Below are 113036 nucleotides of genomic sequence, written 5' to 3' on the forward strand. Positions count from 1 at the left end.
CGAGCGCGCGATGTTCACCGCTCCGATCGAGGCGATCTCAACGATGACCTCGCCCACGCCGGTCATCCGAGGGCCGGTCAACCGCCGCCGGGGGACCTGGACGAGTCTCAGCGTGTGGCTCATCGCCGGCACATTCGCGTGCCACAACTTCGCGTTCAACGTGCTGAGCGGCTGGCTGCCGACGATCCTCGTGGAACGCACCGACCTCTCGATGACATCGGCGGGCCTCGCGCTGTCGATGTTCATGGGATGCGGCATCGTCGGCGCCATGCTGTTCCCGATGCTCGTCGGAAGTCGACCGCCGGCTCCCGTGCTGGCGCTGGTCGGCACGCTGTGGATGTCGGCACCGTTCGGCCTGCTCCTGGCGCCCTCGCTGTGGCCTATCTGGCTCGTGCTCGGTGGGCTCGCCCAGTCCGGGCTCTTCACCGTGCTCTTCGGGTTGATCTACCAGCGGGCCGTCGACAGCGATCACACCCGTCGCATGTTGGCGATGGTGCAGATGATCGCCTACACGAGCGGAGCCACCTCCGCGAGCATCGCGGGATGGCAGTACGACTCGACGGGCGACTGGACGCTCCCGCTCATCACGACGGCCGCAGCAACGGTGGTCATGAGCATCGGTGCCGTGTCTGCCGGCATCCTCGTGTGGCGAGAGCGACGCTCCGGGCGCTGAGCGAGCCGAACTGGCCGCATGCCGCGCACTGGGTCGCGGTGGGGTCGCGGTCGAGTCGGCGCTCAGCCGCGCTCCTGATGCCCGCTCCACAGCACGAGCTGATTGCGGCGGCGCACCCGGGTGCCCGGCGTGATGGTGATGACCTCGCCCTGCGCTCCAGCCGCGAACACGCGTCGCCCAGGCCTGGCGAGCAGCTCATCGGCGAGCGCCGACTCCAGTTCCTTGACTCGCGCTCGCAGCGCCGCCGTCTCATCCTCGAGCTGCAGAATGCGCCTGATGCCCTCGAGGTTGAGCCCTTCGGCGCCCAGCGCAGCGATCTCGCGAAGCCTCGCGATGTCACGCATCGAGTAGCGGCGTGACTTGCCCACCGTGCGGGTAGGCGACACCAGCCCGAGCCGGTCGTACTGGCGCAGCGTCTGGGGGTGCATGCCGGAGAGTTCGGCGGCGACCGCGATCGCGAACAGCGGGGTGTGCTCGTTCATCGTCATCGCGCTCTCCTCTCTGCGGAGCTGGTTCTCGTCCGCTACGCTCGCGCGCGGTCGAGCAGGTCGAGTCTCGGGTTCTCGTCGGGCAGCGATGCCGCGAACGCCTCGAGCTTCTCACGGGCCTCGCCGGGAAGGTGGCTCGGCACGGCCACCTGGACAGTGGCGAGCAGATCACCCGTGGCCTTCGGCGTCTTCACACCACGATCCTTCACGCGGAGCACGCGACCGCTCTGCGTTCCAGGCGCGATCTTCAGTCGCACCGGGTCACCCCCGAGCGTCGGAACCTCGATGGTCGCGCCGAGCGCGGCCTCAGCGAAGGTGACGGGAACGTCGACTCGCAGGTTGAGCCCATCGCGCTTGAACACGGGGTGCTTGCGCACCGTGACCGTGAGGATCAGGTCGCCGGCCTCTCCGCCGTCGGGGCTCGGCTCACCCTTTCCGCGCAGCTTGATCTTCTGCCCGTCGGCGACTCCTGCAGGGATCTTGACCTTGATCGGGCGGCCGTCGCTGCGCTGCAGCTCGACGGTGTCGCCGTGCACGGCTGTGGTGAACTCGAGGGTGACGTTCGCGGTCTGGTCACGACCGCGAGTCGGGCCGCCGAAGCCGCGGAATCCGCCGCTGGTCTGCCCGAACCGGCCGCTGCCGAACATGCCGCCGAGCAGGTCCTCGAAGTCAGCCGTTCGGGCGCCACCGCCGAACACGCCGCCGAAGACGTCTTCGAAGCCGCCCTGGCCCCCTCCACCTGGGGCCGTGAAGCGCGCGCCCGACCCCATTGCGCGCAGCTGATCGTACTCCCGGCGCTGCTCCGGATCGGAGAGCACCGAGTACGCCTCGCTGATCTCCTTGAAGCGCGCCTCGGCCTTCGCGTCGTCGGGATTCGAGTCCGGGTGGAACTGGCGCGCCAGCTTTCGATAGGTCTTCTTCAGGTCGGCGTCGCTGACGTCTTTCGAGACGCCGAGCACGGCGTAGAAGTCCTTGTCGAACCAGTCCTGGCTCGCCATGCGCGTCCCCTCCTCAGGTGGTCGTTCCGGCCGGTGGCCTCATTCAGTGTGTGTACGGATATGCGGATGCCGGTGCTTCGCGCCGAGCGCAGCGGATGCCGGGGCGACCGTGCGGCCGACCCCCGGCATCCGCCGTCTGCGTTACTCTGCGGGCACCGCCACCGCGACCTTCGCGGCACGGAGCAGCCGGTCGCCCAGGGCGAAGCCGACCTGCACCACATCGGCCACGGTCTGCTCGGTCGCTCCGGGCGTCGGCAGCTGCGCGATCGCATCGTGGAAGTTCGGGTCGAACACCTCGCCCTGCTCCCCCACGCGCCGCAGGCCCATCCGCTCGAAGGTGCCCCGCAGCTTCTCGGCGATCAGCGCCACCGCGGAGCCCTCAACGAGGTCGCCATGCTTCTCGGCGAGATCGAGGTCGTCGATCACCGGGAGCAGCGAGCGCACCACGTCGGCCACGACCGCTTCGCGGTTCGCGGCGCGGTCGCGTTCGACGCGCATCCTGAAGTTGACCAGTTCGGCCTCGGCGCGGGCAGCCCGCTCGCGGTACTCCGTGACGAGATCGCGCTCAGCCTCGTCGAGCAGCGCGCGATCCTCAGACGACAGGTCGTCGCTGGGCTGCTCGACGTCGGGTCCCTCGGCTGCGATCAGCTCCTCGGCATCCGTCGTGTCACCGTCTTCGGAGTGCGGCTCGCGCTGCAGCTGCTCGTGCTGCAATCGCTCCTCCGGCACACCCTCCTCCGGGTTCTTCTCGTCGGCCATGCTGACTACTTCTTCTCTTCCTCGTCAACGACCTCGGCGTCGACGATGTCCTCGTCGTCCGAGCTCGACGCGTTCTCGGCACCCGCCGGCTGCCCCTCAGGGGTCTCCGACTGGCTCGAGGCGTAGATGGCCTCGCCGAGCTTCGTCTGGCTCGCGTTGAGCTTGTCGAATGCCGACTTGACCGCCGCCTCGTCGTCACCGGCGAGCGCGTTCTTCAGCGCGTCGAGGTCGCCCTGCACGTCGCTCTTCACGTCGGCGGGCAGCTTCTCCTCGTTGTCCTTGATGAGCTTCTCGATCGAGTAGGCGAGCTGCTCGGCATTGTTGCGCACCTCGGCCGCCTCACGACGCGCCTTGTCCTCAGCCGCGTGCTCCTCGGCCTCGCGCACCATGCGCTCGATGTCCTCCTTCGGCAGCGACGAGCCGCCGGTGATGGTCATCGACTGCTCCTTGCCGGTGCCCTTGTCCTTCGCCGAGACGTGAACGATGCCGTTCGCGTCGATGTCGAAGGTGACCTCGATCTGAGGGATGCCGCGGGGCGCCGGGGCGATGCCGGTCAGCTCGAACGTGCCCAGGTTCTTGTTGTCGCGAGTGAACTCGCGCTCGCCCTGGAACACCTGGATCGCCACCGACGGCTGGTTGTCGTCGGCGGTGGTGAAGGTCTCGCTGCGCTTGGTCGGAATGGCGGTGTTGCGCTCGATGAGCTTCGTCATGATGCCGCCCTTGGTCTCGATTCCGAGGCTGAGCGGGGTCACGTCGATGAGCAGCACGTCCTTGCGCTCACCCTTCAGCACACCTGCCTGCAGGGCGGCACCGACGGCGACGACCTCATCGGGGTTGACGCCCTTGTTCGGCTCCTGGCCGCCGGTCATCCGCTTGACGAGCTCGCTGACCGCCGGCATCCGGGTCGATCCGCCGACGAGCACGACGTGCGCGATGTCGGAGACCTTGATGCCCGCCTCGCGGATCACGTCTTCGAACGGCTTCTTGGTGCGGTCGAGCAGGTCTGACGTCATCTGCTCGAACTGCGCGCGCGTCAGGGTCTCGTCGAGGTTGGCGGGGCCGTTCTCGGTGAGCGAGAGGTAGGGCAGCTGGATGCTGGTCGACATCGAGGAGCTGAGCTCCTTCTTCGCCTGCTCCGCGGCCTCCTTGAGGCGCTGCTTGGCGATCTTGTCGTTCGACACGTCGACGCCGGTGGTGTCCTTGAACCGCTTGATGAGGTGGTCGACCACGCGCTGGTCCCAGTCGTCACCGCCGAGTCTGTTGTCACCGGCGGTCGCGCGTACCTGGATCGTCGAGAAGTCCTCGTCCTTGCCCACTTCGAGCAGCGACACGTCGAACGTTCCACCGCCGAGGTCGAAGACGAGGATGAGCTCGTCCTCCTTGCCCTTGTCGAGGCCGTACGCGAGGGCCGCCGCGGTGGGCTCGTTGATGATGCGGAGCACGTTGAGGCCCGCGATCTCGCCCGCCTCCTTGGTGGCCTGGCGCTCGGCGTCGTTGAAGTACGCCGGCACGGTGATGACGGCGTCGGTGACGCTCTCGCCGAGGTACTGCTCGGCGTCGCGCTTGAGCTTGCCGAGGATGCGCGCCGAGATCTCCTGCGGCGTGTACTTCTTCCCGTCGATCGTCTGGGTCCAGTCAGTGCCCATGTGGCGCTTGACCGATGCGATCGTGCGGTCGACGTTGGTGACGGCCTGGCGTTTGGCGGTCTCGCCGACGAGCACCTCGCCGTCCTTGGTGAACGCGACCACCGACGGGGTGGTGCGCATGCCCTCGGCGTTCGCGATGACGGTGGGCTCACCGCCCTCGAGAACCGAGACCACCGAGTTGGTGGTTCCGAGGTCGATTCCTACTGCTCGAGCCATGTGCTGCGCTCCTTCATATTCTTGGTCAGGGTCAGGTCTGCTGCGACGGATGCTGGATGCCGGCCGTTGCTGCACAGCATCCGATTCGAAGGTCATCGAACTTGAGTCGCGATGTATCAAGTTTGCGCGCCCCGGTGCTGAGTGTCAATTTGCGCGGCCTGGAAGTTGAGTGTGAATGACTCAAGTCCCCGCTATGTGGAGGGGTTGGTCGCCGTTGCGACCGCTCTCACGGCCCCGTGCCATTCATCAACCGCTCTCACCGCCACGTGCCATTCAGTGCCGTGGCGCGTAGCCGCCTTGCGCGCGCCGGTTCTCCTCCGGTTCACCAGGCGGCACTAGCTTGGCGATATGAGCCAGCCTCCCCAGCATCCGCGTCGCGCCGGCCATGATGCGGCGTCTTCCTCGTCACTGGTCGGAGGCGGGCGAACTGCCAACCCGCCCTCCGCGCAGAGCGGCGACCAGGGCCGGGATGCCGCGCCTCGCAGCCGGGTGTTCGCCTGGGCGCTCTGGGACTGGGGTTCGGCTGCCTTCAACGCGGTGGTCACGACCTTCGTGTTCAGCACATACCTCGCCAGTTCGCTGTTCGTCGACCCGGCCATCGTCGACGCCGCGGGTGAGAACGCGAAAGACCCGGCACTCGTCCGCGCGCTCGCCGATAACGCCAGTCTTGTCGGTGGCGCACTCGCCATCGCTGGCGTGCTGATCGCAGCCCTCGCACCCGTGATGGGCCAGCGCTCCGATGGCTCCGGTCGCCGCAAGTTCTGGCTCGGCGTGAACACCGCGCTGGTCGTGCTCGCGATGGCCGCGATGTTCTTCGTGCAGGGCGCCCCGTCGTACCTCGTGCTGGGGGCCGTCCTCCTCGCAGTCGGCAACGTCTTCTTCGAGTTCGCGAGCGTGAACTACAACGCGATGCTCGTGCAGGTCTCGACTCGCGACAATGTCGGAAAGATCTCCGGTTTCGGCTGGGGCATGGGCTACATCGGCGGCATCGTGCTGCTCGCGGTGCTCCTGCTGCTCTTCATCCAGGATCTCGGCGTCGGCGGGGGTCGAGGCGTGCTGGGCGTGACGACGGACGACGGGTTCAACGTGCGGCTCGCGGTGCTCGCCTCGGCGGTCTGGTTCGCACTGTTCGCACTGCCGGTGATGTTCAAGGTGCCCGAGATCCCCGCCCGCGAGCGCGAGAACCGGGTGGGGTTCCTCGCCTCCTACCGCGTGCTGTTCCGCACGATCGGTCAGCTGGCGAAGCGCAGCCCTCAAGTGCTGCTGTTCCTGCTCGCGAGCGCTGTGTTCCGTGACGGACTCGCCGGCGTCTTCACCTTCGGCGCCATCATCGCCGCCCAGGTGTTCGGGTTCAGCACGACCGAAGTGCTCTACTTCGCCGTGGCAGCCAACGTGGTCGCCGGTGCGGGCACCTTCATCGGCGGCTGGCTCGACGACAAGCTCGGCGCGAAGACGATCATCATGGGCTCACTCGTCGGGCTCGTCATCGCCGGCACCTCAGTGCTGTTCCTCGGAGACGGGAAGGGCGTCTTCTGGGTCGCCGGCCTCGCGCTCTGCCTCTTCGTCGGACCGGTGCAATCGGCGAGCCGCAGCTTCCTCAGCCGAATCACTCCACGAGGCCGCGAGGGCGAGCTCTTCGGGCTCTATGCCACAGCCGGCAGGGCTGTGAGCTTCCTCGCCCCCACGCTGTTCGCGGTGTTCGTCGCCGTCACCGGCGACACCCGCTTCGGCATCCTGGGCATCGTGCTTGTACTGCTCGCGGGCCTGCTGCTCATGCTGCCGGTCAAGGCAAAGCAGTCGGAGCTCGTCTAACTGCAACGGGCGCGCCCACAAGTCATGGGCGCGCCCGCGCTAGCTCAGATGAATGTGATCCCGATCAGGACGCGCCCGTGAGCGCGCCTGCTTCGGCAGCTTCGCTGCCAGCCGCCGAAGGGCCATCCCCGCTGCCGAGAGCCGTGTCGAAATCGATTCGTATGCTGGTTCCGCCCTTCAGTGCCTTCGAAACGGGGCAGCGCTTGTGAGCCGCCTCGACCAGCGCGGCAGCGTCTGCTCGGTCGAGCCCCGGAAGATTCGCAGTGAGATGGGCAGAGAGTTCGAAACCGTTCTCACCCATTGCGATCGTCACGCGCGCGTTCACCGATGGCTCCACGAGCTTGAGTCGGGCCTTGCGCGCTTCGCTGTCGAGCGCCGACATGAAGCAACCCGCGTAGCCGCTCGCGATCAATTGCTCGGGATTGGAGCCGCCACCCTTGCCCCCCAGCGCTTCAGGGATGCGCAATTCAACGTCGAGCGCGCCATCCGACGTGCGAACGCGCCCATTGCGCCCATTGCCGTCGGCCGTGGCGGAGGCGGTGTAGCTCAGCGCTGGCTGCGTCGGCACCGGTTGCTCCTGCGCCCGCTCCGCCTTGTATTGAGCGGCGTCGAAAGCCACCGAGCCTGCCTCGACCAACGCTGTGAACTCATCAACAATCCGCGGTGTCGCCTTTGCAAAGGTTCGGCTGCGGCCGGAGCTGCTCGCATCGTGGATCGCAAGCGAAGCCTCGAGTTGCTTCACAGCGAGCAGTGTCGAGTTGGCAAAGGCCACACCCTCAAGCTGCAGTTCTGGATCGTCGGCGCTGAGGAGGCCGAAGAGTCCGCCGGCCGAGAGGACTACATCCACGTCGTGGTCGGCAACGAGGCGCTCTGCCTCAGCCAGATAGCGCTCACGAATCGCTTCATACGATGCTCGATCGTCGAACGCTCGAGCCGCCTCCGCCGGCGTCATCTCGATGGATCGGATGCCCACCACTCGGGACTCGAGCCCGTACCTTCGGATCTGCTCACGCTTCCAAGCGAGATGGGCGCGATCGATGGTGAGGATGCCGATTCTGCTCCCAAGCAAGGTCGCCTGCAGCATCGCCGCCTCGCCGTACCCGACGACCGGAATGTCGACCGCTGTCTTCGCCTCGTACAGTGCTGCGTCCTGGAAGTGCCCGATCAGCACTGCATCGAACCCTTCCCGCTCGGCCTCTATGACGCCCGCAACCGACTGCACCCCGCAACGCAGCTCGCCTAGCCGACCGGCATCGACGTCAGCGGGTCGCATGCCGCGGATCTCGAATTGGATCCCTGGCGACGCGATCCGCTTCAGATACGTGTCGAGCCTCGCGAGATACGCGCCATGGTGAGCGGGGTCGGTGAAGCTCTGGTAGAGCACTCGACGCTTGGAGTTTTCGGTCATCGTTGTCTCTCCTAGTCGCACGGTCGATGGAGGCTACGAGCAACGGCCGCGACCGCTTCGCGGTCCCACTGCGCAATGGTCGTGCCCTGCTCGCGAAGCACGCCCTTTCGCACCTTGCCGTTCTCAGTCAGGGGCAGCGCGTCCACGATCGTGAAGAAGCGCGGAATCGCAAAGTACGCCAGCATCGGCTTGAGGAACTCGCATACTTCGTCGAAGTCGACAGCGCCGCCCGTCTGCACGACAAGCGCAGCCATCACCTCGTCTTCTCCGAGCTCCGAGTCGACTGGGTACACCGCGGCGTCGGCGATCGACGGATGCATGCGCAAGGCCGACTCGACCTCAACCGAAGAGATGTTCTCGCCGCGTCGTCTGATGACATCTTTCAAACGGTCGACGAAGCGGTACCAGCCGTCGTGGTCAGCAGCGAGTCGGTCGCCGGTGTGGAACCACAAGTCCTGCCATGCCTCGACGGTCTTGTCCGGCATCCCGAAATAGCCGCTCGCGAATGCGAAGGGTTGAGAACTGCGCAGCAGGAGTTCACCCGGTTCGCCAGGCGGCAGCTCAGCGCCAACAGGATCGACGATGCGAGCTTCGAACCCTGGCTGGAGCCGCCCGATGGAGCCGGGTCGCTGCTCGGTGCGGCTCGCGGCGAACACCGAGTTCGTCTCGGTCGATCCGTAGCCGTCGATCAGCGTGACGCCGAACCGCTCAGCGAAGGGACGGAGCAGGTCCGGCGGGGTCGCGGGTGCCAGAGCAGCCGTCACCCTGTGGGCACTGTTGAACTCTGCGGGATCCCGACTCATGAGGATCGACACCATCGCTCCTAGTAGGTACGTGAAGGTCGCGCCGGTGCTCTGCAGTTGGTCCCAGAAGCGGGATGCCGAGAAGCGCTCGCCGAGCACGTAGAGCGCGCCCGAGAAGAGCGCTTGGAAGAACGCGTTGAGCGCGTTGGTGTGGAACAGGGGCAACACCGTGTAAAGCACGTCTCGCTCGGTGATCTCGAGCTGGGTCGAGACATTTCGACCCCACCAGTAGAACTGGGCGTGTGGGCACATCACGCCCTTCGAGACCCCCGTCGTGCCTGATGTGTAGAGGATCGCAGCGGTAGCAGACGGAGCGACGCAGGCTGCGTCGACACTGCCCGTGAACCTTGGAAGTCGAGCAGTGCCGGGGGGCACATCGTTCGCATCATCTGCGAAGACGAAGACCGACTCGAGCGATGCCATGTCGGGGAGTGCTCGAACGAACTGATGAAGGTCGGCCTCACAGATGAGGAGAAGAGCTCCGGAGTTCATCAGGATGTGGTGCAGTTGCTCGCCCCTCGAGGCGGTGTTGATGGGCACCGCCACGGCACCGATCCAGGCACAGCCGAGGATGAGGTCGAGGAGTTCTACCCGGTTGCGGCCGATGAGCGCCACCCGATCACCGACGCCGACGCCCTCGGCGATCAGGAACGCGCCGGCCGCAGATGCTGCATCCCGCACTTCGCTCACCGACCGCCGGAGTTCGCCGATCTGCAACACAGGCCGATCGGGGTCTTCCTCAGCACGACGTTCCAGCATCCGGGGTATGGTGCATTCCTCGAGCGGCCAATCGCGTGCACTCATGTTCGTTCTTCCTCCTGAACCTCAGACCCGCTCGAGGCAGGCACATATGCCACTCGGCCGTCAACGTCGGGGTCCGAGGTGACCTGCACGGTCTCGCCCGGCGCGAACGCCCCGTTTCGTAACGCCGCGACTACCCTCACCTCCGGGGCGACCAAGAGGGTCGCCAACACCGCATGGTGGGGGTTCACGACGCGCGTCGTGTGCTCGACGACACCGCGATCCACGCTGGCTGTCACGAAGCCATCGGAACCGCATCGCGAGCAGAGGAGGGGTTCGGGGAACGCGCCTCTGCCGCATTCGCCGCATCGGAAGATCGTGAGCGTCACGCCGCAGCCTCCAGCACCGTCACGTTGCCACACGATCCATAGCGGTAGAGCACCATGCCATAGCCGGTGACCGCCCCGATGCGCGCCTTCGCGGCCTGGCGATCCCCGGCCTCACGTCGAAGCTGCCTGACGACCTCCACGAGCCCGTGCATGCCACCGGCGGAGCCTGCCTGGCCAGCCGATAGCTGTCCACCCGAAGTGTTCAGCGCGTAATCACGCGTCGCCACCCGTTCTCGTATGAACCGCGATGTGTCACTCGCGTGCACAACCCCGAGGTCGTTGAGTTGTGCGACAACCATCGCTGGGTAATCGTCGTAGACCGAGAGCACGTCGATATCCGAAGGCGCGACTCCGGTGCTCTGCCACGCCGCGTCGGCACTTTCCGCCACTCCGGTGACCAAGCCGTTCCCGCCTTGATCGTCTCGATTGAAACTGCTCGTCACACCAAGCACGCGCGCCCGAGGCATGCCCGTCGCACGATCATCGGCGACTACGACCACGGCGTTCGCGCCTGTGACCGACGGCACGCAGTCATATCGTCGCAGAGGATCGGCGACCATGGGAGCAGCGAAGTACTCCTCCAGCGACAGCGGCTGGCGATACACTGCCCCAGGATTGAGACCAGCCCAGGATCGCTGCGCGACTGCGATACGCCCATAGTCCGCAGGCTCGAGGCCGCGTTCCTCCATCTGCCGAGTCGTCAGCATGGCGAACAGTGCGTTGGGGCCCGTGAGCGGCAGCGGGGAAAGATGCTCCTCAGTTGCTCGGTTGTAACGCGTGACAAGCTTCTCGAAGGCGGCGGCGTCCATTCGATCTCCCGCGACCAAGACGATCGCAGATGCCGCGCCCGCCTCGATCGCGTGCACGGCGTGTTGCAGGAGATTGCCGGCAGAAGCACCGCCGTTGGTGTCCTGCATCAGCCATCGCACCTTGAGGCCCATGCGCCATGCGAGGTCGATTGCGTGATCTGGTTCGAGCGTGAAGCTGCACACGCCGAAGCCATCGATTTGACGGTGGTCGAGCCCGGATTGCGTGATCGCGTCGCGGACGGCTCGCGCAAGAACTCGGTGCGTCGTCTCCGACGGCGATGGGTGCCGCGTGTAGGAGGTCTCGCTGGCAGCGATGATCGATGCGGCGGCCAATGGGTGCTCCTTTCATGGCCGGGCCCGCGCCGCTCGTGGCGGAACGGGCCCGGTAGACGATTCAATCGATCAGAGCTGGGTGTAGAGCTCGTCCGCCTCGAATCGGTTCTTGATGATCCCGAGCTCCGCCATGAGATCGATGATCTTCTGGATCCCTTCCTCGTTCCACTTCGTCTGGAACAGCGGGAGGTGCATTGCTGCGGCGGTCTCCGCGTCCATGTTCGAGTGGTTGGGCATCGTGCGCTCGGCAACGCCCGACGGGTCGGCCTCGATGTCCCTGACGGCCTGCTCAAGCGCTTCACGGAAGGCCTTGATCGCACCCTCGTTCTCTTCAAGGAACTTCTTCGAAGTCGCGAACAGACCCTGCGGGCCGTTCTGCACTGCGAGGGGGCGCAGTTCCAGTTCCTTGCTCGCTGCGCTGAGCGTCGGCTCGGTCAGGAAGACCGCGTCGACGTCACCCGCGCCCAGCGCCCCGGCCATGTTGGCCTGCGGGATCTCGACGAACTCCACCTGCTTCGGGTCGAGCCCTGCATCGAGCATTTCGCCGGAGAGGAAGATGTCTCCAACCGAGTTCAGCGACGGTGTGGCCACCTTCTTGCCGATCAACTCGTCGATCGACGCGAGCGGTGAATCGTCCGTGACGTAGATGGCCGCCATGTACTCGTCGGTGCCCTCGATGCCAAAGGCTCCGATGGTGACGGGCAACCCAGCGGAGTGCGCGTTGACGAGGGTCGGATAGGACACCAAAGCGATCTCGGTGCTCGACGACACGAGCGAGTTGACCGCGGTCGCTCCGTTGGCGGCGGGCACGAGTTCGACCTCGAGTCCGCGCTCCTCGAAGTAGCCTTCATCGATCGCAACGAACACCGGCAGTGAGTCAGCCACCGGCGGGATCGAGACCCGCAGTTTTGTGGTTTCAGTTGCGGATCCGGTATCTGGTGTCGCACCTGTGTCGTCGCTGGCGCAGCCGGCCAGCGCGGCCAGCCCGAGCGCCGCCGCGAGAACCGTGGCGCCGAGTCGAGTTGTAGTTCGCTTCATTGCGGACCTCCTTGGTTGAGCAGTGAAATGTGATGGGAACCGGTGGTTGGAGCAGGGTGGGCTGCGGCCCGGAGTTTCGTCAGCGCAGCACCGGAACTGCGAAGTTGCTGGTCGTTGGAATGGCCTCACCGGGCCCGTACAGTCCCGCAGGCTTCGCGCGCCGGATCAACTGCGCGATCTCGCTTCGTGTAGAGACGAACACGGGGTTCTCGCGGGAACGAATCTGGTCTCGCGGCACCGGCAGCGGCACAGCGGTGTCGGCGGTGAGCACAGTGGGCGACTTGCTCAGCGAGAGCACCCGGTCGCTCAAGTAGACGCTCTCATCGACGTCGTGGGTCACGAAGAGGATCGTCATGTCATACAGTTCGCGTACGCGCAGCACGAGGTCTTCGAGATCGGAACGCGTCTGGGCGTCTACCGATGCGAACGGCTCATCCATGAGCATGAGCTGCGGGCGCATGGCGATCGCGCGCGCAATCGCCACCCGCTGCTGCATTCCGCCCGAGAGTTGCCACGGATAGCGCCCTGCGAAGTTCTCGAGGCCTACTGCCTCCAACGACTCGCGCACGCGGTTGCGTCGCTCTTCCGCGCCGACTCTGCCGAGCAGCGGAAACTCGACATTGGCGCCGACCTTGCGCCAGGGGAACAGTGAGCCGCGGTAGTCCTGGAACACCATCGCCAGCCCCTTAGGCACGCCGTTGATGGCTTCCCCGGCGAGTGATACCGTGCCGCTCGTCGGCTTCAACAGGCCCGAGAGCGCCCTGAGCAGCGTGGTCTTGCCACAACCGGATGGGCCCACGATCGACACGAACTCTCCGCGATTCACCGTGAGTGAGAGGCCGTCGAGCACGACGTGCTCGCCTTCTTCTGTCTGGTAGACGTGTCGCAGGCCATCAACGACCAGCAATGCTTCTGTCATAGTCATGCTCCCGTCAGGCGACGACTGCTTTGTAGAGGTGGTGCCAGCGGAGGAACAGGCGTTCCAGAGCTGACAGGAGGAGGGTGGTGATGTATCCGAGGATCGACAGGGCAACGATGAACGCCCACATCTCGAGAAATTGGAACGACCGCTGCGACTGCATGAGGCCGAACCCGATGCCGTCTGACGATGCGACCAATTCCGAGGCGACGAGCAGGATGATGCCGAGCCCAGTAGCGGTGCGGATGCCGGCGAAGATACCGGCGCTCGCCGAAGGCAAGATCACGCGGAACAGCGTCGAGGCACTCGTGCGCCGCGAAACGGTGGCGGTATCGAGATATGACTCCGGCACCTGACGCACAGCGCTGTAGGTATTGAACAGCACCGGCCAGATCGCACCGAAGGTGATCAACGCGATACGCATTTCGTTTCCCGTGCCAAGAAGCACAAGCGCCATCGGCAGCAGCACCGGCCCGGGCAGCGCTCGCATGAAGTGCAGCAGCGGCTCCACGAACTGGGCGACTACACGCACCCTGCCGAGCAGCACTCCGAGCGAGACGCCCACGGCGACCGCGATGAGGACTCCGATCACAAGACGCTCAAGACTAGGAACGACGTCCACATGGAATGCGTCGGTAAGCACCCCGTTCTCAAGACCGGCCGAGAACCAGAGCTGGTATCCCGCGGCGAGAATCTCGGTTGGCGGGGGGAAGAACAGTGATTCTCCTGTCACCGCGGCGAGCTGCCAAGCCAGGATCAGGACTACAGCGACGGCCCACCCGAGAGCGGCCCGCACGCCCGGCGAGGTGAGTTTCATTCGGCGCATCGTCACTTCTCCCCTCTGCGCGCCCAGGCGGCGTATCGCCGGTCGAGCCCTGCCACGATCGCGTTGACGAGCACACCGAGTACGCCCGCAATGACCACCCCGGCGGTCACGGCCTGCATCCCTTGGGGCTGCATGCTCTGTTGAAGCAGCCAACTGCCCAGCCCCTGGGTGCTGCCACCGATGTACTCGGCGCCGACGCAAAGAATCAGAGAGATCGAGACGGTGATGCGTACACCCGTGATGAGCGCGGGAACCGCCGAAGGCCACACGACACGACGGATCACGGTGCTTCGACTCCAGCCGAAGGACCTACCCGTCGACTTCGCCACACTGTCGGTCTCGTGCACGCCATGGATCACGTTCGTCAGCAGCGGCCAAACGCATCCGAGCGCGACGATGGCGGCTTTCATCTCGGTTCCCTGCCCAGCGATGAGAACCGCGAGCGGGACGAAAGCGATAGGAGGCAGCGGCCGCAAGAGCTCGACGACGGTAGAGGCGAGCGCGAAGGCAGCGTTCGAGATGCCGAGGAGCAGTCCAAGCGGCACCGCGATGACGAAGGCGATGCCGAGACCAAGGAACGACACTGCGACGGTGCTGCCGACGTGACCGAGGAACACAGGGTCAGCCAGCAGTCCCACCGAGCGAATCAGAGTCTCGCTCGCCCCGGGCAGGTTGTTGCGTGGCAGAAGGCCGAACACAACGACGATCTCCCACAGAACCAAGAAACCGAGAGTGCCCAGCGCACCGAAGAGCGCCGTGCGACCCTTGGTTCGTTTTCCTGCACCGGCTTTCGTGAGCGCGCCAGTCCGCGGCTGCTGCGAGGAAGTTTCTGGGGCTTTCTGCTCGACTGTCATGACCACCTCGTCAACTCCTCGCCCCCAGGAACCAGCTCGCGGGCGCCATGTGCTCGCTCGACGTCGTGAGCGAGATCGAGCCCAAGGAATTTAACAGCGTTACGGCTGAGCACCGCCTCGCGCTCCCGCTCAGTGAGGAATTCCGCGGTGCGGATGAGGCGTCCCGACGGCTGCTCCCCGAGCGGGTACGGGTAGTCGCTGCCCAGCATGATGCGCTCAGCGCCCATGGTGTCGACCAGCAGGCGCAGCGCGGGTTCGCTGAAGACCACGGAGTCCACGCTGAACCGGTCGAGGTAGTGCGAAGGGGGGTGCTCGGAGGTCGCCACCAAGTCGGGCCGGCCGCGCCAGGCGTTGTCCATCCGTCCCACCCAGTATGGGAATGAACCTCCGCCGTGCGCGAAGCAGATGCGCAGCGACTCAGGAAGCCGGTCGAACCCGCCGCCCAGCACCAGCGACAGGATCGACAAGTGCGTCTCTGCCGGCATGCCTACGAGCCACTGCGCCATCCATCGGTTCGTCCGCACGGTGTTCGGCATGTCCCACGGGTGCACGAACACCGGCACGTCGCGATCGGCGCAGTGCTGCAGGAACGTGACGATGGCATCATCGTCGAGATCGCGATCGCCGACATGGTTGCCGATCTCCACGCCTCGGTGCCCATTGTCAATGCACCGGTCCAGTTCACGGCAGGCGGCATCGGTGTCTTGCAGTGGCACCTGTGCGAAAGGGACCAAGCGGTCCCCCGCGGGCTCACATATCTCGAGCGCCAGATCGTTGAATATCTTCGCCACCCGCGTTGCCTCACCCGCGTCGCGAGCGTACGAGAAGAACAAGGGCGTAGGTGAGACGACCTGGATGTCAATGCCATCGGCATCCATCTGCTCCAGTCGCTCGTCGGCATGCCACGCGTTCGCCGAGAGCGGCCGGAACTCGGAGGAACCGACCATGATCATGGCTTCGCGCTCGTTCTCGACGCGGAGCCATGGCCACGGCCCGGTTCCCCCGGTGGCCTCCTCGAGATCGGGCCATCCCTTCGGCACGTAGTGCGTATGGACGTCGATCGTCGGAGTGGTCGTCTGCATGAGGGTTCTCGAACTCCCGCTCAGCCGCGACCGGGGTGCACGGTGCCGCAATCGCTGCAGGTGCGACCGGCATCGTCGCGTGCGTAGAACTCTTCGAAGACCGGCGGCAGGTCCTGCACGATGTCGCGCACCTGCAGCTCGACCTCGTGCACGAGGTTGCTGCAGTTCTGGCAGTACCACTGGAACTTCTCGAGGGTGCCCTCTTCGCGGATCTTCTCGATCACGATTCCAATCGAGCCGGCTTCGGGGCGCTGCGGCGAGTGAGGGATGTACCCCGGGAGCAGCCACATCTCACCCTCGCGGATGTCGATACGACGCACGCCTTCCTCAGTCATGATGTTGACGTGCATGTTGCCGCGCACCTGGTAGAAGTACTCCTCGTACGGGTCGACGTGGAAGTCGGTGCGCTGGTTGGGTCCGCCGACCACCTGGACGATGAAGTCCTTGGCGACTGGCCACATGGCCTTGTTGTTCACCGGCGGCTTGAGGGAGCCCTCGTTCTCGGAGAGCCACTGCTCGAAGTTGTACTTCTCGGGCACGCTGGTTGCGAGCCTCTCGGGAACGGTCGTCATTGATCTTCTCCATTCGATCGGGGCCTGTAGGCCACTGCTTGGATTTCGATGAGCAGATGGGGATGCGGTAGTTGATGCACCGCGACCGTGGTCCGCGTGGGACCGGTCTCGTCGAAGAGCTCGGCGTAGACCTCGTTGTAGCCGCCGAAGTCGTTCATGTTCACGAGGTAGGCCGTGACCTGCACCAGGTCATCGAGCGATGCGCCCACCGTGCCGAGGATCTCGCCGATGTTCTCGATGACCGCCCGAGTCTGCGCGCGGATGTCGAGATCGGTGGTGCCGAGCTCGTCGACCGAGACGCCGACAAAGGTGTTGTCGGGCCGCCGGCTGCTAGTGCCTGAGACGTAGATGAAGTCGCCCGCCACCTTCACGTGAGGAAAGCGCCCACGTGGTTTGGCGAGGTGCTCGATCACACTTGCGCCAGTCATTCGGCGGCTCCTTCCGCTTCGTTCCCCTGAATGCAGAGTTCGACCTGGCCGAGTTCGGCGATGAGCGCCGTGATACGGGATGCCGTGGAAGCCGCCACCGCGGCAGTCGCCGCTCCCGCGAGCACCACTGATCCGGCGGGCAGCGAGTACCTGGCAGTAGTCAGCATGCCCGCGAGCCGTTCCAGCGCTCGCACCGGGTGACCCAGGATGTCAGAAGTGCTGCCGGTCTCGACAATGCGCCCATCGGCGAACAACGAGACGGCGAGGCCGTCAATGTCGCGCCGGAAGCGCTTCCAATCCCCGAGCACGTAGCACGCGGCGGACGTGTTGTCGGCCACGACATCGCTCAGGCTGAATCTGAAATCGCGATACCTGGAATCGATGACTTCGAGGGCAGGAGCGATCGCGTCTACGCTGGCGACGAGTTCGCGCGCGGTGGTGCCGGGCGCGACATCACGCGAGAGGCGGAAGGCCACCTCTGGCTCGACCCGGGGATGCACGAATCCTGTCAATTGAAGGCTCTCTCCCGAACGCAGGTGCATCTCGTCGGTGAGAAAGCCGACGATGATCTCGTCCACTCCCATCTGCGCCATCTTGGCTTCGCTCGTGAAGCCCAGCTTCGCCCCGGTCAACTGCTCGCCGCGCTGCTGCCGTAGCCGAAGCAGACGCGCCTGCACCTGGTACGCCGCGTCGAGCGACAGTGCCTCGCCGAACTGCTCGATGGGCTCGCCCGTACGCTGTGCTGCGTCGATCTGCGCAGCGATCTCGTCGATGGAAGAGGCGACCGTCTCCACGTGGGTCGTCATGCCTGCCTCCCATCGCTCGGTGTGGCGTCACTCAGCGTCACGCAGACGTTGGTCGGCTCCGTGTAGAAGGCGAGTGAGTGCATGCCCCCCTCGCGTCCGATTCCCGACAGGCCGGCTCCGCCGAACGGCGAGCGCAGGTCGCGCATGAACCAGTTGTTGACCCACGAGATGCCGACCCGCATGCTGCCCGCGACCCGGTGACCGCGCTCGAGATCGTTGGTCCACACGGATGCCGCGAGGCCGTACTTCGTGTCATTGGCGAGTCCGATTGCCTCCTCTTCGGTATCGAAGGGGATGAGGCCAGCAACCGGGCCGAAGACCTCTTCACGCATGACTCGCGCGTTGTGCGCCAGGCCGGTCCAGAGCGTGGGTTCGATCCACGCACCGCCTGACAAGTCTGAGCCGAGGTCGGGGATGCCGCCGCCGGTGACGACCCGCGCGCCCTCGTCGCGCGCGAGTTCGAGGTACGAGAGCACCTTCTGGCGGTGCGCGGTCGAGATCAGCGGCCCCGTCGTCGTCGCCTCGTCCTCAGGCCGGCCGAGACGAAGCGCCTCGGCGCTGTCGACGAGGCGAGCGACGACTTCGTCGAAGATCGGCCGCTGGATGTAGACCCGCTCTGTGCACAGGCACACCTGACCCGTGTTGGTGAAGATGGAGCGGGTGAGCCCATCGACCGCGCGATCGATGTCAACATCGTCGAACACCAGGGCTGCGTTCTTGCCCCCGAGTTCGAACGAGACCGGGCGCACATAGGGCGCAGCAGCGCGCATGATCGTCGATCCGGTCGATGACTCTCCGGTAAATGTGATGCCATCGAGGTCGGGGTGGGTCGTGATGAACTCGCCCGCCGAATCAGGGCCGAAGCCGTGCACAAGGTTGAACACGCCTTCTGGCACACCAGCTTCGGCCATGATCTCGGCGAGCACCGTCGCAGACGACGGCGTCTCCTCAGACGGCTTCACGACCACTGCGTTGCCGCACGCGAGCGCGGGTGCGACCTTCCAGGTGAGCAGCAGCAGGGGCAAGTTCCAGGGCACGATCACGCCGACAATTCCGACCGGCTTCCGCAGCGCGTAGTTCAGGGCCCGGCGTCCATCGGGCATCTCTGTCAGGTACGAGTCGATACCGGCCGATGCCATCATGTCGGCGAACGCGCGGAAGTTGGCTGCGGCACGGGCGATGTCCAGGCCCCGCGCGAGGTGCAGCGGCTTGCCGGTGTCGCTGACCTCAGCGGCGAGCAAGTCGTCGAAGCGCGCGTCGATGCGGTCGGCGATCCGCCGCAGCAGCGCCGCCCGCTCTCCTGCACCAGTGCGGCCCCATGGGCCCTCGAGCGCGGTGCGCGCGGAGCGCATCGCACTGTCGACGGTGTTGCGATCGGCCTCGGCGACCATCGCGACCAGGGCGCCGTCGACCGGGCTGCGCTTCTCGAACGCGCGATCGGCCTCGACGAACCGGCCGCCGACGAAGTTGCGCAGCGTGATCGCACTCAGTGTCGTAGTGGCTGTCATGGGGTGCTCTCTGGCTCATGCCGTGCCACCTCGATACGCGAGTTCGCTCATCGTTGAGTGGCGGTCGATCCAACACCGCAGTTGTGCGGATGGCTCCTAGTGTTCGCGACTCGAAGCCATGCTGTCGAATGCCTTTACCCACACGCGCCATGTCTGTTTGGGCATAGCATGCCGGTTATGGACACCCGAGCCCTGCTGAACGGCCAGCTCAAGCTGCGCCACTTCGTCCTGGCCCTCACCATCGCCGAACACGGCAGCATCGTGAGGGCAGCTGAGCATCTCTTCGTCACCCAGCCAGTGATCAGCCGGGCCCTGCGCGAGCTCGAGCAGCTGCTCGGAGTTCCCCTCTTCGAGCGCGGCGCACGAGGCGTGAGCCCAACGGTCTTCGCCGAGGTATTCCTCGAGCACGCTCGCGCCATCGTCGGTCACGTGCAGCAGGCCAAGGAGCACATCGACGAACTCGCCGACGCGACCCGGGGCGAGGTGACCGTCGGAACGTATGTGGCGGGCGGAAACCTACTGCTGCCCAGGGCGATTGCGTGGCTCAAGCGCGAGCGTCCCCACCTGGTCGTGCGGGTACGCGAAGCGACGCCCGATCGCCTTCGCAGCAGCCTGGTGTCTGGCGATGTCGACCTCGTCGTGGGCCGGCTCACGCCACAACGTGGCGACACTCCACTGAGGCAGATCGCCCTGTACCACGAGCCCTTCCGCATCGTCGCGCGCGCAGGCCACCCGCTTTTCCAGCAGGGACGGCCGGAACTCGCTACGCTGCGCGAGCACCCGTGGGTACTGCCGGTGGGCCAGACCGCGTTGCGCGGTGAGTTTCTCGAAGCGTTCGCTCGGGAGCGGATCGCACCGCCCGTGGAGCAGGTCGAGTGCTCGTCGCCGATGACGATTCGCACAATGGTCGCGGAGACTGATTTCCTCGCGATCGTCCCGCACACCGTGGCGAGTTCGGACCCATTGTTGCGCATGGTCGACCTCCCACTCGAAGCGGTAGGCCAGACCGTCGGGGTGACGATGCTCGACGACCGCACGGCGACACCGAGCACCGCCTTCATGCTGAGTGCGCTCGAGCAGGCGGCCGCCGGCATCCGCGATTCGCTGCGTGACTCGACACCGTTCGCTAACGCTGGCGCAACCCCATAACGGCGCCGTTGCCCAGGCAACACAGCCATGCCCTGACGGTGCGCGCGCAAGAATTTAGGCATTAGCGAGAACCGGCGCCAACGGGCAGCATGCTTGGGGCACCTGCGTATCTCGCGCGTGCCCCCGCCAGTCATGACGATGGAGTCCAGTTCTATGCGCGTTTTCGAGAAGGTCGCCGACACCCTGGTCGAGCTTGGAGTGACCACTGTGTTCGGGGTGATCGGCAGCGGCAATTACGAGGTGACCCGCGCGTTGATCGAGCGCGGCGCGCGGTACGTCGCTGCCCGACACGAGGGGGGTGCCGCTTCCATGGCCGATGCCTTCGCCAGGCTCGGCGACTCGGTGCCGGCGATCTCGCTGCATCAGGGATGCGGCCTCACCAATGCCATCACGGGCATGACCGAGGCCGCGAAGTCGGGATCGCCGATGATCGTGCTGACCGCCGAGGTCGCCGCCTCGGCCATCCACTCGAACTTCAAGATCGAGCAGGACCGACTGGTCGAATCGATCGGGGCTGTGAGTCTGCGCATCACTCGAGAGAGCGCGGCGCGCGACATAGAGCTCGCGTACCGCACTGCCGTGACCCGGCGTGTTCCTGTGGTGGTGAACCTTCCTCTCGACGTGCAGGCCGCGGAATCCACGGAACAGCACTCGCCTTCGTTGCCCGCGCTCCCGGACGCCCCTGCACCCGCGGCCGCAGACGTGACTCGCATCGCTGACTTGATCCAGGCAGCGGAACGCCCGGTGATCGTGGCCGGTCGGGGTGCGCGGGGGGCCGGCCCTGAGCTGCGCGAACTGGCCGAAGCGGCGGGCGCGCTCGTCGCTACGTCGGCGGTGGCCCGCGGGCTGTTCAACGGCGATCCTTTCTCGCTGGACATCTCAGGCGGTTTCAGCACACCGCTGGCCGCGCGCTCTATCCAGGAAGCCGACTTGATTCTCTCGTTCGGTTCGGCGCTGAACATGTGGACCATGCGGCACGGCACGCTCATCGGAGAGCACGCCAAGGTCGTGCAGATCGACATCGACCCGATGGCCCCGGGCAAGCACCGCCCGGTCGATCTCGGGGTGGTGGGTGACGCCGCGGCAACTGCGGCCGCGTTGACTGCCGAGCTGCGTGGGCGTGGGCTTCAGCGCGAGGGATATCGCACCGGCCAGCTACGTGAATCGATTGCCCGCGAAGGCCGGTGGAACCAAGTGCCGTTCGAGGATCTCAGCGATGGTGAGCGCATCGACCCTCGCGCGTTGACAATCGCCTTGAACGACATGCTCGACGACGACCGCGTCATCGCCGTCGACTCCGGCAACTTCCTCGGCTACCCCAGTGCCTTCCTCGACATCCCAGATGAGAACGGGCTGGCGTTCAGCCAGGCATTCCAATGCGTCGGCCTCGGGCTCGCGAGCGCGATCGGTGCTGCGTTCGCCCAACCCGAGCGGCTGCCGGTGTGCGGCACCGGCGACGGTGGTGCGCTCATGGCGGCAACCGAGCTCGAGACGGTGGCGCGCCTCGGCATCCCGATGGTCGTGGTCGTCTACAACGACGCCGCGTACGGCGCGGAACTCCACCACTTCGGCGAGAGCGAGCAGGACCTCGGGTTCATCACGTTCCCGGACACCGACTTCGCCGCCATCGCGCGCGGCTACGGCTACACTGCCGTCACCGTGCGCGAGAAGGCCGACCTCGAGCCCGTACGCTCGTGGCTGGAGGGCCCGCGCGATACGCCGCTGCTGATCGATGCGAAGATCGCGCGAGTCGAGTCGTGGTGGCTGGCCGAGGCGTTCAAGGGCCACTGACAGACCGAGCTCAGGGCTCCTGGCGACAGACGCAGGAGCCGACTGCGGCATCCGATTGCTACGAAGGAGAAGCATCATGACCGACACCACCGTCACCTCGGCCGAAGCCGGGTCGAAGACCGGAATCGCCGCGCTGCTCGCCGACCTTGCAGACGGTCGCATCGAGGTGCTCGACCTCACTGCACCGCTCAGCGCGACGACACCCGCGCTGCGTCTGCCTGCACCCTTTCCGAACCTGATCGACCTCAGCCTCGAAAAGGTCGCCGCATTCGACGACGACGGGCCCTTCTGGGCGCACAACAACATCCACGTCGGTGAGCACTACGGCACGCACGTCGACGCACCCGCCCACTGGGTATCCGGTCGCGACGGCCGTGATGTGTCCCAGCTCCCCGTCGAGCGTCTGGTCGGCGAGGCCGCAGTGATCGACATGACGGCAGAAGTCGAGGCGGATCCTGACTTCCTGCTCGAGATCGAGCACATCGAGGCATGGCAATCCGAGCACGGTCCACTGCCCGTGGGCGGCTGGCTGCTCTACCGCACCGGGTGGGATCAGTACGGGCACGACGAGAAGCTGTTCCTGAACACGGATGCCGACGGAGCCTCTCACACCCCGGGAGTATCCGCGGCCTGCGCGAAGTGGCTGGCCGAGGAGACGCCGCTCGCAGGATTCGGCGTCGAGACCGTGGGGATAGACGCGGGCCGCGGATTCGAGCTCGACCCGCCCTTCCCGGTGCACTACCACCTGCTCGGCAATGACAAGTACGGCGTGACGTCTCTGAAGAACCTCGATCGGCTGCCCGCTCGAGGTGCGCTCATCGTCGTGACTCCGTTGCCGATCGTCGGCGGCACGGCTAGTCCCGCACGCGTGCTCGCGCTGGTCGAGCAGAGCTGACCGCCGCAGAGCGTGGTCGACAGCTCGTCGTGCGCCGTGACGGACCGGTGCGAGTTCGTTAACCTGTGGCTATGACAGCGCAGTCACGACCGATCGGGTTCTGGTTGAAACTCGTCGACCGGTTGATCGACGACCGATTCATCACCGTGCTCGAAGAGCACGGCGTCACGCGGCGACAGTGGCAATTGCTGAACGTGCTCTCGGCCGGCGAGGCCGATGTGGCTCGCCTCGACGCTGCCGTGGCGCCGTTCATCGAGGGAGCCGACGGCGAGTCGTCGGTCGAGCACTTGACCGAACTCATCGAGAGCGGCTGGGTGGGAGCCACTCAGGGCGGCTATGAGATCACGGAGCGCGGCTCGGTCGCCTTCGGCAGGCTCAGCGAGGTGGTGAGCCAGCTTCGGGATGACCTCGGGTCGGATGTCGACGAAGCCGACTACGACACGACGCTGCGCACGCTCGAGGCGATGGCGCGCAACCTCGGGTGGCGCGAAGACTGACGCCACCGAGGAGCCCCGCCGTCACGGGGCCCCGGCATCCGCGAGCCCGCCGTGGTGGTGATCAGACGAAGCGGGCCGTGACCGGGCCGAGTGCGCCGAAGTGCGCCGTCACTGTGTCGCCGGCGGATACCGCAACCGCGGCGCAGACCGATCCGGGCATCACGACTTCGCCTGCCTCGAGTGAGACCCCAAGTTGCCCGAGCGTGTTCGCAAGCCACACGAGCGACCCGATCGGCGATCCGAGCACGGCTCCGCCGGCGCCGGTGTCGACGACCGCGCCGTTCTTGGTGAGCACGCATCCCGTCGTGAAGAGGTCGATGTCGCGCAGCTCCACCGGCCTGGTGCCGAGTACGACGCCGCCCGAACTCGCGTTGTCGGCGATCGTGTCGACGAGGGTGATCTTCCAGTCGGCGATGCGCGAGTCGATGATCTCGATCGACGCGATCGCGTAGTCGACGGCCTGGATCGCCTCAGCGACCGTCACGCCCGGGCCGGCGAGCGGCTTCTTGAGCATGAACGAGATCTCAGGCTCCACCTTCGGGCTAATGAATCGGCTCGCCTCGATCGGCATCGAGTCGAGGTGGAACATGTCATCGAGCAGCACGCCGTAGTCGGGCTGGTCGACGCCGAGCTGCCGTTGCATCGCAAGCGAGGTGAGCCCGACCTTGCGCCCTCGGATCGTGCGTCCGGATGCCGTCCATGCCGCTACCTGGTGCTGCTGGATCGCGTACGCGTCGGCGACCTGCAGCCCTTCGACCGTGGAGGTGATCGGCGCTATGGGCTGCTTGCTGTCGTACGCGGCGAGCAGTGCGTCTCCGAGACGGGCGTGGTCGGTGCTGGCGGTCATGCGGTTGCGTTCTCTCTTCCTTGGGGCGCTGATCGCCGTCTGCGGCGACGGCGGTGTAATCGTCGGACTCAGGCGGTGCGGCGGTCGGCTTCGCGCGGGGTCTTCGGAGCGCGGTATCCGAGCCGGATCGAAAGCTGCTCGGCACCGTCTCGTACCGCCTCGACCCAGTGCTCCTGGGGCTGCTGCTCCCAGCGCGGCACGGGCACCGAGGTGCTGATGGCCGCGACGACGGCTCCACTCGCATCGCGCACGGGCGCGGCAACGCACGTCACGTTCTCGGCCGACTCCTCGCGCTCGAAGGCGACGCCGTCGTGGCGCACCTGTTCGAGTTGCGCTTCGAGTTCCGCGATGGTCCCGATCGAATTCGCGGTGAGCTTCGGCAGCCGAGTTCCGTCGGGAAAGAGCACTCGCACCTGGTCTGCGGTCAGCGCGGCGAGCAGGGCCTTGCCCAGCGCCGTCGCGTTGGCAGGCAGCGTCTTGCCGATGCTCGACGGCATGCGCACAATGTCCCTCGCCTCGATCTTGGCGAGATAGAAGACCTCGGCGCCCTGGCGGAGCGCGACGCTCACAGTCTCGCCCAGACGGTCCGACAGCATCCGGGCGACTTCGTTCGCTGCCGCCAACATGTCGAAACGTGCCGAATACGCGTTGCCGAGCTGCAGTAGGCGCACACCGAGCCGGAACACTCCCCGAGACTCGTCCTTCTCCAGGTATTCGCGCGCAACCAGCGTGTTGATGAGCTCGTGCACGCTCGTGCGCGGCAGCCCCGTGAGCTTCACGACCTCGGCAGCCGAGAGCTCGGTGTCGTCAGCGAGGAAGAGTTCGAGGATATCGAACGTGCGCATGACTGCGGGGGTGAGCCTTGCCATGCGCACATGCTAGCATCCTGTCGATAGTTCGAACGGCTGTCGAAATATCGAACAAGGAGGCGCCATGGGCGGCAAAGCGGCTGCGAACGCAGCCATCATCGGGTCGGGGAACATCGGTACCGACCTCATGATCAAGATCCTCCGCGGCAGCGGAACCCTCGCGATCAAGGCGCTGGTCGGAATCGACCGGCAGAGCGACGGACTCGCCAGAGCGCAGCGCCTCGGCGTCGAGGCGATCGCGACCGGCGTTGATGGCTTGATCGCGCATCCCGTCTTCGAAGAGATCGACATCGTGTTCGATGCCACCTCGGCCGGCGCGCACAAGGTCAACGCCGAGAAGCTGCTCGCCGCGAAGCCGTCGATTCGACTGCTCGATCTCACCCCCGCCGCGATCGGCCCGTATTGCGTGCCGGTGGTCAACCTCGAGGAGCACCTCGACGCGCCGAACCTCAACATGGTCACCTGCGGCGGCCAGGCGACGATTCCGATCGTGGCTGCCGTATCGAGTGTGACGAAGGTCGCCTACGCCGAGATCGTCGCGTCGATCGCCAGCAGATCGGCCGGGCCGGGCACGCGCGCCAATATCGACGAGTTCACGGAGACCACCTCCGCCGCCATCGAGTCGATCGGGGGCGCCCAGAAGGGCAAGGCCATCATCGTGCTGAACCCGGCCGAGCCTCCGTTGATGATGCGCGACACCGTGTTCACGCTCTCGGAGCCCGCCGACCAGCACGCCATCGAAGCGGCGATCGAGCAGATGGTCGCCGAAGTCAACCAGTATGTGCCGGGCTACCGCCTCAAGCAGCAGGTGCAGTTTGAACTCATCGATGTGCCGGTCAACATTCCGGGCGTCGGTCAGTTCTCGGGTCTCAAGACCAGTGTCTTCCTCGAGGTCGAGGGTGCGGCGCACTACCTGCCGGCGTATGCCGGAAACCTCGACATCATGACGTCGGCAGCGCTGCGCACCGCCGAGACGATCGCTCAACGCGCGGAGTCGCGCCGCAGCACGCAGGAGGTGGCCTGAGCCATGTTCAACCGCAACACGTTCAACCCCGCGAGCGACAAGCTCTTCATCTCCGACGTCACTCTGCGCGACGGCAGTCACGCGGTGCGGCATCAGTACAGCGTGCAGAACGTGCGCGACATCGTCGCCGCGCTCGACAAGGCGGGCGTCGACAGCGTAGAGGTCGCGCACGGTGACGGGCTCAACGGCTCGAGCGTGAACTACGGCTTCGCCGCGCACTCCGATGTCGAGTGGATCGAGGCCGCGGCTGAGGTCGCTGACCGAATCGCGATCGCGACACTGCTGCTGCCAGGAGTCGGTACCATCCACGATCTCAAGCGGGCGGCATCCGCAGGCGTGAGCTACGTGCGCATCGCGACGCACTGCACGGAGGCTGACGTCTCGGTGCAGCACATCGAGACCGCGCGCGAGATCGGCCTCAACACCACCGGCTTCCTGATGATGAGCGCCATGACCCCTGCGGCCGAGCTCGCCAAGCAGGCGAAGCTGATGGAGAGCTACGGCGCGCAATGCGTCTACGTCGTCGACTCGTCAGGCGCCCAGACCATGGACGACGTCACCGACCGCGTGAACGCGATGCGCGATGTGCTCGAGCCGACCACCGAGATCGGCATCCACGCGCACCACAATCTCTCGCTCGGTGTCGCGAACAGTGTCGCCGCCGTGAAGGCGGGCGCGAACCGCGTCGATGCAAGCCTCACGGGCATGGGGGCCGGCGCCGGCAACGCGTCACTCGAGGTGTTCATCGCGGTCGCCGACAAGCTGGGTTGGGTGCACGGCACCGACCTCTTCGCCCTCATGGATGCCGCCGACGACATCGTGCGGCCGCTGCAGGTGCGACCGGTGCAGGTCGACCGCGAGACGCTGGGCCTCGGCTACGCGGGGGTCTACTCGTCGTTCCTGCTGCACGCCGAGCGCGCGTCGGCGCGTTACGGCATCCCGACGATCGAAATCCTGATGGAGCTCGGAAAGCGCAAGATGGTCGGCGGTCAGGAAGACATGATCGTCGACGTGGCGCTCGACCTCATCAAGCAACGCGAGGCAGCGTAGCCGTAGCCTCACCAACTGTCGTGGGGACTGGCCCACGGCTCATTGCGAAAGCGCTCTCGCCTCGGCGGGGCGCTTTCGTGTATCTCGGCGCGGCCGCTGGCCCTGCTCAGTTGCCGCGGCTGCCGGCGTCGGTGACCGAGACGTCGGTGCGGTGGAAGTTCTTGTACGAGCGCGACGCGGTGGGCCCGCGCTGGCCGTGGTACCGGCTCGAGTACACGCTCGAGCCGTAGGGGTGCTCGGCCGCTGAGCTCAACCTGAAGAAGCAGAGCTGGCCGATCTTCATGCCCGGCCAGAGCTTGATGGGCAGGGTCGCCACATTGCTGAGCTCGAGCGTCACGTGCCCTGAGAAGCCGGGGTCAATGAAGCCGGCTGTCGAGTGCGTCAGCAGCCCCAGGCGGCCGAGCGAGCTCTTGCCCTCAAGCCGGGCGGCGACGTCGTCGGGCAGCGTGACCTGCTCGAACGTGGAGGCGAGCACGAACTCGCCCGGATGCAGCACGAATGACTCCGCCGCGTCGACCTCGACCAGCCGCGTGAGCTCGGGCTGGTCTTCTGCCGGGTCGATATAGGGGTACTTGTGGTTGTCGAAGAGCCGGAAGAACCGGTCGAGGCGCACGTCGACGCTCGACGGTTGCACCATTCCGAGGTCGAGCGGTTCGAGCGCGATGCGCGACGCGGCGATCTCGGCCTTGATGTCTCTGTCACTGAGCAGCACGCAGCCAGAATATGCGACCGGCGGCGGGCACCGCTGAGGGGTGACGGATGCCGCGGCGAGCGCCCGGCATCCGTCACCGTGCGATGGCGGTCAGACGGTCGTGTAGCCGCCATCGATGACGACGTACGCGCCCGTCATGAAAGAGGCTCTGTCGGAGAGCAGGAACGTCGCGACATTGGCGACCTCCTCCGGTCGACCCAGGCGACCAAGGGGATGCTTGGCCTTGAGCCCGTCGAGAATCTGAGCCGGGGCGGACTGCAGGAGCGGCGTGTCGATGTAACCCGGGCCGATCGCATTGATGCGAAGGCCCTGCGGCCCGTATTCGGCGGCCGCGTTCTTGGTGAGCCCCACCACGCCATGCTTCGCCGCGGTGTAGGCGGAGTTGCCGAGCGCGGCGACCATGCCGTGGATCGACGCCATATTCACGATCGCGCTGTTCTCGGCCCCGGCTTTGAGCATTTCGGGGATCTGGTACCGCATGCCGTAGAGCACACCGTTGAGGTTGATGTCGATCACGCGATTCCAGTCCTCGAGGTCGATATCGCCGGTTGGTGCGTTGGCGCCGCCGATGCCCGCGTTGTTCACCGCGAAGTGCAGCGCCCCGAAGGTGTCGACCGCGAACCTCACCGACTTCTCGCTGTCTTCTGCTCTCGCAGTGTCCGCTTGGAGGGGTTCGGCCTTGCCGCCAGCAGCTTTCACCTCGTCTGCCACCCGGGTGGCCGCGTCAAGCTTGATGTCGGTGACGACCACGCTTGCGCCGTGCTTCGCGAGATCCTTGGCGATCGCTTCGCCGAGACCGGAACCGCCGCCGGTGACGAGAGCGACCTTGCCTTCGAAATGGTTCATTGTGCGCTTCTCCTGTTCACAGTGGTGAACGCCGTTCGGCGTCGCTCCCACTCTGGGCCGGATGCGCCATGTTGGCGACCGAACAGGGGCGATCAGTAAGATGAACCCGCGCCGCTCTTCTCAGAGCGACTCGGGGATGTAGTTCAATGGCAGAACTTCTGCTTCCCAAGCAGACAGCGCGGGTTCGATTCCCGTCATCCCCTCGGAAGAACGAAGGTCGCCCTTGTGGCGGCCTTCGTTGTTTCGAGAGACAGGCAGGGCAATCGAACTGAGCCCGGAGGCGGAGCCGCAGGGCGAAGGCTCCCGTCATCCCCTCAACGCCCTGACGTGCCGCCGAAGGCGGTGCGGCAGGGCGTTCGTGCATGCTGCGAATCGAACCCCTGGGTGGGCCCACGCCGCCGGTTCCGGCGCGTCGCGCAGCGACGTGGCGGCCGTGCGGTGGGGACGATTCCCGTCATCCCCTCGGAAGAACGAAGGTCGCCCTTGTGGCGGCCTTCGTTGTTTCGAGAGACAGGCAGGGCAATCGAACTGAGCCCGGAGGCGGAGCCGCAGGGCGAAGGCTCCCGTCATCCCCTCAACGCCCTGACGTGCCGCCGGTGCGACCAGCGCATTCCGTTCAGCAAACTTCCAACGGATGCCTTTACTCTATGAAGTCCAAGGGGAGTACTCCGGCACGGTCGCTCGTCATTACGGATGCACGTCGCATCCCGGGCCATCGGTTCCTGCTCGAAGGAATGGAGAAGACCTCGGCGTCGAGTTGTTCACGCCAGGTTTGGAGCTTTCTTTGAACGTCACCCCACTCGTTTGGATCATCACGGTCGGCGTCACGATCGCCTTCTTCATCTACGAGTTCTTCACCCACGTCCGCAAGCCCCACGAGCCGACGGTCGGCGAGTCGGCTCGATGGTCAGCGTTCTACATCGTTCTCGCGCTCCTCTTCGGCGTCGGCATCGGCGTGGTGTCCGGCTGGACGTACGGCGGTGAGTACTTCGCGGGCTACCTGACCGAGAAGGCGCTGTCGGTCGACAATCTCTTCGTCTTCCTCATCGTGATGACGAGCTTCGCCGTGCCGAAGATCTATCAGCAGAAAGTGCTGATGATCGGCATCGTCATCGCGCTGATCCTGCGGGGCGTCTTCATCGCGGTCGGTGCCGCGCTGATCGAGAACTTCTCCTGGGTCTTCTATGTATTCGGTGCTCTGCTGCTGTTCCTCGCCTATCGACAGGCGTTCGCGCACGGCGGTTCCGACCTCGTCGACGGCAGGTTCATGCGCTTCGTCCGCCGTCATCTTCCAGTGACGAACGAGTACCACGGTGACCAGCTCACGGTGCGACAGGACGGCAGACGCTGGGTGACGCCGATGCTGCTCACCATTGTCGCCATCGGCTTCGTCGACCTCATCTTCGCGATCGACTCGATCCCGGCGATCTACGGGCTCACCGAGGAGGCCTACATCGTCTTCACGGCCAACGTGTTCGCGCTGATGGGGTTGCGGCAGCTCTTCTTCCTGATCGGCGGCCTGCTCGAGCGACTCGTATACCTCGCTCCAGGGTTGGCAGTCATCCTGGGCTTCATCGGCGTGAAGCTGCTGATCCACGCCCTGCACAAGAACGAGTTGCCATTCATCAACGGCGGGGAGCCGATCACCGTGATCCCGGAGATCCCGATCTGGCTATCGCTGCTGTTCATCGTGGCGACGATCGCCGTGGCGACGGCCGCCAGCCTCATCGAGACTCGCAGCGGCCGGGGCACACCGATCGCCGATCAGCGGCCGGGCGAACGTGGCTAAGAGTGTTGTTCCACTACAGCGGAGCCTGTTCAGCACCGACTGGACTCTCGCGGTGTCGCCGGCCAGATGACGCTGAGTGTTACGCTCTTCAGCGCAATGCGAGAGCTCCGAGTCCCCAAGCGCAGAACCCCAGTGGAGTTGGTTCTCGCCGACGGCACCCATCGAAACGTGCTGGTCTTCCTGGCCGAATCGGCTGCTCGGCATTCGGGCCCCGAACGCCTGTCTGATCTCCTCGATGGCGAGTCCGAATTCATCCCCGCCGTCGACGCCTCGACGGATGCAGTGTTCTTCCTGAGCTGCCAGTCAGTCGCTGTGGCGCGCGTCGATTCCTCGGTGGAGGGAGACGATGTGGGCCAGCACACCGTCTCAACCGAGCATGAAGTTGAACTCACGCTCGTCGGAGGCGTGAAGCTACGAGGGCTCGTCGCATACGTCATGCCGCCGGACCGTTCGCGGCTCACCGACTACCTCAACTCGGAATCGCGCTTCATCAAGCTGATCGAGCAAGACGCGGTCGCGCTCATTAACAAGCAGCAGGTCGCCCTAGTCGAAGCGCTCGAATCGACCCGCTGACCTGAGCCCGTCCCGGCATGCGCCGAAGGGCCGGACGAGTGGCGCGCCTGCCGGCTCATTCGATTCCGCGCTTGAGGAACGACCCACTTCGGCTTCCGCATCAGCGCCAGCCGAGCGAGTGACGGCCGACCATGGCCGAACCATCGCGGGCGGCCTATCCTGTGAGCACATTCACGGAACTGGACGCCCGGGTCTTCCGCGCATGGTCTCATCGGCGAGGCTATTGGAGGAGTCGTGGAAACAAACGCCACACCGCTGCAACAAGCAAAGCGCCCGCGCACCGCACTTGCCGGTCCCTACGGGCACCCGTTCCATCCGATCCTCGTCACGATTCCGATCGGTGCGTGGATCTCGAGCCTGATCTTCGCGCTGTTCGCCCTGTTCGGCGATGACGACGAGGTCTGGGTGCAGGGCAGTCAGCTGCTGATCGCCATCGGCGTGATCATGGCGGTGGTCGCCGCGATCTTCGGTCTCATGGATCTCTCGGTCATTCCGAGCGGGACGCCGGCCAAGAGGACCGCGTTCACGCATATGGCGCTCAACCTCACGGTTGTAGCGCTGTTCGCGGTCGCCTACATCATCCAGGCGGTCAGCGGAGTCGACGACCTGAACATCGCCTCGTTCGTGCTGGTGATTCTCGGGCTTGCCATCCTGACGGTCTCGGGGTGGCTGGGCGGCAAGCTCGCGTACCACTATGGCGTCCGCGTGGCAGCGGAAGAGACGCAGGTGGAGGGCTACCGCTGAGGTCGGCGGCGCCGGGCGTGCGTAGGGCTGCGCCCCGCCGGATCCGTCTGCGAGCAGCAGCCGGATCGGGACGGTCCGGCGGCGAAGGCCTGGCGGCAGGCTTCCCGGATGCCGCCGGTGAACGGGTCACCGTGGCCGGGAAGCACGAGCGACGCATCGGTTCCCTCCATACGCTCCAAGGTGCGAAGCGCCATCGGAGAGTCGGCCGTCGCCGCGCCGGCGACGATGCGGGGGCCACGCTCACCGGTATAGGGCCATTCGCGCGAGCGAGGGCAGACCACCCGGATGCGTCAAGGGGAAGAGCGCACGGCTCTTCTCGTGCCGGTACGTATAGGGATGCCTGACGAGCCGCGCATCGTTCTTGTGCACGTAGACGGGAACTCCCGCCGCTCGAAGTCGCTCTGCATTGCCGACATGGTCGAAATGACCGTGCGTCAGCACCAACGCCTCGAGCCGCTCGGCGCGCAACCCGAGATACTCGAGGCCCGCGCTCAGGAGTGGCCACATGCCCGGCAGGCCGGCGTCGATGACCATGCCGCGGTGGCCGTCCTGCACGATGAACGCGTTCACGTCGGCGTGCTGAATCATATGGATGCCGGGCGCGATGTTCTTTCGCACCACCGGTCGTGTGAATCTTGTCATCGTCGACCTCCCGCCCCGGCACCGTCACGCGGGACGTCATCCGCACGGTACGGCAGCCCTTGAGGCGCGACAAGGCCGCCGGGAGCAGAATGCGCTCGGAGGTGCCGGCATGCCAACCGTCAGCGCAGTATCCCGAGCCCATGGGCTGTTCAACTTGGTTGCCGGGGTCTGGCCGCTCCTGCACATGCGCAGCTTCGTGGCCATCACTGGGCCCAAGACCGACTACTGGCTCGTGCGCACTGTGGCCCTCCTGCTCGTCGCGATCGGGTCGACCCAACTGGCGCCGACTCCAAGCGTCGCGAAAGGCGCGGCCGCATCCACGAAGCGAGGCAGGCCCCGACATCCTGACGCTTCGACCTCCGCACCGCACCCGGCGCGGCGACTCGGCCTCCTCACCGCTGCCGGCCTCTGCGCGATCGACGTGATCTACGCCGCGCGCCGCCGTATCAGCGTCGTCTACCTGCTCGACGCGGTGGTCGAGCTCGGGTGGATCGCACTGTGGCTGTCGACCAGTCGGCGACGCAAAGCGCGGTCTCGGCGACGCAAGGCGCCGTCTCGGCGAACGAGGTAGCCGGCTGCAGAGGCGGGCCGCGGCGCTCTCGAGAGCGGTAGCGACCGAGGCGGCACCGGTCGTTCACTCCGCGGCGGTACCCTCGCCCTCGTGACCCCTCCCCCGCTGCTCAGACGACTGCGGCTCGGCGACGCCGTCTTCATCGGACTGGGCTCGATGATCGGCGCTGGCGTGTTCGCAGCGTTCGCGCCGGCAGCGGCCGCAGCGGGCAATTGGCTGTTGCTCGGGTTGGCGATCGCGGCGTTCGTGGCGTACTGCAACGCCACGTCTTCTGCGCAGCTCGCGGCCCAGTTCCCGACATCCGGTGGCACCTATGCGTATGGCCGCGCGATGCTCGGTGACTGGTGGGGCTTCGTCGCCGGGTGGGGCTTCGTGGTGGGCAAGATCGCGAGCTGCGCCGCGATGGCCCTCACCTTCGCCGCCTACGCCGTGCCGCCCGAGTGGCAGAAGCCGGTCGCCGCGTTGGCGGTCGCGGCGCTCGTCACCGTCAACCTGTTCGGCGTCACCCGCACGGCGCTCGCGACACGCGTCATCGTCACCGTCGTACTCGTCGCCCTCGCCATCGCGGTCGCCGCGACCACGACCGTCAACAGCGCGTCGGCCACGTGGGCTCCTGGTCAGTGGGCGCTTCCGGATGCCGGGCTGTACGGCATCCTTCAGTCTGCTGCCCTGCTCTTCTTCGCCTTCGCCGGATACGCGCGCATCGCCACCATGGGCGAGGAGGTGATCGACCCGGCGAAGACCATTCCGCGAGCCATCTCGATCAGCCTCGGCGCGGTCATCGTGATCTATGCCGCTGTCGGCATATCAGTGCTGGCGACGCTGGGACCGGCAGCGACAGCGGGTTCGACCAGGCCGCTCGCGGACGCGGTCGCGGCCGCAGACTGGCCCTGGGCATCGGTCGTGGTGCGGGTCGGCGCGGCTGCAGCGTCGCTTGGAGCGCTGCTCGCACTGATTGCGGGCATCGGGCGCACTTCGCTCGCGATGGCCAGAGAGCATGACCTACCCGCGTGGCTCGCCGCCGTGCACCCCCGCTGGCACGTCCCCCATCGCGCCGAGCTCGTCGTCGGCGCGATCGTCGTGGTGCTCGTGCTAGCGACAGACCTTCGAGGCGCGATCGCGTTCTCGTCGTTCGGTGTGCTCGTGTACTACTCGATCGCCAACATCTCCGCCTGGCGTCAGGTCGGCGCAGCTCGACGGTACCCGCGCTGGCTGCAACTGGCGGGCGCGGCTGGGTGCGGCATCCTCGTGCTCACGCTGCCGCCGCTCGGGGTGCTCACCGGGGTAGCCGTGTTCATCGTCGGCCTCGCCTATCGAGCGATACGGCTGCGCGCCGCGGCCAGATAGCTCAGCCCTTCTTGGCGGCTGCCTTCGCCGCCTTCTTCGCCTCGCGGACGCGCCCGAGCGACTCGGCGTCGACGATGTCGGCGACCGACATGAGCGATCCCTCCGACCCATACGGCGCGGATGCTTCGCGCCACCCCTCCGCGGTGAGCCCGTACTGCTTGCCGAGGAGCGCGAGGAAGATCTTCGCCTTCTGCTCGCCGAACCCCGGCAAGGTGCGCAGCCGCCGGTACGCCTCCGCCCCATCGGGCTCGCCGCGAGTCCAGATGGCAGCGGCATCACCGTCCCAATCGTCGCGAACAGCGGCGCACACCGCCTGCACGCGGCCCGCCATCGAACCGGGGAAGCGATGCACTGCTGGGCTCTGCTTGAAGAGCTCCACGAATGCGTCCGGCTCAGCCGCGGCGATCGTCGCGGCATCCAGCGAGCCCATGCGGTCGCGGATCTTCGCGGGCCCCGCGAACGCCGTCTCCATGGTGACCTGCTGGTCGAGCAGCATCCCGATCAGCAGGGCAAGCGGATCTTCGCTCAGCAGCCGATCGGCATCCGCATCGCCGGTGATGTGCAGTTCTCGCGTGGTCATGCGCTCATCCTTCAGGCGCAAGCCTCCGTCGTGCAAGTGCTGTCGATGGTCGAACAGGCGATCGAGCCACGGGTCTCGGGCCCCGCGTGCACCGCGGGCACGATCCAGGCATCCCCGCTCACGAGCACGTAGCGTTGGCACCATGCCTGTGTTCTCCGATGACGTGGTCGCCGCTGTGCTTCACCACATGAACGACGACCACACCGACGACAATCTGCTCATCGCGCGAGCCTTCGGAGACGCGGATGCCGCTGAAGCCGTGATGACGACCCTCGACGAGCACGGCGGCACGTGGCGATACACCTCAGCCGGCCAAGACCGCGAGCTGAACGTGCCCTGGCCGGGCGGTGCGATCGCCGAGCGGCGCGACATCCGTCGCGAGGTCGTCGCCCTCTATGAGAGCGCGTGCGAGCGTTTGGGAGTCCCGCGCAGAGAACAGCACTGAACGCTGCATGAGTGAACGGTGCGCGCGACGCCCATCGTGTGAGCCCGCTGACGCTCACTTCGGCACGGCCACCCCTCCCCCGCTGTTCGCACGGATCTCGTCGATGATCGCTGAGAAGTCGAGCTCACCGCCGGGTCCCTCGGCGAACCTCCGGTAGAGCGCGCTGGCAAGCGCTGCCACCGGCGCGTCGACATCGGCGAACTCCACGGCGTGATCAGCGAGGGCGAGATCCTTCGCCATGAGCCTGCTGGTGAAGCCCGGCGCGAATCCCCTGTTCGCAGGGCTCTCGGGCACCGGACCCGGAACGGGGCAGTTGGTCGTCACGGCCCAGCACTGGCCGGAAGCGTTCGAGACGACGTCGAAGAGCGTCTGGGCATCAAGACCGAGCCGCTCCCCGAGCACGAACGCCTCGCTGACGGCGATCATCGACACGCCAAGGATCATGTTGTTGCACACCTTGGCCGCTTGGCCGAGACCGGAGGCGCCGCAGTGCACCACTCTGCGCCCCATCGCCTCGAGCAGCGGCAGGGCATCGGCGACATCGGCATCCGTGCCGCCGACCATGAATGCAAGCGTGCCGCGCTCGGCACCGACCACGCCGCCCGACATTGGAGCGTCGATGTTGCGATGCCCAGCGGCCGCAGCCAGCCGGTGAGCGAGTTGCGCGTCCTCCACCGAGATCGTCGATGACTCGACGAACAGGGTTCCGGGCTCCGCGAGCTCCAGCAGCCCCGGCTCCTCAACCGTGCCGCGGTAGGCCGCGAGCACCTGCTCCCCAGTGAGCAGGACCGTCACGACCACTTCAGCACCGCTCACTGCCTCTCGGACGGATGCCGCCACCTGGATGCCGCGCCGCGCCGCCGCCTCCCGTGCGACTAGCATGGGGTCATACCCCGTGAGCTGGTGACCGGCATCGCTAAGCCGCTGTGCCATGGGAAGACCCATGTGGCCAAGACCGAGGAATGCGATGCGCTTCGACATGGCGCCCTCCTGCTCCAGCAGACGTCTACCGTCGAGTGCCGCTTTTCCCAGCCACCTCGCCGACGACTCGTTTGAGGCGATCCTGTCACCGGCCGACCCGGCGCGCACGGGCCCGCCGATGGCCGACTCGAAGGTCAAGAAACCCTCGCTCGAGCGAGTGGGTGGAGCCGCGAGCTGCTCATCGCCGCGGCCGACCCGCCATCGACCGCCGTGCAGCCCGTCTATATGATTAGGCTCACCTAACTTTGGGAGACGAGAATGCCGGAGACACGCAGCCTTGCGCAGGCGATCCGCGAGCGAAGCTGGAAGAGCCACGGCGCGAGCGAGGGCGCCGGCTTCATGGCTCGTCTGCTCAAGGGCCATGCGACCCGCGATGACTACACGGCGCTCGTCGTCCAGCACTTCTACATGTACGACGCGCTCGAAGCCGCTGCAGCGCAGCTGTCCGGCCACCCCGAGTTCGAGGCTGTGAACGACGCCCGGCTGCGGCGCATGCCGGCGATCGAAGCCGACCTCGCACACCTCATGGGCGAGGGTTGGCGCACGCGGATCTCGCCGGTCGCGAGCGTCACGCGCTACGCCGCACGCATCCGTGAAGTGGCGGCTCAGGGCTGGGCCGGAGGCGTCATCGCCCACCACTACACGCGCTACCTGGGCGACCTGTCCGGCGGGCAGCACATCAAGCGGGTGATGCAGCGCCACTTCGATCTCGGCGACGACGGTGTGCGCTTCTACATCTTCGATATCGACGACATCGACGCGTTCAAGAACGGGTACAGGGCCGAACTCGATCGGATGCCGTGGGACGACGCCGAGTTCGAGCGGGTGGTCGACGAGACGCTCGCCGCGTACCAGTTCAACACCGATGTCTTCGTCGATCTCGAGGCTTCGCGGCCGACGCCCGCGCTCGCCTGAACGGACAGCGCGCCTATCCAGCGCCGACCCGGCTGGCCATGCGCGTCAGCGCTGGCCTAGTCGCGCGATGAGCGACATCGCATCGACAGGCGCCCGCACCTTCGTGTCGTTGTCGAAGTAGACGAACACATCGCGCCCCGCCGCGAGGTGCGTCTCGCACCACGTCGCCCAATGCTCGATCGCGTCAGCGTCGTATCCCGAGACGTACAGCTCGTCTTTGCCGTGCAGGCGCGCGTACGCGAAATCGGCGGTGACCGCGTCGATGACCGGAAACTTCCCGGCGCTGTCCGCCGTGACGGAGGCGACCTTGTGCCGCTGCAGCAGTTCAGTCCATTCCTCGATCGCGGTCTCGAAGCTCGGATGCCGCACCTCCACCGCGTGCCGCACAGGCGTTGCCCCGGCATCCGCCCCCACCTCGAACCACGCGCGGCCGTCCATCCAGGCGTCGTGCCCGGTCGCCAAGCCTGCCGCGTCGCTCAGCGTGTGCGGCAGCCTGCTCAAGAACTCATCCAGCAGGCCCGCCTCGAACGGGAGCGTGGGCGGCAGTTGCCAGAGGAAGGGGCCGAGCTTCGTGCCGAGACCGAGCACTCCTGAGGCGAAGAAGTTCGCGAGCGGCCCGTCGAGTTCCTGGAGACGCCGGATGTGAGTGATGAAGCGCGGCCCCTTGACGGCGAACACGAAGTCGCCCGGCACGGTGTCGCGCCACTTCGCCCAACTCGCTGGACGTTGCAGCGAATAGAACGAACCGTTGATCTCGATCGACGTGACGTGGCGCGATGCGTAGGCGAGCTCCTCTGCCTGCTTCAGGCCCTTGGGATAGAAGACCCCTCTCCAAGGCTTGTAGACCCAACCCGAGATGCCGACGCGCGCCTCTGATCGGCGCGCTGACTGTCGGCCCGGCGAGGTCATCTGGGCTCCTCTCCCCCGTTCAGCCTGCCTCGATCGCTGGAATGGCGGCAGCGGTCGCCATGAACCGTCGCACGTGCTCGTCGACGCGGATGTCGCTGGGCCGGAGCGGGCGAGTCAGGAAGAGCCCGTCGATCGAGGTGATGCGGCTCAGCGCGACATACGTCTGCCCCGGCGCGAAGCTTCGAGTGCCAAGGTCGACGATCGCACGTTCATAGGTCTTCCCCTGCGACTTGTGGATGGTGACCGCCCAGGCGAGACGCAGGGGGAACTGCTGGAACTCCCCCACGATGTCGCGATGCAATTGCTTCGTCGCCGGGTCGTAGTTGTACTTGTACTTCTCCCAGACGGCGGGAAGCACCTCGTGCTCCTCACCCTCCACCTCGACGCGCACCGTGTCGGTGATGCGCGTCACCTCGCCGATCGAGCCGTTCACCCAGCGCTGATCAGGGTCATTCCGCAGGAACATGACCTGCGCACCCGGTTTCAGCTCGAGCGCCTCGTCGGCGGGGTACGCCCGGCCGCCGAAATCCCCGTTCACCTCTGCTCTTGCGGTGAGGGTCCTCCCGGGAAGACGCGCGAGCGCCGCGCCGTTGATGCGGTTGACAGTCGCGTTGGTCGTCGCGAGCGTGATCACCCCGTGGTCGGGCGCTGGTCGGGCGCCCGCCGTGTTGAGGCGCTCGGCGATCTCGGCGGTGACCATGCCATGGCGCACGGCGTTCAGCATGTGCTTGAACTCGTCGTCGCGCTGCCTGTGGATCGTCGTCAGTTCGAAGATGCGGAGCTCGGCCTCCTGCCACACCTTCGCGTCGAAGAACCACATCGAGCGGTACTCGTGCTCGAAGTACGCACGTTCGTCGCGATCGCCGGGCACAGGCGCGAGTTGGTACGGGTCGCCGAAGAGCACCAATTGCGCCCCGCCGAACGGCACGTCGCGGCGCTGGCGCGCCTGCCGCAGTGACCGGTCGATCGCATCCAGCAGGTCGGCGTTGACCATCGACACCTCATCGATGACAACCGTGTCGACGGTGTTGAGCAGTTTGCGGAGCTGATCCGGCTGGTCGAGATCACGGTCGCCGATGAGGCCGATCGGCAGACGGAACAACGAGTGGATGGTCTGCCCGCCCACGTTCAACGCGGCCACGCCGGTCGGGGCACAGATCACGAGCTGCTTCTCGGAGTGCCACGAGAGGTGGTTGAGCAACGTCGACTTGCCGGTTCCCGCCCGGCCGGTGACGAAGACGTGCTCGCGCGTCTTCTCGATCGTCTCGAAGACGGCGCGCTGTTCGTCGGAGAGTTCCGGCTTCGTCACTCCCCCAGGCTAATCTCGTCGCGAAGCCTGCCGATCACGCGAAATAGGATGAGTGGATGCGTCGAACCGCCGTCGTGTGGTCGTTCGCGTTCGCGGCACTGATCCTCGTCTTCGTCGGCACTGTCGCTGCGCTGAACGCCACGCTCTTCTCTGCCGGAGGCTTCGCGCGCGTCTATCTCGATTCGATCGCGCGCCACGACGTCGACGGCGCGCTCGCCCTGCCTGGCGTGGAACCGCCGCCGGACGCACGGCTCGACCTGTTGTCCCCCGCAGCGCTCGGCGAGCTCACCGAGATCGAGCAGTCTGCCGAGGTGACGCTTTCCGACGGGGTGCGTCGCGTGGAGTTCGAGTACCGCCTCGACGGCGAACGGCACAGCACCTGGTTCACGCTCGAGCCTGCCGGCAAGGTGTTCGGAGTGTTCGACGGCTGGCGCTTCCAGCGAAGCCCCGTTGCCATCCTGGAAGTCACCTCGCTGCACGCAGACCGGTTCTCGGTCGGTGAGCTCGCCCTGACGGCATCCGAACCCACTGCCCTCGGCGTGCTCGTGCCGAGTCGGTACGTCGTCGGCCACGAGTCTCAGTGGCTGCGTGCGCGACCGGTGCCAGCGGCGGTGACGCGACCGGGTGACACTCACGCGGTCTCGCTCGACGTCCAGGCGAGCGAGCGCTTCGTGGACGAGGTTCGCGACCAGCTCGCCGAGTATCTCGACACATGCGCAGAACAGAATGTATTGATGCCGAGCGGGTGCCCGTTCGGGCATCCGATCTCGAACCGCGTTGAGAGCGAGCCGGTCTGGTCGATGGTGACCTACCCGGAAGTCGCGATCGTGCCGGGCCCGGAGACGGGAGTCTGGCTGATGCCCCGTGCCGATGCCGCGGCGCATCTGACCGTCGATGTCCGCTCGCTCTTCGACGGTTCCGTGACGACGCTCAGCGAAGACGTGCCGTTCTCGGTCGGCTACACCATCACGTTCCAACCGGATGGCTCGCTGCTCGTCACCGCGATCTCGGGCTGAGGATTCACGACCTCACGCAGGCCGGCAACCATATTCCGGCAACGGAATAGCGCGGGGTCGACGGGCGGTCAGCCGCGCAGTTGCTGGTCGCGCTCGGCGCGCTCTGCCAGCATCCGGTTCCACTCGGCGAGCTCTGCGTCGCCATCGCGGTCGGCCTGGCGGTCGATGCGGCGGGTCTCGCGGGTGTCTTGACGGCTCCACATGATCGCCACGGCGACCGCGAGCGCAAGCGTTGGTATCTCGCCGATGCTCCAGGTGATGCCGCCGCCGGTCTGCTGATCGACCATCGGCGTATCGCCCCACGTGCGGCCCATCGCGCCATACCAATCGGCGAGCAGCAGCCCACTGCTGCTGATGATGGCGAGCCCGAAGAACGCGTGCGCAGCCATCGTCGCGAGCAGCAGCACCAGTCGCAATGGGTATGCCGGCCTGCTCGGGATCGGGTCGGTGCCGATCAGCACCAGCGCGAAGAGGTACCCGCTGGCGAGGAAGTGCACGATCATCCAGTAGTGACCGATGTGGTCGGTGATCGCCCAGCTGAAGATGGGCGTGAAGTAGAACAGCCAGAGCGATCCGACGAAGATCACCGCAGCGACGATCGGATTGCTCAGCAGCGCCAGGTACCGCGAATGCACGGCGAGAATGATCCACTCGCGCACGCCACGCGTGCCGTCGTTCCGCTTCTCGATGGAGCGCAGCGCGAGGGTGATGGGCGCGGCGATCACCAGCAGGATCGGGATCACCATCGCCAGCAGCATGTGACCGAGCATGTGCACGCTGAACAGGTAGCGCTCGTAGACCATGAATGAGCCGTTCGTCACCCAGAAGAGCATCAGGATGCCGATGACCCAGACGACCGTGCGATGCACCGGCCAGCGATCTCCGCGACGGCTGAGCCGCCACACGCCGGCGAGGTAGAAGAAGAGCAGCATCGCGCAGGCCGTCGACCAGAACGGGTCGAGCTGCCACGCCGTGATCCACGTGGAGAGCTCCGGCTCAGGCGGCAGCGGACGGCCGGTCAGGATCTCGGCGGGTGTCGGGTTCGCCGTGTTCGCAACGATCACCTCGGGCTTCGGCGTCGCGGTGCGCGCGAGTGCAGCCGCAACCCCCGAGGCGATGCCCATGAAGGCGAGTTCGAGGGCCGCCAGCCCCCAGAACGACTTGCCCGAGGGGTTCCGCTCGATGCGGTTGATGATCACGCGACGCTGCCATGCGCCGGCGGCTCCGAGCACGACGAGCGCGGCGATCTTCACGAGCACGAGCACCCCGTACGGAGTGAAGAGCCCCTCGAACGAACCGATGCGCACCTCTGCGCTGACGTAGCCCGAGACGACCATGACGACGTAGCAGAGCAGCGCGAGCGATGAGTAGCGGCGAACCACGACGCTGAGCCTGTCGCCGAGCGAACCCCGCAGCAGCACGATCGTGAGGAGGCCGCCCAGCCACACTGCAGCGGCGACGATGTGCATCCATAGCGCGCTGACCGCGACATCGTGGTCAGCGGTGCCGCCCGAGTGCCCCTGCGCTGCGAGCGGCACGAGTCCGCCGACCGCGAGCAGGGCGACGAACAGCAGCGCTGTGTGATTGCGCACCGAGAAGCAGAAGATGCTGACAGCCGCGGCGATCAGCGTGGCCCAGAGCCAGGTGCGCCCGAGTTCGGTGTCGGTGAGGAAGCGACCCAGCAGCTGCCCGAATTGAGGGTCAGCGGTGACCGGCTTCAGATACAGCGTCAGAAAGGTGAGGAACGCGGTGAACGCGGCGGCCAGCGTCCAGATGACCGACGCGACCGAGGCGATGTCGAGCGCACGCTCGAATGGTCGCTCGCCGGGTTTCAGGGCGAACACCGCGATGGCCAGCGACCCGATGGCGCCAGCCGCACCCAGGTCGACGAGCAGCTTCGACGCGGGGAGACCCCATCGCACGACTGCGCCGGGGTCGCTGATGAGCTGGGGAGCGGCCGCGCCGCCGTAGGCGAGCGCGGCGAGCAGGGCCGCGAATGCCGCGATCAGCAGCAGAGCGGGCAGACTCACCCGGGCGATTCGTGGCACCCTGCAAGCCTACGCGTGGCGCCTGCACGGTCTCTCCGCGCTCGTGCTCTCCTCGCTCTGCGTGCCGTCGCCGGCTGTCGACCGACGCGGGGGGAGTGCCCGCCCGTGACCGCCGGGCAGGGGAGTGCGCGCCCGTGACCGGCGGGCGGCATCCGCGCTCTCGGCCGCGAAGTCGGCATCCGCGCCAGGCAATCGTGTCCGCGCCACTTCCTGGTGGCGCGGACACGAAGAAGTGGCGCGGGCTCGAGGAACTGGCGCGCTTGCTCGGAGACCGCCGCCAGAACACCCCGCAACAACGAAGGATGCCGCCCACCTGAGTGGACGGCATCCTTCGAAAATCGATCCTTGCGGAGCGACTCAGTCGGCGCCGCGCGAGCGCGGCACCGGGTCGAACTACTTGGCGGCAGCCTTCAGCTTGCTACCGGCGCTGATCTTCACACCGAAACCGGCGGGGATCTGGATCTCCGCACCGGTCTGGGGGTTGCGGCCCGTACGAGCGGCACGCTCGGTGCGCTCAACCGAGATCCAACCGGGGACGCTGACCTTCGTGCCCTCAGAAACCGACTTCGACAGGGTGTTGAAGAGGGCGTCGAGCACGCCGTTGACGGCGGACTGGCTCAGGTTGGTGTCGGCGGCGATCGCGGCGACGAGCTCGGTGCGGTTCAGTGACTTGTCAGCCATTCGGTAGTCCTCCTCGGACGATGTGCGATGAGTGGTTGTCCTGCATCGCCTGGGCCTTGCAGAACCGCCTTGAACTTACCAGCTTGACTTGGTGATACCGGGCAATTCGCCACGGTGTGCCATGTCGCGGAAGCGCACACGCGAGATGCCGTACTTCGAGAGCACACCGCGGGGGCGGCCGTCGATGGCGTCGCGGTTGCGCAGACGCACGGGCGAAGCGTCGCGGGGGAGCTTCTGCAGACCCAGGCGCGCGGCCTCGCGGGTCTCATCGGTGCCGTTCGGGTCGACGAGCGCCTTCTTCAGCTCGCGACGCTTCTCGGCGTAACGGTCGACGATCTCCTGCCGCTGCTTGTTGCGGGCGATCTTGCTCTTCTTTGCCATGACTTAGCGCTCCTCGCGGAATTCGACGTGCTTGCGAACCACCGGGTCGTACTTCTTCAGCACGAGGCGGTCGGGGTTGTTGCGGCGATTCTTGCGGGTCACGTAGGTGTACCCGGTGCCGGCGGTGGAGCGGAGCTTGATGATCGGGCGAATGTCTTGCTGCTTGGCCATCAGATCTTCTCCCCACGAGCGAGCAGGTCCTTCACGACCGACTCGATGCCACGGGCGTCGATCACCTTGATGCCCTTAGCGCTGACGTTCAGAGTCACGTTCCGCCGGAGCGACGGCACGAAGTAGGTCTTCTTCTGCACGTTCGGGTCGAAGCGGCGCTTCGTGCGGCGGTGCGAGTGCGAGATGTTGTGACCGAAGCCGGGTACGGCTCCTGTCACCTGGCAGACTGCTGCCATCGGTTCCTCCATTGCTACCGTGAGGCGGGAAAACCGCCTCACCCAAGGTCACTTGTCGGCGCGCATCTCCCGCTCGGCACCACGACACGCGGAGGCAACGGGGAATCGGGTGGGATCAGCACACATGCCGGCACAGACGCGCCAGCCAACGTTCAAGGGTACGTTGTGCACCCGGCATCCGCAAACCGCGGAACCGAACGAGCCTAGCCGGATGCCGAGGCCTTCACCTCGCGAAACGCACAACTCGACGCGCGCTCAACCGCGCCTTGGTTGTAGGCGACAAACGATCGCAGCCTTGTTTAGCGTGATGCGACATATCGTGGCTGCTGTACCGCACCCATCGGCACAGGGACAAAGGACGTTTCAATGGTCGACATCGCTTCAGGCAGCCCACGAGTCGAGACACCGACCACGGCGCAGGCGGCACCCGCTGCCGCGCCCACCGCATCCACTCGCCCCGGGATCGAAGAACCGGCGGTCTCGACCGGTCCCCTCGAGGTGCCGGCACCCGAGGTCGACGTCGAGGCACTCGGCCGCCGCCTGCTCGGCACCTGGGCCGACCTGCGCCTGCGGGCGCGTGAGCTCGTCGCCGACCCGGACATGCAGCGCATCGAGGGCCTCACGATGGAGGAGCACCGCGCGCGCGTGTTCGAGCAACTCAAGCGCTTGGCCAGGGACGGGCAGGTCAATCGCGCATCGCCAAAGGAACTCGGGGGCGAAGACGACCACGGCGGCAATATCGCTGGTTTCGAGGAGATGGTGCTCGCCGACCCGTCGCTGCAGATCAAGGCAGGCGTGCAGTGGGGCCTTTTCGGCGCTGCCGTGCTGCACCTCGGCACCGAACGGCACCACCGCGAGTATCTGCCAGGCATCATGACGCTGGAAGTGCCCGGAGCCTTCGCCATGACCGAGAGCGGGCACGGTTCGGATGTCGCGTCGATCGGCACCACCGCCACCTTCGACGAGACGCACGGAGACTTCGTGCTCCACACGCCGTTCCGCGGGGCGTGGAAGGAGTACCTCGGCAACGCTGCGCTGCACGCGACCGCGGCCGTCGTCTTCGCGAAGCTCATCGCCAAGGGCGTCGATCACGGCGTGCATGCGTTCTACGTTCCGATTCGCGATGAGCACGGCGAGTTCCTGCCCGGCATCGGGGGAGAGGACAACGGCCTGAAGGGCGGCCTGAACGGGGTCGACAACGGGCTGCTGCACTTCGACGAGGTGCGCGTTCCGCGCTCGGCCCTGCTGAACAGGTACGGCGACGTCGACGAAGAGGGCAACTACACCTCGCCCATCGCGAGTCCTGGACGCCGGTTCTTCACCATGCTCGGCACCCTCGTGCAGGGCCGGGTCTCGCTCGACGGCGCCGCGACGTGGGCGGCGGCGGTCGGGCTCGACATCGCGGTGACCTACGGCAACCAGCGGCGTCAGTTCACGGCATCCAGCGACACTGAAGAGGAGGTGCTGCTCGACTACCAGCGTCACCAGCGCCGTCTGATCCCGCGGCTGGCCACCACCTACGCGCAGATCTTCGCGCATGACGAACTGCTGCGAAAGTTCGATGCGGTGTTCAGCGGCGCCGAAGACACGGATGCCGACCGGCAAGACCTCGAGACCCTCGCCGCGGCGCTGAAGCCGCTGTCGACCTGGCACGCGCTCGACACGCTTCAGGAGGCGCGCGAGGCGTGCGGGGGAGCGGGGTTCATGGCAGAGAACCGCCTTGTCGGTCTGCGGCAGGACCTCGACATCTACGTGACGTTCGAGGGCGACAACAACGTGCTGCTGCAGCTCGTGGCGAAGCGTCTGCTGACCGACTTCAGCCACCGCTTCGCCAAGGCCGACACCGGCGCACTCGCCCGCTATGTCGTCGAGCAGGCGAGGGAACGCGCGTACCACGGCACGGGGCTCCGCACGCTGGGGCAGACCATCGCCGACTTCGGCTCGACCGCACGCTCTGTCGGCCAGCTGCGCGAGACCAACATCCAGCGCCAACTGCTGACGGACCGCGTCGAGACGATGATCGGTGAGATCGCAACGGCGCTGCGCCCGGCGCGGAAGCTCGACAAGGCGGCTGCGGCGGCGCTGTTCAACTCGCAGCAGAACGCGATGATCGAGGCCGCGCGGGCTCACGGCGAGCTGCTGCAGTGGGAAGCGTTCACGCGCGCGGTCGACGCCGAGACGGATGCCGGCAACCGGCAGGTGCTCACCTGGCTGCACGACCTCTTCGGGCTCGGCCTCATCGAGAAGCACCTTGCCTGGTACCTCATGCATGGCAGGCTCTCGGCTCAGCGGGCGCAGGCGGTCACCGCCTACATCGACCGGCTGATCGGGCGGCTCCGCCCGTATGCGCAAGACCTCGTGGATGCGTTCGGCTACCAGCCCGGGCATGTCCGGGCGAAGATCGCAACTGGTGTGGAACTCGAGCGGCAGGAGGAAGCGCGGGCGTACCGTGAGGCGCTTCGGGCATCGGGCGATGCGCCCACGCCGGAGAAATCAGCGCGCGATCGCTGACCGAGGCGCCGGGAGGCGCCGGGACGCGCCACGACGGCGTACTGGCGCGGAGCAGTGCGGCTCAACAGGTGCAACGCACGTGCAGCGCTGGTGAGCCGGTTCGCGCTCACTGACTGAGGAGGAGTCGATGAAGCTCGGGTACTCGCTCGGATACTGGCAATCGGGGCCGCCACCCGGCGCGCTCGAGGCGTTGCTCGAGGCCGAGAGGCTCGGCTTCGACTCGGCGTGGACGGCCGAAGCGTACGGCTCCGACGCGTTCACTCCGCTGGCCTGGTGGGGATCGCGAACCTCCCGCATCCGCCTCGGCACGGGGATCGCCCAGCTGTCGGCGCGCACTCCGGCGGCCACGGCGATGGCGGCGCTCAGCCTCGACCACCTCTCGGGCGGTCGCTTCACGCTCGGCCTCGGAGCGTCAGGGCCTCAGGTGGTCGAGGGGTGGTACGGCAGTCCATACCCGAAACCGCTCGCCCGCACGCGCGAATACGTGCAGATCGTGCGTGACATCCTCGCGCGCGAGGCCCCGGTCACTGCTCCCGGCCCGCACTACCCGCTGCCATACGACGGTCCGGATGCCGCGGGCGGCGGCAAGCCGCTCCGTTCCACGGTGCACCCGCTTCGCGCCGACCTGCCCATCTACCTGGCCGCCGAGGGACCGAAGAACGTCGCCCTTGCGGCGGAGATCGCCGACGGATGGCTGCCGTTCCTGTTCTCACCCAGGGCGGATGCCGACTACCGGCGCGCCCTCGACGAGGGCTTCTCGAAGCGGGCGGCGAGTCGTTCGCCGCGCCAAGCGTTCGAGGTCGCCCTGCAGGTGCCGGTGGTGCCGCACGACTCGGTTGAAGAGGCCGCCGATCAGGTGCGGCCGATGCTCGCGCTCTACATCGGCGGTATGGGGTCGCGGCAGGCGAACTTCCACCGCGAGGTGATCGAACGGCTCGGCTACGACAGGGAATGCGGCCTGATCACGGAGCACTACCTCGCGGGCCGCAAGCGGGAGGCGATCGCTGCTGTGCCGACGCGGCTCGTGGAGGAGCTCGCGCTGATCGGGCCGCCGGAGAAGATCCGTGACGAATTGCAGCGGTGGGAGGAGACGGTGGTCACGACGCTGATCGTGCAGGGGGATGCCGCGACGCTGCGCGTGATCGCCGGCATCCTCTCGTAGCGTTCTTCTCCAACCGCCGATCGCAGCGCTGGCCACAGGTGAGGCAGGGGAGCGGAGCAGTGCAGCCCGGTCAGCCGGCCGCCCGGGCCGCGCACTCGGCGCACAGCCCGAAGACGTCGACGACGTGACTCGGCTCGGTGAAGCCGTGCTCCGCAGCCACCTGCCGCGCCCACGCCTCCACCGGCTTCGCCTCGATCTCGACGGTCAGCCCGCAGCGACGGCAGATGAGGTGGTGGTGGTGGGTCCCGGGAGTGCAGGCTCGGTAGAGCTGCTCGCCGTCTTGCTGCAGCAGGTCGGCGGTGCCGTCTTCGGCGAGCTTCGCGAGCGTGCGGTACACGGTCGCGAGCCCGATCGGAGACCCCTCTTCTCGCATGCGAGCATGCAGCGCCTGGGCGCTGACGAACGCCTCCGACTCGCCGAGAGCCTCGCGCACCGCCTCTCGCTGCCAGGTGTTGCGCTTCATGCCCTCAACCGTAGCCTCGCTGCACCGAGCCCGAGACGAGCCCGTTCCTCAAGCGCTTGCCGCCGGCGACGCGCGGAGGTCGACTGCCGAGTGACGAGCTGTGCCAAGACGTAGATCGCGGCCGCGAGCAGCGTGATCGTGCCTCCCGCGCTGACTCCGAACGAGACCGAGAGCCAGAGACCGGTGAGACCGACGGCGGCGCCGAGCAGGGGAGCGCCCAGCGCCATGCCGACCGCTGAGCGTGCGAACAGCTGCACCGTCGCAGCCGGTCCCACGATGAGGGCGATGGCGAGGATGCTGCCGACCGCCGGCATCGCGACGACCACCGTGCCGGCGATGAGCACGAGCGTGAGGAGCTCGGCGATCCACGGCCTGTATCCGGCGGCGCGATACGCGGGCGCATCGAAGCTCGCGAAGAGCAGTTCCTTGCCTGCGACGGCGACGACGACCAGCGCGAGCACCAGCATCGCGGCTGCCAGGGCGAGATCGAGGCCGCTGACGGTGAGGATCGAACCCACCAGGAACGACTCCAGCTGGATCGGCAGTTGAGGGTTGAGCGCCTGCAGCAGAGCGCCGAGCGCGAACCCCGAGGTCAGCACGACGCCCGACGCGACTTGCCCGCCGAGGCGCCGCACCGACGCGAGCGTCGTCATCAGCGCGACGAGCGCAAGGCTGAACACGCCGGCGCCCAGTGCTGGTGGCACGCCGACCACAACCGCGACGACAGCGCCGGGGAACGTCGAGTGGGTGAGCGCCGTGGCGAAGAACGCGCGGCGGCGAAGCACCACCAGCACTCCGACCAGTCCGGCGAGCGCGCCGACGAGCAGCGCTTCGATGGCTGCCGCTTCCAGGTAGCTCATGCGCGAGCACCTCGATCCGCGATCGGCGCGTCGAGACGCTCCCAATCCGAAACCGGCGGCGGCGCGGCTGCTCCGCGGCCGCCTCGAGTTCCGCGCACCCACCATCTCCTGATCCCGTATGCGGCGAGCGCGACCCCGAGCAGTACGAGCAGCACGAGCACGACCGTGGCGCTGCCCGGCAGATCGAAGCCGGCATGCACCGATCCCACGAAGGTCACGGCAAGTCCGAGCCAGGCGCCGAGCAGTGCGGCGAGCGTCGCACCGGCGATGAGGGCGCCGATCGTGCCGGTGAGCAGCCGCGCCACAGCGACGGGCACGATGAGCAGAGCGAGCATGAGCAGCACACCGAGGGCGCGCGAGGCCGCGACGACCACGAGTGCGATCGCGACGTTGAGGAGCAGGTCGAGCGGGAGCAGCCGGTATCCGGCCGCCTCGGCCGCCTGCGGGTCGAACGCGCGGAAGACCTGCTCCTTCAGGGCGGGCAGCACCAGCAGCAGGGCGAGCGCGACGAGGATGCCGGTGGCCCAGACATCCGTCTCGGTCACGGTCAGCACGTGACCGAACAGGAGCTCCGAGAGTTGCCCGGCGTATCCGCGCTGCTGGGAGACGATGATCACGCCGATGCTGAACATGCTCGTGAGCACGACCGCGACCGGCACATCTCCCGGTTCACCCCGCCGTGAGACGAGCGTGAGCGCGACGGCGGCGATCACAGCGGCGATGGCGCCCCCGATGAAGAGTCCGGGCGATCCGGCGATCACGAAGCCGACCACCACGCCGGGGAAGACCGCGTGCACGAGCCCGTCGCTGAGGAATTCGAGCCGCCTCAGATGAACCAGCGGGCCGAGCACGCCGGCCGCGAGCCCGAGCATGACGAGCACGATGAGCGCTCGAGCCATGAACGGCAGCGTGAACGGCTCGATGAGCCACTGCCACACCGCCACGTCAGTGCCCTTCATGGGTGGGCAGGTGCAGCGAGTGCTCGTCGACCTCGATGGTGGTGTCGGGGTGCGCCGCCTCGATGAGCTCGAGTTTGAGCGTCTCATCGGTCGGGCCCCACGCGACCTGCTCGCGGTTGATGAGCAGCACCGAGTCGGCGGTCTGCTGCGCGAGGGAGATGTCGTGGGTCGACATCACGACCGCCATGCCTTCGGCCTTCAACGTGTTGACGAGGGCGATCAGTCCGGTGCGGCTCTCCGCGTCGAGGCCGTTGAACGGTTCGTCGAGCAGCAGCAGCCGTGGCTTCGAGACGATCGCACGGGCGATGATGGCCCGCTGCTTCTGACCGCCGCTCAGCAGGCCGAACGGGCGGCGATCGTGCGACGAGAGTCCGACGCGCACGAGGGCTTCACTGACGGCTGAGCGATCGGCCGCACCCGGCCAGCGGCCCCAGCCGATGCGGCGGTAGAGGCCCATGGTCACGACCTGGCGCACGGTGACGGGGAAGTCGGGGTCGATGGTGTCGGTCTGAGGCATGTATCCGACATGAGGACGAGCGGTCGCAGCATCGCCGCCGAGCACCTCCAGACGACCGGCGGTGAGCGGAACGAGCCCGAGCAGGCCGCGCAAGACGGTCGACTTGCCGGCGCCGTTCGGCCCGATCAGCGCCAGTGCCTCGCCCTGGGGGAGCACGGCAGAGACCCCCGTCGCCGCGGGCTCAGCGGCCCGGTAGGCGAACGCGGCGTGGTCGAGCACGACTGCGGGTGGCTGCGGCATCCGCTTACTCTCGCACTTCTGCCGGCGGAGGCGCGGCCTCGACGCCCCACGATTGCAGGATGCGCTCGACATTGTGCACCTGGGCGCCGATGTACGTGCCCGCGGGCGACCCCGCGGGCCCCAGCGAGTCGACGTAGAGCGCGTCGGCTCCAGCGAAGACGCGCACGCCGGCTTCGCGAGCGATCGTCTCGGCGGCCTTCGGCGAGAGCGACGCCTCGGCGAACACCGCTTTCGCACCCGACGCCCTGATCGCGGCGACGAGCGCATCGATGTCGGATGCCGAGAGCTCAGCACTGTCGTCGAAGCTGGGGATGACCGCGCCGACATAGGTGATGCCGTAGTCGGCGTTGAAGTAGCCGAGGGAGTCGTGGTTGCTCACGATGAGTCGCTGCTCGGCCGGCACACGGTCGATCTGCTCGGTGGTCCACTCGTCGAGAGCCTCGAGACGGTGGGCATACGCGTGGCCGCGCTCGATGTAGGCCTCGGCGCGCGGCGCGTCAAGCGCTTCGAGCGTGTGGGCCAACTCATCGACGATGCGGATCGCGTTGCGGATGCTGGTCCACAGATGCGGGTCGGCGACCTGGTCGGACCCGGCGGTCGCGGCACCATCGGCCGCGGCATCCGCGTGCCCCTCGTGCTCGTCATGCTCGGCGCTGTCGGCTGCACTGTCGCCATGGTCGTCGTCATGACCGTGGTCAGTGTCATGTCCATGGTCGTGGTCGTCGTGGCCCTCGCGAAGGGCCACCGCGTGCGAGGCGTCGAACACCTGCCCGTCGAAGCCCGAAGCCGAAATGGCTCCTTCGAGCCATGGCTCGAGGCCGGCGCCGTTCATGACGAGCACATCGGCGCGCGAAAGCGCCAGCAGGTCGGCCGCGCTCGGGTCGAACGAGTGCGCGCTCGTGTTGGGCTTGAGCAGCTGCGTCACTGCCGCGTCGTCTCCTGCGACCTCGCGGGTGAGGTCGCCCAACTGAGTCGTGGTGACGACGATCGACAACCCGGTGTCACGACCGGGCAACTCAGTGGAGCATCCGACGAGGCCGAGAACCGCGACGACCGCCGTCCCGAGTGCAGCGAGCGGTCGTTTGAGGTTCACGACGGCAACGCTACGCCTTGTTGATAATGATTGTCAATCCGGTTTGGCGCTCGGACAGGGCTTCTGCGGACCATCAGACGTGGCGCTGCCACCTCACGCCGGCTTGAACCGCCGCAGACGCAGGCTATTGCTCACGACGAACACCGAGGAGAACGCCATCGCAGCGCCGGCGAGCAGCGGGTTGAGCAGTCCCGCCATCGCGAGCGGAATTGCCGCGACGTTGTAGGCGAAGGCCCAGAACAGGTTGCTCTTGATCGTCGACAGCGTGCGCCGCGACAACCGGATCGCGTCAGCGACGCCGCTCAGGTCGCCGTGCACGAGCGTGAGGTCGCCCGCCTGGATCGCGGCGTCGGTACCGCCGCCCATGGCGATTCCCAGATCGGATGCCGCGAGCGCCGCCGCGTCGTTGACTCCGTCGCCGACCATCGCGACGACACGCCCCTGCGCCTGCAGCTCGCGCACCAGGTCGAGCTTGCCCTCGGGGGTCATTCCTGCGTGCACCTCTTCGACGCCGACCTCTGCAGCTACTGCGCGAGCGGCGCGTTCGTTGTCGCCCGTCGCGAGCACCGGGCGCAGGCCCATGGCACGCAACCGCTCGACAGCAGCAGGACTCGTGCTCCGCACCGCGTCGGCCACCTCGATCACGCCGGCGACGACGCCATTCCATCCCACCGCGATCGCGGTGCGGCCCGCCGCTTCGGCCGCGTCGACCGCTTCTGCGAGCGCGGGCGACAACGGAGTGCCGAGTTGCTCCACGACCCAAGCCGGGCGCCCCGCCACAACGCTGCGGTCGTCCACGACGGCGCGCACGCCGAAGCCGCGCACCGAGGAGAACTCGGCCACCGAGAGCGCCCCGCCGGCCACCTCCTGGCCCGCACGCACGATTGCCCGGGCGATGGGATGCTCGCTGCCGTGCTCCACGGCGGCGGCCACGGCGAGCAACTCGTCGCGGCTCGTCGATGTAGCCTCCGTGGTGACGTCGGCTACCCGCATCCTGGCTGCCGTGATGGTGCCGGTCTTGTCGAGCAGCACCGTGTCGATGCGGCGCGTCGACTCGAGCACCTCTGGGCCCTTGATGAGGATGCCGAGGCGCGAGCCCCGCGCAGTGCCCACCAACAGCGCCATCGGCGTCGCCAGGCCCAGCGCACACGGGCAGGCGATGATGAGCGTCGCCACGGCAGCCGTGAACGCCGCTTCGACGGAGGGTCCGAAGAGGAGCCACCCGGCGAGCGTGAGCACAGCCAGCACCAGCACGATGGGCACGAAAACGCCCGAGATGCGGTCGGCGAGTCGCTGCACCCGGGCCTTGCCCGATTGGGCCTGCTCCACGAGCTTCGCCATCTGGGCGAGCGCGGTCTCTGAGCCGACGCGCGTCGCCTCGACCACCAGTGAGCCGTCGGTTGCGATGGTCGAACCGGTCACCGTGTCACCCGCCGACACCTCCTCGGGCACGGGCTCGCCGGTCAGCATGCTCATGTCGATTGCGGCAGCGCCTTCTACGACGACCCCGTCGGTGGCGATCTTCTCGCCGGGTCGCACGATGAAGCGGTCGCCCGGCTGCAGCTGCGCGACAGGCACCCGGGTCTCGACGCCGTCACGCAGCAGAGCCGCCTCCGACGCGCCGAGCTGGAGCAGTGCCCGGATGGCGGCGATCGAGCTGCGCTTCGAGCGGGCTTCCGCATAGCGACCGGCGAGGATGAACACCGTGACGGCTGCGGCTGTCTCGAGGTAGAGCTCGTGCGCTCCGGCGCCCGGCTCGCCGAACCACACGAACTCCATCCGGAGGCCGGGCATGCCAGCGCCGCCGAAGAACAGCGCGTACAACGACCACGCGAAGGCGGCCAGCACGCCGATGCTGACGAGGGTGTCCATCGTGGCGGCGCCGTGGCGCGCATTGATGACCGCGGCGCGGTGGAACGGCCAGGCACCCCACACCGCGACCGGAGCGGCCAGTGTGAGCGTGAGCCACTGCCAGTTGTCGAATTGCAGCGGCGGAATCATCGAGAGCACCATGACCGGCACGGTCAGCAAGGTGGAGATGATCACTCGCTGGCGCAACGACCGCAGCGACGAGTCATGCGCTGCGTCTGCGCGGCCGGCACCGGATACCGAGGTGAGGGCGTCACCGAGCGGGATCATGGGGGCGGGTGCGCCGCCGCTCGTGCTCGCCTCGGAGGCCTGCGCACCTGCCGCGACAGCTGCCGAAGCGCTGGAACTCCCACTCGGAGACGACGCCGGCCGCTCAACGGGTTCCGCGGTGTAGCCGGTCGCGACCACCGTGTCGATGAGTTGCTGCAGGGTGACATCGTCTGCGACCTCGAGCGTCGCCTTCTCGGTCGCATAGTTGACGGTTGCCGTGACTCCCGGCATCCGGTTCAACTTCTTCTCGACGCGAGCGGCGCACGACGAGCAGGTCATGCCGCCGACGGCGAGCTCGAGGTTGGTGCTCATGCCAGCGCGTACCCCGCCTCATCGATCGCGGCACGCACGTCGTCATTCCGCAGCGGGGCGTCGCTGCGCACCGTGACCTTCGACGTTCCGCCCGCGACCAGTTCGACTTCCACGGCGCTCACGCCGGCCAGTCCGCTGAGCTCCTCAGTCACGGAGTTGACGCAGTGGCCGCAGGTCATGCCGGTCACCGAGAGCTCGGTCACGGTCTCGGCGTCGACTGCCGCTTGCGAGTTCTGCGCGGCGTTGCCGCCGCCGCAGCCGCACCCGCCGCAGCCGCACCCGCCGCAGCCGCAGCCGCCGGTGCTCGCGTTCTTGTCGGTGAGGTTGAGTTCCTGCATGGGGGTTTCCTTTCGTGGGGTGATTCGATGGAAAGAGGCGCTCTTCCGCAGTCGGTCGAGCGCCGAGAGTCTCTTCAGTCGACCAGCGCGGCGGGCGGACTTCGCTCGAACCGAGGGTGGCGGGATGACCGTCAGAGATTCGACGTCTCTCGTCGCCCGCGCTGGGTCCGGCTTCGCGGATCAGGACCGGACGAGCCGAGCGATGGCCGCGTTGGCCTCGCGCAGCTTCTCTTCGGCGACTGGGCCGCCCTCACGGGTCGCCTCCGCGACGCAATGGGAGAGGTGGTCGTCGAGCATCGTGAGTGCCACCGTCTCGAGCGCTTTGGTCACCGCTGAGATCTGGGTGAGCACGTCGATGCAGTAGGTGTCTTCTTCGATCATGCGCTGGATGCCGCGCACCTGGCCCTCGGCCCTGCGCAGCCGCTTCAGCAGCGCATCCTTATCGTCGACGTATCCGTGCATGCGCACAACGATACCCCCATGGGGTATCTCGGTCAACCGTCACTCGCGCGCCGAAACCCCGGACGCGGGGTCACACCCTCAGTCGAGCAGCAGCGCCGGTTCCTCGATCACCGAGGCGACGTCAGCGAGGAAGCGGCTGGCCACATCGCCGTCGACGACGCGGTGGTCGAACGACGCACCGAGCGTCGTGACGAAGCGCGGCCGCACCTCGCCATCGACCACCCATGGCTTCTGCTTGATGGTGCCGAGCGCCACGATGCCGACCTCGCCAGGGTTCAGGATCGGTGTACCGGTGTCCATGCCGAACACACCGATGTTCGTCACCGTGATCGTTCCGCCCGCCATGTCGGCGGGCTGCAGCCGACCCTCGCGCGCGGTGTTCGTCATGTGCTCGAGGGCGACGGCGAGCTCCTTGAGCGAGAGCGCCTGCGCATCCTTGATGTTGGGCACCACCAGACCGCGCGGGGTCGCCGCGGCGAAGCCGAAGTTCACGTAGTGGTGCACGATGATCTCGTCGTCGGTCCACGTCGAGTTGACCGTCGGGTTCCGACGCACGGCCCAGATCATCGCCTTCGCCATGATGAGCATCGGCGAGACCTTGATGCCCGCGAAGTCGGGGGAGCTCTTCAGCCGCTTGACGAACTCCATGGTGCGGGTGGCGTCGACATCGACGAAGAGGCCGACGTGCGGCGCGCTGAACGCGCTCTGCACCATGCTGGTCGCGATCGCCTTGCGCACCCCCTTCACGGGAATGCGCTCTTCGCGGTCGTCCGGCCATTCGGGCGTCTCGATGTTGCGGAACACGCTCGCCTGCTCCGCGTGGCGGATCACGTCTTCGCGCGTGATCTCGCCGAGCAGACCGGTGCCCTCGACCGCCGACAGGTCGACGTCGAGATCCTTGGCGAGCTTTCGGATCGGCGGCTTCGCGAGAACGCCGGCGGTCACGACCGGCAGGGGTCCGACACGGCGGATGCCGTGGTGCGCGCGCGTGGCAGTCGGCGCCGAGCCCGGGGTCGGTGCCGAGCCGGCGGACACCGGCGATGGCATGACCGGTGACGCAGGGGAGGGCGCGGAGACGGCGGATGCCGCGGGCACAGGCGCCGGGGTCGTGGCCTCGCTCACACTGGTCGTTGATGCAGCCGCGGCGTTCGAGGCCGACTGAGCCGCCTGGGCAGGCCGGGCTGATTCACCGGCCGACGCGGCGCCGGCCGCCGGCGCACCCGCTCCAGCAGCGCCACCCTTGCGGCGACGCGACGAGCCGTGTCCGGCTGCCCCGTACCCGACGAGGTTCGCGGGCTCGGCTGGTGTGACTGTTGCAGCCGTGTCCTCGACCAGGGCGGCCTCGGAGTCCCGGGCGTCGCCGGACCCGGCAGGGCCGGCATCCGCGCCTTCTGAAGCGACACGCACGATCACCTTGCCGACCTCGACGGTCTGGCCCTCGTCAGCGAGCAGTTCGACGACGGTGCCGGCGAAGGGCGACGGCAGTTCGACGAGCGACTTGGCCGTCTCGATCTCGACGATCACCTGGTTGACCGCGACGGTGTCGCCGGGCTTGACCTTCCACGCGACGATCTCGGCTTCCGTGAGGCCTTCACCGACGTCGGGAAGCGGGAACTCGGAGGTGGCCATGTCGGCTCCTTCGTGGTCGGAGGTCTGGTTGAAGTCTTGCAGAACGGCTGGTGACGGGCGAGCGGGAACTGCGGCATCCGCTCTGCTCAGTAGGCGAGCGCCCGGTCGACTGCTTCGAGGATGCGGTCGGCGTCTGGCAGGTAGAGCGATTCGAGCTTCGCGGGAGGAAACGGGGTGTCGAAGCCCGAGACCCGGAGCACCGGGGCTTCGAGCGAGTAGAAGGCCTGCTCGGCGATCGTCGCGGCGACCTCTGAGCCGACGCTCACGTTTCCAGGCGCTTCCTGACAGACGATGAGCCGGCCGGTCTTGCGCACCGACTCGAGCAGCGGGGCGTAGTCGATGGGGGAGAGCGAGCGCAGGTCGACGACTTCGAGGCTCGTGCCCTCTTGCTCGGCGATCTCGGCGGCTTGCAGCATCATCGACACCATCGCGCCGTGGCCGACGAGCGTCGCATCGGCGCCCTCGCGAACCACCTGCGAGCGGTGCATGGGCGCGCTGCGCTCGTCGAAGTCGACAGGGGCCTTCTGCCAATACCGGCTCTTCGGCTCCATGAACACCACGGGGTCATCGCTTGCGATGGCGTCCTGGATCATCCAGTACGCCTCGTTCGGCGTCGCGGGGCTCACCACGCGCAGGCCGGCCGTGTGCGCGAAGTACGCCTCGGGGCTCTCCTGGTGGTGCTCGACCGCGCCGATGTGACCGCCATAGGGGATGCGGATGACGATGGGGAACGACTGGGCGCCGCCGTGCCGGTAGGTCAGCTTCGCCAGCTGGGATGTGATCTGGTCGAAGCCCGGAAACACGAACCCGTCGAACTGAATCTCGCACACCGGGCGGTACCCGCGCATCGCGAGCCCGATCGCGGTGCCGACGATGCCCGACTCGGCGAGCGGGGTGTCGAGCACACGCTTCCCGCCGAAGTCGCGCTTGAGGCCCTCGGTGACGCGGAAGACGCCCCCGAGCGTGCCGATGTCTTCACCCATCATGAGCACGCGGTCGTCGTCGGCCATCGCCCGGTGGAGGCCAAGGTTGATGGCCTTCGACATGGGGAGCTGCTGGATGCCGGTGCGCGGCGAGGCGGCCCCTGATGCGGCAGGACCTGACGCGGCAGGTTGCGAGGAGGCGATGGCCTGGGCCGCGGCCTCTTGCAGACCGGACTCGGCCGCTGCCTGCGCGGAGGTGGCCGGCTCGGCGCCGGTCGACTGCTGAGCTGCGGTGTGCTGGGTGGTCACGCTCCCGCCTCCATCTGCGCCTCGTACTGCTTGAGCCACGCACGCTGAGCCTCGAGCCCGCTGTGCGGCTCGGAGTACACATGGTCGAAGATCGCGTCGAGCTTCGGCGTGCCGAGGGCGAGGGTGCGGCGCCGGGTGTCGGCGGCCAGGTCGGCGGCCTCGCTTCTCACTTCTTCGAAGTACGCGTCGCTCGCGCCGCGGTCGCGGAGGAACGCCTCGTACCGCTGGATGGGGTCGCGGGCGAGCCAGGTGTTGTGCTCGTCGGCCGTGCGGTACTTCGTCGGGTCGTCGGATGTCGTGTGCGCGCCGACGCGATAGGTCACGGCCTCGATGAGCCGGGGGCCGTCGCCGTTCCGGGCCTCATCGAGCGCCAGGAGCGACACGGCGTAGGCAGCCAGCACATCATTGCCGTCGACCTGCGTGCCAGGGATGCCGAACCCGTCGCCGCGCCGGTAGAGCGGTACGCGTGACTGAGTCGACACCGGCACCGAGATCGCCCACTGATTGTTCTGCACGAAGAAGACCTGAGGTGTTTGGTAGCTCGCAGCGAAGACGAGCGCCTCGCTGACGTCGCCTTGGCTGGTCGCGCCATCGCCGAAGTACACGAGCACCGCCACGTCACGCTCCGGGTCGCCCGTGCCGCACGCGCCGTCGAGTCCGATGCCCATGGCATAGCCGGTGGCGTGCAGCGCCTGTGAGCCGATCACGAGGGTATAGAGGTGGAAGTTCCCGTGGTCGGCAGGGTCCCAGCCCCCGTGGCTGAGCCCGCGCATCATCTCGATGATGCGCATGATGTCGACGCCGCGAATGCGGGCGACCACGTGTTCGCGGTACGAGGGGAAGATGTGGTCCTGCGGGCGGGCTGCGAACGCTGATCCGACCTGCGCAGCTTCCTGACCCATGCTCGGTACCCACAGCGCCATCTGGCCTTGTCGCTGCAGATTGGCCGCTTCGACGTCGAAGGCGCGGATCGCCACCATGTGGCGGTGGAAATCTTGGAGACGTTCTTCGCTCAGCGTGTCGATCACCTGGCGGAATCGCTCGTTGTCGGCAGTCTCCACCGGCTTGCCCTCTGGCGACAGCAAGCGGATCGTCGCTTCGGTGTACGGCATGGGTTCCAATCTAAGTTCTGCGCCTGCGAAGGGGCAGGTCACGCGACCTCGCCGAGCGCAGTCAGCAGGCGATCGACAGACGCCGGCTCTCCGATCGATACTCGGATGCCGTCAGGGTGGAAGGGGCGGGTGATGAGGCCATGGCGGTCAAGGAGGGCGGCGATCTCCTCGGTCCTGTCGCCCGTCGGCAGCCACACGAAGTTGCCGTGCGGCTGAGGCACATCCCAGCCGAGATCCACGAGTGCCCGCCAGAGATCGTCGCGAAGGCGCGCGATCCTATCGACGCGCTCCAGCAGTTCGCCTTCGTGGTCGAGGCTGGCGATCGCCGCCTGCTCGGCCTGCAGGGTCACCGACAGCGGGATCGCCGTCGAGCGCACCGCGTCGAGCACATAGTCGGGGCCGACGGCATACCCGACGCGCAGCCCCGCCAAGCCGTAGGCCTTGGAGAAGGTGCGCAGCACCACGAGGTTCGGGTAGCGGCGCAGAGAGGCGATGCCGTCGACCACGTCGGGGTCGCGGCAGAACTCGATGTACGCCTCGTCGAGCGCGACGAGCACCGTCGGCGGCACCTTCGCCATGAAGTCGTCGAACTCCGCCTGAGTGACGATCGAGCCGGTCGGGTTGTTGGGGCTGCAGACGAAGACCAGCCGGGTGCGCTCGGTGATGGCAGCAGCCATCGCATCGAGGTCATGACGGTGGTCGGGGAGATTTGGAACCCGCACCGAGACAGCACCCGCGACGACGGCCAGCAAGGGGTACGCCTCGAAGCTCCGCCACGAGTACACGACCTCATCGCCGTGCTGCACGGCCGCGGCGAGCAACTGGGCGATGATCGCCACCGACCCCGAGCCGATGTGCACCTCATCGGGGGTGACGCCATAACGATCGGCCAGCCGAGATCGCAACGTGGAGGCGAGCGCGTCCGGATAGCGGTTGAAGGAGTCGAGATCGATCGAGTCGCGCACCGAGGGCAACGGGTCGAACGGATTCTCGTTCGACGAGAGCTTGAAGCTCGCAGCATCCGCCGGCTTTCCTTGCCGGTAGGGAGGCAGCGACTCGATCTCGGCGCGAAGGCGGACTCTGGTCACCCAGTCAGACTAGTTGCGCTCACATTCCGCAGGCGGCATAGTCGCCGTATGAGCTTCGTGCTGCGAATCGTCATCACCGCCGTTGCGCTCTGGCTGACGACGCTGATCGTCGCCGGTGTGAACGTGGTGCCCTTCGAGCCGGGCGGCACGCTCGAGATCGTGCTCACCTTCCTGCTGGTCGCGGTGATCTTCGGAATCGTCAACGCGGTGGTCGGCACCGCGATCAGAATCGTCGCGTTCCCGCTCTACGTGCTGACGCTCGGCCTCGTCGCACTCATCGTGAACGGGCTGCTGCTGCTGATCGTCGCGTGGATCAGCGGGCTGATCGGGTTCGGGCTCTTCGTCGACGGCTTCTGGTGGGGCGTGCTCGGCGCGCTGGTGCTCGGAGTGCTCAGCTGGCTCATCGGGCTTGTGCTGCGCCCGATCGGGCGCCGGCGATGACGCTGCGGTCAACGCGCCACGAGGTAGCCTGACCCTCGGCTGCCGGCCGTGCGGCGTCGATGCCGGCCAGTCTCGTTTCGATGTCAGGATGCCGCGAGCGGTCAGCCATCGCAGCGGTCTCGGCGTAGAGCTCGAGGCTGTGCGCGGGTAGCAGCGAACGGTCATCGGCGGGGATGCCGTCGACAAGCGGATCGCGCATGAGGCGCAGCGTGTGCTCGCCGCTGGCGTCGCCACCCAGCGCCGGAACCACGTCGGTCGTGTGATCCAGCCGCACGCGGTTCACGGTGTCGGGCACGGGCACTTGCCCGCTGGGGCCGCCCACCTCGATCAGCGCCTCGACATTGTGCGCGCCCGAGGTCGCCAGCAACGCGCCGACGAGCGCCCCCTGCGAGTAGCCGGTGACGACGATCGGGTCGGCAGCGGTCGCCCCCGCCCTGGCGAGCGCTTCTTCCACGCCGCGCAAGGATGCCGGCGATCCAGCCGCCAATGCGTGCACGTTGCTTGTCATGTCCCATGCCTCGCGTCGCGCTTTCGGCGAGCCGTCGACCGTTCCTCCGATGTAGACCTCATAGCGGCTCTGCCCGTCGCGGCTCTCGTAGCGCTCGACCCGCACTTGCTCACGGCCACCGCTCGGAATGCGCGCGACCCGCTCCTCGAGACCCTTCGGAGGGGCGACGGTCTCGACCGCTGTGCGCCGCACCTGCACCGGGGTCTCGCGAAGCCAATCGGTCCGCTGTGCGATCGCGGTGATGAGCGCGGCGGTAGAGGCGACACCGGTGATCCCGATGCCCTGGTCGCCGAGTGCGGCGATCACAGCGGGAGGCACTCCGAGCAGTCCGGCCGCAGCATCGTCGCTCGCCATGACGGTGGCACGCACCGCCTCGACGAAGAAGACCGAGTTGATGAGGTCGCGCCGCTCGGCGAGGGTCTGCGTCATCCGGTCTGGCGCGAGCGCGCTCAGCCAAGCGACGGCGATGGCAGGCGGCAGCAGCACTCTGGCCAGCAGGATGCCGAGGAGGGGCGCGATCGCACCGAGCGTCGCGGCGACCGCGCCCTGCACGAGCCGCAGCATCCTGTGGTTCCCCGACTCGGCTGCCGAGTACACCGCTGTGACCGTGCGAAGCCGTTCGACGAGTTCGTCCGACTGCTCGCTGCAACGCCGCACAGCGTGTGAAGCTGCGTCGAGTTCGACGTACGCCCGGCCGGCATCAGCCGGAGGCGTCGCCCGTGAGACGACGTCGATGTCGTACTGCGCCAGCATCCGCCCCTCGACCATCGAAAGTCCGCGTCTCGCAGCGGTGACTCCGAGCGCGGCTCGGCGGGCCGTGGCGGCGAGCGAAGCCAAGGCATCCCGGTGCAGCGCAATGGCCTCGGGAGTCACGCGGAGCGCGCCCACCCGCACGCTGAGGTCACCAGCCATGGGTGTCCAGGCCGTCGACGACGCGCCAGAGCTGAGCTTCAGCGGTCACCAGCGCATCGCGGGCTGCGTTGAGCTGCGCCATCAGCGACCCATGGGCGGCCTCATACGCGCCTCGGGCGACGCCGAACCAATCGGCTTCCTCGGGCAGGCGCGCGGCCGACGCGGCCTGCAGCAGGTCGCGCTCGAGTTCCTTGAGCGCTCGCGCATGGTCGCGCAGCGCCTCGGCCACGTCAGAGGTGCTCATGCGGACAGAGCGTGCCGTCCTGACACCGCGACGTCCCGCCACCGTGGCAGCCCGGTTCACACCGTCGCGAGGACCGACAGGTGTGGAGGACCACCCGCATCCGCAACAATGAGCGCATGAGTTTCGGAAGAGCGTTCGACGAGTCGGCGTTGTTCCGCATCTGCTTCGTGTGCACCGGGAACATCTGCCGTTCACCGATGGCCGAGGTGCTGTTCAAAGACCTGGTCGAGCGGAGCGGTTACGGCCACGCGGTCTCGATCATGTCGGCGGGAACCGGCGAGTGGCATGTGGGCGAGCAGTCGGACGCGCGCACCTTGGCCGCGCTCGCCAGCAAAGGCCACGATGGGTCGAAGCACCGGGCGCGGCAGTTCGACCCAGATTGGTTCAATAGTCTGGATCTCGTCGTCGCCTTCGACCGAAGTCAGGAACGCATCTTGAAGTCGTGGGCGAGAACCGACCAGGACCGCGCGAAAGTGCACTTGCTGCTGAGCTTCGACAAGGAGCAGGCCCCGCTGATCGACGTACCGGACCCGTACTACTCGGATGCCGCGTACTTCAGCACCGTGCTGAACATGATCGAACGGGCGGGGCGGGCACTGTTCACGCAAATCGAACCAGGAATCCGATGGGGAGCACGATGAGCCCGATGCCAGCACAGCCGATCAGCCCGCTCGACGGGCGGTACCGGGCCGCGGTATCACCCGTCGGCGATCACCTCTCGGAAGCCGCGCTCAATCGTGCCCGCGTGCACATCGAGGTCGAGTGGCTGATCTTCCAGACCGAGCTCGGACTGTTCGGCACCGAGGCGCTGAGCGGTGAGCAGCAGCGCGCCCTGCGCGCGTTCGCGAGCGACTTCGGGCAGCCCGAGATCGACCGCCTCGCCGAGATCGAGGCCACCACACGGCACGACGTGAAGGCCGTCGAGTACCTCGTGCGCGAGCAGCTCGACCGACTCGGCCTGAACCGCGTCGCGGAGCTGACCCATTTCGCGTGCACGAGTGAGGACATCAACAACCTCTCCTACGCGCTGACGGTGCGGGCCGCGGTGCGCGAGGTGTGGCTGCCCGCGTTCGACCATGTGATCGCGAAGCTCCGCGCCTGGGCTGAGGAGCACCGTGCGGCTCCGATGCTCTCGCACACCCACGGCCAGCCGGCGACGCCGACCACGGTCGGCAAGGAGTTCGCGGTCATGGCGTTCCGCCTCGACCGCATCCGTCGCCAGATCGAGGCGACCGAGTACCTGGGCAAGTTCAGCGGCGCGACCGGAACCTTCTCAGCGCATCTCGTCGCCGACCCTGAGCGCGACTGGCCGCAGCTCTCGCGCGATTTCGTGACCGGGCTGGGTCTCACATGGAACCCGCTGACCACTCAGATCGAGTCGCACGACTGGCAGGCAGAGCTGTACGCGCGCATCAGTCACGCGAACCGGGTGCTGCACAACATCTGCACGGATGTCTGGACCTACATCTCCATGGGGTACTTCAAGCAGGTGCCTCAGGCCGGCGCCACAGGCTCGTCGACCATGCCGCACAAGGTGAACCCGATCCGCTTCGAGAACGCCGAGGCGAATCTCGAGCTCTCGAGCGCGCTCTTCGACTCGCTCGCGGCAACACTCGTCACCAGCCGGCTGCAGCGCGACCTCACCGATTCGTCGTCGCAGCGCAATATCGGTGTCGCGCTGGGCCACTCGCTGCTCGCGCTCGACAACATCAGCCGGGGTCTCGGCGAGATCGCCCTCGACGATACGAAGCTCGCGGCCGACCTCGACGCCAACTGGGAAGTGCTCGGCGAGGCGATTCAGACTGTGATTCGCGCCGAGGTCGCCGCCGGGCGCAGCACCATCGAAGACCCGTATGCCCTGCTCAAGGAGCTCACCCGCGGTCGGCGCGTGGGGCAGGCCGAGCTCGTCGAGTTCGTGAACGGCCTCGACATCGGCGACGAGGCGAAGGCCCGGCTCGCGGCCCTCACGCCCGCTGACTATGTGGGCGTGGCGGCATCCCTGGTCGACCAGCTGGAGGCCTGATACCGAGCATCGCGATCGCGCCCGCCAAAGGGCCGATCGCGAGCACCGCCATGGCGGGGCCCCAGCCCCAACCGGCGACTTCCGCGAGCAGCGGGATCAGCTGAATGCTCGCGACAGTGATCGCGAACCCGATGGCGGTCTGCATGGACAACGCCGTGCCGACGCAGTGCGTGCACACTGCCCCGCTGAGCACCGACGAGAACAACCCCGAGTCGGCGATCACCGTTGCGCCCCACACCGCAAGCAACGCGACGACGAGCCAGTCGGGCATTGTCGTCATGAGGCTCGCGCTGAGGGCGCAGGTACCGCTGGCGATCATGGCGATGGCAGCGACGCGAGGGCTGCCGAACCGGCTAGCGAACATTCCTCCCGCGAGCGCGCCGAATGCCCCGAACAAGCCGATGAAGACGAACACAGCGATCCAGCCGACGGCGCTCAACGGCGTGCCGTCGCCGAGAGTCGCTGCGACGAGCATCGGCAGCCACGCCCACATGGCATAGAGCTCCCACATGTGGCCGAAGTACCCGAGGTTCGCCCGTCGAGCAGTCGAATCCCTGAAGCCCGAGAGCGCATCGCTCCACCGGAAGCGCGGTGCCCGCGCAACCATCGGTCCGCTTCGCACGAACACGATCGCGATGATGGCGGCGGTTGTCGCGAACACGGCCGCTGCGAGCGTTACCCACTGCCACTGCGCGAGGGCGGTGCTGCGCAGCAGATACGGCAGCGCAGAGCCGAGCGTTAGGGCCCCGATGACAAGACCGTAGGCGCGACTGCGTCGTTCCGCAGGGGTCCAGCTCGCCACGAGCCTCAGGGCCACGGGGTATACCCCGGCGAGCGCTATGCCGAGCAGGAAGCGCAGCGGTAGCGCCGTCCACAGGCCCTCGGCGAGCAGCATCCCGGCCGAGCACAGCGCCGCGAGCAGAGAGCTCGACGCGAGCAGCACATGAGAGTCGACTCGGTCGGCGAGCATGAGAGCCGCGGCTGAGAGGCCTCCAACAGCGAAACCGAGCTGCACACTCGAGGTCATCCACGTCGCCTCGCCCGCGGAGAGTGACCACGCCTCGACCAGGTCGGGCAGGGCGGCCGACATGGTGAACCAGGTCGAGATCGCGAGCACGAGCACCAGCGCCACGAGCGACTTCTGGCGGCGGGCGTCCGCAAGAGCGCCGACAGCGGACGAGGGATCGGGCGCTGGAGTTTTCTCTCGGCGGTGCGAGCGGATCATCACGGCCGGTTCATCACATGATGGAGCACACGACGGCGCCGCTCTGCACCGTGTCGCCGCGCTCGAACGACAGACCGGCGACGACGCCGGCACGGTGGGCGCGGATGGGCTGCTCCATCTTCATCGCCTCGATGACGAGCACCAGATCACCCTCGGCGACTGTATCCCCCGTAGCCCGTTCGACCTTGACCACGCTGCCCTGCATCGGGCTGACGAGTGACTCGGGGCCCGGTCCATGCTGTGCCCTCGCCCGCCGCCGGGAAGCTCCCGCCGGGATGGTCGAGGCCGGAGCGGCACCGACCGTGAGCGACGCGGGGATCGACACTTCGAGTCGCCGCCGGCCCACTTCCACAACGATGGTCTCGCGGGCGTCGGTCGCCAATGCCCCGTCCGTCCCGGCGGCGCCCTGGAAAGGAGCGAGGTCCATCGAGAACTCGTTCTCGATCCAGCTGGTGTAGACGGCGAATGGCCCGTCGTCTTCGGGCGCGAACGCCGGATCGTTCACGACCGCACGGTGGAATGGGATGACGGTGGGCACACCCTCGACGACGAACTGATCGAGCGCCCGGCGAGCGCGCTGCAGCGCCTGGCGACGGTCGCGTCCGGTGACGATCAGCTTGGCGAGCATCGAATCGAAGTTCGCGCTTGTCGTGTCGCCCTCACCGACGCCGGTGTCGAGCCTCACGCCCGGGCCGCTCGGCGGGGAGAATCGCGCCAGTTTGCCGGCCGCGGGCATGAACCCGGCCGCAGGGTCTTCGGTGTTGATGCGGAACTCGATGGAGTGGCCACGGGTCACCGGGTCGTCGTACCCCAGAGCCTCCCCGCGAGCGATCCGGAACTGCTCGCGCACGAGATCGACGCCAGCGACCTCTTCGGTGACAGGGTGCTCGACCTGCAGCCGTGTGTTGACCTCGAGGAACGAGATTGTGCCGTCTGCGCCGACGAGGAACTCGCACGTACCGGCACCCACGTATCCGGCGCGCTTCATGATCGCCTTCGAAGCGTCACGGAGTGCGCGCTCCTGCTCCGGAGTGAGAAACGGTGCGGGCGCTTCCTCAACGAGTTTCTGGTGCCTCCGCTGCAGTGAGCAATCACGGGTGGAGACGACGACCACACCACCGTGCTCGTCGGCCAGGCACTGCGTTTCAACGTGCCGGGGGCGATCCAGGTACTTCTCGACGAAGCACTCGCCCCGGCCGAACGCCGCGACGGCTTCGCGCACCGCTGAGTCGAAGGCGTGCTCGAGCGAATCACCCTCACGGACGACCTTGAGGCCGCGACCCCCGCCGCCGTATGCCGCTTTGATCGCGACCGGCAGGCCGTGCTGCTCGACGAATGCTTCGACGTCGGAGAGGTCAGAGACGGGACCGTCTGTGCCGGCTGCAAGCGGAGCCCCGACCGACTTCGCGATATCGCGCGCCGCGATCTTGTTGCCCAGTGCTTCGATCGCCGAAGGCGGCGGCCCGATCCAGATGAGGCCGCTGTCGATGACCCGTTGGGCGAACTCACCGTTCTCGGCGAGGAACCCATATCCAGGGTGGACCGCGTCGGCGCCGCTTTCCATTGCGATCTGGAGGATCTTCCGCTGGTCGAGATAGGTGTCGGCGGGTGTCTTCCCCTGAAGTGCGAATGCCTCGTCGGCTGTGCGGACGAAGACGGCATCGCGATCCTCGTCCGCATACACCGCAACCGAGCGGATGCCTTCGTCGGCACACGCCTGCGCGATTCTGACTGCGATCTCGCCGCGGTTCGCGATGAGTACTTTGTTGATCGTGCGGCTGCTCATCGTGTCGGTCTCACTCTCTTCCACCCTGAGATCTTGCGCGTGGCGCCTCGTTGGGCCCGCTTCTTCTCCTGCGCTGCGTCGGTCGCGACGAGCGGGGACGCGTCGCGACCCATCGCGACGCGTGTCAGCACTGCGACCAGCGCCGCCAGTTCTTCGTCGGTCGGCGCTCCAGCCACCACCCTGAACGCGTTCGTCCCAGGGGTCTCGCTGCTCGCTTCGGCCCGACCGCTCATGATTGTGATTCGCGGATGCCGTCCGCGAACATGTCGAGGAACCCGGCGATCGACTCGGCGGTCGCCTGCGGCTGGATCACCGCCGTCGTCGTACGCTCAGACGGAGCTTCTCCGGGTCGCCCGATCTGCGAGTCGGGCCAAGCGAGCACCGCTTGGGCGCCCAGCCCGAGTGCACCCATCACGGCTGCCGGCAGTCCGAATGCGCGGCGGGGGATGACCGTGATGAACGGCACGTCCGCATCCGAGTACACCGCCGCCAGCTCGGCAGCGGCAGCGGCGACCTCGCCTCCTCCGGTTCCCGGGCTGTCGACGATGGTCACGACTGGAAGACCGAGCGAGACGCACTCGCGCAGGAACCTCGCAGCAGTGTCCGCCGCATCGCGGCTCAGGATGCCGGCGCGGTAGAGCGGCTGCGAGGCGATGACGCCCGCTGTTCTCCCTCCGAATCGCGCGTGCCCGACAATGAGTTCAAGAGGAGCGACATCACGGTTGACGAACTCACCGTCATCGACGATGAGTTCGAGGAGTTCCCGCATGTCGAAGCCGGAGCCAATATCCTTCGGCACGACCTCGAGCACGGCATCCCGTTGCTCTGGGGTTGATGCCTCAAGCGGCTCGAGACGCGCGACACCTTGCCACCGGTTGGGGGGGAGTATCGCCAGCGTCTCGAGCACCGTGTCGAGCACGCCGTCATCGACTGCGTCGACGGCGTGCACAACGCGCTCGGCCTGCGCGAGGAAGACATCGCGCCACTCGTCAGTGTCGCCAAGGCTGACGGCGAGACGCGGCACCACACCACGAGCGCGCGCGACGGCTGCGAGCGCACGGGAGATCGCGCTCGGCGCGGCCGCTCGCACCGCGGCACTAGCCAGCCAGAGACCGACCAGCGGGAGCCCGGCGTTCGCGGCGAGCGAGGCGGCGCGTTCGACCACGATCGCGTCCGCATCCGAAGCGAGTGCTCCATCTACGACGTAGACGACCGCGCGCCGGCCGTCGAGCGTGCATGTGCCGGCACGTGCACGCTCGCCGGTGACGAGCGGTGCGTAGGCATCCGCTTCGATGACTGTCAGGTCGGGGGCGGCGTCAACGCCGGACATGGTTGCCTCTCTCAATTCGTCGCGATGGGAACAGCTTGTTCGGTCAGCAGATCGCTCAGTTCGGTCGCATCGGCAAGCTCGTCGAGACGCATGACGGCCTCGTACGTCGCATCGACCGCTCCAGCACTGAGCACCGATGCGGCATTGCTGCGGAACTTTTCGAGAATCCGCTCGGTCGCCAACGGATTCGTGAGGCTACCAGGTTCGTCGACCACCACCCGCCGGAGGCGGCGACCGTCGCTGAGCGTGACTTCGACTCCTCCCGGGAATCTCGTGTCCGAATCGGCGTACGGCTCGACCGTCCATTCGAAACGATCAACGAGGTCGTTGGTGCGGCCCGACGCGATGACGTCTTCGGTGAAGTGCCGCTGCTCCACCTTGCCGTCGAGCAGGGCGGTGGCCACGGTATAGGGAAGGCTGAAGCGCGCGCCTGCGGTCGTCGTCGGTCGGCGACGACCCTCGAGCGGCTCGACCACAAGCGGCACGTCGCGCTCGCGTACCAGTGCCCGCACTGATTCGACATCTTCAGGGGCGAAGCCGTGCTCCGTTCTGAGTTGGCTGACCGCTTCGATGGCGGAGTGAGTCGCGTGGCACGTCGGATACGCCTTGATGCCGAGCTTCAGGGTCTCCCACTCGGTGCCGAGGCCGTCGAGTCCCGAGAAGTCGGCGTCCGCGATGCCGAGGTAGACCGAGAAGATGCCGTCGCGTCCGTCGAGGATCGTCTCAGGGCCCGTGATGCCGCTCTCTGCGAGATTCGCGGCCTCGATGCCGGAGCGCGCTGCATTGCCCGCATGGATCGGCTTCACCGTCGCACCGTTCGACAGGAACGCGAACGTGCCCGACGAGAAGCTGCCGGCGATGCCGAGGGCGTGCTTCGTCGTGGCAACGTCGAGTCCGGCCAGCTTGGCAGCTGCGGCCGCAGCGCCGAAGACGCCGAGCACGCTGGTGGGATGGAAGCCCTTCACGTGGAATCCGCCCGGCACGACGGAGCCGATCTTGGCCGTGACCTCGACCCCGATCACGTAAGCGAGCAGCAGGTCCTTGCCCGACAGGCGGTCGTACTCGGCGAGCGCGAGCGCTGCCGGGAACGACACCGCTGACACGTGGCACGACGACCGCGGATGCGTATCGTCGAAGTCCAGCACGTGAGCGAGCGCACCGTGCACGAATGCCGCGCGAATCGCCGAGAAATTGCGGCCGAGCCCCATGACCGACACCGAGCCGGAGAATGAGTACGGGTGCGTGGCTGCGAGGATCGCGCGACCAACCGGCGTGCCGGCGCCACCCATGGCGCATCCGAGCGTGTCGAGGATGTGCAGTTTCGCTTTCGCGATCACCTCGGTCGGCAGGTCCTCATAGCGGATCCTGTGAACCCACTCGGCGATTGTCGCGACCGGTGTCTTGGTGTTCTCCATCATGGTCATCCCCGCATCACGAACGGGTTCCCGCTCACCTCCGACAGCTCGACCCACACTGACTTCGTCTGGAGGAACTCATCGATCGCCTCCAGGCCGTTCAAGCGACCGACGCCCGAGTTCTTGTAGCCGCCGAACGGCGAGTTGAACGACGTGCCACGGTACATGTTGATCCACACGTTCCCCGCTTCCAGCGCGTCGGCCATGCGGATCGACCGCTTGACATCCCTCGTCCAGACGCCGGCGGCGAGCCCGTACTCCGAGTCGTTGGCGATGCGGATCGCGTCTTCCTCGGTGTCGAACGGGATCAGGCTCAATACGGGCCCGAAGATCTCCTGAGCGCTCACCGGGTCGTTCGGGTCGTCGGCCTGCACGATCGTGGGGCGGTAAAAGTAGCCGTCTGGCAGGCCCTCGACCGACTCTCGACGTCCACCGGCGATCACCTGTGCGCCACGCGCGCGTGCACCCTCCACGAACGCCTCGACGTTCTCCAGCTGGCGCGAGGTGGCCAGCGGCCCGATATGCGTGTTCGCGTCGGTGGGGTCGCCAACGATCAACGCTTCCGCACGCTTGGCGAGACGGTCGCGGAACGATTCGATGATGCTCCGCTGCACGAGCGCGCGGGAACCGGCGACGCAGCTCTGACCCGCGGCGGCGAAGATCCCGCCGAGCACGCCGTTCTCTGCGGCATCCAGGTCAGCGTCTTCGAACACGATGTTCGGGCTCTTGCCTCCGAGTTCGAGCGTGTAGCTCGCGAGCCGTTGCCCGACCTCCGCCGCGACCACGGCGCCCACGGCCGGGCCACCGGTGAAGGAGACCTTGCGCACACGTGGTTCGCGCGCAATGGAGCTCCCGGCTTCGGCGAAGCCGGGCACCACGTTCACGACACCGGCGGGAATGCCCGCTTCGATAGCGAGCTCGGCCACTCTGAGCATCGACACCGGAGTCACCTCAGAGGGCTTCACGACGACCGTGTTGCCTCCGGCCAGCGCGGGAGCGATGGTCTGCATGGCGAGGTACAGCGGGGAGTTCCACGGCACCATCACCCCGATGACGCCGAGTGGCTCTCGCTTGGTGTAGTTGAGCACATCGGGTCGGTTCACGGGGATCACCCGGCCCTCGATCTTGTCGGCTGCGCCACCGTAGTAATAGAGCCAGTCCGAAGCGATCTTCGCCTGGGTGCGCATCTCCGCCAGCAGCTTGCCGTTCTCACGGGATTCGATGCGGGCGATCTCCTCGCCGTGCTCGAGGATGCGGTCGCCCCACTTCATCATCAAGCGCCCACGGGCGGTGGCGGTGAGACGTGCCCACTCGCCATTGCCGGCGTCCACTGCGGCGTCGACCGCGGCGCGGACATCGGCTTCACCGGCTTCGGCGATCTCGGCCCAGGGCGCCGCGGTGGTGGGGTCGATCGACGGAAAGTAGCGGTCGGTGGAGGGCTTCACCGGCTGCCCGCCGATGTGCAACTCGTAGCGCTCGGTCTCGTGCGTGGTCATCGTCATGATGGGGTTCCTTCAGCGACGCTCGCGGCGTGACGATCGCGCACGTTCGCGATGTACTCGTCGGTGAGTCCGCGGTAGTTCTCCGGTGATGCTGCGACATCAAGCACCTGCTCGTCCACGCCGTGCGCCTGAAGATCGTCGCGGAGGATGTCGAGCATCGGCCGCTCGGGCGTCCCGTTCTTCGCAGCGGCGTGCACGAGGTTGTGTGCGACTTCATGACCGAGGTGATGCGCGAGCGACATCATGATGGGCTCCGACATGATCTCCGGCTGCGACATAGCGAGCACCTCCCGCATGCGCTCGGGGCTCACGTACAGGCCCTCGAGCACCAGCGCGAGCTTGCTCGTGACACCGGAGGTCAGCATGACGATCGACGGAACGGCGAACCACTCCTGCGCCCAGCTCATCATGTCGCGCTCATAGGCGTGGATGGAGTTCGACATCAGCCCCGACACCAGGGAGTGCACGAGCTTGGCGTCGACGTACATGAGTTCCGAGGTGAACGGATTGCGCTTCTGGGGCATCGTTGAAGAACCGATGTGCTGTGGGGCGGCCGGTTCGGCGGCCTCGCCGAGCTCGGTCGACTGCATGCGCACGATTTCGGCGCCGATGCGCTCGCCGGCGGTCGCGATGTGGTCGAGAGCGAACAGCAGATCGCGGAGTCGATCGCGGTTGGTGTGCCAGGGGACGACCGTGTCGACCAGACCGAGCAGCTCGCAGTAGCGCTTGCGCACCGCGCTTCCGTCGGTGCCGAGGGTGGCGAACGTGCCGGCAGCACCGGCGAGCGAGCCGGCGAGGCTCTGCTTCTCGATCGTGTGCAGCCGGTCGCGCGCCCGGAGGAGTTCGTCTGCCCATACAGCGAGCTTGTGCCCGAACGGGATCGGAATCGCGTGCTGGGCATGGGTGCGACCTGCCATCGTGGTGGTCGCGTGCCGCTGCGCCAGTTCGACCGCGCTGGTCACAGCCGAGTCGAGCTGCGACTTGATCGTGGCCAGGGCGTCTCGGATTTGCAGGATCAGGCCGGTGTCCATGATGTCTTGGGTGGTCGTGCCCCAGTGCACCCACGCGCCGTGCTCGCCACAGAGTTCGACGAGCTGTCGGATCATCGGAACGATCGGGTGCCCGGTGGCGAGAATGCCCTCGCGCATCGCATCGAAGTCGAACAGGTCGACGTCGCACTTGGAGGCGATCTCTGCCGCCGCCTCCGATGGGATGATGCCGAGTTCGCCCTGCGCCTGCGCGAGCGCGGCCTCCGCCCGAAGCCAGCCCTGAACCTGAGCGCGATCCTCGAAGCAATCGCGCACCGTTGGGTCTGTCCATAGGTGCCCGAACAGGCCTGATTCGAATGTCGTCGGCATGACCACCCTTTCTGCGTTACTGCGTACTACGGTCGCGAAAACGGTGGCGGAGAGCGATAGCCCCGCTGTAGAGCTTCCGGCGGGTACTTTTTACATGTTGTACAAATGTCGGCCGTGTGTTCGTCGCGGCTCAATGAGGAGTAGCAATGCAAGTTCGTGACCTGGTGGACGACAATCCCGACCTCGAGTTGACTGTCGCCGCCGGCGTTCGTGAACTCGATACCGCGATCACATGGGTGGCGACCACTGAGGTCGACGACGTGACCGGGTGGGTCGACGGGGGCGAACTACTCCTCATGATGGGCTCGAACATCACGCGGCAGGAGGACCAGCAGCGCCGGTACGTGCGGAACCTGAAGGAGAACGGTATCGCCGCCCTCGGTTTCGGCACGGGTATCCGTCACCGGGTGATTCCGAAAGCCTTGCTCGATGAGGCTGACCGCGTTGGCCTGCCGGTCGTCGAGGTGCCGTACCACATTCCCTTCGTTCGGATCACGCACGCGGTGTTCGGGGCGTTGAACGATGAGCGTGATCGGGTCCTCGAGGACGCGCTCCGCGTGAGCAATGAGCTCACTCGGTTGGTGGTGCGCAGCGGAGACAGCCTGACCGCGACCATGGGATTCGTCTCTCAGGAGCTCGGTGCGCGGCTGGAGCTGCGTGACACCGTGACGCGTCAGGTGATCGCGGAGGCAGGAAGCCGACCTCGGGGGCGGGTCGAGCAACAAGTCGAGCTGGAGTTCGAAGACAGCACGTTCCCGCTGGCGTTGACCGCGGCCAAGGAAGGCACGATCACGGAGTTCGACCACCAGGTGTTGCGGCACCTGCAGTCGGCCGTCATGTACGAGTTCGCGCGCCGGAACGCCGTCGACGTCGCGCGGCTGCGACTGGCGGGCGACCTGCTCACCGACATCGCCCGCGGCTCACTGACCGAGGCGGAGCTCACGACGCGCCTCGGGGCGTTCGGTCTGGCACCGGATGCCGCCTTCGCAGCACTCCACATCATTGACGACACCGACGACGGTGAAGAGATTCTTCGCAAGCTGACCCGTGCGCTCGGCGACCTGCGAAGGTCGTACCTGGCAACCACGTCGCAGCACGCGGTGACGCTGCTGGCCCGCGTCGGGGACGTCGAGCAGGCAGCATGCCTCGCGGCCGAGTTTCTACGGTACGTTCCCACCGCGCGGATCGGCGTGGGGCGGGTCGCGAAGGGGCTGGACCTGGGCACGAGCCTCATGGAAGCCCGAACCGCGGTCGCGGAGAGCCGGGGACAGCAAGTGGTCACGTACCGCGACCTTCAGTCGTTCGGACCGCTCCTTGCGGTGCCGCCCAACGCGCTCAAGCTCTACGTTGACGACGTGCTCGGCGGCATCCTCGACAATGAGAAGCTCCTGGCGACGGTCGAAGCGCTCGCGCAGCACGGCGGCCACTGGGGCAACGCCGCGGAGGCGCTGCAGGTGCACCGGCACACGCTGCGCTATCGGGCGAATCAGATCAGGCAGTTCACCGGTCTTGACCCCGACTCGCCCGACCACCGCTCGCAACTCTGGATGGCGGTCGCCGCGCTGCGTATCGTTCGGCTTCGTGAAGCCGGTCACGAACCGCGCGGCGACCGCCCCTCAGTCACGTCCGAGGGCGGAGACATCGCTCGCCTCGGCGGGTGATGCTCAGGCTGTCGCGTCGAACGCTTCCGACAGGATGTCGAGCCCCTCTTCGAGCACTTCGGGCGACATCGACAGCGGCGGCAGGAATCGGATGACATTTCCGAACGTACCGGTGACGATCGCCAGCGCGCCGTTCTGGTGGCACCACTTCTGCACAGCGACGGCACGTGCCGCATCCGGTCCGCTGTCGTCAGCGAGCTCGATCGCCATCATCGCTCCACGGCCCCGGATGTCGGCGACCACAGAGTGACGCTGCTGAATCTGCTCGAGACGGCGCCGGAAGATCGCTTCGAGGTTCTTGGCTTTTTCGAGCAGACCATCACGCTCGACCGACTCGAAGGCGGCGATCGATCCGACGCAGCTGACGGGGTTTCCGCCGAAGGTGCTGCCGAGACCGCCGACATGCACGGAATCCATCATCTCGGCCCGACCCGTCACTGCGGCGAGCGGCAAGCCGCCACCGAGCGCCTTGGCCGTTGTGATGATGTCAGGCACGACACCCTCGTGCTCAATCGCGAACCAGGTGCCGGTGCGGCCGAAGCCCGACTGCACCTCGTCGGCGATGAACACGATGCCGTTCTCAGTGCAGTAGTCGCGGATCCCCTTCGCGAAGTTGGGTGCGGGCACGATGAAGCCGCCCTCGCCTTGGATCGGCTCCATCACGATGCACGCCACGTTGGAGGCACCGATCTCCTTGTCGATCATGGTGCGCACCTCGCGGAGCGTCGCCTCGGCGCACTCCTCGGGGGTGCCGGCGAAGCCGAACGGGTTCGCCATGGGCACACGATACACATCCGACGCGAACGGCCCGAAGCCCTCCTTGTACGGCATGTTCTTCGCGGTCATCGCCATGGTGAGGTTCGTGCGCCCGTGGAAGGCGTTCCGGAAGACGACGACTGCCGACCGGCCGGTGTACGACCGCGCAACCTTCACTGCGTTCTCAACCGCTTCTGCTCCTGAGTTCCACAGCGCCGACTTCTTCGCATGGTCGCCGGGGGCGTGTTCGTTGAGCAGCTCGCACACCTGCACGTACTCCTCATACGGGGTGATCGCGAAGCACACGTGCGCGAAGTCCTCGACCTGTTCCTGCACGCGTTCGACCACGCGCGCGTTGCCGTTGCCGACATTCGAAACGCCGATGCCGCCCGCGAAGTCGATCAGCGAATTACCGTCCACGTCGTGCAGCACATTGCTGTCGGCCTTCTCGATGAAGGTAGCGAGCGTCACTGGGACCGAGTCGGAAACCGCGTTGCTGCGGCGCTCGGCGAGCGCCTTCGACTTCGGTCCGGGGATCTCGGTGACGACCTTGGCGTACCTACGCACACTGTGGGGCGCCTGGGTCGCGATTGTGTTCAAGTCAGTGGTCCTTTCAATGGTGATGCTGAAGTGTTCAGCTCAAATCGGAGCTCTATGCGGCGACAGTGGCGCGCTGCCTGGAGTACTCCGACACGTCGAACTCTTCTTCGACGACGTCGTAGCGGTAGGTGCCCTCGATGACCTTCGCCTGGATCTCTTCGTACTCGTCACCCTCGATCGGGCGGTAGCGGTGCCGGTCGCCGGCCAGGAACAGCACGCCGCTCTCCGGGAACATGTGAGTGGTCGGAATCGGCTCGTAGATCGGCGTGGCGAATCGGCCCAGCATTGGATAGCCCGATGGACCGTCGAGGGGCAGCGCGGCCGTGCACTTCCCGCCGAGGCAGAACGTCCGCACATGAGTGAAGGTGCGGGCGGTCGCGAGCTTTGGCAGAGTCACGCCCTCGGTATCGAGCGGGTACGCGAAGAAGCAGCCGGGCCCCCAGCCCACGCATGCCAGCCAGTGATCGGTCTCGGAGTGCTTCCGGATCGCTTCGTCGGTCGAGATACCGTGGTTTTCGGCGATCCAATCGACGCCGTGCTTCTCGCCGTTGCGTTCGGCGATCTCGACCGACCAAGGGTCTCGGTACCAGGCGGGCAGCGTGAACAACCGCGATGTGATCGTGGTGGGCGCCGTCACCTGTGACGCGTATTCAGTGAGCAGCCGCTCCCAGTAGACCGGCTTGCGTCGGTCGGCTTCGACGACGATCCCGAGCTGACGCATCGTGGGGATCACATCGAGGATGCCGGGAATGTTCTCGCGCTGCAGGTGCTGCATCATGGCGAGCACTCGGAAGTTCGCCTGAAGATCGGCATCATCCGAGAACTCGACCGTGTAGTAGCAGTCACCGAGCCGGCGAAGAACCGGTACGTCGTAGATCATGGTGCCTTCCTCACTCGCATGCCGCGAGCGTCACGCCGACCGAATCCGCAGCACGGCGTACGGCTTGCGCAACCTCGACGACGTTGGGGCCGTCGCTGTGGATGCAGACCGAGTCGACCTTCAGCGGCAGGATCGTGCCGTCGATCGCCTCGTAGGTCTGCTCGGTGAGCAGCCGCGTCACTCGCTCCTCGATGAGGTCGGCCGACACCGGCTGCTTCCTGCGCTCGACGATGAGGTTGCCCTCTGGGCTGTAGTTGAGGTCGGGGTAGGCCTCGACGAACACGCGCATGCCGGCATCCGCGGCGACTCGCGTGATCGGCTCGTGCCCGAACGGGCCGGGCCAGTAGAACACAGCCTGGGGATCGACGGTCTGCATCGCACGAACCGCAGCGGCAGCCAGCTTCTCGTCCTTCAGCATGTGGTACATCGCGCCATGCGGCTTGATGTGGTGCAGCCGCATGCCACGTTGGCGGAGGAAGCCGCTCAGTGCACCCACCTGGTAGGTGATGTACGCGTGAATGTCGTCTTCGGTGAGTGCCATTACCCGGCGGCCGAAGCCCATCAGGTCGGGGGCGCCGGGGTGCGCGCCGACCGCAACGCCGCTCTCCTGCGCCCAACCGACCGTCTCGTTCATGATGAGCGGATCACCGGCATGGAAGCCGCACGCGATGTTGGCCGTGGTGATGTGCTTCATGATCTCCTGGTCGTCGCTAGCCGACCAGTTGCCGTACCCCTCGCCCATGTCGGCGTTGAGGTCGAGCGTCGTCAGGTGTGAAGAAGTCATCGCGACGTCCTTTCGAGTGCGTCTGTGCTTGTCGGTTTCGAAGCGGTAGTCAAGCGACTGCCGACTGCGGCTGAACGATGTGATCGCCGTGCAATTGCCACGCCAGCAGTTCGAGCGCTTGCTCGGTGCTGACGCGTTCGAAGCGCACGGTGTCACCAGGCGAGAGCTGACCGACGCGGCCGAGGTCGGCCGAGATCACGGTCGCGATCTTGGCGAAACCGCCGACGGTCGGGTTCTCGACACCCATGACGATGGCCTCACTGCCGGAGGGGCACTGGATGCCGCCGATCGGGATGATGTCATCCACGATGTTCGACGGGTCGGTGCCGGCGGCCTCCGCTACGTAGTTCGGGCGCGGCAGGAAGCTCAGCTTCGGTCCGGCGAATCTGAAGCCCATCCGGCTGTTGAGAGCGCCGAGCGTCCACGGCTCACCGAAGAAGGCATCGATCGACTCTTCCGTGAAGAGGTGATCCTGGGGCCCGGCGGTGACGTGGAGCACGTGGTTCTCAAGGCTGTACCGTGCCGCCTCCTCGCCGACGATGCTGCCCACCGACTCGTAGCGCAACGGCTCGTCGGCGAGCGGCAACTGATCGCCGGCCTGCAGGGCTCGGCCACCGATGCCGCCGAACTGCGCGAACAGGTGCGTCGAGCGGCTCCCGATATACGGCTCGTTCCGGATTCCTCCCTGAACGGCGAGGTAGGAGCGCATGCCGCCGGTGATTGCCCCGATCGCGAGCACATCGCCAGCGCTGACCAAGAACGACGCGTTGTGAGGGCGACGGCGTCCGTTGAGCGTGATCTCGGCCGGCGCGCCTGTCACCGCGACGATTGCATCAGTGTCGAAGCGCAGGGTGGGGCCCTTCGCTGTGAGTTCGAGGCCTGCGGGGCCCGGATCCTTTGAGGACAGCGGAGCAGGGGTCGGCGCGTTGCCCACGAGCAGGTTTGCCAACCGAAGCGAGAAGTAGTCTTGTGCGCCGGAGGGGGCGATGCCCTGTGGCAACTGGCCTACGCGGCCGCCGTCCTGAATGTGGGTGAGGATTCCGGCATCCAGGACCTCTATCCCTTGCGTCGTCACGAGCGCACCGCCTCCTTCTCCTCCTGGACGGGCTCGCGCTTCTCCTTCGACCCAGCGGTCGGAATCACGGTTGTGCGAATGGCCTGCGGCCGCTTCTTGAACAGGCCCGAGAACTCGCGGCCTCGCGTGAGGCCTTCCCGGAAGAGGAACAGCACGACGAGCATCGCGATGCCGAGCACGATCTCGCGGATGCCTGCTTGGCCGGTGAACATGAAGCCGAAGAGCTCGACTCCGCGTTCCCAGCGACGCAGCACTTCGCCGAGCACGGTGATCACGAGCGTGCCCACGAGTGCGCCGAACAGTGAGTTCATGCCGCCGAACACGAGCATGAGCAGCACCGCGAACGTCAGCGTGAAGTAGAAGGCGTCAGCATTGATCGAACCGAGCACTTGTCCGTACAGCGCGCCACCGATGCCGACGGCGAACGCGCTCAGAACGAAGGAGACGCGGCGCTCGTGCGTGACCTTGATGCCGATCGATCGGGCAGCGACCTCGTCTTCACGGCTGGCCCGCAGGCGCCGCCCGGTGCGGGTGTGCTGGAAGACGTAGGCGAGCACGCAGATCGCGATCAGCCAGAGCAGCGGCACATAGACGTCAGTGCCTCCCGGGATGCCGATGAGCGAGTTCTTTCCGCCGGTGATCGGGTCGGCGTTGCCGACGACAACCTGGATCATGACGAGCATGGCGAGCGTGGCGATACCCGCCGACAGCCCGGAGAGGCGCATGATCGACAACGACACGACCCAGCCGACGAGAGCCGCACCGAGTCCGCCGAGCAGGATGCCGAGCGCTGGGTTGATCTCGATGGCGACGAGCCACGCGGGCGCTCCGTCGAGCAGGCCCGACTTGATGCGAGGAGACATCGTCGCTAACGCGCTGACATAGGCGCCGACAGCGGCGAATCCGATGTGGCCGAACGACAGGATGCCGGAGTTGCCTATGAAGATGTAGCTGCCGACGACCATGACGGCGTTGACGACCATGACCCGTGCCGGAGTCTGGAGGTCCGGGCTCTGCATAGCCAGCAGGACGATGATCGCGAACAGCGCGACCGGCACCATGTCGATCACTCGGGTGGCCCAGCGATTCTTCAACATGTCAGACCCTTTCTGCGACCGCGCGACGGATGAAGAGTCCCTGCGGCCGCACGATGAGCACGAGGATCACGAGGGCGAAAGCGACTGCATCGCGGAAGGCGACCAGGTCGGTGGGAAGTGCGGCCTGGATCGCCACGGTGAGCGCACCGAACAGGTATGCGCCGTAGACGGCCGCCTTGAGGTTTCCGCTACCGCCGATGACGGTTGCGACGACACCCGCGAGCAGGGGGGCGAGCCCCATGGTGGGCGTGACAGTGCCAGTCTTCGCGATCAGCAGGATGCCGGCGACCGCCGCCAGGAACCCTGCGAGGGCGAAGGCGGTGCTGATGACTCGGTCGGACTTCACACCGACGAGCCGGGCCATGGTGAAGTCCTCCGATGCGGCTCGCATCTGGCGCCCGATCGGTGTGCGGTACAGCACAAGGCCCATGCCGGCGAGCAGCAGGACAGTGACGAGCACGGTGACCAGGTCAAGCGGGGAGACGCCGATGCCCCCCACCGAGATGCGGGCGCTCACCCAACTGGGGAGGGCGACCGCTCGCGCCTGCGACCCGATGAAGAGGATCGCGAGGTTCTGCAACAGATACGCGATGCCGAATGACACGATCATCAGCGTCGCCGGCTTCGCCCCACGAATGAAGCGGAAGGCCAGCTTGTCCATGAGGATGCCGGCGAGCACGCCCGCCGTGATGGCGATGATGATCCGCAACGGCAGCGGTAGACCATGGGTCAACAGCAGGGTGTACCCCGTGACCATGATCAACTCGCCGTGTGCGAGGTTCACGAGGTTCATCACACCGAAGATCAGCGCGATGCCGAGGGCTATGCAGGCGTAAATGCTACCCAGACTCAACGCGTCGATGAGGAACTGAAATACGGCGTTCATGCCTGACCGGCTCCCTCTGGTTCCGGAGCTGCCCCATCGGCGCCGAGGTAGGCCGCTTCGAGCAGTCCGCCTTGGAGGAGCTCGGAGGCCGTGCCCCGCGCGACGATGTTGCCGTGCTGGAGTACGTATGAATGATCGGCGGTTTCAACAGTGCGGTGGGCGACCTGCTCGACGAGAAGGATGCTGACCCCCTCGTTGTGCAGGCGCTTCAGCACCTCGAAGACCGAGTCGACGATGACCGGGGCAAGGCCCGCGGATGGCTCGTCGAGCAGAAGGTATTCGGGCCGGGCGAGCAGTGCCCGGGCGATCGCTAGCTGTTGCTGCTCGCCGCCGGAGAGGTGGCCGGCGCGCCGGTCACGGAAGCGCCCGAGGATCGGGAACACCTCCATCATCTCCGTGATGTGCGTTCGAGCCTGTTCACGGTCCTTGCGCACGGTGGTGCCGAGTTGCAGATTCTCGAGCACGGTCATCTGTCCGAAGATCCGACGCCCTTCGGGCACCAGCGAGAGGTGCTTGCCCACGATGTGCTCGGCGCGTGCCCCGCTCAGCTTCGATCCCGCGAGGGTGACCGAGCCGCTCTTGGGTTTGACGACGCCGGCAATGGTGTTGAGCAGGGTCGACTTGCCCGCGCCGTTCGGGCCAACGACGCCGACAAATGAGCCCTTCTCCACCTTGATGCTCACGCCGCGCAGGGCCGTGACCGGTCCGTACGCCACGTAGAGCGAATCGACTTCAAGCATTGGTCACCTCCGAGCCGAGGTATGCCTCGACGACCGATCGGTTGTTCCTGATCTCGGCGGGAGTACCGGTGGCCAGGATCTCGCCGAAGTTGAGCACCGTGATGCGGTCGCAGATGCCCATCACCAGCGGCATGTCGTGCTCGATGAGCAGCATCCCGCAGCCGAATTCGTCACGGATGTCGCGCAGCACATGGCTCATCACGACGCTCTCTTCTTCGCTGAGCCCCGCGGCCGGCTCATCGAGCAGCAGGTACTGCGGTTTCGCCGCGAGCGACCGGGCGATGCCCAGTCGACGTTGGTAGCCGTACGACAGGTTGCCGGCGGCGACATCGGCTTGCGAGTGCAGGTCGAGCATCTCCATCAGCTCGTCGGCAAGAGCTGTTCCGCTGGCCGAACTCGAGCCGACGCCGATGGCGCCGAGTTCGATGTTCTCGCGAACCGTCAGCTCTCTGAAGACGCGCACGGCTTGGAACGTGCGCACGACGCCGCCCCGAGCGCGGGCCGGAGCAGTCCACGATGAGGCGTCGACCCCGTCGATGGTCACCCGGCCGCGGGAGAAGTTCTGGTAGCCGCTGATCGCGTTCACCAGGGTGGTCTTGCCCGCACCGTTGGGACCGATCAACCCCATGATCTCGCCACGACGGACTTCGACCGTCGCTTCATGAAGCGCACGGACCCCGTCGAATTCGACGCAGATACCGTTGGCTTCGAGTCGTTGCTCACTCATTGTGGACTGCTCCATTGCCCTTACTCGGTTGCGATCTCCGGCAGGTAACTTGCGGTCAGACGGGCGGCAAAGGTGGGCTCGCCACCCTCGAGCGCTGCGATCGTCACGGGACGGTCGGCCGCGGTGTGCAGTGTCTCGGAGAAGGTGGCGGGGCCGACGACGGTCTCCACCGGAGTGCCGTCTTCGAGCGCCGCGGTGACCGCTTCGCCTTCGGTGCTGTCGGCACGCTCCATGCCCTGCGCGATCATCTGCATGGCGATGTAGCCATCGACGATCAGCGAGCTCGGGGGGAAGTCGCCCTGGGCCTCGACGTAGCGGTCGATGATCTCGTTGACCTTGTCGCTCGGGTCACCGCCGTGGTACTGCGCGTGGTTCGCAACCCAAGTGTTCGCGAGATCGGGAACGGCGTCGAACCATCCGGTCGAGTCGAGCGCGTCGTTGAGCAGCACGGGCACATCGATGCCGGCCGCGCGAACCTGACGCAGCGCCGAAGCGCCACCCGGAGCGTAGCTGGAGATGACGAGCACCTCAGGGGGCGTCGGCAGCGCCTGAATCTTCGAGATCTGGGCGTTGATTGACGGGTCCGAGTTTTGGAACGTGTCCTTCCCGAGCACGGCACCTTCACCTGCGAAGTGCTCGAAGGCGTCGATGAACCCATTCGCCCAGTCGGTGTCGACTCGCAGCGTCGGGTCTTCGAGCACGTAGGCGGTCTTCCATCCCTGCTCCGTGTTCGCCCATTCAGCGGCGGCTGCGGCAGTGGCCTGCGAGACCATTCCTGCGGAGAATCCGAGGTCGAGTCCGCCGATGGGGCCGAAGCGGGGGCTGCCGGCGCAGAGCGAAACCGAAATCAGCCCGGCGGATTGGGCTGCGAGTGCCGCAGGGGAGCCGAAGTCGTAGTCGCACGAGACGATCAGGGCATCCGCACCCTGGTTGATGACCTCTTGCGCCACGGTCGGGGCGAGGTTGCGCTCCGACTTGTAGTCCTCCTGGATCAGCCGCACCTGCCGACCGAGGATGCCGCCCTCGGCATTCAGGTCTTCAATCGCCATTTCGACCGCTGCCATCGCTGGGAGGTCGTACTGATTCATCACACCGGTTTCCGCGATGACCGCACCGATGATGATCTCGTCACCCCCTGCATTGTCCCCGCCGTCACCGCCTTGGTTGGTAGCTGTGGCGGTGCAGCCGGTGAGTACGAGCGCACCCGCCGCTAGCACGACGAGCGAACCGCGCATCTTGCCGTTCATGTTTTCTCCTCATTGAGACATCCACACTTGGTGCAGACGTGGCCTCGTGATTGCGGATTGGTGTAGCCACGCTACGAAGGACCAAATGGACGAACAATCTGAATGCTGTCGAAGCCTTTGAGCCGCTTTTCGACATGTTTGATAAACGACTTCAACCGTCGTCAATGACGCGCCGAGTCGCTGAAGCGCGCGAAGGGAGGGCGGCTGGAATCGCTCGAGCGGAGTTCACCGCTTATCGCCCGATGAGGGGCGGATATTCGCGCGAGGCCCGTGCCCTGACTCAGTCGTTGGGAGGCGTTGTGCCGTCGCCCGGCTCACCGGTCCATTCGCCGTCCATCTTCTGGTTCGGCTTGACGGCCAACAGCAGCATGGCGACGGTCACGAGGATCGCGATGAAGGCGATCCCGAAGAAGATCACGCCGAGCAGCACGTCGCGAGTGGTCATCCAGACGACGAGACCCACGAAGACTGCGAGAAGCCCAGAGAAGCCAATCAGTTCGACTGGACGCATGCGCTCTTTCCTGTCCGGTTTCCTCATGCGCTTGGCGCCTCCTTCACTGTCGACTCCTCAGACCGCGGAGCCTGCTTCACCGGGAACGCCGCGATGAGTTGAAACACTCCGGCAACCGCCGCGTACGCGCCGAACACTCCGACGGCGACGACCGGCGCGGTCAACACGCCACTCACGCCTTCGGTGCCCTGGAAGTGCTGGTCGAGGTCGGGCGGCAGCAGCACCATGACGATCGCGAGGAGCGCCGTCAGCCCGCCGATCAGCAGTCGATCGCGGGCGATCGGATCGCGCCCCCTCGCGCGCATCCACAGATACAGCTCGGCGAACCCGGTGATCGCAGCCCACACGGCAACGGTGAAGAGGAACATCGGCAAGCCTGCGCCTGTGAGCGCGAGGGCGGCAACGCCCGCTGCTGCACCGACCGCCGCCATGATGGCGAGGATGGTGCGCTCAACGGATGCCGTGCCACGCAGTTCGATCACGAGAGCAAGCGCTGTGAGCACCGCGAACCCACCGAACACCAGCAGCCCGACCCGGGAGGAGTGGTCCTGCGAGAACGTGATGATCAAGGCCGCGATGACAGCGACAAGTCCGCGCAACAGCGGGCCGATGGTGCGGGCCCTCGGTGCGACACCTGCTGAGCCTGGCACGCGCAACCTTTCTGAAGGATTCGGGATGCCGTCAAGTCTAGACGCGCCGCCTGACCACAAGCCTTCAGCCGAACGATGCCCGCGGCTCAACCCATGGACTACGGCGGCACTTTAGGGCCGACGAGTCGCTCGACGCTCTTTCGTGCAGGGTTGCCATAGCAAATGATTCGTCGACCAGCTACTGCCAGACGAACTGGGGCCGAATCCGACCTTCACGAACCGTTGGAGCACAGGATTCACGTAGGCCAGTGAGTAAACGCTATCTAAGAGCCGGAATTGCTTCGCTCGGCCTATGGGGAGCACGCTCGGCTATGTGCGGAGACGGCATCGCCGTCAGTTTCTTCAGACGGGCGAGTTGCCGGCTAGTGAGGTAGCGAAAGCTCTGCGGGGGCTCCACTCGAAGCACGCGGCGGAGATCATCGAGCCCCACGGGTCGCGACCACACGGTGGGGTCGTCCAGTTCCACGACGGAGCACTCACTAGCGCCGTCGAGGTAATCAGCGAGTTCCGCCTGTTCGATCCCAATGACGTCCGAGTAGTCTCGCCAGATGTCGTGAGCGTTGCTTCGGACAACCCTCCGTGCGCGCATGGTCCCGAGGATCGCCTTCTCCGGCGACGTCGAATAGATGACGACTGTCATGCCTTCCGGTACGTCAGGGAATCGACGCCGAATCTCCGCGGTTTTCGTGCCAGTAAGAAGCCCTCGCGCGAAGCGGGGTCGGACTGAAAGCAAGAGAACCGGACTCACGCCTTGTGCCGTTCATCAAACTGCCGGGCCATTACGTCATCAAACATTTGCGGATCAACTTGTTGCATGCTCTGCACCCGGTCCTTCACATATTGCTTGAAGATCTCGTCGTGGCGCGAGACCGACCGCGGGAGAAGTTCAGTGTCCTGGAAGCGTATGACATTGACCTTTCCAACCTTGTCCGCGGCTCCCTGGATTTCAGACTTTCGAAGCACACCGATCTTGCCGAAACTTGCGAGTGCCTCTTCGACAGGCAACCGCGCCGAGTCGACGAGTACTGACCTCGCGACCAGTTTCCGGATCGCAGTCGTTCGGTCGCTGCTGGCATACCAGAGGATGCGGGCGGGAAGATCTTTGGGCTCGATGCGTGATCCCGAAAAGTAGACTAGTTCTCGGGAAAGACCGAGTCCTCGTCGTCTCAGTGAGAGAAGACCATCGTTCATCCCGAGGAGGTTGGTCGCCCATCGAGGCTGAATCGGAATAACGTACGTTGGCAACCTCGCGCCCTGCACTACGAGTGGCCACCTGCGACGCTCGGCAAGGACAACCTCCGCTGCTGAAGCGAGGGAGAGGGCAGCGGCTGGTGCTGTCGCCGGACCTAGCGACGCAATGCGGGGCGTCGCTTCGCTGAAGCCGTCCGCTCTCAACGCCGCGTCGAGCGTGACTGAGATGGCCCCATCAGTCACCTCAACGCGTGTGGCTCCGCGGTCCCAGGCCGTGCGTCTGAAATGACGAAGTAATTGGAAGGCAACGGTGCTTCCGCGCTCGCCTCGAATGGCACGGAGCATCTGGAGTCGCAGAGTGGTTCCATCTAGCTCGAAAGCTGCCAGTGCCCACAGGCCGCCCTGCTCGTCAACAAGCTTCTGCACCTCGATCCTCTTCCGCTTCGCAAGCAGATCCCGCAGTCGCTGATTGAACACATTTGGCTTCGCTTCCGCGTCGTAGACGCGGAAAGCGGTCTCGAGACCAGGCTCTGCATACGCCACGTCCACCCACTCCAGGTCACCGTCGTCGATGAGATTTGAGCGAAAAACGGACATATACGAGTCAGGGCTGAGTGCCGCGATCAGTTCATGTGGCCGCACGACTTTGATGCCGTGCTCAGAAAGGTTCCACCCGCCTGCGGCAAGGTGCACGTTGCTGTCGTTGGTGACGAAGTAGTCGGCGCCAGCATGGACGGCGTCGGTGAGGTGTAGGACATCCTTCCGAAGGCTCGGATCTTTGGCGAGCAGACGCGAGTCTGTTGCGGCAAGTAGAGCATGCTCGAGGGTTCGATCACCCGGGCGCAGGGTGCTCAGCCTCGTCAAGTGCTGACTGTCCGCTCGAATGCGGGCACGAACCGCCTGGTCTTGGTTCTTACTGATCTCGTTGTCGACTTCACCAGAGACAACGAAGGTGACCAACGGTTGCAGCCAGTCGGCCTGTAGCTCTCGAGCTTCCTCCCGATGATCGCGCTGGACGTCGGGCGGGGAGAAGAGGTCACCGATGATGTTGGTGTCGAGCACTGCAATCGGAAGGCCAGACTCAAGCGAAGCGGACTCCAGAAGATCGAGCCCTCGGTCGACGTTGATCCGCTTCACCCAGTTCATCAGAATCGACCCACTGAGGGCCCTGCCAGGGCGTTCCGACGCCGCGTGCATGCCCAGCGACTGCCAGAACCCGTCGATCCCGTAGTCGCTGCGACAAGATGCGGTGATCAGGGATCGTCGCGGATGCAACCTGATGGCGCTTTCCACCATTCGGCGCGCCAAACCGGTCCCGCGCGCCGCTTCACCCACGCAGACGTGGACGAGCTTGATTTGGTTACTGCGGGGGATGTCATAAAGGACGTATCCGGCGACAGTTCCATCGACGAGGCCGAGGAGGAGACCCCGATGCTTGGCGCGATCACGGAAGGCTGTGTCGGGCATCGGGCCCAGTCGCGCGCGATTGGCCTTGTGAATGGTCAGTACGGCATCCAGCTCAGCTCTTGCATCGGCGGATTCCGGGTCCCACGCGGCGACATCGACGCTCAACCCAGCCCCTCTCAGCCGATGGTCCTGACCGTTTTAGCACATGAGCGTCTAACAGTGGGGCCGAGGCCGAGTTGCGTTCCGTTTGATATCTGGGATCAGTGGCCAGTCGGACTCACATCGCGACCGGTGGGAGATGAAGTCAATGGACGGCCTCGCCGTTGTCGCGGAATCTGGTCCCGGGGATCGGGACGAACCGCCGCGTTTCCAGTGCAGTCGACGAACCGCCTTTGGGTCGTCGACGGATACTCATCCTGCGTCGCCCATTGACATGCTGCCGGGCACGAACGTGACAATGACGCTTCGAACGATGTGGGCGATGCCGCGAGTCTTGCAACTACTCTCCACTCGAGTTCGGCGTGGCGGAAAGACAACCTATGTCGAGGGTGGCGACGAACGTCAGACGTTCGGCATGTCGGCGAAGCGCGAGAAGTGGCCCTGGAAGGCGACGGTGACGGTGTCGGTGGGGCCGTTGCGGTGCTTTGCGACGATGAGGTCGGCTTCACCCGCGCGAGGGTTCTCCTTCTCATACGCGGCCTCGCGGTGCAGCAGGATCACCATGTCGGCATCCTGCTCGATCGATCCCGACTCTCGCAGGTCGGCGATCTGGGGCTTCTTGTCGGCTCGCTGCTCGGGCCCACGGTTGAGCTGCGACAGCGCGATCACCGGCACCTGCAGCTCTTTGGCCATGAGCTTCAGCGCACGTGAGAACTCAGACACTTCCTGCTGGCGCGACTCGACGCGCTTGCCCGAGGTCATGAGCTGCAGGTAGTCGATGACGACCATCTTGAGGCCGAACTTCTGCTTCAGTCGCCGGCACTTCGCGCGGATCTCGACGAGCGTCATGTTGGGGCTGTCATCGATGAACAGGGGCGCATCGTTGATGCGGCCGCGCACCGATGCGATGGTCGTCCAGTCGCGGGTGTCGACCGTTCCCTTGCGCATGTTCTGCAGCGGCACGGCTGCCTCGGCCGAGAGGAGCCGCATCGCGATCTCGCTGCGCCCCATCTCGAGAGAGAAGAAGATGGCGGGCATGTTGTGCTTGATGGCGGCCGATCGGGCAAAATCGAGAGCCAGCGTCGACTTTCCGAGCGCGGGCCGCGCCGCGACGATGATCATCTGACCCGGGTGGAAGCCGTTGGTGAGGTTGTCGAGCCCGGAGAAGCCGGTCGGCACGCCGGTCATCGAGCCGTCGCGGCCCTGGGCCGCCTCGATCTCGTCGATCGCGACCGTCACGGCCTCGGTCAGCGGCACGTAATCTTCTGCTTCGACCCCGCCGGCGACGTTGTAGATCTCGGCCTGCGCGTTGTTGACGAGGTCGGCAACCTCGCCCTCGCTCGCGTACCCCATCTGCACGATTCGGGTGCCCGCCTCGACGAGGCGGCGCAGCACTGCCTTCTCGGCGACGATGGATGCATAGAACCCGGCGTTGGCTGCCGTCGGCACCAGGCTGGTGAGCGTGTGCAGGTATTCGGCGCCGCCCGCTCGGCTGAGGAGTCCGGTCTTGGTCAACTCGTCGGTGACGGCGATGACGTCGGTCGGCTCACCGTGCGAGTACAGGGTCAGGATCGCGTCGAAGATCAACTCGTGCTTCGGCATGTAGAAATCGACGGCGCGAACGGTCTCGATCACATCGGCGACGGCATCCTTGCTCAGCAGCATGCCGCCGATTGCGCTCTGCTCAGCGAGCAGGTCGTGCGGGGGAGTGCGCTCAGCCCGGTACTGCTCGCGGTGCTCGCCGGTCGAAGGCTCGCCCGCCAATCCGAGATGTGCGATCGACATGCTTCCCCTTCCGCGTCATCCGACCGTGCCGTGCATTGCGACAGCACCGTTCATAGCGGTTGCCGCCGACATCGCGATCCCGGACCCCGATCGGATTGGGCGCCGCAACCTGAGAGGCAGCCGATGCGCACACTCGATTGCTCACCCTAGAAACCGGAGAGCCGTCTACTCAACCCTGCCTGTGGATAACTATGTGGAGACTCGCCGCGAGACTCGGGGACAACTCTGTACAGTCTGTTGATAACTCTGTGGAGCACACTTCGCGTCTCGCAGCTACACCGGGGCTGACCAGGCATTTTGTTTCGCACAGCATGTGTGAACAAGATTGTTTAGAGTCTTGGTTGAGGGTTTGAAGCTGTGAGCATCCCCTGTGTAGAAATCTCGGAAGAACGCTTGACACGGGCGTCGCCGAAACGCTAATGGCCATACGTCGTTCCGTACGGGCTCGCAAGTCACCACGCTGTAACCATTCTGTGAAAGCCCTCGGGGCCAATGGGTCGGCTCCGGGGGGCGAAATGACGAACGGCGGCAGCTCCCGAAGGAACCGCCGCCGTCAGGGCGTGCGAAACGCGCCTACTTCTTCGCCGCGATCACCTGCAGCGAGATCGTCGCGACGACGTCCTCGCGAAGGTTCACGATCGCCTCGTGGTCGCCCACAGTCTTGATCGGGGTGGGAATCTGCACCTTGCGCTTGTCGATGGAGCCGATGCCCTCGGCCTCCACGGCAGCCGCGATGTCAGCGGTCTTCACCGAACCGAAGAGGCGGCCCTCAGCGCCGGCCTTGACGGTCAGGCGCACACGCTTGGCCTCGATCTTGGCCTTGAGGTCGTTGACCTCTTCGATCGTGGCGAGTTCGCGCGCAGCGCGGGCAGCCTTGATCGACTCGACCTGCTTCTCGCCACCACGGGTCCACGCAACCGCGAAGCCCTGGGGGATGAGGTAGTTGCGGGCGTACCCGTTCTTGACCTCGACGACATCGCCGGGGGTGCCGAGACCGGTCACCTCGTGCGTCAGAATCAGCTTCGACATGTCGTACTCCTTAGCGGCCCGAGCCCGAGTACGGCAGCAGAGCCATCTCGCGCGCGTTCTTCACTGCGCGGGCGATGAGGCGCTGCTCCTGCACGGAGACACCGGTGATACGGCGAGCACGAATCTTTCCGCGCTCTGAGATGAACTTGCGGAGGGTGGCGACATCCTTGTAGTCGATGACGCCGACGCGGATCGACTTCGCCGGAGCGGCGTTCTTCCCGCCCTTGGCTCCGCGGCCGCCCTTGCGGCGATCGCCGCTGCTCTTTCCAGCCATTGATTGCTTCCTTTAATGAATCTCGATCGTTCCGACGGCAGCAGGCCGATCAGAACGGAACATCGTCGTTGTAGCCGCCGCCGGGTGTGTTCCACACGTCGCCGCCGGAAGAGGCGGGCGCGCTCGGCGCCCATGCGTCCTCGGTGACCTGCGAGCGGTTGCCGCCGCCACCACCGGAGGTGCGCGTCACCTGTGCCGTGGCGTAACGCAGCGACGGGCCGATCTCGTCGATCTCGAGCTCGATCGTCGTGCGCTTCTCGCCCTCACGGGTCTCGTAGGAACGCTGACGAAGCCGCCCCTGCGCGATGACTCGCATGCCCTTGGTGAGCGATCCCGCCACGTGCTCGGCGAATTCACGCCAGACGCTCGCACGCAGGAAGAGGGCTTCGCCGTCTTTCCACTCGTTCGCCTGACGGTCGAACGTGCGCGGCGTCGAGGCGATGGTGAAGTTCGCCACCGCGAGGCCCGACTGCGTGTACCGCAGCTCAGGGTCGGCAGTGAGGTTGCCGACCACCGTGATGACGGTCTCCCCGGCCATCGGCTACTCGGCCTTCGCCTTCGCCGAAGTCGCCTTGCGGGCGGCCTTCTCATCGGCGAGCTTCGCAGCGGCCGCGACGCGCGCGATCGCTTCCTCGGCGCGGAGCACCTTGGTGCGCATGACGGCTTCGCTCAGCTTGAGCTGACGGTCGAGCTCGACCACCGACTCGCTGCTGGCGGTCATGTTGACGACGGCGTAGATGCCTTCGCTCTTCTTGTTGATCTCGTAGGCGAGACGGCGACGGCCCCAGATGTCGACGTTGTCGATCGTTCCACCGTCATTGCGAATGACGTTGAGGAACTTGTCTAGGCTGGGAGCCACGGTGCGCTCATCGATCTCTGGATCGAGGATCACCATGAGTTCGTACTGATGCGTCACTAACCCACCTCCTCTGGACTCAGCGGCTGCAGTCGTTCTGCAGCAGGAGGGTTGTGCATCGTGCGTCTTGCGGCATCCGGCCGCAGACAACCTGCCTAGTGTAGTCAGGTTCCACCTGTGCTTTCAAGGAGTGTGCTCAGAGCGTCATGCCCATCAACGTCGCGATCGTCGGTGTCGGAAACTGTGCCAGTTCGCTCGTCCAGGGCGTCTCGTTCTATGCGGATGCCGCAGACGACGAAGTCATCCCGGGGCTCATGCACACGCGGTTCGGCCAGTACTCGATTCGCGACATCCGGTTCAGCGCGGCGTTCGATGTCGATGCCGGCAAGGTCGGACTCGACCTCGCAGACGCGATCCTGGCTCGCCCCAACAACACGCTCCGCTTCTCGGCGGTCGCGCCGACTGGGGTGACCGTGCAGCGCGGTCCGACGCTCGACGGGCTCGGCCACTACTACCGCGACGCCGTCCTCGAGTCGGATGCTGAGCCGGTCGACGTGGCGCAGGCCCTGCGCGACAGCGGCACCGACGTGCTCGTGTGCTACCTCCCCGTCGGATCGGAGGAAGCGGCGAAGTTCTACGCTCAAGCAGCGATCGACGCCGGGGTGGCGTTTGTGAACGCTCTCCCCGTCTTCATCGCGAGCGACCCTGTGTGGGCGCAGAAGTTCACCGACGCCGGGGTTCCGATCGTCGGCGACGACATCAAGAGCCAGCTCGGCGCCACCATCACTCACCGGGTGCTCGCACGGCTGTTCCAGGAGCGGGGCATCGTGCTCGACCGCACCTACCAGTTGAACGTCGGCGGCAACATGGACTTCAAGAACATGCTCGAGCGCGAGCGACTCGAGTCGAAGAAGGTCTCGAAGACGCGCGCGGTGACGAGCAACATCGACGTAGACCTTCCCGCTGACGATGTGCACATCGGGCCCAGCGACCACGTGCCGTGGCTCGAAGACCGCAAGTTCGCCTATGTGCGGCTCGAGGGCCACGGCTTCGGCAATGCGCCGACGAGCCTCGAGTACAAGCTCGAGGTGTGGGACTCACCGAACTCAGCCGGCGTCGTCATCGACGCGGTGCGCGCGGCGAAGCTGGCTCTCGACCGCGGCGTGGGCGGACCAGTGGAAGCGGCATCCGCCTACTTCATGAAGTCGCCGCCCGTGCAGCACCCGGACCACATCGCGCGTGAGCTGCTCGAGCAGTTCATCAGCGAGACGAAGGATGCCGTCGAGCAGTAGTCCCGACTAGCGGTGTCGCCACCACTCGACCAGGCGTCGCTCGACCTCCTCGCGACCGAGCTCGCCCTCGTCGAGGCGCAGGTCGAGCAGGAACCGGTATGCCTCGCCCACCTGCGGTCCGGGCTTCAGCTCGAGCAGCTGCATGATCTGCTGCCCGTCGAGCTCGGGTCGGATCGAGGCGAGCTCCTCGGCTTCCGAGAGCTCCTCGATGCGGCGCTCGAGATCGTCATAGGCAGTGCGCAGCCTGGCCGCCTTGCGCTTGTTGCGGGTCGTGACGTCGGCGCGCGTGAGGATGTGGAGGCGCTCGAGCAGATCTCCGGCATCCCGCACATAACGTCGAACAGCCGAGTCGGTCCAGGCGCCCTCCGAATACCCGAAGAACCGCAGGTGCAACTCGACCAGCCGTGACACTGCGCTGATTGTCTCCTTGTCAAAGCGCAGCGCGTGCAGGCGCTTCGCCGTCAGCTTCGACCCGACCACGTCGTGGTGGTGGAAGCTGACTGCGCCGGAGGCGTCGATGCGGCGGGTCTTGGGCTTTCCCACGTCGTGCAGCAGCGCCGCAAGGCGCAGCACGAGGTCAGGCTCGTGCCCTCGAGCCGCCTCGAGGTCGATGGCCTGTGCGAGCACCGTGAGGCTGTGCTCGTAGACGTCTTTGTGATGCGCGTGCTCGTCGATCTCGAGGCGCAAGGCGGGAACCTCGGGGAGCACGTGGGCCGCAAGGCCCGAGTCGACCAGCAGCCGGATGCCCTTTCCGGGCTCTTCCGTCAGCATCAGCTTGGTCAACTCGTCTGAGACGCGCTCGGCGCTCACCATGTCGATGCGCTCGGCCATGGCACGCATCGCCTCGAAGGTGGCGTCGTCGATATCGAAGCCCAACTGCGCCGCGAACCGAGCCGCACGCATCATGCGGAGCGGGTCATCGCCGAACGACACCTCCGGCTGCGAGGGCGTGCGCAACGACTGTGCGAGCAGGTCTTCGATGCCGCCCGCGGGGTCGACGAGCACCCGCTGCGGAAGACGCAACGCCATGGCGTTCACCGAGAAGTCGCGGCGAGTGAGGTCGCCTTCGAGATCGGTGCCGAACTGCACCTCGGGCTTGCGGGTGAGTCCGTCATACGCGTCACTGCGGTACGTGGTGATCTCGACCGTCTCGCCAAGGATCCGCGCGCCGATCGTGCCGAACTGGCGGCCGATGTCCCAGTGAGCGTCGGCGATCGGCTTGACGATGCGGAGGATCTCGTCGGGCGTCGCGTCGGTGGTGAAGTCGAGGTCTTTGACCGGCCGCCCGAGAAACGCGTCGCGCACCGGTCCGCCGACGAGGGAGAGCTCGAAGCCGGCTGCCTCGAACTCGGCCGACAGCCTCGATATCGGTGGGGATGCCGTGAGTTCGTGCAACCGGCTGATCGCTGCAGCGGCGCTCTCCATAGCCCTTGAGTCTAGACTTCTCACCATGTCGGCCGAGCCTGAGAGCGGGGTCGGCCTGTGCCCTTGACGCTCCTGCGCGCCTTGCTCGCGCTTGTGGTGGGCCTGGCCGGCGTGCTGGTGCTCCCGTCGGCTTCGATCGCCGAAGAGGCCGCGTCGATCACGGTCACCGCCGCCCCCACAACGAGCGGACTGCTGCGACCGAGCGCCCCGCTTCGTGTCGATGTGGCGCTCACCAACCCCGGCTCGGCAGAGCTCGAGGCGGTGACGGTGGAGCTCCAACTGCAGCGTGAGCCCATCACCAACGCGGAGGCCCTCGACGAGTGGCTCACCGGTGAGGATTCAGCGCTGGATCGCGACCTCGACACGCTGACCGCCACCTCGCCGATCTCGATCGCTCCGCGATCCACGTCTCGGCTCGCGGTGGTGACCGAACCCGAGACGATCCTGCTCGACGAGGCTCGGCCGGGCGTGTACCCGGTCGCTGTGGTCGTCGCCTCGGCATCCGAGCGCATCTCGAGCACTCGCACCGCCATCGTGTGGAAGCCCGACGAGCTCGGGTCGCGGGTCGGCCTCTCGCTGGTCACCCCGATCACCATCCCGGAGCCGACCGGGGCGCTCCTGACCGCTGACGAACTGGCGCTGCTCACGTCGCCCGGCGGATTGCTGGCTGAGCGCCTCGACGCGATGGCGGGCCGGTCGGTGGCACTCGGCATCGATCCCATGGTCGCGGCGTCGATCCGGGCGCTCGGAACCCAGGCGCCCCAGTCGGCGACGGACTGGCTGCAGCGTCTCGAAGCGCTGACGAACGACACCTTCGCGCTCATGTACGCGGATGCGGATGCCGCGGCGATGCTGCAGGCCGGCGTGCCGTTGCTGCAACCCACCGGCTTCGCCCTCGACCCCACCAACTTCGGCACCGCCGAGCCGACCACCGAACCGGATCAGCCGACGGAGCCCGGCTCGCCCCCGGATAGTGGACAGGACACCCCGGCGCTGCCCACGACGGAGGAGCTGCTCTCGGTGCCCGCCAGCCTCGGCGCCGTCTGGTGGCCCGCTGCCGACACCGTCACGCCGAGCGACGCCCAGACGCTCACTGAGAGCGGCAGTGACCGCATCCTGCTCTCCTCTTCGAACGTCGAGGCCGTTGATCGCACCCCCGTCGCACGTATCGGTGGCGGCATTGCCCTCGTGAGCGACGACCGGATCACGTCGATGCTCGACACCACCCTCGAGGCCGGTACACCGGCGGAGTGGAACGAGTCAGCCGCGCACCTGGCAGCGGCGCTGGCGATCGAGGCCGGTTCGCGCACGAGCCCGGTGATCGCCGCGCTCGACCGCGAATCGTCGGCCGCGCCGCAGCGGCTCGCCGACACGCTGAACGTGCTCGCCGGTCTGCCCTGGGTGACTCCAACGGCGCTCAGCGCGGTGAACACGGGTGACAGCATCCCCAGCGCGAGCGTCGCCGAGCGACCCCAGAGCGCCGATCGCATCGCTGCGATCAGCGGCATGGTCGCCAGCGAGCGCCAGGTCGCCGCGTTCGCCACTGCCGCGGTCGACACCGCCGCGATCGTCGACGCCCGACGGCTCGCGCTGCTCGGAACGCTCAGCCAGTCATGGCGCATGAATGCGAGCGGCTGGGAGGCCGTCGTCGACCAGTTCATGGCGGAGAACCGCAGCATCGTCGATTCGGTCGAGGTGGTCGAGCGCGGCCAGATCCTCGTGCTCGCCGACCGCACCGAACTGCCGATCAATGTGCGGAACGAACTCGGCCAGGCCGTCGAAGTGGTGCTCGATGTGAGGGCCCTCACGGCGGGGCTCGCGGTCGAGCAGCAACGCACCGTGGTGGTGGTCGAACCGGCATCGACGCGCAATGTGCCGGTGCCGGTGCAGTCGATCGCGAACGGCGCTGTCATGGTCGAGCTCACGCTGACGTCGACCACGGGGGTGCCGCTGGGCTCGCCGGTGTTCGTGCGCGTCAACGTGCAGGCGGGCTGGGAGACCGCGGGCACCGTCATCGCGGCATCCGTCGTCGTGCTCGTGTTCATAATCGGAATCGCACGCACCGTGCTGAAGCGCCGACGAGCGACTGAGGAGGCCGATGGCTGAGGCGGGCGGAGGGACCCCGAGCATTCGCCGGTCGAGCGCGCTGCTCGCGTCGGGCACGCTCGTGTCTCGCGTGCTCGGCTTCGTCAGCGCATTCCTGCTCGCGACGACGCTCGGCACGGTCGGCGACGGTGCCGACCTCTTCACGCTGGCGAACCAGCTGCCGAACAACATCTACGCGATCGTCGCCGGCGGCGTGCTCAGCGCGGTGCTGGTTCCGCAGATCGTGCGGGCCGGGCTGCACGCCGATGGGGGAGCGGCGTACGTCAACCGTTTAGTGACGCTGGGCCTTGTGATCTTCGCGGTGATCGGCGTTATCGCGACGCTCGCTGCGCCCCTGCTCGTGCGCCTCTACGCGCAGTCGGGCGAGGGCATGGGAGACGGGCTCTCGCAGGCGCAGTTCGGGCTCGCGGTGGCGTTCGCGTACTGGTGCTTGCCGCAGGTGTTCTTCTACGCACTGTACAGCCTGCTCGGCGAAGTGCTCAACGGCCGCAGCGTGTTCGGCCCGTTCACCTGGGCGCCTGTGCTCAACAACGTCGTGGCGATCACCGGCATCCTGCTGTTCGCCATGCTCTACGGCACCGCGCCCGAGCACCAGTCGGTCGAGACCTGGACGACTGACCGGGTCGTGCTCATCAGCGGCAGCGCGACGCTCGGTGTGGCCGCCCAAGCGGTGGTGCTCTTCGCGTTCTGGAAGCGGGCCGGGCTGCGCTTCCGTCTCGACTTCCGCTGGCGCGGCGTCGGACTGCGGCAGACGGGCAAGTCGGCTGCGTGGGTGTTCGGCATGATCCTCATCACGCAGTTGGCCGGCATCGTGCAGAGCAACGTCGCCTCACTGGCCGCCGGCACGGGCGAGGCGTCCCTCGCGGTGCTTCGGTTCGCGTGGCTCATCTTCATGCTGCCTCACGGCATCGCGACGGTATCGATCGTGACGGCCTATTTCACCCGCATGAGCACTCATGCGCGAGACGGCGACTTCGTCTCGCTGCGAGCGGATGTCGCGGCATCCCTTCGCGCCACAGGGTTGATCATGGTGTTCTCGAGCCTCGGGCTCATCGCGATCGCCTACCCGTTCGCGGCGGTGTTCGGCGGTGGGTTTAAAGAGATCGAAGCGATGGCCCTCGTGCTGATCGCCTACCTGCTCGGGCTCGTGCCGTTCAGCATGCTGTTCGTGCTCCAGCGCACCTTCTATGCGCTGGAAGACACACGAACGCCCTTCCTGGTGCAGGCCGCGCAAGCCGTGGTCTTCGTGCTCGGGATGCTGGTGGTCGCACAGTTGCCGCTCGACCGCATCGCGATCGGGGTCGCCGTGACTGTCACGATCGCCGGAACACTGCAGACCGCGCTCGCATGGGTGCTGCTGCGTCGCAAGCTCGGCACCGGAGGCCAGAGCGGCGCGATCGTGCGCGAGCATGTGCGCTACACGGTGGCGATGCTCCCCGCTGCTGCAGCCGGCGCGCTCATCGTGTGGCTGCTGGGCGGGTTCCGCGCGGGTGGCTTCGCGGTCTCGGGAGTATTCGAGGCGGGCGCTGTGATGGTGCTGGCCGGCACGATGATGGCGATCATCTATGCCGCACTCCTCCTGCTCATGCGCAATCGTGAATTGCTGGAGTTCGTGCGGCCGATCGTGGCTCGACTGCGGCGACGGTGACCTCTCCGGCCCGGCGTCCATCCGTTGCCGGAATACCCCGCGGTTAGGATTCGTTGTACCCGTCACCAGTCAACGAAAGGTGCGCAGTGCGCCACGTCATCATCATCGGTTCAGGCCCCGCCGGGTACACCGCCGCCATCTATGCCGCCCGCGCCAATCTGGCACCCCTCGTCATCGCCAGCTCAGTGGAACCGGGCGGCGAACTCATGAAGACGACGGATGTCGAGAACTACCCCGGGTTCCCTGAGGGCATCCTCGGCCCCGACCTGATGGCCAAGTTCCAGGAGCAGGCCGAGCGGTTCGGCGCTGAGGTGATGTACGACGACGTCGTCTCGGTCGACCTGACGAACGACGTGAAGTCGGTGACGGTCGGAAGCGGCGAGACCTACCAGGCCCACACGGTGATCATCGCGACGGGCTCCGCGTACCGCAAGCTCGGCGTGCCCGGCGAAGACACCTTCAGCGGCACCGGGGTCTCGTGGTGCGCCACGTGCGACGGGTTCTTCTTCAAGGAGAAGACGATCGCGGTCGTCGGCGGTGGCGACTCGGCCATGGAAGAGGCGACCTTCCTGACGAAGTTCGCGAGCAAGGTCTACGTGATCCACCGCCGCGACTCGCTGCGTGCCTCGAAGACCATGCAGGACCGCGCTTTCGCCAATCCCAAGATCGAGTTCATCTGGAACAAGGAGGTCACTCGAGTGACCGGCGACGCGCTGATCAATGGCGTGGAACTGCTCGACACGGTCGATGGCACGGTATCGACACTGCCGATCGAGGGGCTCTTCGTGGCGATCGGCGCAGACCCCCGCACACACCTGGTGCACGGCCAACTCGAATTGACGGATGCCGGCACCATCGCCGTCGAGGGCCGCTCGAGCCGCACGAACCTCCCCGGCGTCTTCGCCGCGGGCGACGTCGTCGACCCCACCTACCGGCAGGCCGTCACGGCGGCCGGCTCGGGCACGGTCGCGGCGCTCGACGCCGAGCACTACCTCGCATCGATCGCAGACCGTCAGCCGGCGCAGGCGTAGTCTTCGCGGCATCCTGCGCTCGACCCAATAGTTGTGAACCGATAGGAGTGAATATGACCGCCAAGGCAGTGACCGACAGCTCATTCCAGAGCGAGGTGCTCGACGCCGAGAAGCCCGTGCTCGTCGACTTCTGGGCCGAGTGGTGCGGCCCGTGCCGCATGGTCTCGCCGATCCTCGACCAGATCGCCGCAGAGCACGGCGAGAAGCTCGAGATCGTGAAGCTCAATGTCGACGAGAACCCGCAGACGGCCATGAAGTACCAGATCACCTCGATCCCCGCGCTCAAGGTGTTCCGCGGCGGTGAGGTGGTGAAGACGGTGATCGGCGCGAAGCCCAAGCATGCGCTCGAGGCCGACCTCGCCGAGTTCATCGGCTGAACGACGACGCAGACGCCGCTCAGCGCATCAGCGAACCCGCCCCGGCTCCGGCCCGGGCGGGTTCGCTGATTCTGGCGGCGTATCCTGGTCTGCACGCGAAGAGAGTGGAAGCGCATGACGAAGCAGGGATCCCCCGGCGGGACCAACCTCGACCCCTGGTACGACAACTACGCCGACCGCACCGCCGGTCTCAGCGCCTCAGCGGTCCGCGCCCTCTTCGCCGTGGCCTCGCGCCCCGAGGTCGTGTCATTGGCCGGGGGGATGCCGTATGTCTCGGCGCTGCCCGATGAACTGGTGACCGGCGCGCTCGAACGCGTCATGCGCGACCAGGGTCCGGTCGCCTTGCAGTACGGCTCTGGCCAAGGAACACCCGAAGTGCGTGAGCACATCCTCGAGGTGATGCGCACCGAGGGCATTCGCGGCTCGATCGACGATGTCGTGGTCACCACTGGGTCGCAGCAGGCGCTGGATCTGGTCAGCAAGATCTTCTTGAACCCGGGCGACATCGTGCTCGCCGAGGCGCCCAGCTACGTCGGCGCCCTCGGGGTTTTCAAGTCCTACCAAGCGCAGGTGCGGCATGTAGGCATGGATGCCGAGGGCATGATTCCCGAACTGCTGCTCGAAGCGATCGCGGCACTCAAGGCCGAGGGTCAAAGAATCAAGCTGCTGTACTTGATCCCGAACTTCCAGAACCCTGCCGGAGTGACGCTGAGTTGGGAGCGCAGACTTCGGATCATCGAGATCGCGCGCGCCCACGGCATCCTCATCATCGAAGACAACCCGTACGGGCTGCTGTACTTCGATCAGCCGGCGCCGCACGCAATGCGCTCGGTCGAGGAGGAGGGGATCGTCTACCTCGGTTCGTTCTCCAAGACCTTTGCACCCGGATTCCGCGTCGGGTGGGCACTGGCCCCGCACGGGATCAAGGAGAAGCTGGTGCTTGCCAACGAATCGGCGGTGCTCTCACCCAGCACCTTCTCGCAGAGCGTGATCACCGAGTACCTCAACGCGGCCGACTGGAAGGGCCAGATCGACACCTTCCGGGTGATGTACCGCGAGCGTCGCGATGCGATGCTCGAAGCGCTCGACGACTTCTTGCCTGAGATGAGCTGGACGGTACCGAATGGCGGGTTCTTCGTCTGGCTCACGCTTCCGGAGCACTTGGACTCGCAGTCGATGCTGCCACGCGCGGTGAAAGAACTGGTCGCCTACACCCCGGGAACCGGGTTCTACGCAGACGGCAACGGGCGTCACAACATCCGCCTCTCGTTCTGCTACCCCAAGCCCGATTTCATCCGCGAAGGCGTGCGTCGGCTCTCGACGGTCATCAACGCCGAGCGCGCGCTGCTCGACACGTTCATGCAGTCGACGCCCGCAGTCATGCCCCTCGACCGCGGCGTTGTAAACCCGCCCGCCAACATCAACTGATCGCGCATGAATCGCAAGATCTCGAATGTGCTCGTGCTCGCCGGCGGCATCTCGCATGAGCGTGATGTCTCGCTCCGATCGGGGCGGCGCCTGGCGGACAGCCTCACCGCGCACGGATTCACGGTTCAATTGCGTGACCCGGATGCCTCGCTGCTGCCGTATCTGCACCGCAATCGTCCCGACGTGGTCTGGCCGGCCCTCCATGGCGCGAGCGGCGAGGACGGCACCCTCCGTGCTCTGCTCGAGATCACCGGGATTCCCTTCGTCGGCTCGACGGCTGACGCGACCCGGCTGGCTTGGGAGAAGCCGATCGCGAAGACGCTGGTCGCCCGAGCAGGAGTGCGAACTCCAGCGTCGATCACCCTCACCCGAGACGCATTCCGTGAGTTGGGCGCGGTCGGGGTTCTCGAGACCATCGCGGAGCAGTTCGATGGTCCCCTCGTCGTGAAGCCGACCCATGGCGGTTCAGCTCAGGGCGTCACAATGGTGGACGACAGCGCCGGGCTTCCGCGCGCCATGGTCGACGCCTACAACTATGGCGAGACCGCGTTGATCGAAGAGCGCATCGTCGGCACCGAGGTGGCGGTCTCGATCATCGACACCGGTGACGGACCGGTGGCGCTGCCGATGGTTGAGATCGTGCCGCGCGGTGGCGTCTACAGCTTCGAAGCCCGATACAACGCGGGGGAGACCCGCTTCTTCACGCCCGCGCGCGTCGACGAAACGGTCGCGCAGCGCACCGCGGATGCTGCGCTGCTCGTTCACCGGACACTGGGGCTGCGGCACATCTCCCGTGTCGACTTCATCATCGACGGCGTCGGCACTCCGTGGTTCCTTGAGGCCAACGTCTTGCCGGGTCTCACGGAGACGAGTCTGCTTCCGCTCGCTCTCGAAGCCGCCGGCCACGATCTGGGGTGGGTCTACACCGCACTCGCAGAGGCTGCGGTTCGAGACAACGGCTGATTTTCCCGTTCGGATCACGCTCCGGGCGTGCTTCACGCGTCCGGACGCCGTGACAACGCACGGCCTTGGGTGTTAGATTCCCCGCTTGACCAGGGGTTTTCCAAATCGGGGTTGTCGTCGCGGAGCATCAATCACTCGCGATGACTGCCCGGATTAGTCAGCGATCGGGTTGCTGCCGTATCCGGGTTCCCCCAGTTCGCCAAGGATGCGATTGAGGTCTCCGATCGTCGCGAAGTCGATCGTGATGGTTCCCTTGGAGGCTCCGAGCGCCACCTTGACGCGTGTGTCGAGCCGGTCTCCGAGTCGCTCGGCGATCTCATCCAAGTGACCCTGGCGGCCGCCGGCAACCGGGCGCGGCTTCCGAGTCTTGGTCTGCTTGGTTGCAGCCGCCTCGGCGGCACGCACGGAGAGGTCTTCGTTGATGATCTTGTCAGCGAGGCGTTCCATCTCCGCCGGGTCGACAACCGACAGCACGGCGCGAGCGTGGCCGGCGCTCAGTACTCCGGCGGCGACCTTCTGCTGCACACGCTCCGGCAAACGCAAGAGGCGGATGGTGTTGGTGATCTGTGGTCGCGATCGCCCGATGCGCTTCGCGAGCTCATCCTGCGTGATGTTGAAGTCGCTCAGGAGTTGCTGATATGCCGACGCTTCTTCAAGCGGGTTGAGCTGCGCGCGGTGCAGGTTCTCCAAGAGCGCGTCACGCAGCATCGCATCGTCGGCCGTGTCTTTGACGATGGCCGGGATCGTTGCGAGCCCGAGCGACTTCGTCGCCCGCAGCCGGCGCTCTCCCATGATGAGCTCGTACTGCGGTTCATTCGACGCCGCGCCCTTGATGGGTCGCACCACGATCGGTTGCAGCACACCGAACTCGCGGATCGACACCCGCAGCTCCTCGAGTTCCTCCTCGCGGAACTCAGTGCGCGGCTGCTGGGCGTTCGGAACGATGTCGAGGGGATTCAGGTTCGCCAGTCGAGCCCCCGGTACAGCGACGAGGTCGTCTGCGGTCGGCGTTGGAGCGGACTGCGGGAAGAACACGTCGACCGGGCGGTCCGCCTGGTCGGCCGTAGGGATGAGTGCGCCAATGCCTCGACCGAGACCGGTTCTCTTAGCCATTCGTTCGTGCTCCACGGTTAGCGATTTCTGCAGCGGCTTCTCGGTACGAGACAGAGCCGGGGGAGTTGGGGTCGTAACTGATGACGCTTTGCCCATAACTGGGCGCCTCCGAGATCCGGACGGACCTGGGGATAACTGTGTTGAGAACCTCTTCCGGGAAGTGACTCCGAACATCGTCGGCTACTTGATTGGCGAGGTTGGTGCGCCCATCGAACATCGTCAAAACGATCGTGGATACGCGCAATTCCGGGTTCAAATGGCGCTCGATCAAACTGATGTTGTTCAGCAGTTGGCTGAGACCCTCGAGTGCGTAGTACTCGCACTGGATGGGGATAAGTACCTCTTTCGCCGCGACGAATGCGTTGATCGTGAGCAGTCCAAGCGAGGGTGGGCAGTCGATGAAGACGTAGTGGAACGGCTCTTCGGCCGCGTCAAGAAACCGGGTGAGTGCCCCGCGCAGCCGCTGCTCCCGAGCGACCATCGACACGAGCTCTATCTCCGCGCCGGCAAGGTGGATCGTGGAGGGCACGCAGAAGAGGTTGTCGGATTCCGGGCTCACCTGAACGACATCCCGGATCGCCTGGTCCTCAATGATGACGTCGTAGACGCTCGGTATGTCCGCCCGGCGGTCCACGCCGAGGGCCGTCGAGGCGTTTCCTTGTGGATCGAGGTCGATGACGAGCACGCGAGCGCCCGAGCGAGCGAGCGCGGCTGCCAGGTTCACCGTCGTGGTGGTCTTTCCAACGCCACCCTTTTGGTTGGCAACGGTCAAGACACGAGCCCGGGGAGGGAGAGGCAGTTCAAGTTCAGCCAAGGCCTGTCGGCGCTGATTCAGTTCCGCGAGCTGGCGTGCCAGAGGGGTCGAGTCGTCATACGAACTGCTCACCAAGCGCATTCACCCCTCGATGTTTCACGTGAAACGGGCCGCGGAAGTTTCACGTGAAACAGCGTTCGCGGGCCGACGCAACATGGACCAGACAACTGTAACGGCTGAACCTGGGGGAGCGGAGCCCGCTGCGCAGTGTCGATGCGATCTGATGCCCGGTGTTTCACGTGAAACTTCCCGGCGCCTCGGACGAATCGGTGCAGGGGAGTGCGGTTCGAATCGTCGACGCAAGGTCGCGCTCGTTCGCGCCCGCTGGACTGCAAACCATAGTCTGGGATCTCTTTCCGGGCATTGACCAGGGGACGGCGGCTAGTCCGCAACAGAGAAGCAAGTCATCGAGAGGCTCCGCTGGCCAATCCTCACGAGCACACCGACAGCCGATCAATCAGCGCGCTCGAGCCAGGCCGTGGGTGTTCTGCGATTGCGGCCACGTAGCAGCGGCGAATCTCCCGCACGGCGCTCGTCACCATTGCACACCTCTCACCGGTTTGGGATTCGCGCTGCCTGTCATCCATAAAGCCAGCACTACGATGCCCTGAGCGCTGAGAGCTGAACGCTGAGAGCCGGGCTGCGTGGCCGCTCACTGTTGCTGGAGGTCAAGAGGCGCCGCGCGGCGATCACATTCGCCGGTGACGGGTTGTGGGGCGCGGATTATCGCTGCCACCCGGCGAAACAACGGCATCCTGCTGGCACCACGCGCGATTGGCGGCACTGACCACGACGCCAGACGCGTTTCACGTGAAACATCATTAGACACGGCGAATGACGCGACGAAAGCGTCCACGGAGCAGGATGTCCCGGGCGGGGGACAGGGCGGCGGCTGCAAGAAGTCAGTCTCACACCGCACCGCTCTTGTTTCACGTGAAACACCATCAGGCCTGGCGGACTGGCACATCGCTCATGACCGACTCCCGGTATATGGAGTGGTACGCAGCCGCGAGACTTGTAGTCAGCTCGGCAACCAGTTCCCTGGCTCTGTTATGGCAGGGCAGCCTGCATGCGCGCTCGCGCTCGACCCGCGACCGAATAACGAGGCACAGCGGCGGGCAGACCGGCATAGACGGATCGGCGACCGCGCACCCGATCGCACCGCTGCGTAGACCAGCCCTTGTGGCGTTGACACACCCCGGTCCGTTGCCGACTCAGCTATGCGGAACATCGGCGCGTTCGGTCGTTGAGATGCAGAAAGCCGCAAAAGCACAGGGATGTTTCACGTGAAACCGATCCAGGCACTTCCACCAGACGCGACAGATTGACCCAGAACGGCCCGCGCTATTCCGACAGGAGATCGCAAACTTGCAACGCGCAACCCTTCAGGGGCGAATCCGGCACCGGAGTGAGCAGAGTGCCGCGCGCGCATCCGGGGGACAGCTGGAACTGCGTGTTATTACCAGAACGGCGGGAGTGACTAGCCGACGGTCGCCCGGAACACCCGGGTGACCTCGGTGTCGTACTCCTCACCGAGCAAGAGCACTTCGATGTCGGACAGACGCGCCTTGCGGATTGCCTTCGCAGCCGCGTCGATCTCTGCCTGCACGCGCTCGCCCTTCATGAACAAGAGCTGCCCGCCATCGCGGACCATCGGTGCGGTCCACGGGATCAGCTTGCTGAGCGCGCTGACAGCGCGGGCGGTCGCTTGGTCGACCTGTGCGTCAAGCACGACATCCTCAGCGCGCGCTCGCTGCACCGTCACGTTCTCGAGCCCAAGACGTTCAGCCTCCGCAGCGAGCCATTCGACTCTCCGCTCCATCGGTTCGATGAGGATGAATCGTGCGTCAGGGCGAGCGATCGCGAGCGGCAGCCCCGGAAGCCCGGCGCCGCTACCGACATCGCTCACACGAGCGCCCGTCCAGATCAACGGCGCAACAAGCGCGCTGTTCACCACATGACGAGTCCACAGCCGGGGCAACTCCAGCGGTCCGATCAGACCGAGCTCCTCGCCGTACGTCGCGAGGTCGTGGGTGAACTGGCGAGCCAGTTCGATTCGGTCGCCGAACAGCTTCGCCGCAGCCGCCGGCTCCGCCTCGAGCTGTTCGGTCATGCTGGTCACGCTCGGCGAATCACGTTATGCCGGTCGCGGCCTTCACCCTCAGACTCGGCCGAGTAGCCCCGCTCGCCGGCGAAGTCGTGCACGAGTTTGCGCTCGTAGCTCGACATCGGGGGGAGTGAAGCGGACTCCGCGCCGCCCTCGATCCGCTGGATCGCGTGGTCGACCAGTCGTTGCAGCTCAGAAGCGCGGGCGTCGCGAGAACCGCCGATGTCGAGAATCAGCCTGGAGAACTCACCGGTACGAGCCTGCACTGCCAGCCGAGTGAGCTCCTGCAGCGCCTCGACCGTATCGGGTGACGACAACGACCGCACGGATTCCGGGTCCTCGGCCACGACACTCACATAGGTGCGGTCGCCGCGAACCTCGATCTCGATGTCACCATCCAAATCGGCGATGTCAAGCAGTTCCTCGATGTAGTCGGCAGCGATGTCGCCCTCATCGGTGCTGTCGCCGTCGAGTGCGTCGTCGTGGACAGCCTCCGCAGCGACCTCATCCTCGATCGGGGGCTGCTCAGCATCAGTCGAGTAGTCCTGAGAATTGCTCAAATCAGTCATTTCTTCTTCTTCCCCGCCTGCTTCGCACGGTTCTTGCCGATGGGCTGCTCACGCTGGGTCCGTCGCGGTTCGTCGACGACGACGGTTCCTCCGTCACCTCCGGCGATCTCCTCCTGCTCAGGCTGGCCACGACGCTGTCGCTTACGAGCCAACCGGGCCTCACGCGCGAGCGCGGCTTCACTGCCCGGAGTCGGCATGTTGCGAATCACGAGGAACTGCTGACCCATGGTCCAGAAGTTCGAGGTGAGCCAGTAGAACATCACGCCCAGCGGGAATGCGAAGCCCGAGAATGCGAACACCAGGGGAAGGATGTACAGCAGGATCCGCTGCTGCTTGTACATCGGGCTTTCCTTCATCTCCGGCGACTGGTTCTTCGCCATGATCTGAAGCTGGGTGATGAACTGGGAGGCGCTCATCACGACGATCATCACGATCGCGACCCACACCACGTGGCCGTTGGACGCGGTCGACATGCTGTCGCGCAGGGGAGCGCCGAGGAACGTGGATGCCGCGAACTGCTGCGCGAGATCGAGGTTCAGCAGGCCGACGCCGGCCTTGTTGTGCGTCGCATCATTCAGCACCGAGAACAGGCCGAAGAAGATCGGCATCTGAAGCAGCAGCGGCAGACAGGAGCTCAGCGGGTTCGTGCCGGCCTTCTGATAGAGCGCCATCGTCTCACGCGACATCGCTTCGCGAGAGAACTGGTCCTTCTTGCCCTTGTACTTGTCCTGGATCTTCTTGAGCTGCGGGGCGACTTCAAGCATCCGGCGCTGCGACTTGATCTGTCGCACGAACACCGGGATGAGCAGGGCGCGAACGACGAGCACGAGGCCGACGATCGCGAACACCCAGGTGATGCCCGCCGCCGGGTCCATACCGATCTGCGTGAATGCCCAATGGAACGCGACGAGGATGGCCTCGATCACCCACTTGATCGGCCACAGGATCGTGCCAATGATGTCCATGAGTTGAGAGTCAGCCCTTTCCTTGGCCCATCGTGGAGACGAAACCGAATCGCGTCACGCGATATCGCTGCACAGCGCGGGTCGGCACATCGTCGATGCCCCCGGCTGCCCACGGGTGACAGCGCAGAATCCGGCGAGCTCCGAGGAAGCATCCCTTGAGCACGCCGTGCTGCTGGATCGCTTGCAGAGTGTACGCGGAGCAACTGGGGTAGTACCTGCACACATCGCCATACAGCGGAGAGATGATCCGCCGATAGACGATCAGGATGCCGATGCAGACGTTCCGCGGCAGCAACCACACGAAGCGAGCTGCGCGACTCAAACCACTCATGTCGACGCCACCATGCGATCCACCGCTCGATCGAAGCCCTTCGTCACCTCGTCGTGAAGGGCCTGCCAGTCGAGCGCATCGATGCCCGGGAGTGCCCGGATCACCACATCGGTGCCAGTCGGACGAGCGACCAGCAGTTCACGCGCGATCGCTCGGAGTCGACGCCGGACGCGGTTGCGGACGACAGCCACGCCGACCGCCTTCGACACGATGAAGCCGAAACGCGTTGGCGCAGCATCCTGGCGCGGGAACAGATAGAGCACGGCATGTGCCGTGCTCATCCGACGGCCGCGACGCACCGCTACGCGGAATTCGTCGGGCCTGATCACCCGGTTCGCTCGTGCGAGCACCGGCTGCTGTTACGCCGAGAGTTCGGTGCGGCCCTTTGCGCGGCGGGCAGCGAGGATGGCGCGGCCGGCACGGGTGCGCATGCGAGCGCGGAAGCCATGCTTCTTGGCGCGACGACGGTTGTTCGGCTGGAAGGTTCTCTTGCTCATAGTTCTATCTCCGCTGCCCAGCACGAACTGCCGGGGAAGTGTGTGGATCGCCGGAAATCGGCAGAAGTCAACTGATTAAAAGTACGGCCTCTTCGCCGAGCGGTCAAACCGCGGGAGAACACACCATTATCCACATCGGGATAACTCAGGGTTGGTAACGACATACCAGCGCGAACTAAGGTTGTTCGAGCCCCGGATCCATGCCCTATTTCGAGGGATAGCCGAACTCCGCGGCAGTCGACACAGTGGATAACCCTGTGCATAACATTCGTGGGAATTCGTATTCCGAGATTGCGGGGAACGATGGAGCAAGCGCCGGATCCGACGCGGGAACTCTGGCAGTCGGTGCTGCAGACGCTTGCGAGCGATGAGCGGATCACCCCACAGCTGCACGGCTTCATCAACCTGGTCGAGCCCAAGGGCGTGCTCGGTGACACCTTGTATCTCGAGGTGCCCAACGATCTGACACGCGGCATGCTCGAGCAGCGCATCAGAGGGTCGCTGCTGTCAGCGCTCGGCGACGTCGAGTCGCCCAAGATCTCGCATTTCGCGATCGTCGTGAATCCGGACATTCAACCGGAGAGCTTCGACGAGCCTGCCGGCACCGCCCCCGCGCCGCCCTACGAGCAGGCGCCCGCTCCAACCGCAACTGCCGCAGTCGACCCGGGACTCACCGGGAAGCGGACGGACAACCGGCTGAATCCGAAGTACAGCTTCGACAACTTCGTCATCGGCGGCTCGAACCGATTCGCGCACGCTGCGGCGGTCGCAGTCGCCGAGGCTCCGGCGAAGGCGTACAACCCCCTCTTCGTATACGGAGAGTCGGGGCTCGGCAAGACCCACTTGCTCCACGCGATCGGGCACTACGCGATCAGCATGTATCCGGGCATCCGGGTGCGATACGTGTCGAGCGAGGAGTTCACGAACGACTTCATCAACTCCATCGCGAACAACCGGGCGAGCGAGTTCCAATCGCGCTATCGCGAGATCGACATCCTCCTCATCGACGACATTCAGTTCCTCCAGGGCAAGGCCGAGACTCAAGAAGCGTTCTTCCACACCTTCAACACGCTCCACGATCACAACAAGCAGGTCGTGATCACCAGCGATCTGCCCCCGAAGCACCTGACCGGCTTCGAAGACCGGATGCGGTCGCGCTTCGAATGGGGCCTCATCACCGACGTGCAGGCACCCGACCTCGAGACGCGCATCGCGATCCTCCGCAAGAAGGCGCAGAACGACAAGCTGCAGGTGCCGGACGACATCCTCGAGTTCATGGCGTCGAAGGTGTCGTCGAACATCCGCGAGCTCGAGGGCACGCTCATCCGCGTGACGGCGTTCGCGAACCTCAACCGCACGCCGGTCGACATGCAGTTGGTGCAGACGGTGCTGAAGGACCTCATCACCCTCGACGAAGACAACGTCATCGCGCCCGTCGACATCATCAATCACACGGCCGCCTACTTCAAGCTCACCGTCGACGACCTCTACGGCTCTTCTCGATCGCAGGCAATCGCGACGGCGAGGCAGATCGCCATGTATCTCTGTCGCGAGATGACCAATCTGTCGCTCCCCAAGATCGGGCAGCTCTTCGGCAACCGCGACCACACGACGGTGATGTACGCGAACAAGAAGATCAGCGAGCTGATGAAGGAACGGCGCTCGATCTACAACCAGGTGACCGAGCTCACCAGCCGCATCAAGCAGAACCACCGCTTCAACAGGGCCTGACCTTCAACCACAACTCCAACTTTTCCACTTGTGGAAAGTCTTGTGGACAACTGTGCAAAACGCCGGGCCTCGGTGTTGAGAACGATCGCAGCAGTGTGGATGCCGACACTGGGGCCCGAGACGTTCACCAGCTGAGTCGGTCTTAACGCCAACATGCGGCTCACAAGTTACAACCTTGTGGTTCCTAGTGTTTTTGCGGTCTTAACAGGGTTATCCACACTGTGCACAGCGGTTAAGACGGTTAATCCGATTAATGAATGACAACTTCTCCGGCCGATAACCTTAGGTTTCCGAAGCGCGGACTCAAGCGGATCCGGCCCGCGAAGCGCGTGTGCCAGTATTAACCGCCAATGCCCGACTTCTTGTGACAGGGGTGACATCTGTGAAGTTCCAGGTCAATCGCGATGTGTTCAGTGAGGCTGTCTCCTTCGCGGTGAAGCTCCTGCCACAGCGCACGACCCTGCCGATCCTCAGCGGTGTGCTCATCGATGCGAATGACGGCGGCCTCACTCTGTCGACCTTCGACTACGAGGTGTCCGCACGCACGAAGATCGAGGCAGACGTGAGCGAAGCCGGTCAAGTGCTGGTCTCCGGGCGTCTTCTCGCCGAGATCGCGAGCCGGCTGCCCAACGCGCCCGTGAACTTCAGCACCGAGTCGGGCCGCATCGTCGTCACGTGCGGAAGCGCCAACTTCACGTTGCTCAGCATGCCGGTCGAGGAGTACCCGACCCTTCCGCAGGTGGAGGGCACGTCTGGCGTCATCCCGGGCGAACGATTCGCCGAGGCCGTATCGCAGGTCGCGGTTGCCGCCTCGCGCGATGATGTGACGCCCGTGATCACGGGTGTGCAGCTCGAGGCTTCCGAGACGAACCTGTCGCTGGTCGCGACCGACCGATACCGCGTCGCGATCCGCGACATCGACTGGGACGGCGGGGATGCGCCGGCTGAGACGGTGCAGGCTCTGGTTCCCGCTCGCATCATCGCCGAGATCGGGAAGACCTTCGGGCACAGCGCCCAGATCCAGGTCACGATCACCAACGCCGACGACCGCGAAGTCATCGCGTTCAGCGCCGGCGACAAGACCGTCACTTCGTTGCTGATCAAGGGCAATTTCCCGCCGGTGCGTAGGCTCTTCCCGGAAACGGTTGAGAACTACGCGGTCATGAACACCGCCGACCTCATCGAGGCGACCCGTCGTGTCTCTCTGGTGCTCGAGCGCGAGGCCGCGCTCCGGTTCTCATTCAGCGCTGAGGGCGTGAAGCTCGAGGCCATCGGCTCGGAGCACGCGCAGGCATCCGAGCAGATCGATGCGCATTTGGTCGGGGATGACACGGTCGTCTCGCTCAAGCCGTCGTTCCTGCTCGACGGACTCGGCGCCGTGCATTCGGAATTCGTGCGCATCTCGTTCACCAAGACCGACAATCCGAACAAGCCGGGTCCGGTGCTCATCACGAGCCAGACGTCGCGCGACGAGCCCGGCGCTGACAACTACAAGTACCTGTTGCAGCCCAACCTGCTCTTGCGGTGATCGTTCGGCACCTCTCACTGGTCGACTTCCGGAACTACGAGACCGCGGAAGTCGAACTGCATCCGGGCGCCAACCTCTTCGTCGGGCGCAATGGCCAGGGCAAGACCAACCTCGTCGAGTCGATCGGCTACCTCAGCACGCTCTCATCGCACCGGGTGCCGTCCGATCAGGCGATGATCAGAAGCGGGGCGGATGCCGCGATCATCAGGGCGCGTCTGCAGCACGGCGACCGCCAGCTACTTGTTGAAGCGCAGTTGAACCGCAGCGGTCCGAACCGCGCGCAGGTCAACCGCGGAGCGGTCAAACCCAGGGAACTGTCGCGATACGTGTCGAGCGTGCTGTTCGCTCCAGAGGATCTGGCATTGGTGCGTGGCGAGCCGAGCGGCCGGCGCCGCTTCCTCGACGGAGTGCTCGTGCAGCGCAACCCGCGCCTGTCGGGTGTGCTCTCGGACTACGAGCGCTCACTCCGCCAGCGCAACATGTTGCTCAAGTCGGCGCGCGCGTCGGGACTGAAGAATGCTCCGCTCAGCACGCTCGACATCTGGGACGAGAGACTGATCGAGTTCGGCAGCGAGCTGATGGCGGCGAGAAGTGAGCTCGTCGCCGAGCTCGAACCTCACACCCGGCTCGCGTATGCAGCGATCGCGGGCGATTCCCACGACGCGACGCTGAGCATGCAGTTCAGCGTGCTCGACTCGGCGCGCGACGATGACGAGGGCCTGCACGAGGAGGCTGTGCGACACGGGGCGATCGACCGTGCGCTGGCCGCGAGCTGGTTCTCAGAGGCGCTCGAACGATCGCGGCGCCAGGAACTCGAACGAGCGATCACGCTTGTCGGCCCGCACCGCGATGACCTCGTGCTCACCTTGAACGGACTTCCGGCGCGGGGCTATGCCAGTCACGGCGAGTCCTGGTCATTCGCGCTGGCGCTCAAGCTCGCCACGGCCGAAGTGCTCAGGCAGCACTCCACCGCGGGTGATCCGATCATCGTCCTCGATGATGTGTTCGCCGAACTCGATGCTTCGCGGCGAGAGCGCCTCACCGAAGCGATCGAAGGCTATGAGCAGGTGCTCATCACGGCAGCGGTATTCGACGATGTGCCGGCGCCGCTCGCTGCCCACACTGTGCACATCGACTCGGGCAGGATCGTCGAGGCGTCATGACCGATCGACGCTCACCGGAAGATCGGCATTCAACGGATGCCGAGGGTGCCGGCGTGTCGGAAGACGGCGCCATGTCGGAGGCCCGCCGCGCATACCTGCGGTTCAAGCGCGTGTTCGGCGACGGCTCGAAGACGAGCCGCGATGGCCGCCGTCGTGAACGGCGGTCGAAGGAACCGTCGCAGCCCTTCGGGCCCGGCCGTGATCCGCGAGGGGTTGGCGATGTGCTCGATAGCGTCACAGCCGAGCTCGGATGGTCGGCACCGCTGGCTGAGTCGCGCCTGTTCCTCGAATGGGCGGAACTGGTCGGCTCGGAGACCGCCGAGCACTCGGAGCCGGTCGGCATCCACGAGGGAATGTTGACGGTGCGGTGCGACTCGACGGCTTGGGCCACGCAGCTCCGGTTGATGCGCAGCCAGATCACCACGAGGATCGCTGAGGAGTACCCGGACGCGGGCATCAGCGACATCCGGTTCCAAGGGCCGAACGCCCCCACCTGGAAACGCGGTCGCAGAGCAATCCCAGGGCGCGGTCCGCGCGATACTTACGGGTGACAAGACAAAACAGGTACCGGGGGCGAGAAAATCGCTCACAGGGGGCGTCTACGCCCTATTTCCACGGCGTTCGACGGTAGAATGTGTGAAATGGC

The 113036-nt window shown here is 66.2% G+C and carries 112 protein-coding genes and 1 tRNA gene (2 of these 113 cut by a window edge); 35 read left to right on the plus strand and 78 right to left on the minus strand.

What is annotated here, in order from left to right:
• Nucleotides 1–673, plus strand: the 3' portion of a protein-coding gene (locus QF206_RS08575; protein WP_281488802.1) for an MFS transporter. It extends 602 nt beyond the left edge of the window; 673 of the gene's 1275 nt are visible here — the last part of the coding sequence; its start codon lies off the left edge, out of view; it ends in the stop codon at nt 671–673.
• A 62-nt stretch (nt 674–735) separates the two neighbouring features.
• On the opposite strand, the gene QF206_RS08580 is transcribed toward QF206_RS08575, so the two are convergent.
• From QF206_RS08580 to dnaK, 4 genes are all read right to left on the minus strand, one after another.
• Nucleotides 736–1155 carry a heat shock protein transcriptional repressor HspR gene (locus QF206_RS08580; RefSeq protein ID WP_281489040.1) on the minus strand — a complete coding sequence of 140 codons (420 nt, stop codon included), beginning with the start codon at nt 1153–1155 and terminating at the stop codon, nt 736–738.
• Nucleotides 1156–1196: 41 nt separating this feature from the next.
• Nucleotides 1197–2159, minus strand: a complete 963-nt coding sequence (locus QF206_RS08585) for a DnaJ C-terminal domain-containing protein (RefSeq protein ID WP_281488803.1) — start codon at nt 2157–2159, stop codon at nt 1197–1199.
• 141 nt (nt 2160–2300) lie between these two features.
• Nucleotides 2301–2918: a nucleotide exchange factor GrpE gene (locus QF206_RS08590; protein ID WP_281488804.1), complete on the minus strand. Its 618-nt coding sequence runs from the start codon at nt 2916–2918 to the stop codon at nt 2301–2303.
• A gap of 5 nt (nt 2919–2923) precedes the next feature.
• Nucleotides 2924–4780: a molecular chaperone DnaK gene (gene dnaK / locus QF206_RS08595; RefSeq protein WP_281488805.1), complete on the minus strand. Its 1857-nt coding sequence runs from the start codon at nt 4778–4780 to the stop codon at nt 2924–2926.
• Nucleotides 4781–5128: 348 nt separating this feature from the next.
• On the opposite strand from dnaK, the gene QF206_RS08600 reads away from it, so the two are divergent.
• Entirely contained in the window at nt 5129–6592 is a 1464-nt protein-coding gene (locus QF206_RS08600; RefSeq protein WP_281488806.1) for an MFS transporter, read from the plus strand.
• Nucleotides 6593–6656: 64 nt separating this feature from the next.
• On the opposite strand, the gene QF206_RS08605 is transcribed toward QF206_RS08600, so the two are convergent.
• The 13 genes from QF206_RS08605 to QF206_RS08665 all read right to left on the minus strand — a co-directional run bounded on the left by QF206_RS08605 (nt 6657) and on the right by QF206_RS08665 (nt 19108).
• Entirely contained in the window at nt 6657–8000 is a 1344-nt protein-coding gene (locus QF206_RS08605) for an Ohr family peroxiredoxin (protein WP_281488807.1), read from the minus strand.
• 11 nt (nt 8001–8011) lie between these two features.
• Entirely contained in the window at nt 8012–9607 is a 1596-nt protein-coding gene (locus tag QF206_RS08610) for an ATP-dependent acyl-CoA ligase (RefSeq protein ID WP_281488808.1), read from the minus strand.
• Nucleotides 9604–9933, minus strand: coding sequence for a PhlB family protein (locus tag QF206_RS08615; RefSeq protein ID WP_281488809.1), 330 nt, complete (start codon nt 9931–9933; stop codon nt 9604–9606). The genes QF206_RS08610 and QF206_RS08615 overlap by 4 nt, the downstream gene beginning before the upstream one ends.
• Complete coding sequence (locus QF206_RS08620) at nt 9930–10742, minus strand: thiolase family protein (RefSeq protein WP_281488810.1); 813 nt, start codon at nt 10740–10742, stop codon at nt 9930–9932. Before QF206_RS08620 ends, QF206_RS08615 begins: the two co-directional genes overlap by 4 nt.
• 402 nt (nt 10743–11144) lie before the next feature.
• Entirely contained in the window at nt 11145–12113 is a 969-nt protein-coding gene (locus tag QF206_RS08625) for an ABC transporter substrate-binding protein (RefSeq protein WP_281488811.1), read from the minus strand.
• 79 nt (nt 12114–12192) lie between these two features.
• On the minus strand, nt 12193–13038 hold the full coding sequence (locus QF206_RS08630) for an ABC transporter ATP-binding protein (protein WP_281488812.1): 846 nt from the start codon (nt 13036–13038) through the stop codon (nt 12193–12195).
• Nucleotides 13039–13045: 7 nt separating this feature from the next.
• Nucleotides 13046–13849 carry an ABC transporter permease gene (locus QF206_RS08635; RefSeq protein WP_281488813.1) on the minus strand — a complete coding sequence of 268 codons (804 nt, stop codon included), beginning with the start codon at nt 13847–13849 and terminating at the stop codon, nt 13046–13048.
• 11 nt (nt 13850–13860) lie between these two features.
• A complete protein-coding gene (locus tag QF206_RS08640; RefSeq protein WP_281488814.1) occupies nt 13861–14712 on the minus strand; it encodes an ABC transporter permease in 852 nt (283 codons plus the stop codon).
• The gene (locus QF206_RS08645; protein ID WP_281488815.1) at nt 14709–15794 is read right to left on the minus strand and encodes an amidohydrolase family protein; all 1086 of its coding nucleotides are present in this window, start codon (nt 15792–15794) and stop codon (nt 14709–14711) included. Before QF206_RS08645 ends, QF206_RS08640 begins: the two co-directional genes overlap by 4 nt.
• 20 nt (nt 15795–15814) lie before the next feature.
• Nucleotides 15815–16366 carry a 3-hydroxyanthranilate 3,4-dioxygenase gene (locus QF206_RS08650; protein WP_281488816.1) on the minus strand — a complete coding sequence of 184 codons (552 nt, stop codon included), beginning with the start codon at nt 16364–16366 and terminating at the stop codon, nt 15815–15817.
• Nucleotides 16363–16794: a RidA family protein gene (locus QF206_RS08655; RefSeq protein ID WP_281488817.1), complete on the minus strand. Its 432-nt coding sequence runs from the start codon at nt 16792–16794 to the stop codon at nt 16363–16365. The genes QF206_RS08650 and QF206_RS08655 overlap by 4 nt, the downstream gene beginning before the upstream one ends.
• Nucleotides 16791–17600: a 2-keto-4-pentenoate hydratase gene (locus tag QF206_RS08660; protein WP_281488818.1), complete on the minus strand. Its 810-nt coding sequence runs from the start codon at nt 17598–17600 to the stop codon at nt 16791–16793. Before QF206_RS08660 ends, QF206_RS08655 begins: the two co-directional genes overlap by 4 nt.
• A complete protein-coding gene (locus QF206_RS08665; RefSeq protein WP_281488819.1) occupies nt 17597–19108 on the minus strand; it encodes a 2-hydroxymuconic semialdehyde dehydrogenase in 1512 nt (503 codons plus the stop codon). The genes QF206_RS08660 and QF206_RS08665 overlap by 4 nt, the downstream gene beginning before the upstream one ends.
• A gap of 177 nt (nt 19109–19285) precedes the next feature.
• Between QF206_RS08665 and QF206_RS08670 the strand changes: the two genes are divergently transcribed.
• From QF206_RS08670 to QF206_RS08685, 4 genes are all read left to right on the plus strand, one after another.
• The gene (locus QF206_RS08670) at nt 19286–20257 is read left to right on the plus strand and encodes a LysR family transcriptional regulator (protein WP_281488820.1); all 972 of its coding nucleotides are present in this window, start codon (nt 19286–19288) and stop codon (nt 20255–20257) included.
• 153 nt (nt 20258–20410) lie between these two features.
• Nucleotides 20411–22048 carry a thiamine pyrophosphate-binding protein gene (locus QF206_RS08675; RefSeq protein ID WP_281488821.1) on the plus strand — a complete coding sequence of 546 codons (1638 nt, stop codon included), beginning with the start codon at nt 20411–20413 and terminating at the stop codon, nt 22046–22048.
• 76 nt (nt 22049–22124) lie between these two features.
• Nucleotides 22125–22943, plus strand: a complete 819-nt coding sequence (locus tag QF206_RS08680; RefSeq protein ID WP_281488822.1) for a cyclase family protein — start codon at nt 22125–22127, stop codon at nt 22941–22943.
• A gap of 71 nt (nt 22944–23014) precedes the next feature.
• On the plus strand, nt 23015–23440 hold the full coding sequence (locus QF206_RS08685; protein ID WP_281488823.1) for a MarR family transcriptional regulator: 426 nt from the start codon (nt 23015–23017) through the stop codon (nt 23438–23440).
• Nucleotides 23441–23501: 61 nt separating this feature from the next.
• Here QF206_RS08685 and QF206_RS08690 read toward each other — a convergent pair whose 3' ends face one another.
• Both QF206_RS08690 and QF206_RS08695 read right to left on the minus strand, forming a co-directional pair.
• Entirely contained in the window at nt 23502–24287 is a 786-nt protein-coding gene (locus QF206_RS08690; RefSeq protein ID WP_281488824.1) for a 2-keto-4-pentenoate hydratase, read from the minus strand.
• 68 nt (nt 24288–24355) lie between these two features.
• Nucleotides 24356–25156, minus strand: coding sequence for an IclR family transcriptional regulator (locus QF206_RS08695; RefSeq protein ID WP_281488825.1), 801 nt, complete (start codon nt 25154–25156; stop codon nt 24356–24358).
• A 64-nt stretch (nt 25157–25220) separates the two neighbouring features.
• On the opposite strand from QF206_RS08695, the gene QF206_RS08700 reads away from it, so the two are divergent.
• Together QF206_RS08700 and dmpG are read left to right on the plus strand one after the other, a co-directional pair.
• The gene (locus tag QF206_RS08700) at nt 25221–26180 is read left to right on the plus strand and encodes an acetaldehyde dehydrogenase (acetylating) (protein ID WP_281488826.1); all 960 of its coding nucleotides are present in this window, start codon (nt 25221–25223) and stop codon (nt 26178–26180) included.
• 3 nt (nt 26181–26183) lie between these two features.
• Entirely contained in the window at nt 26184–27230 is a 1047-nt protein-coding gene (gene dmpG / locus QF206_RS08705; protein WP_281488827.1) for a 4-hydroxy-2-oxovalerate aldolase, read from the plus strand.
• Between the two features lie 106 nt (nt 27231–27336).
• On the opposite strand, the gene dcd is transcribed toward dmpG, so the two are convergent.
• Nucleotides 27337–27942: a dCTP deaminase gene (gene dcd / locus QF206_RS08710; RefSeq protein ID WP_281488828.1), complete on the minus strand. Its 606-nt coding sequence runs from the start codon at nt 27940–27942 to the stop codon at nt 27337–27339.
• A gap of 90 nt (nt 27943–28032) precedes the next feature.
• A complete protein-coding gene (locus QF206_RS08715) occupies nt 28033–28788 on the minus strand; it encodes an SDR family NAD(P)-dependent oxidoreductase (protein ID WP_281488829.1) in 756 nt (251 codons plus the stop codon).
• Nucleotides 28789–28920: 132 nt separating this feature from the next.
• Here QF206_RS08715 and QF206_RS08720 point away from each other — a divergent pair.
• The 4 genes from QF206_RS08720 to QF206_RS08735 all read left to right on the plus strand — a co-directional run bounded on the left by QF206_RS08720 (nt 28921) and on the right by QF206_RS08735 (nt 31894).
• Nucleotides 28921–28991: transfer RNA gene (locus QF206_RS08720), tRNA-Gly, on the plus strand.
• A gap of 581 nt (nt 28992–29572) precedes the next feature.
• Nucleotides 29573–30577, plus strand: a complete 1005-nt coding sequence (locus tag QF206_RS08725; RefSeq protein ID WP_281488830.1) for a TerC family protein — start codon at nt 29573–29575, stop codon at nt 30575–30577.
• Nucleotides 30578–30673: 96 nt separating this feature from the next.
• Complete coding sequence (locus tag QF206_RS08730; RefSeq protein ID WP_281488831.1) at nt 30674–31150, plus strand: hypothetical protein; 477 nt, start codon at nt 30674–30676, stop codon at nt 31148–31150.
• Between the two features lie 234 nt (nt 31151–31384).
• A complete protein-coding gene (locus tag QF206_RS08735; RefSeq protein WP_281488832.1) occupies nt 31385–31894 on the plus strand; it encodes a DUF2231 domain-containing protein in 510 nt (169 codons plus the stop codon).
• Between the two features lie 240 nt (nt 31895–32134).
• On the opposite strand, the gene QF206_RS08740 is transcribed toward QF206_RS08735, so the two are convergent.
• Nucleotides 32135–32536 carry an MBL fold metallo-hydrolase gene (locus tag QF206_RS08740; protein WP_340309595.1) on the minus strand — a complete coding sequence of 134 codons (402 nt, stop codon included), beginning with the start codon at nt 32534–32536 and terminating at the stop codon, nt 32135–32137.
• Nucleotides 32537–32645: 109 nt separating this feature from the next.
• Between QF206_RS08740 and QF206_RS08745 the strand changes: the two genes are divergently transcribed.
• Both QF206_RS08745 and QF206_RS08750 read left to right on the plus strand, forming a co-directional pair.
• A complete protein-coding gene (locus tag QF206_RS08745; RefSeq protein ID WP_281488833.1) occupies nt 32646–33107 on the plus strand; it encodes a hypothetical protein in 462 nt (153 codons plus the stop codon).
• A 90-nt stretch (nt 33108–33197) separates the two neighbouring features.
• Nucleotides 33198–34454, plus strand: a complete 1257-nt coding sequence (locus QF206_RS08750; protein ID WP_281488834.1) for an APC family permease — start codon at nt 33198–33200, stop codon at nt 34452–34454.
• Nucleotide 34455: 1 nt separating this feature from the next.
• Here the strand turns inward: QF206_RS08750 and QF206_RS08755 are convergent, their stop codons facing one another.
• Nucleotides 34456–35034: an HhH-GPD-type base excision DNA repair protein gene (locus QF206_RS08755; protein ID WP_281488835.1), complete on the minus strand. Its 579-nt coding sequence runs from the start codon at nt 35032–35034 to the stop codon at nt 34456–34458.
• 142 nt (nt 35035–35176) lie between these two features.
• On the opposite strand from QF206_RS08755, the gene QF206_RS08760 reads away from it, so the two are divergent.
• Nucleotides 35177–35479 carry a DUF2470 domain-containing protein gene (locus QF206_RS08760; protein ID WP_281488836.1) on the plus strand — a complete coding sequence of 101 codons (303 nt, stop codon included), beginning with the start codon at nt 35177–35179 and terminating at the stop codon, nt 35477–35479.
• Between the two features lie 54 nt (nt 35480–35533).
• Here QF206_RS08760 and mmsB read toward each other — a convergent pair whose 3' ends face one another.
• The gene (gene mmsB, locus QF206_RS08765; RefSeq protein WP_281489041.1) at nt 35534–36460 is read right to left on the minus strand and encodes a 3-hydroxyisobutyrate dehydrogenase; all 927 of its coding nucleotides are present in this window, start codon (nt 36458–36460) and stop codon (nt 35534–35536) included.
• A gap of 258 nt (nt 36461–36718) precedes the next feature.
• Between mmsB and QF206_RS08770 the strand changes: the two genes are divergently transcribed.
• Entirely contained in the window at nt 36719–37375 is a 657-nt protein-coding gene (locus tag QF206_RS08770) for a biliverdin-producing heme oxygenase (RefSeq protein ID WP_281488837.1), read from the plus strand.
• 45 nt (nt 37376–37420) lie between these two features.
• On the opposite strand, the gene QF206_RS08775 is transcribed toward QF206_RS08770, so the two are convergent.
• Together QF206_RS08775 and QF206_RS08780 are read right to left on the minus strand one after the other, a co-directional pair.
• Nucleotides 37421–38284, minus strand: a complete 864-nt coding sequence (locus QF206_RS08775; protein WP_281488838.1) for a DUF72 domain-containing protein — start codon at nt 38282–38284, stop codon at nt 37421–37423.
• Between the two features lie 19 nt (nt 38285–38303).
• On the minus strand, nt 38304–39593 hold the full coding sequence (locus tag QF206_RS08780; RefSeq protein WP_281488839.1) for an ATP-dependent DNA helicase: 1290 nt from the start codon (nt 39591–39593) through the stop codon (nt 38304–38306).
• Nucleotides 39594–39649: 56 nt separating this feature from the next.
• Here QF206_RS08780 and QF206_RS08785 point away from each other — a divergent pair, with 56 nt between their 5' ends.
• A complete protein-coding gene (locus QF206_RS08785; RefSeq protein ID WP_281488840.1) occupies nt 39650–40609 on the plus strand; it encodes a hypothetical protein in 960 nt (319 codons plus the stop codon).
• 68 nt (nt 40610–40677) lie between these two features.
• On the opposite strand, the gene QF206_RS08790 is transcribed toward QF206_RS08785, so the two are convergent.
• From QF206_RS08790 to rpmB, 5 genes are all read right to left on the minus strand, one after another.
• Complete coding sequence (locus QF206_RS08790) at nt 40678–42657, minus strand: bifunctional copper resistance protein CopD/cytochrome c oxidase assembly protein (RefSeq protein WP_281488841.1); 1980 nt, start codon at nt 42655–42657, stop codon at nt 40678–40680.
• Nucleotides 42658–43050: 393 nt separating this feature from the next.
• Nucleotides 43051–43338, minus strand: a complete 288-nt coding sequence (locus QF206_RS08795; protein WP_281488842.1) for an HU family DNA-binding protein — start codon at nt 43336–43338, stop codon at nt 43051–43053.
• A gap of 75 nt (nt 43339–43413) precedes the next feature.
• On the minus strand, nt 43414–43719 hold the full coding sequence (rpsN, locus tag QF206_RS08800) for a 30S ribosomal protein S14 (protein WP_281488843.1): 306 nt from the start codon (nt 43717–43719) through the stop codon (nt 43414–43416).
• Between the two features lie 3 nt (nt 43720–43722).
• A complete protein-coding gene (rpmG, locus tag QF206_RS08805; RefSeq protein ID WP_281488844.1) occupies nt 43723–43890 on the minus strand; it encodes a 50S ribosomal protein L33 in 168 nt (55 codons plus the stop codon).
• Nucleotides 43890–44126, minus strand: a complete 237-nt coding sequence (gene rpmB, locus QF206_RS08810; protein WP_281488845.1) for a 50S ribosomal protein L28 — start codon at nt 44124–44126, stop codon at nt 43890–43892. Before rpmB ends, rpmG begins: the two co-directional genes overlap by 1 nt.
• A 366-nt stretch (nt 44127–44492) precedes the next feature.
• Between rpmB and QF206_RS08815 the strand changes: the two genes are divergently transcribed.
• Both QF206_RS08815 and QF206_RS08820 read left to right on the plus strand, forming a co-directional pair.
• Nucleotides 44493–46637: an acyl-CoA dehydrogenase family protein gene (locus QF206_RS08815; RefSeq protein ID WP_281488846.1), complete on the plus strand. Its 2145-nt coding sequence runs from the start codon at nt 44493–44495 to the stop codon at nt 46635–46637.
• A 127-nt stretch (nt 46638–46764) separates the two neighbouring features.
• Complete coding sequence (locus QF206_RS08820) at nt 46765–47799, plus strand: LLM class F420-dependent oxidoreductase (RefSeq protein WP_281488847.1); 1035 nt, start codon at nt 46765–46767, stop codon at nt 47797–47799.
• A 70-nt stretch (nt 47800–47869) separates the two neighbouring features.
• Here the strand turns inward: QF206_RS08820 and QF206_RS08825 are convergent, their stop codons facing one another.
• The 12 genes from QF206_RS08825 to QF206_RS08880 form a co-directional block, all read right to left on the minus strand.
• On the minus strand, nt 47870–48262 hold the full coding sequence (locus QF206_RS08825; protein ID WP_281488848.1) for a Fur family transcriptional regulator: 393 nt from the start codon (nt 48260–48262) through the stop codon (nt 47870–47872).
• On the minus strand, nt 48259–49122 hold the full coding sequence (locus QF206_RS08830) for a metal ABC transporter permease (RefSeq protein WP_281488849.1): 864 nt from the start codon (nt 49120–49122) through the stop codon (nt 48259–48261). The genes QF206_RS08825 and QF206_RS08830 overlap by 4 nt, the downstream gene beginning before the upstream one ends.
• On the minus strand, nt 49119–50081 hold the full coding sequence (locus tag QF206_RS08835; protein ID WP_281488850.1) for a metal ABC transporter permease: 963 nt from the start codon (nt 50079–50081) through the stop codon (nt 49119–49121). Before QF206_RS08835 ends, QF206_RS08830 begins: the two co-directional genes overlap by 4 nt.
• The gene (locus QF206_RS08840) at nt 50068–50838 is read right to left on the minus strand and encodes a metal ABC transporter ATP-binding protein (protein WP_281488851.1); all 771 of its coding nucleotides are present in this window, start codon (nt 50836–50838) and stop codon (nt 50068–50070) included. The genes QF206_RS08835 and QF206_RS08840 overlap by 14 nt, the downstream gene beginning before the upstream one ends.
• Nucleotides 50839–50842: 4 nt before the next feature.
• Nucleotides 50843–51931 (minus strand): metal ABC transporter substrate-binding protein, encoded by a 1089-nt coding sequence (locus QF206_RS08845; RefSeq protein ID WP_281488852.1) that lies wholly within the window; start codon nt 51929–51931, stop codon nt 50843–50845.
• Between the two features lie 93 nt (nt 51932–52024).
• Nucleotides 52025–54382, minus strand: coding sequence for a heavy metal translocating P-type ATPase (locus QF206_RS08850; RefSeq protein WP_281488853.1), 2358 nt, complete (start codon nt 54380–54382; stop codon nt 52025–52027).
• Complete coding sequence (locus QF206_RS08855) at nt 54379–54720, minus strand: heavy-metal-associated domain-containing protein (protein ID WP_281488854.1); 342 nt, start codon at nt 54718–54720, stop codon at nt 54379–54381. The genes QF206_RS08850 and QF206_RS08855 overlap by 4 nt, the downstream gene beginning before the upstream one ends.
• 180 nt (nt 54721–54900) lie before the next feature.
• Nucleotides 54901–55182, minus strand: a complete 282-nt coding sequence (locus QF206_RS08860) for a metal-sensitive transcriptional regulator (RefSeq protein WP_281488855.1) — start codon at nt 55180–55182, stop codon at nt 54901–54903.
• 78 nt (nt 55183–55260) lie between these two features.
• On the minus strand, nt 55261–56811 hold the full coding sequence (locus QF206_RS08865) for a dihydrolipoamide acetyltransferase family protein (protein WP_281488856.1): 1551 nt from the start codon (nt 56809–56811) through the stop codon (nt 55261–55263).
• An 86-nt stretch (nt 56812–56897) separates the two neighbouring features.
• Nucleotides 56898–57857 carry an alpha-ketoacid dehydrogenase subunit beta gene (locus QF206_RS08870; RefSeq protein ID WP_281489042.1) on the minus strand — a complete coding sequence of 320 codons (960 nt, stop codon included), beginning with the start codon at nt 57855–57857 and terminating at the stop codon, nt 56898–56900.
• Between the two features lie 182 nt (nt 57858–58039).
• Nucleotides 58040–59155, minus strand: coding sequence for a thiamine pyrophosphate-dependent dehydrogenase E1 component subunit alpha (locus QF206_RS08875; RefSeq protein ID WP_281488857.1), 1116 nt, complete (start codon nt 59153–59155; stop codon nt 58040–58042).
• 38 nt (nt 59156–59193) lie between these two features.
• The gene (locus QF206_RS08880) at nt 59194–60243 is read right to left on the minus strand and encodes a histidinol-phosphate transaminase (RefSeq protein WP_281488858.1); all 1050 of its coding nucleotides are present in this window, start codon (nt 60241–60243) and stop codon (nt 59194–59196) included.
• A gap of 48 nt (nt 60244–60291) precedes the next feature.
• Between QF206_RS08880 and QF206_RS08885 the strand changes: the two genes are divergently transcribed.
• Complete coding sequence (locus QF206_RS08885) at nt 60292–60684, plus strand: phage holin family protein (protein ID WP_281488859.1); 393 nt, start codon at nt 60292–60294, stop codon at nt 60682–60684.
• Here the strand turns inward: QF206_RS08885 and QF206_RS08890 are convergent.
• Together QF206_RS08890 and QF206_RS08895 are read right to left on the minus strand one after the other, a co-directional pair.
• The gene (locus QF206_RS08890) at nt 60644–62104 is read right to left on the minus strand and encodes a hypothetical protein (protein WP_281488860.1); all 1461 of its coding nucleotides are present in this window, start codon (nt 62102–62104) and stop codon (nt 60644–60646) included. The genes QF206_RS08885 and QF206_RS08890 overlap by 41 nt on opposite strands.
• Entirely contained in the window at nt 62094–62348 is a 255-nt protein-coding gene (locus QF206_RS08895; protein ID WP_281488861.1) for a hypothetical protein, read from the minus strand. Before QF206_RS08895 ends, QF206_RS08890 begins: the two co-directional genes overlap by 11 nt.
• Before the next feature lie 116 nt (nt 62349–62464).
• Between QF206_RS08895 and QF206_RS08900 the strand changes: the two genes are divergently transcribed.
• Nucleotides 62465–62989 (plus strand): low molecular weight protein-tyrosine-phosphatase, encoded by a 525-nt coding sequence (locus QF206_RS08900; protein ID WP_281488862.1) that lies wholly within the window; start codon nt 62465–62467, stop codon nt 62987–62989.
• On the plus strand, nt 62986–64371 hold the full coding sequence (purB, locus tag QF206_RS08905) for an adenylosuccinate lyase (protein ID WP_281488863.1): 1386 nt from the start codon (nt 62986–62988) through the stop codon (nt 64369–64371). Before QF206_RS08900 ends, purB begins: the two co-directional genes overlap by 4 nt.
• On the opposite strand, the gene QF206_RS08910 is transcribed toward purB, so the two are convergent.
• The 7 genes from QF206_RS08910 to QF206_RS08940 form a co-directional block, all read right to left on the minus strand.
• Nucleotides 64313–65503 (minus strand): MFS transporter, encoded by a 1191-nt coding sequence (locus QF206_RS08910; RefSeq protein ID WP_281488864.1) that lies wholly within the window; start codon nt 65501–65503, stop codon nt 64313–64315. The genes purB and QF206_RS08910 overlap by 59 nt on opposite strands.
• Nucleotides 65504–65609: 106 nt before the next feature.
• Nucleotides 65610–67382, minus strand: coding sequence for an acetyl/propionyl/methylcrotonyl-CoA carboxylase subunit alpha (locus tag QF206_RS08915; RefSeq protein WP_281488865.1), 1773 nt, complete (start codon nt 67380–67382; stop codon nt 65610–65612).
• Nucleotides 67379–67615 (minus strand): acyl-CoA carboxylase subunit epsilon, encoded by a 237-nt coding sequence (locus QF206_RS08920; RefSeq protein ID WP_281488866.1) that lies wholly within the window; start codon nt 67613–67615, stop codon nt 67379–67381. The genes QF206_RS08915 and QF206_RS08920 overlap by 4 nt, the downstream gene beginning before the upstream one ends.
• Entirely contained in the window at nt 67612–68712 is a 1101-nt protein-coding gene (locus tag QF206_RS08925) for a carboxyl transferase domain-containing protein (protein WP_281488867.1), read from the minus strand. Before QF206_RS08925 ends, QF206_RS08920 begins: the two co-directional genes overlap by 4 nt.
• A gap of 11 nt (nt 68713–68723) precedes the next feature.
• On the minus strand, nt 68724–70127 hold the full coding sequence (locus QF206_RS08930; protein ID WP_281488868.1) for an MmgE/PrpD family protein: 1404 nt from the start codon (nt 70125–70127) through the stop codon (nt 68724–68726).
• Nucleotides 70128–70132: 5 nt separating this feature from the next.
• Nucleotides 70133–71629: an aldehyde dehydrogenase gene (locus tag QF206_RS08935; RefSeq protein ID WP_281488869.1), complete on the minus strand. Its 1497-nt coding sequence runs from the start codon at nt 71627–71629 to the stop codon at nt 70133–70135.
• A complete protein-coding gene (locus QF206_RS08940) occupies nt 71626–72987 on the minus strand; it encodes a class-II fumarase/aspartase family protein (protein ID WP_281488870.1) in 1362 nt (453 codons plus the stop codon). Before QF206_RS08940 ends, QF206_RS08935 begins: the two co-directional genes overlap by 4 nt.
• A 146-nt stretch (nt 72988–73133) precedes the next feature.
• Here QF206_RS08940 and QF206_RS08945 point away from each other — a divergent pair, with 146 nt between their 5' ends.
• A complete protein-coding gene (locus QF206_RS08945; RefSeq protein ID WP_281488871.1) occupies nt 73134–74648 on the plus strand; it encodes a PucR family transcriptional regulator in 1515 nt (504 codons plus the stop codon).
• Nucleotides 74649–74651: 3 nt separating this feature from the next.
• Here QF206_RS08945 and gabT read toward each other — a convergent pair whose 3' ends face one another.
• The 17 genes from gabT to rpsF form a co-directional block, all read right to left on the minus strand.
• Entirely contained in the window at nt 74652–76004 is a 1353-nt protein-coding gene (gabT, locus tag QF206_RS08950; RefSeq protein ID WP_281488872.1) for a 4-aminobutyrate--2-oxoglutarate transaminase, read from the minus strand.
• Between the two features lie 52 nt (nt 76005–76056).
• Entirely contained in the window at nt 76057–76884 is an 828-nt protein-coding gene (locus tag QF206_RS08955) for a carboxyltransferase domain-containing protein (protein WP_281488873.1), read from the minus strand.
• 10 nt (nt 76885–76894) lie between these two features.
• Nucleotides 76895–77668, minus strand: a complete 774-nt coding sequence (locus QF206_RS08960) for a 5-oxoprolinase subunit PxpA (RefSeq protein WP_281488874.1) — start codon at nt 77666–77668, stop codon at nt 76895–76897.
• A gap of 49 nt (nt 77669–77717) precedes the next feature.
• A complete protein-coding gene (locus QF206_RS08965) occupies nt 77718–78743 on the minus strand; it encodes a 5-oxoprolinase subunit C family protein (protein ID WP_281488875.1) in 1026 nt (341 codons plus the stop codon).
• Nucleotides 78740–79840, minus strand: coding sequence for a branched-chain amino acid ABC transporter permease (locus QF206_RS08970; RefSeq protein ID WP_281488876.1), 1101 nt, complete (start codon nt 79838–79840; stop codon nt 78740–78742). Before QF206_RS08970 ends, QF206_RS08965 begins: the two co-directional genes overlap by 4 nt.
• Nucleotide 79841: 1 nt before the next feature.
• Nucleotides 79842–80726 (minus strand): branched-chain amino acid ABC transporter permease, encoded by an 885-nt coding sequence (locus tag QF206_RS08975; RefSeq protein WP_281488877.1) that lies wholly within the window; start codon nt 80724–80726, stop codon nt 79842–79844.
• Complete coding sequence (locus QF206_RS08980; RefSeq protein WP_281488878.1) at nt 80723–81466, minus strand: ABC transporter ATP-binding protein; 744 nt, start codon at nt 81464–81466, stop codon at nt 80723–80725. Before QF206_RS08980 ends, QF206_RS08975 begins: the two co-directional genes overlap by 4 nt.
• Nucleotides 81459–82193, minus strand: coding sequence for an ABC transporter ATP-binding protein (locus tag QF206_RS08985; RefSeq protein WP_281488879.1), 735 nt, complete (start codon nt 82191–82193; stop codon nt 81459–81461). The genes QF206_RS08980 and QF206_RS08985 overlap by 8 nt, the downstream gene beginning before the upstream one ends.
• A gap of 20 nt (nt 82194–82213) precedes the next feature.
• The gene (locus tag QF206_RS08990; RefSeq protein WP_281488880.1) at nt 82214–83440 is read right to left on the minus strand and encodes an ABC transporter substrate-binding protein; all 1227 of its coding nucleotides are present in this window, start codon (nt 83438–83440) and stop codon (nt 82214–82216) included.
• A 280-nt stretch (nt 83441–83720) separates the two neighbouring features.
• Complete coding sequence (locus tag QF206_RS08995) at nt 83721–83951, minus strand: hypothetical protein (protein WP_281488881.1); 231 nt, start codon at nt 83949–83951, stop codon at nt 83721–83723.
• A gap of 23 nt (nt 83952–83974) precedes the next feature.
• A complete protein-coding gene (locus tag QF206_RS09000) occupies nt 83975–84601 on the minus strand; it encodes a DUF308 domain-containing protein (protein WP_281488882.1) in 627 nt (208 codons plus the stop codon).
• 744 nt (nt 84602–85345) lie between these two features.
• Nucleotides 85346–87364, minus strand: coding sequence for a GNAT family N-acetyltransferase (locus tag QF206_RS09005; RefSeq protein ID WP_281488883.1), 2019 nt, complete (start codon nt 87362–87364; stop codon nt 85346–85348).
• A gap of 396 nt (nt 87365–87760) precedes the next feature.
• Complete coding sequence (gene dnaB / locus QF206_RS09010; protein WP_281488884.1) at nt 87761–89143, minus strand: replicative DNA helicase; 1383 nt, start codon at nt 89141–89143, stop codon at nt 87761–87763.
• Between the two features lie 573 nt (nt 89144–89716).
• Nucleotides 89717–90172, minus strand: coding sequence for a 50S ribosomal protein L9 (rplI, locus tag QF206_RS09015; RefSeq protein ID WP_281488885.1), 456 nt, complete (start codon nt 90170–90172; stop codon nt 89717–89719).
• 10 nt (nt 90173–90182) lie between these two features.
• The gene (rpsR, locus tag QF206_RS09020; protein ID WP_281488886.1) at nt 90183–90446 is read right to left on the minus strand and encodes a 30S ribosomal protein S18; all 264 of its coding nucleotides are present in this window, start codon (nt 90444–90446) and stop codon (nt 90183–90185) included.
• A gap of 49 nt (nt 90447–90495) precedes the next feature.
• A complete protein-coding gene (locus QF206_RS09025) occupies nt 90496–90984 on the minus strand; it encodes a single-stranded DNA-binding protein (RefSeq protein ID WP_281488887.1) in 489 nt (162 codons plus the stop codon).
• Nucleotides 90985–90987: 3 nt separating this feature from the next.
• Nucleotides 90988–91362, minus strand: coding sequence for a 30S ribosomal protein S6 (rpsF, locus tag QF206_RS09030; protein ID WP_281488888.1), 375 nt, complete (start codon nt 91360–91362; stop codon nt 90988–90990).
• 146 nt (nt 91363–91508) lie between these two features.
• Between rpsF and QF206_RS09035 the strand changes: the two genes are divergently transcribed.
• The gene (locus tag QF206_RS09035) at nt 91509–92594 is read left to right on the plus strand and encodes an inositol-3-phosphate synthase (RefSeq protein WP_281488889.1); all 1086 of its coding nucleotides are present in this window, start codon (nt 91509–91511) and stop codon (nt 92592–92594) included.
• 6 nt (nt 92595–92600) lie between these two features.
• Here QF206_RS09035 and QF206_RS09040 read toward each other — a convergent pair whose 3' ends face one another.
• A complete protein-coding gene (locus QF206_RS09040; protein WP_281488890.1) occupies nt 92601–94019 on the minus strand; it encodes a CCA tRNA nucleotidyltransferase in 1419 nt (472 codons plus the stop codon).
• Between the two features lie 57 nt (nt 94020–94076).
• Between QF206_RS09040 and QF206_RS09045 the strand changes: the two genes are divergently transcribed.
• From QF206_RS09045 to QF206_RS09070, 6 genes are all read left to right on the plus strand, one after another.
• A complete protein-coding gene (locus QF206_RS09045; RefSeq protein ID WP_281488891.1) occupies nt 94077–96125 on the plus strand; it encodes a DUF6049 family protein in 2049 nt (682 codons plus the stop codon).
• The gene (gene murJ / locus QF206_RS09050; RefSeq protein WP_281488892.1) at nt 96118–97773 is read left to right on the plus strand and encodes a murein biosynthesis integral membrane protein MurJ; all 1656 of its coding nucleotides are present in this window, start codon (nt 96118–96120) and stop codon (nt 97771–97773) included. The genes QF206_RS09045 and murJ overlap by 8 nt, the downstream gene beginning before the upstream one ends.
• Before the next feature lie 86 nt (nt 97774–97859).
• Entirely contained in the window at nt 97860–98804 is a 945-nt protein-coding gene (gene trxB, locus QF206_RS09055) for a thioredoxin-disulfide reductase (protein WP_281488893.1), read from the plus strand.
• A 53-nt stretch (nt 98805–98857) separates the two neighbouring features.
• The gene (trxA, locus tag QF206_RS09060; protein WP_281488894.1) at nt 98858–99181 is read left to right on the plus strand and encodes a thioredoxin; all 324 of its coding nucleotides are present in this window, start codon (nt 98858–98860) and stop codon (nt 99179–99181) included.
• Nucleotides 99182–99295: 114 nt separating this feature from the next.
• Nucleotides 99296–100609, plus strand: coding sequence for an aminotransferase-like domain-containing protein (locus QF206_RS09065; RefSeq protein WP_281488895.1), 1314 nt, complete (start codon nt 99296–99298; stop codon nt 100607–100609).
• A 6-nt stretch (nt 100610–100615) separates the two neighbouring features.
• On the plus strand, nt 100616–101572 hold the full coding sequence (locus QF206_RS09070) for a D-alanine--D-alanine ligase family protein (RefSeq protein WP_281488896.1): 957 nt from the start codon (nt 100616–100618) through the stop codon (nt 101570–101572).
• 153 nt (nt 101573–101725) lie between these two features.
• Here the strand turns inward: QF206_RS09070 and QF206_RS09075 are convergent, their stop codons facing one another.
• From QF206_RS09075 to rpmH, 8 genes are all read right to left on the minus strand, one after another.
• Complete coding sequence (locus QF206_RS09075) at nt 101726–102685, minus strand: ParB/RepB/Spo0J family partition protein (protein ID WP_281488897.1); 960 nt, start codon at nt 102683–102685, stop codon at nt 101726–101728.
• The gene (locus QF206_RS09080; protein ID WP_281488898.1) at nt 102678–103580 is read right to left on the minus strand and encodes a ParA family protein; all 903 of its coding nucleotides are present in this window, start codon (nt 103578–103580) and stop codon (nt 102678–102680) included. The genes QF206_RS09075 and QF206_RS09080 overlap by 8 nt, the downstream gene beginning before the upstream one ends.
• Before the next feature lie 1399 nt (nt 103581–104979).
• Entirely contained in the window at nt 104980–105612 is a 633-nt protein-coding gene (gene rsmG / locus QF206_RS09085; protein WP_281488899.1) for a 16S rRNA (guanine(527)-N(7))-methyltransferase RsmG, read from the minus strand.
• 5 nt (nt 105613–105617) lie between these two features.
• Nucleotides 105618–106175: a Jag family protein gene (locus tag QF206_RS09090; RefSeq protein ID WP_281488900.1), complete on the minus strand. Its 558-nt coding sequence runs from the start codon at nt 106173–106175 to the stop codon at nt 105618–105620.
• Nucleotides 106172–107140 carry a membrane protein insertase YidC gene (yidC, locus tag QF206_RS09095; RefSeq protein ID WP_281488901.1) on the minus strand — a complete coding sequence of 323 codons (969 nt, stop codon included), beginning with the start codon at nt 107138–107140 and terminating at the stop codon, nt 106172–106174. The genes QF206_RS09090 and yidC overlap by 4 nt, the downstream gene beginning before the upstream one ends.
• 10 nt (nt 107141–107150) lie before the next feature.
• Nucleotides 107151–107462: a membrane protein insertion efficiency factor YidD gene (gene yidD / locus QF206_RS09100; RefSeq protein ID WP_422785378.1), complete on the minus strand. Its 312-nt coding sequence runs from the start codon at nt 107460–107462 to the stop codon at nt 107151–107153.
• Nucleotides 107463–107467: 5 nt separating this feature from the next.
• A complete protein-coding gene (gene rnpA / locus QF206_RS09105; protein ID WP_281488903.1) occupies nt 107468–107821 on the minus strand; it encodes a ribonuclease P protein component in 354 nt (117 codons plus the stop codon).
• A gap of 9 nt (nt 107822–107830) precedes the next feature.
• Nucleotides 107831–107968, minus strand: a complete 138-nt coding sequence (rpmH, locus tag QF206_RS09110) for a 50S ribosomal protein L34 (protein ID WP_058724833.1) — start codon at nt 107966–107968, stop codon at nt 107831–107833.
• A gap of 303 nt (nt 107969–108271) precedes the next feature.
• Here rpmH and dnaA point away from each other — a divergent pair, with 303 nt between their 5' ends.
• From dnaA to gyrB, 5 genes are all read left to right on the plus strand, one after another.
• Nucleotides 108272–109699 (plus strand): chromosomal replication initiator protein DnaA, encoded by a 1428-nt coding sequence (gene dnaA, locus QF206_RS09115; RefSeq protein ID WP_281488904.1) that lies wholly within the window; start codon nt 108272–108274, stop codon nt 109697–109699.
• A gap of 382 nt (nt 109700–110081) precedes the next feature.
• Nucleotides 110082–111227 carry a DNA polymerase III subunit beta gene (dnaN, locus tag QF206_RS09120; RefSeq protein ID WP_281489043.1) on the plus strand — a complete coding sequence of 382 codons (1146 nt, stop codon included), beginning with the start codon at nt 110082–110084 and terminating at the stop codon, nt 111225–111227.
• Entirely contained in the window at nt 111224–112390 is a 1167-nt protein-coding gene (gene recF, locus QF206_RS09125; RefSeq protein ID WP_281488905.1) for a DNA replication/repair protein RecF, read from the plus strand. The genes dnaN and recF overlap by 4 nt, the downstream gene beginning before the upstream one ends.
• Nucleotides 112391–112461: 71 nt before the next feature.
• Complete coding sequence (locus tag QF206_RS09130) at nt 112462–112941, plus strand: DciA family protein (protein ID WP_422785379.1); 480 nt, start codon at nt 112462–112464, stop codon at nt 112939–112941.
• Nucleotides 112942–113031: 90 nt separating this feature from the next.
• Nucleotides 113032–113036 carry the 5' end (the start) of a DNA topoisomerase (ATP-hydrolyzing) subunit B gene (gyrB, locus tag QF206_RS09135; RefSeq protein WP_281488907.1) on the plus strand. The gene runs 1957 nt beyond the window's last position, so 5 of the gene's 1962 nt are visible here — the first part of the coding sequence; its start codon is at nt 113032–113034; its stop codon lies beyond the right edge, outside the window.

This window comes from Ruicaihuangia caeni (genome assembly GCF_029952955.1).
Classification (GTDB): domain Bacteria; phylum Actinomycetota; class Actinomycetes; order Actinomycetales; family Microbacteriaceae; genus Ruicaihuangia; species Ruicaihuangia caeni.

Excerpts from the sequence above, each read along its gene's own strand:
- QF206_RS08830 (WP_281488849.1), bottom strand. The coding sequence starts at position 49,122 with ATGAGCTACCTGGAAGCGGCAGCCATCGAAGCGCTGCTCGTCGGCGCG.
- QF206_RS08980 (WP_281488878.1), bottom strand. The coding sequence starts at position 81,466 with ATGCTTGAAGTCGATTCGCTCTACGTGGCGTACGGACCGGTCACGGCC.
- QF206_RS08970 (WP_281488876.1), bottom strand. The coding sequence starts at position 79,840 with ATGTTGAAGAATCGCTGGGCCACCCGAGTGATCGACATGGTGCCGGTC.
- QF206_RS08610 (WP_281488808.1), bottom strand. The coding sequence starts at position 9,607 with ATGAGTGCACGCGATTGGCCGCTCGAGGAATGCACCATACCCCGGATG.
- QF206_RS08630 (WP_281488812.1), bottom strand. The coding sequence starts at position 13,038 with ATGACTATGACAGAAGCATTGCTGGTCGTTGATGGCCTGCGACACGTC.
- QF206_RS08715 (WP_281488829.1), bottom strand. The coding sequence starts at position 28,788 with ATGAACCATTTCGAAGGCAAGGTCGCTCTCGTCACCGGCGGCGGTTCC.
- rpmB (WP_281488845.1), bottom strand. The coding sequence starts at position 44,126 with ATGGCAGCAGTCTGCCAGGTGACAGGAGCCGTACCCGGCTTCGGTCAC.
- QF206_RS09040 (WP_281488890.1), bottom strand. The coding sequence starts at position 94,019 with ATGGAGAGCGCCGCTGCAGCGATCAGCCGGTTGCACGAACTCACGGCA.
- QF206_RS08900 (WP_281488862.1), top strand. The coding sequence starts at position 62,465 with ATGAGTTTCGGAAGAGCGTTCGACGAGTCGGCGTTGTTCCGCATCTGC.
- QF206_RS08640 (WP_281488814.1), bottom strand. The coding sequence starts at position 14,712 with ATGACAGTCGAGCAGAAAGCCCCAGAAACTTCCTCGCAGCAGCCGCGG.
- QF206_RS09130 (WP_422785379.1), top strand. The coding sequence starts at position 112,462 with ATGTCGGAGGCCCGCCGCGCATACCTGCGGTTCAAGCGCGTGTTCGGC.
- dnaK (WP_281488805.1), bottom strand. The coding sequence starts at position 4,780 with ATGGCTCGAGCAGTAGGAATCGACCTCGGAACCACCAACTCGGTGGTC.
- QF206_RS08940 (WP_281488870.1), bottom strand. The coding sequence starts at position 72,987 with ATGCCGACGACATTCGAATCAGGCCTGTTCGGGCACCTATGGACAGAC.
- QF206_RS08885 (WP_281488859.1), top strand. The coding sequence starts at position 60,292 with ATGAGCTTCGTGCTGCGAATCGTCATCACCGCCGTTGCGCTCTGGCTG.
- QF206_RS08855 (WP_281488854.1), bottom strand. The coding sequence starts at position 54,720 with ATGCAGGAACTCAACCTCACCGACAAGAACGCGAGCACCGGCGGCTGC.
- QF206_RS09025 (WP_281488887.1), bottom strand. The coding sequence starts at position 90,984 with ATGGCCGGGGAGACCGTCATCACGGTGGTCGGCAACCTCACTGCCGAC.
- QF206_RS08690 (WP_281488824.1), bottom strand. The coding sequence starts at position 24,287 with ATGACCGCCAGCACCGACCACGCCCGTCTCGGAGACGCACTGCTCGCC.
- mmsB (WP_281489041.1), bottom strand. The coding sequence starts at position 36,460 with ATGTCGAAGCGCATCGCATTCCTCGGTCTTGGCCACATGGGTCTTCCC.
- QF206_RS08960 (WP_281488874.1), bottom strand. The coding sequence starts at position 77,668 with ATGACTTCTTCACACCTGACGACGCTCGACCTCAACGCCGACATGGGC.
- QF206_RS08815 (WP_281488846.1), top strand. The coding sequence starts at position 44,493 with ATGGTCGACATCGCTTCAGGCAGCCCACGAGTCGAGACACCGACCACG.
- QF206_RS08915 (WP_281488865.1), bottom strand. The coding sequence starts at position 67,382 with ATGAGCAGCCGCACGATCAACAAAGTACTCATCGCGAACCGCGGCGAG.
- QF206_RS08700 (WP_281488826.1), top strand. The coding sequence starts at position 25,221 with ATGGGCGGCAAAGCGGCTGCGAACGCAGCCATCATCGGGTCGGGGAAC.
- QF206_RS08635 (WP_281488813.1), bottom strand. The coding sequence starts at position 13,849 with ATGAAACTCACCTCGCCGGGCGTGCGGGCCGCTCTCGGGTGGGCCGTC.
- QF206_RS08985 (WP_281488879.1), bottom strand. The coding sequence starts at position 82,193 with ATGAGTGAGCAACGACTCGAAGCCAACGGTATCTGCGTCGAATTCGAC.
- QF206_RS08755 (WP_281488835.1), bottom strand. The coding sequence starts at position 35,034 with ATGACCACGCGAGAACTGCACATCACCGGCGATGCGGATGCCGATCGG.
- QF206_RS08860 (WP_281488855.1), bottom strand. The coding sequence starts at position 55,182 with ATGCACGGATACGTCGACGATAAGGATGCGCTGCTGAAGCGGCTGCGC.
- rpsR (WP_281488886.1), bottom strand. The coding sequence starts at position 90,446 with ATGGCTGGAAAGAGCAGCGGCGATCGCCGCAAGGGCGGCCGCGGAGCC.
- rsmG (WP_281488899.1), bottom strand. The coding sequence starts at position 105,612 with ATGACCGAACAGCTCGAGGCGGAGCCGGCGGCTGCGGCGAAGCTGTTC.
- QF206_RS08580 (WP_281489040.1), bottom strand. The coding sequence starts at position 1,155 with ATGAACGAGCACACCCCGCTGTTCGCGATCGCGGTCGCCGCCGAACTC.
- QF206_RS08835 (WP_281488850.1), bottom strand. The coding sequence starts at position 50,081 with ATGAAGGGCACTGACGTGGCGGTGTGGCAGTGGCTCATCGAGCCGTTC.
- QF206_RS09035 (WP_281488889.1), top strand. The coding sequence starts at position 91,509 with ATGCCCATCAACGTCGCGATCGTCGGTGTCGGAAACTGTGCCAGTTCG.
- purB (WP_281488863.1), top strand. The coding sequence starts at position 62,986 with ATGAGCCCGATGCCAGCACAGCCGATCAGCCCGCTCGACGGGCGGTAC.
- QF206_RS08785 (WP_281488840.1), top strand. The coding sequence starts at position 39,650 with ATGCGTCGAACCGCCGTCGTGTGGTCGTTCGCGTTCGCGGCACTGATC.
- QF206_RS08645 (WP_281488815.1), bottom strand. The coding sequence starts at position 15,794 with ATGCAGACGACCACTCCGACGATCGACGTCCATACGCACTACGTGCCG.
- QF206_RS08605 (WP_281488807.1), bottom strand. The coding sequence starts at position 8,000 with ATGACCGAAAACTCCAAGCGTCGAGTGCTCTACCAGAGCTTCACCGAC.
- yidC (WP_281488901.1), bottom strand. The coding sequence starts at position 107,140 with ATGGACATCATTGGCACGATCCTGTGGCCGATCAAGTGGGTGATCGAG.
- QF206_RS08600 (WP_281488806.1), top strand. The coding sequence starts at position 5,129 with ATGAGCCAGCCTCCCCAGCATCCGCGTCGCGCCGGCCATGATGCGGCG.
- QF206_RS08775 (WP_281488838.1), bottom strand. The coding sequence starts at position 38,284 with ATGACCTCGCCGGGCCGACAGTCAGCGCGCCGATCAGAGGCGCGCGTC.
- QF206_RS08680 (WP_281488822.1), top strand. The coding sequence starts at position 22,125 with ATGACCGACACCACCGTCACCTCGGCCGAAGCCGGGTCGAAGACCGGA.
- QF206_RS08745 (WP_281488833.1), top strand. The coding sequence starts at position 32,646 with ATGCCAACCGTCAGCGCAGTATCCCGAGCCCATGGGCTGTTCAACTTG.
- rpsN (WP_281488843.1), bottom strand. The coding sequence starts at position 43,719 with ATGGCAAAGAAGAGCAAGATCGCCCGCAACAAGCAGCGGCAGGAGATC.
- QF206_RS08875 (WP_281488857.1), bottom strand. The coding sequence starts at position 59,155 with ATGCCGTACACCGAAGCGACGATCCGCTTGCTGTCGCCAGAGGGCAAG.
- QF206_RS08740 (WP_340309595.1), bottom strand. The coding sequence starts at position 32,536 with ATGACAAGATTCACACGACCGGTGGTGCGAAAGAACATCGCGCCCGGC.
- QF206_RS08865 (WP_281488856.1), bottom strand. The coding sequence starts at position 56,811 with ATGGCCACCTCCGAGTTCCCGCTTCCCGACGTCGGTGAAGGCCTCACG.
- QF206_RS08770 (WP_281488837.1), top strand. The coding sequence starts at position 36,719 with ATGCCGGAGACACGCAGCCTTGCGCAGGCGATCCGCGAGCGAAGCTGG.
- QF206_RS08895 (WP_281488861.1), bottom strand. The coding sequence starts at position 62,348 with ATGAGCACCTCTGACGTGGCCGAGGCGCTGCGCGACCATGCGCGAGCG.
- QF206_RS08930 (WP_281488868.1), bottom strand. The coding sequence starts at position 70,127 with ATGGAGAACACCAAGACACCGGTCGCGACAATCGCCGAGTGGGTTCAC.
- QF206_RS09075 (WP_281488897.1), bottom strand. The coding sequence starts at position 102,685 with ATGGCTAAGAGAACCGGTCTCGGTCGAGGCATTGGCGCACTCATCCCT.
- rplI (WP_281488885.1), bottom strand. The coding sequence starts at position 90,172 with ATGTCGAAGCTGATTCTGACGCACGAGGTGACCGGTCTCGGCACCCCC.
- QF206_RS08955 (WP_281488873.1), bottom strand. The coding sequence starts at position 76,884 with ATGATCTACGACGTACCGGTTCTTCGCCGGCTCGGTGACTGCTACTAC.
- dnaA (WP_281488904.1), top strand. The coding sequence starts at position 108,272 with ATGGAGCAAGCGCCGGATCCGACGCGGGAACTCTGGCAGTCGGTGCTG.
- QF206_RS08655 (WP_281488817.1), bottom strand. The coding sequence starts at position 16,794 with ATGACTGGCGCAAGTGTGATCGAGCACCTCGCCAAACCACGTGGGCGC.
- QF206_RS08920 (WP_281488866.1), bottom strand. The coding sequence starts at position 67,615 with ATGAGCGGTCGGGCCGAAGCGAGCAGCGAGACCCCTGGGACGAACGCG.
- QF206_RS08730 (WP_281488831.1), top strand. The coding sequence starts at position 30,674 with ATGCGAGAGCTCCGAGTCCCCAAGCGCAGAACCCCAGTGGAGTTGGTT.
- rpmH (WP_058724833.1), bottom strand. The coding sequence starts at position 107,968 with ATGAGCAAGAGAACCTTCCAGCCGAACAACCGTCGTCGCGCCAAGAAG.
- QF206_RS09070 (WP_281488896.1), top strand. The coding sequence starts at position 100,616 with ATGAATCGCAAGATCTCGAATGTGCTCGTGCTCGCCGGCGGCATCTCG.
- QF206_RS08625 (WP_281488811.1), bottom strand. The coding sequence starts at position 12,113 with ATGAAGCGAACTACAACTCGACTCGGCGCCACGGTTCTCGCGGCGGCG.
- QF206_RS08660 (WP_281488818.1), bottom strand. The coding sequence starts at position 17,600 with ATGACGACCCACGTGGAGACGGTCGCCTCTTCCATCGACGAGATCGCT.
- QF206_RS08695 (WP_281488825.1), bottom strand. The coding sequence starts at position 25,156 with ATGGCAAGGCTCACCCCCGCAGTCATGCGCACGTTCGATATCCTCGAA.
- QF206_RS09065 (WP_281488895.1), top strand. The coding sequence starts at position 99,296 with ATGACGAAGCAGGGATCCCCCGGCGGGACCAACCTCGACCCCTGGTAC.
- QF206_RS08795 (WP_281488842.1), bottom strand. The coding sequence starts at position 43,338 with ATGGCTGACAAGTCACTGAACCGCACCGAGCTCGTCGCCGCGATCGCC.
- QF206_RS08820 (WP_281488847.1), top strand. The coding sequence starts at position 46,765 with ATGAAGCTCGGGTACTCGCTCGGATACTGGCAATCGGGGCCGCCACCC.
- QF206_RS08890 (WP_281488860.1), bottom strand. The coding sequence starts at position 62,104 with ATGGCTGGTGACCTCAGCGTGCGGGTGGGCGCGCTCCGCGTGACTCCC.
- QF206_RS08590 (WP_281488804.1), bottom strand. The coding sequence starts at position 2,918 with ATGGCCGACGAGAAGAACCCGGAGGAGGGTGTGCCGGAGGAGCGATTG.
- murJ (WP_281488892.1), top strand. The coding sequence starts at position 96,118 with ATGGCTGAGGCGGGCGGAGGGACCCCGAGCATTCGCCGGTCGAGCGCG.
- dmpG (WP_281488827.1), top strand. The coding sequence starts at position 26,184 with ATGTTCAACCGCAACACGTTCAACCCCGCGAGCGACAAGCTCTTCATC.
- trxA (WP_281488894.1), top strand. The coding sequence starts at position 98,858 with ATGACCGCCAAGGCAGTGACCGACAGCTCATTCCAGAGCGAGGTGCTC.
- QF206_RS08870 (WP_281489042.1), bottom strand. The coding sequence starts at position 57,857 with ATGTCGAAGGCCATCAACCTTGGCCTCCACCGGGCGATGGCCGACGAC.
- QF206_RS08670 (WP_281488820.1), top strand. The coding sequence starts at position 19,286 with ATGGACACCCGAGCCCTGCTGAACGGCCAGCTCAAGCTGCGCCACTTC.
- QF206_RS08685 (WP_281488823.1), top strand. The coding sequence starts at position 23,015 with ATGACAGCGCAGTCACGACCGATCGGGTTCTGGTTGAAACTCGTCGAC.
- QF206_RS08650 (WP_281488816.1), bottom strand. The coding sequence starts at position 16,366 with ATGACGACCGTTCCCGAGAGGCTCGCAACCAGCGTGCCCGAGAAGTAC.
- QF206_RS08935 (WP_281488869.1), bottom strand. The coding sequence starts at position 71,629 with ATGACGATGACCACGCACGAGACCGAGCGCTACGAGTTGCACATCGGC.
- rpmG (WP_281488844.1), bottom strand. The coding sequence starts at position 43,890 with ATGGCCAAGCAGCAAGACATTCGCCCGATCATCAAGCTCCGCTCCACC.
- QF206_RS08665 (WP_281488819.1), bottom strand. The coding sequence starts at position 19,108 with ATGACAGCCACTACGACACTGAGTGCGATCACGCTGCGCAACTTCGTC.
- QF206_RS08760 (WP_281488836.1), top strand. The coding sequence starts at position 35,177 with ATGCCTGTGTTCTCCGATGACGTGGTCGCCGCTGTGCTTCACCACATG.
- QF206_RS08675 (WP_281488821.1), top strand. The coding sequence starts at position 20,411 with ATGCGCGTTTTCGAGAAGGTCGCCGACACCCTGGTCGAGCTTGGAGTG.
- QF206_RS08585 (WP_281488803.1), bottom strand. The coding sequence starts at position 2,159 with ATGGCGAGCCAGGACTGGTTCGACAAGGACTTCTACGCCGTGCTCGGC.
- QF206_RS08990 (WP_281488880.1), bottom strand. The coding sequence starts at position 83,440 with ATGAACGGCAAGATGCGCGGTTCGCTCGTCGTGCTAGCGGCGGGTGCG.
- QF206_RS08995 (WP_281488881.1), bottom strand. The coding sequence starts at position 83,951 with ATGCGTCCAGTCGAACTGATTGGCTTCTCTGGGCTTCTCGCAGTCTTC.
- QF206_RS08945 (WP_281488871.1), top strand. The coding sequence starts at position 73,134 with ATGCAAGTTCGTGACCTGGTGGACGACAATCCCGACCTCGAGTTGACT.
- QF206_RS08850 (WP_281488853.1), bottom strand. The coding sequence starts at position 54,382 with ATGAGCACCAACCTCGAGCTCGCCGTCGGCGGCATGACCTGCTCGTCG.
- QF206_RS08840 (WP_281488851.1), bottom strand. The coding sequence starts at position 50,838 with ATGCCGCAGCCACCCGCAGTCGTGCTCGACCACGCCGCGTTCGCCTAC.
- QF206_RS09080 (WP_281488898.1), bottom strand. The coding sequence starts at position 103,580 with ATGCGCTTGGTGAGCAGTTCGTATGACGACTCGACCCCTCTGGCACGC.
- QF206_RS09090 (WP_281488900.1), bottom strand. The coding sequence starts at position 106,175 with ATGACTGATTTGAGCAATTCTCAGGACTACTCGACTGATGCTGAGCAG.
- dnaB (WP_281488884.1), bottom strand. The coding sequence starts at position 89,143 with ATGTCGATCGCACATCTCGGATTGGCGGGCGAGCCTTCGACCGGCGAG.
- QF206_RS08825 (WP_281488848.1), bottom strand. The coding sequence starts at position 48,262 with ATGAAGCGCAACACCTGGCAGCGAGAGGCGGTGCGCGAGGCTCTCGGC.
- QF206_RS08620 (WP_281488810.1), bottom strand. The coding sequence starts at position 10,742 with ATGGACGCCGCCGCCTTCGAGAAGCTTGTCACGCGTTACAACCGAGCA.
- QF206_RS08925 (WP_281488867.1), bottom strand. The coding sequence starts at position 68,712 with ATGTCCGGCGTTGACGCCGCCCCCGACCTGACAGTCATCGAAGCGGAT.
- QF206_RS08975 (WP_281488877.1), bottom strand. The coding sequence starts at position 80,726 with ATGAACGCCGTATTTCAGTTCCTCATCGACGCGTTGAGTCTGGGTAGC.